We start from the raw sequence: 115,343 nt of genomic DNA, 5'->3' as shown, positions 1-115,343 counted from the left end.
TCTGTAATTATTTTTTTGAAACTACCTGATTTTAGGATTTGCGTTGTAATGTCTTTTCTAAATTGGTTAACTTCATTTTCCTGTTGCTCATTTCGTTCTATCCAACTTCCAAATCCAGCAAGATGATGTTTTAATTCGATATTTTGAATAAGTTTTAATTCTCCTGAACTTAACATTTCAGAAAGCACACCTGAACTTTGAACAAAGTTTATTTCTCTTGCAAGGGCTCCAGATATGTTTATTGCAATTGTTCGTTCAGAAATTGTATCTAGAGTGCTAACTTTAAATGTCTGAATCACTTTTTTTGTACCTGTAATTATTTGGGCATTTAGAGCTATTACATTATTTAGTTCTTTTTTGTTTTCTTTAAATTCCTCTTTAAGTGCAATAAGATTTAATCTTTCGGCATTTCTTTCTTTGACTTTTATATTCCAATTATTGATTTGTAATGCAATCAAAATTCCAATCACGACAAGTACAATTTCGCCGATTGCATATTTAAAATATTTTCCAGTCTTACCTTCGGAAAGTAAGTTTTGTCTAATTTTTCTAAAAAACTTTATCATTAATTTATGTTTTTGTTTGTCTTAAGTCCGCAAGCGGCTATGGCAATCAAATGTCCACTGGACATTCGATTTTGTTTCACAAAATTTTGTTTCGATAATCTAAAGAATTTAATCATTGTTTAGCGATTTGTGGTAATGAAGCACAACCCAACGAGGGTTATGAGTTGTTTTGAACTGTAAGATATTGTAAATATCTGTAAGGTTAAAATAACTTATAACCAAGAGTTCTTGTTTAGTGCGAGCGTTGCATTAACCAGAACGTGTTCCTTTAGTTTGTAATAAATCTTACCTTTTTTAAAGAATCACTTTTAACAAATCGTAATAGGCTTTGGTAATATGCAAACCATTATGTCCTGCGTCTGTAATTGGATGCAGTGTTATGTTTTTAGGATTTAAAGCCTTTAGTTTTTTGGTGTTCGTTTCCGGATTTATTAAAAAATCTCGCGTACCATAACAGATATGTATCGGACATTTTACTGCTTTTACAAATTGATAAGAAGGTATATCATAACGCATTAAAAACTTAGGTACTGGAGGGGCAATCTCATCAGCAATTAAGGTTTGCCAAGAATAATAAGGTGCATTTAAGATCAGCATTTTCGGATTGTTTTTTGAGGCTACATAACTCGCCATTCCTGTGCCTAATGAAAATCCTAAAACCGTAATTTGGTCTTCGCTATAACGCATTTTTGTATACTCGTATACTTTTTGTGCATCTTGTAAAAGTGCATCGCTATTGCTATAATTACCATCGCTTTTTCCGTAATTTCTATAGTCAACAAAAAGCACATCGTAATTATTGTCTAAAAATAAATGTGCACGTTTCCCCCAATCATGTATCGCTCCTGCATTACCATGAAAATATAAAATAACACCTTTAGGTGCTTCGGCTTTAAAAAGAACAGCGTTTAAAAAAACATCCTTTTCTACTTCAATATTTATTTCTTCAAAAGGTTCTTTAAACTGAAAAACATAATCTTTTTCTAAGTGTTTCGGATTAAAAAAGAAGCGTTCTTGTTTAAAATATAAAAACACCAACGAGAAGAGATACAGTAATATCAACGCTACAACAGTTCGTTTAAGGCGTCTTAATGTTTTTTTGAAATTAATTTTCAATAGATTTTCTTTTTATTAGCTCATACAAAAATACACTAAAAACAATAAGATACTCTAATGCAATAATATATAGGTTTTCCGACTTGTCTGCTTTGTCAATTTGTATATATGCCAAGTAACTTAAAATGATAGCAAAACTCCAAACTAACGGAAATTTATAAGTCGTAAAAACAGATAGTATTAATAAGGTTGCTACATACCAAGGATGTATGGTTGTGCTTAAAAATAAGTAAAAGGCAAATGCAAATAGCATCGATTGTATGAGTTGTTTTGTACTGGTATTCTTTTTGAAAAACGCTAGGAATAAAACGAATAAGAGGACTAAAACAGGAAGGGTTTTGCCAATAATTGCAATTTCGTTATAGCCTCTAAACCAATAGCCAATTTCTCTAGCGATGTAATAAATACTGGCATTAAATTCAAAATTCTGAAACCATAAACCAACCGTTTGTGCATAGTTGTTTATAAATTCGGAAGAATAAAAAGGAAGAAATAGAAGTAGTGTAGTAAAACCAACAATACTATAAAATGTTATTAATCTTGTCATGCTGAGCGCAGTCGAAGCACCTGTGTCTTCTGAAGATTTTTCCGTTTCACTAGAAAGAACCATCGGTTTCCTGAAATATTTAAATAACAAAGGCAAAAACAACAATGGAATTAGTTTCACCGAAATCGAACATGCAAAAACTACAGCTGCTTGTTTCCATTTTCCAATATGCAGTAGATATAAACTCCAAACTAAAAAGAAAATCATAACACCTTCAAAATGTAAATTCCCCGTAAGCTCAATAATAATAAAAGGATTTAAAATGTACCAGAAAATATTTTGTACTGGCAGTTTTAGTTTTTCAAGTAGCTTTTTTCCAAAGTAAAGGGTGCCAAAATCTGCAGCAATTATTAATAGTCTAAGGCCAACTGCAGAACTCAAAATGCTTTTTCCTGGAAACAGATTAGCAATAAAGAAACATAATTGGTTTATAGGTGGGTAGTTGGTAAAATGGCTCGCGTTTAAAGTCCCCATGCCATTATATAATTCGATTTGATTTGGGAAACCAGAAAGCATGCCCAAGCTCATTTGATAGTCTGGTGTTGTTAAATACGGATTAAACCCAATAGATAACATTTGTCCATCCCAAATAAAACGATAAAAGTCTTGTGATAAATTAGGAATGGCAAGAATAAATATAGCTCGAAATATAAAGGCAGTCCATGCTAAAAATTTAAAATTGTTTTTGTTAATACTAACCAGTTTGTAAAACAAAATAAACAAAGCAACATACAGTGTAATTAGCTTTATGTAATCTGTTCTTACTAAATTATAGGCAAAAGAATAGTAAAATAATATACATGCTAATACCAATAAAATAGAAGGTTTTCTGAGTTTTAAAAAAAAGGTGTTGTAAAGCATGGATCAAATATAAATATTATTTGTTTGTCGGCTATATAGGTTTAAAATTACTATAGTATTTAAAATAACAAGGAGTAAGTTTTTCTTTGCGCAAAACAGTTATTTATCTCATAATTAGGTGTTTATACGCTGTTTTGGTTTTTAAAAAATATGTAAGTTTGTTATATGCAGTAGATTACATTATGTATTTAATAAGCTGTACCTATTAAAAAAAACTAAAGATCATGAAACCAAATAATACTTTAATTGGCATTCTAATAGTCTTCTTCTTATTGTTTTTAATAACAAAAAATAAAAAAGCAACAGTAGCAGCATCTAGCTATAACGTTTTTGAATTGGAAGAAGTTGTGAAAAAAATAACCGACAATTTAGGCGTATATGAAGCTATTTGGCGTAATATAGGTGATAAAGGGGAATTGGATACCACCTACATAGCTAATGCGGAGGAAAGAACACCAGAAGACAGAATTGGCATTAAAAACTTTAAAGAAAACTATACCTATAATATAGTAGAATCTAAAAAGAAATCCTTCCAATTATTGGGTCTTTTAGACAAGTTGATGAAAAGATAAAATCTGAAAACTAAATATAATAGTAAAGAAACAATTACCATTATGAAAAACCAAAGCAATTTTTCTAAAAATGTATTCCTAATTCTATTCCTTTTCTCTATTGCTGTTAATATGCAAAGTTGCAAACAAGAGGAAAAAGAAATGATAGTAGAAAAAGAGATAATTGTTAAAACCGAAATGCCAGAATATTTTTTACTTCGACCAGAGGTTGAAAAAGCGTACGGATATTCGCATGCCGTAAAAATTGGAAATGCCATTAAAATTTCTGGAGCTGTAAGTATGGATGATCAAGGGAATCCTACAGCAGTTGGTGATTTAGGACAGCAGATGAAAAACTGTTATGCAGATTTAGAAAAAATATTAAAACATTATGGTTGCACTTTTGACGATGTCATTGTGGAAAATGTATTTACTACCAATATGGGTTTGTTTCTTGAAAATGCTGCCTACCAAAACGCTATTTATACCAAGCAATTTCCAACAGGTTCTTGGCTAGGAGTAAAAGAATTGGCAGTGCCAGAATTTATGATAGAGATTGAGTTAGAAGTGCATAAATCGGAATAAAGAATTCTGTAAACGATTTTTAGCCCTGTAACACGGTAAGTTCAATTAAACCTTTAAGAAAAATAAGTGTCCAAGATTAAAACACTTAAAATGATAAAACACTGGTTTTTATTCCTGCTTTTTTTAGGAACTCAAATATTCGCTCAAGAAAATAAGGAACATTTAACAGCTACAATCATTGGGTCTGGTTCGCCAAAGTTTAATACAGAACGGTCAGGGCCTTCCGTATTAATCGCTTATAAAAACACACAGATTTTAGTAGATATGGGAAATGGTACCCAAGCCAATTTGCATAAGAATAATACCAAGATTAAAAACATGGACGGTTTTCTTTTTACGCACCATCATTTAGATCATAACGAGGAATTTGCACCTATTTTTATTCAATCGCTCCTTGGCGGAAATCAAACGATTATTGCAGGACCAAAACAAACGACTTCCATTCTTGATAATATTTTGGAAAGTTATGAAGAAGACATTACCTACAGAATCTCAAAATCTGGAAGAACTTTAAAAGATGTTACTGCTAATTTCACGGCTAAAAACCTAACCGGAAACACCGCATTCTATATTGGTGATATTAAAATCACCTATGCACCAGTAAACCATACTATTGCTACGCTAGCCTATCGTTTTGATGCTGGAGATTCGTCTATTGTGATTTCTGGCGACTTAACGTATTCTAAATCTTTACCTGTTTTAGCTAAAAATGCCGATTACTTAATCATAGATTCTGGAGGTGCAATAGCGTTGGGTAAGAAAGGACATGCTGCCAATAATAAGAATAAAAGAAATGGTAATCAAACCAAGGAAAAAGCACACGTGAACCTAGCGGAAAGCTCACAAATGGCTAAAGAAGCGAATGTGAAAAATGTAGTGCTTACACATTTCAATTTCACAAATATCGATGAAGAAGCTACTACCTCTAAAATACGTAAGAATTATATTGGTAATGTTTTATATGCGAAAGATTTAATGGTTTTACCACAGGAAGAAGAGGTGCATAGTCATGACGGCGTATCGCACGCACATAACAAAGAACATCTACCAGAAATAAAAAATGCTTCCAAAGAAAAACTGTCCTTAACAAACAGGGTTTCTATAACCGAAGATGCAAAGAAGGATGTACGTATTATAAAATCGAATGCAATTCCAAACCATACCGTTGGTCAGTTTCCAACGCAAGGAAATCCGAATACAATCTCAGAACAAGACAAAGTGTATACTGTGGATTTAACTCCAGAATTAGCAAATAAGATTACCTATGTCTATGATTTAGGAATAGACCAAGGAAAACCCAACTATGTCTTTGGTGTTGCTATTAATGGTGTGAAATTTGAACCTTCAGCGAATGAATATTTTCGAAATAAAGATACGAATCAACCAAATTACGAATGGACTCTAGAACCTTTAAGTCCGGAAGTAAACTTAGGCGAAGATTACAATAATGCACACGTACAACCTAATGGCGAGTATCATTATCACGGAACACCAACGGGTTTGGTTGCTAATTTTGATGCTAATACAATGACTTTAGTTGGTTGGGCAGCAGATGGATTTCCAATGTATTATAAAATGGGTTATACCAATCCAATGGATGCAAATAGCGGCGTTATTCAATTAAAATCTAGTTACGGATTAAAGCAAGGGGAACGACCAGGAGATGGTGTTGCTGCACCTAACGGAACGTACTCTGGGAAATATGTACGAGATTATGAATTTCAACAGGATTCTGGAGATCTAGATGCATGTAACGGAAGAACAGGAGTGACACCAGAATTCCCAAAAGGAACCTATTACTATGTCGTGTCTGATGCATTTCCTTCTGCGAGTAGATGTTTTATGGGAACACCAAGTACCGATTTTAAAATTGGAGGCGGAAAAAAGCAAACACAGCAAGGTAGAAATCAACCAAAACAGGGACAACAAAAATCTAATGAAAATAGGTCTTCCAATACCGCTCCAAGTTTTACGAATATGCTTAAAAAAATGGATACCAATAAGGATGGTAAAATTTCAAGTTCAGAAGCCAAAGGGAAACTGAAAGAAAATTTCAAAAATAGAGATACGAACAACGATGGTTATATCACAGAAGACGAAATGACTAGAAGAAACCGCTAAACGAATTCTTATTTTCTATTCGTGCATTATGCTTTAGAAGTCAGTGACTTAAAAAACACAAATCCAAAACCTAGAAAAAGCATCAAGTGAAAAGGGAATAAACCAAAGTCTCCACCTTGATCACCAACTACAAATGCGCTATACATACCAAATGCAAAATACAGCATGAGGATGCCTTCTATAATCACATGTGCCGAAATGTTTTTCTTTAAGTATTTATTGCCTTTCCAGCTATCGGTAACTTTATTAATATTAAATTTTGGTGTACGTACAAAATCGCTACGCTTACCAAAATGACCTTCTAAAACAGCAATAGAATTATGTAGGCTAAACCCCATTGCGATAGAGAAAAAGGTAAAGAAAAGTCCAATGTATTGTATAAAATTCTTTAACGAACTACCATATATTTTTTTAAACATAAACCAGTAACAAACAAAGAAAATAAGCGTGCTTATTACAAAGAAACTCATCACATAAAAGTAGTTTTTTAAGTGGGCGTATTCGTTTTTAATATATAGCATTGGGATACTTAAAATAGCAACAATAAGTACATTTAAAAACATGGTAGAGTTTAATAAATGTAGTAAGCCGTGCATTTTTGTTTTTGCAGAAATGTTTTTGCTTTTAAGCACTTTAAACATCATTTTTCTAAAGTTTTCTGCACCTCCTTTGTTCCATCGAAACTGTTGGGATCGTGCAGCACTAATTACCACTGGTAATTCTGCAGGAGTTTCTACATCTTCTAAGTATTTAAATTTCCAGTTTTTAAGTTGTGCTCTGTAGCTTAAATCTAAATCTTCGGTTAGCGTATCTCCTTCCCAGTTTCCTGCGTCAAGAATACATGCTTTTCGCCAAACACCTGCGGTACCATTAAAGTTAATAAAGTGCCCTTTACTATTTCTTCCAACTTGTTCTAAGGTGAAATGTGCATCTAAAGCAAAAGCTTGAATTTTTGTTAGCGTAGAGTAGTTTCTATTGATATGTGCCCAACGGGTTTGTACCACGCCAATTTGTTGGTCTTTAAAATGCGGAATGGTTTGTAGTAACCAGTTTTTATTAGGAAGGAAATCGGCATCAAAAATGGCTATATATTCTCCTTTTGCAATTTTTAAACCTTCTTTTAAAGCTCCAGCTTTGAAGCCTTCTCTGTTAGATCTACAAATATGAATGATATCTAAACCTTGTGCTTTTATTTTTTCAATTTGAGCAGCTGTAGTTGCAACGGTTTCATCTGTAGAGTCGTCTAAAACCTGAATTTCTAACTTGTCTTTTGGGTATTCTATTTTTGCAATATTATCTAGCAAACGCTCCATAACATACAACTCGTTATACACCGGAAGTTGTATGGTTACGTAAGGAATTTCGTCTGGATTATTAAAGTCTAATTGCGGCGAATTATCTTCCTTCTTTTGTGCAGAAATATAATTGAACAACAGATTAAGTTGTGCTATTGCATAAAAGAAAATAAGCAACAATGCAATCGAATAGATAATGATGATTGTGGTTTCTAAAATCATTTTTTAAAGCTGTATTTAAAAATCCATCCAAGGATTTTAATTCCTGCAAAAACGCTTCCTTTTACAGTTCCTGATACTTTAGAAACCCCAATTCGGTTTCTGTAGTTTACAGGTATTTCTATATATGTTAATTTTTGTTTTAAAGCTTTTAGTTGCATTTCTACAGTCCAACCATAGGTTTTGTCTTCCATTTTTAAAGCTAAAAGTTTGTCGTATTTAATGGCTCTAAATGGTCCGAGGTCTGTGAATTTTGCACCAAAAAAGACTTTCATTAAAAAGGTTGCTAGCCAATTACCAAAAACTTGTTGTGGTGTCATAGAACCTAATTCTCGAAGTTCTTTCACTCGTGCTCCAACTACAAAATCGGTGTTATTATCAATAATTGGTGCTACTATTTTAGTTAATTCCTCTGGGAAATCGCTATAATCGCCATCCAGAAAAACAACAATATCTGGTTGACTTTCTTGTTTTGAAATGTAATCCATTCCTTTTAAACAAGCGTATCCATAGCCTTTTCTGTTTTCGGTTAAAACGGTTGCTCCAGCATTTTTTGCATTCGCTTCTGTAGCATCAGTAGAGTTATTACTAACCACAATAACTTCATCTACCGTTTTAGGAATGTCATGAATAACATTCGCAATAGAGTCTTGTTCGTTATAAGCAGGTATTATTACTTTTATTTTGGGCATTTACTTAAGATCACTTAATTTATTTTCTCTTTTAAAAGTGGCCAAATCAGTCCACGTTTTAATTTTTTTTCCTTCTGAAAATTTACTCGCAGCAACTAGCTTCTCGTTTTTATACATCAAGCAATAGCCGTTTTTTTGATTGTCTTTTAATTGACACCTATGATTCACTTTTTCCATGTTATCATAAAACAACCACCAATCTGCTTTTTTTCCGTTCACATAATGACCTTCTTTTTCTTTAGTGCCATTGGTTTTGAAAAAGGTCCAATAGTTGGTTTCTATTCCATCTTTGAAATACCCCGTTTTCTTTTGTTTTCCGTTATCGAAATAATAAATCCAAAAGCCATCTTCTTGTCCGTTTTTAAAAAGACCTTCCGATTTTAGAGTGCCATTTTGGTAATAGTTTTTCCAATATGCTGTTGGTTTTCCGTGTGCAAAGTTACCTTCTTTTTTTAGTATACCATTAAAATGATAGAATTTCCAATAATTATTAAAAAGGCCTTTGCTATAATTCCCCTTCTGCATTAGGTTTCCATTGGTGTGATAGCTTTCCCAACAACCAGTTTCTAAGCCGTTTTCATAATTACCAAACTTGTTTCGGGTCTTGTCTTGATAGAAGTACGTCCAAAAGCCAGATTGTTTTCCATTCACAAAGTGACCTTCGGCTTCTAGGTTTTTATTTTCGAAATAAAATTTCCAAAAGCCATCTTCTTGATCTTCATTAAATACGCCTGCTTTTTCTATGTTTCCGTTTGGGTGATAGAATTTCCAATATTCGATTTTAAGGTTGTTTTCTGTCCAGCCTTCCGCTTTTATTGTACCATTGTTATAATATGTTTTGGAGTAGGTTTTTTCCGCGAAAGCGTTATAACTCACCAGCAATATTAATATAAATAGTATTTTTTTCATTTAAAGTTTAATCTGAATCAGGTATCGATACAGGAACTTAATTTTTATTTAATAAGTCCATAAGGTCTACATCGTTTCCTAATAATACTTCAGTCGGATTAATTCTTCCATCCATACTATCATTCTCTAATTTTAATACACCTCTTGGGCAAACCGCGCTACAAACACCGCAACCAACGCAACTAGAACGTACAATATTTTCTCCTTTTTGCGCATAAGCACGTACATCAATTCCCATTTCACAACTGTTAGAACAATTCCCACAGGAGATACATTGTCCGCCATTGGTTGTAATTCTAAATCTAGAAAATAAACGTTGTTGGATTCCCATAATAGTTGCCATTGGACAACCCATTCTACACCAAGTTCTATTTCCTAAAATAGGATAGAATCCAGTACCAATAACTCCAGAAAATATAGAACCAATTCCGAAACCATAAAAGCTTCGTAATGCGCTATCAAAATTATAGGTGTTTTGGTTTAAACCGAAAGAAAAATAACTAGCATTAATTTTTATCTGACTTAAGTCGAAGAAAGAAAAGAATACCAAGAAAGCAATGGTTAAAATATAAAAACCAATAGCTCCTTTAAAGGCACTTTTGTTTAATTCTTCTCTTTTATAATACAGTATTCCTGCAAGTAAAACCGTTAAGAATACACCAATACTAATTAGGAATACGCTTTTTGTAAACCAGTATTTTTCTGAATCATAACCTAAATAAGTAGATATTACAGCTACTGTTGTTACTACCGAAAATACAAGGACAGAATTAATCATCCATCTTTCAAATTTCCATGCTTTTGTACCTTTATCACTTAAGTGTCTAAAGGCATCTCCTGCAGTTTCTGCCAATCCACCACAACCACATACCCAAGAACAATACCAACGTTTACCGTATTTGTACGTTAAGAATGGGGAAATAACAAAAATCATTACCACACCTAAGATTAAGAAAAATAACCCAACAGTTTGTGCATTGATAAATTGATCTACTCGCCATTGATCGAAAGCATAGTAGTTTAAAGGCCACATATTTTTAAGGTCGTTATATGGTAGTGAGAAGTCGTCTGAATTTAAACGCGCCATTAATTCTGGAATCACAAAGGCAAATGCCGTTTGAAAAAACATTACCGATGCGGTACGTAATTGCTGGTAGCGGTTGTGTCTATATTTTAACATGAACTTATACCCAAAGGCTAAAATAGCGACGGTATATAAGGTTCCGTAAACAAACCACTGACTAGCGTTATTACCGCTTAGTAGGTTACTTAGCGGATCGAAAAGTGCAACTAAACCAGTATTTGCAGCACCATCAACTCCTAATCCCAAGTATTTAGGAAAGAAATAAAGTACGATGTAAAATGTCGTTAAAAAAACACCTAATGCCCAACCAAGAACACCTCGTGAGGATATGGATTTAAACCAAGCACCATCATTTTTTATACCTTCTAATTTGGTGAGATACGCTTCTCGAGAGTATACAACGGTTCCGCTAATAACCAAACCTAAGGATATGGCTAAGAAAACCGCTCTATTAGGAAAGTCTACATTAAATACAGCGAGAAGTAGTATAAATAATCCAACCAAACCAGCAGCTAAGGCTATTTTTTGTTTTGTAGTTATATTTAAGGCATCTGGTGTTGCCAAAGACATACTGTGATCTATTTTATTGCTCATTATTTTAGGGTTATGCTGTTTGTAATTTGTTATTGTAAGCAGCTAGAATGTCTTTTTCAAAATGCTTGTAAAATTCTGGATCAAAGTTCGCTTCCGGTAGATTTTTCATTACATAATCTACATCGCGCTTTTCGGTTAGCCAACGGTCAAATATTTCATGACGCATTCTAATTCCGAAGGTATTTATACCTAAAAAAGTATTATTTGTAGTGTCATAACACACGGTAATACATTTGGTATCATCTTCGTGTTTCCAATGAAAATGTGCTTCGTTTTCTCTTGGTTTTGCATATACCCAACCATAGGTTTGGTATTCGATATCTAAGAATTTAGCAGAGTTAAACCAATGTCCGGGTTTGTATTCTATTCTATTACCACAAATGGTTTGCGCTAAAGTTTCTCCCATCATTCTTCCAGTATACCAAACAGCTTCAATAGGTCTGCGTTCTCCAATACCACTATCGCGTTGCTCGGCACAATCGCCAATTGCATAAACATCTGGAATATTGGTTTCTAAATGTCTGTTGACTAAAACACCTCTATTTATTTCAATAGTAGAAGATTTAAGGAAATCAATATTTGGCGAAACACCTGCAGTTAATCCAACAACATTACAGTCTATTTCTTCTTCAGTTTCGGTAATAACGATGGATTTCACTTTGCCGTTTTCATCTGATTTAATTTCCTTTAAATTAAAACCTAAACGTAAATCGATATGGTGATTTTTTATATGTCTATTAATCATCGCGCTTTCTCCTTCCGGTAAAACACCATTCCAAAAACTATTTTCTCTAACTAAAAAAGTTACGGGAATACTTCTAGAGTTTAGCATTTCGGCTAATTCAATTCCTATTAATCCGCCACCAACAATAACCGCACGTTTACAGGTTTTGTTATCTGGTGCATTACGCTCTATACTATCTAAATCTTGTTTGCTATATAAACCTTGTGCACCTTCTAAATCTTGTCCTGGCCAACCAAATTTGTTAGGTTTACTTCCAGTCGCAATTACTAATTTGTCGTATTGTAAGCTATCGCCTTCTGCAAATTGTAGTGTTTTAGATGCGGTGTCTATAGATTTTACAAAACCTTTTTTTAATTCGATGTTGTTTTTTTTCCAAAACGAATTCTCATAAGGTTGTGTATGCTCAAACTTCATGTGTCCCATGTATATGTACATTAGTGCAGTACGCGAGAAAAAGTAATCTGTTTCGGCAGAGACGATAGTGATCTTTTTATTGGAGTTTTTTCGAATATGTCGGGCTACTGTCACGCCGGAAATACCATTTCCTATAATAACTACATGTTCCATATTTTAGTTTGGTTTTTTTATTCTATTGTGATTAGGTCGTGATACAAGATAAAAACTTAATCTGAAGGAGGTATTTAGAATAGATATAAACTACGTGGCTTTGTAAGGTTTTTTCAAGCAAGGAGACGAGAGTTTTTTTAATATTTTTTTGAAAGTTTCTAGATGTGTTTTAGACTGAAGCGAAAGTTATACCGATTTGGATATTCGTTTTATCTGCATTTTTTCGGAATAATAGAAAGGAATTAAAACATATTAAAATGAAAAAAATAATACTAGTAGCATTAATTTTATTGGGAGGTCTTTCCGCGAAAGCGCAAAACTTAGAAACCTTTTTTACACAAGCGGATGCTTTTTTTAAAGCAAATGTTTTAAACGGAAGCGTTGCCTATGATGCGATAAAAAAAGATACCAAATCTTTAGATGCCGTTTTAAAAATAGCGGAAGGAATAACGGTTTCTAAAAGTGATGCCGCAAATTACCAAGCCTTTTGGATAAACGCTTATAATTTATCGGTAATTAAAGGATTGGTGGATAACTATCCAACAAAATCACCATTAGATGATAGTGGTTTTTTCGATAAGACATTGCATCATGTAGCGGGTAAAAAAGTATCCTTAAACGATATAGAAAACAAGTTGCTACGCGCAGAATTTAAAGATCCTCGATTTCACTTTGTATTAGTTTGTGGCGCTGTTGGTTGTCCGCCATTAATTAGTAAAGCATACGTGCCAACTACTTTAGAAGCGCAATTACAAAAGCAAACGCAATTGGCTTTAAATGGGGATTATTTTATTAAAGTAAATGCGAAAAATAAAAGTGTTGCTGGTTCTAAAATATTAGAATGGTATAAAGAAGATTTTACGAAGAATGGTAAAACAGAAATAGAATATATAAATACTATTAGAACCGAAAAAATACCAACCGATTATAAGCTAACGTATTTTGAATACAACTGGAAAATAAACAAACAATAACTAACTAAGAATAAAACGAAATCCTAAAAATGAAAAAAGTAATCGTATTAGCAGTCGCATTAGCAATAAGCTTTGTTGGATTTGCACAAGAAGAAAAAGAGCCAGCAAGGAGTAATGTTCAAGAGTTTACACCAAGTAAATTGTTAAATAAAGGGCAATGGGATATTAAATTTTTTAATAGCCTGTATACACAAACAAAAACAACAGGAGCAGGAACAGGGAAATCTTTTGATATTGATAGAGAGAATTTTTTCACCAATACCACTGAGATTTATACTGGAGTTAGTAAAAATGCGAGAATTAATGTTGGTTTGATTATTCAGGTAAGAGCGAATAATTTTGGCGGACAAGATGCTTTTAGTGTTTTTGATTTTGAAAACAATGGTGTAGATTCTAGAAGTGGTTTAACTACTATAGCGCCTTCTATTAGAGTACAACCTTTTGCAAGTGTGCCTAATTTCTCTTTTACAAGTTCGGTATATTTACCAATCTTTAAAGACAAAGATGTTCCTGCGTATTTAGATAAGAGAAGTACATTTTGGGAAACAAAATTTTTCTACGATAAAACGTTTGGTGGTGGCGATTGGCAAATATTTACCGAGGCCGATTTTGGATTCAATTTTGGCGAATCGACTTCAGATGCTATTGCAAGTGGAGATGCTGTTAATGTAGGAGAACGTTTTGCAAATAACAGTATGTTTCTTCCAGTAAGTGCTTTTTTAAGTTATTTTCCGTCATCTAAGTCTACCTTGTTTGTAAATGCACAACAAGCATTTTTAATTGATTTAGGAAATGACTTTGAACAAAATTACACGCAATTAGGTTTTGGAGGTAAATACCAATTGACCCAAGTATTAAATTTGGAAGCTTCTTATGGTAAAATTGTAAGAGGTAATAATTTTCAAGGATTAGGAAGTACTTTTAGTTTAGGACTTAGAGCATTACTATAAAAATAGAAACCTTTTTTTAAAGTGTTTAGAAAAAGATCCCGCTGTATTAGCGGGATCTTTTTCTTATATTTCGTGAATAATTAAATCGTATGAAATACATAAAGCTTCTTTTTATAACTATAATCTGCACGTTGCAATCCTGCTCATCACAAACAAAAATTAATGGTGTAAGTTTTGTAGCTTCCAGAACTGCTGTAACAGAAGAACATGTAAATCCGGTAATAGAAATAAATGCCAACTTTGCCGCAGTAATGCCTTTTGGATTTATTAAAGAATTGAAACATCCAGAAGTTGTTTACAATACCAAGAGACAATGGTATGGCGAAAGTCGAGTAGGAGTCGAGCAATATGCAAAAAGCTTAGAAGCGAAAGGCATAAAAATAATGATTAAACCGCAAATTTGGGTTTCCCGAGGGCAATTTACGGGTTATATAAAAATGGAAACCGAAGCCGATTGGCAAACATTAGAAACTTCGTATTCTAGTTTTATTTTAGAGTATGCTAAATTAGCTCAAGAAATTAATGCCGATATCTTTTGTATTGGTACCGAATTAGAACAATTTGTAACCAACAGACCAGCATATTGGAATGGGTTAATTGTAGAAATAAGAAAAGTGTACAAAGGAAAACTTACCTACGCCGCAAATTGGGATGAGTTTAAAAGAACGCCTTTTTGGAGTGCACTAGACTTTATTGGCGTAGATGCTTATTTTCCAGTTAGTGAAAGTAAAACACCAACGGTAGCAGAATGTTTGGAAGGTTGGAAAATGCATAAATCCGTAATAAAAGAGATTTCAGATAGATATAAAAAACCAATTTTATTTACAGAGTTTGGTTATAGAAGTGTTGATTACGCAGGAAAAGAACCTTGGAACTCCGAAAGAGGTTTGGATGTTGTAAACTTGGAAGCACAGAATAATACAACCAAAGCCCTATTTGATGCTTTTTGGAAAGAAGATTGGTTTGCAGGAGGATTTGTATGGAAATGGTTTCACGATCATGCCAATGTTGGCGGAGAAAAAAACAATAGGTTTACACCACAGAATAAGCCTGTAGAAAAAATAATTAAAGCATATTTTCAAGCCTAAAAAAGATGTGGAATAGAAAAATAGTTATACTAATTATTGCTTTCATATCTACTATAGCTGTGGCTCAAGATAAAGTTATTTTGGATTTAAAAATTCAAGGTAATAAAAAACTAAAGTCGTCTCTAGTTAAAAAAATATCTAAGGCAAAAGCAGGAAAAGTTTTAGATTCCACTATTTTAGAAGAAGATATTAAACGATTAAAACGTTTGCCTGCTGTTGCTCATGCGTATTATCAGGTGTTTCTTTCGCATGATAATAGTTATAATGTGTTTTATAATATAGAAGAAAACTTTACCATTATTCCATCGGTAAGTATTTATACCACCAATGATGATGAGTTTGCTTATCGTTTGGGAGTTTATGAGTTTAATGCATTAGGTCAGAATATTATTTTTGGTGGGTTTTATCAGAAAGATATCTTTAGTTCCTATGGTATAAATTTTAGAGCGCCTTTTCTGTTCAATAGAGAGTTTGGTCTAGCGATCAATCATCAAAACTTAAATACCGAAGAGCCAGTTTTCTTTAATGGTACCAATGCAAATTACAAGTACAAGAATAAATCGTATGAAGTTTTAGCTCTATATCAACCTAATTTTAAAAACCGTTTTGAAGTAGGTGTGAATTATTTTCTAGAGGAATATAATTATATAAACGGCGCTACTAATTCTTCAGTGCCACAAGGATTATCTATTAATAAATTGCTGTATAAAGGTATTTATGAATTTAATAGTTTGGATTATGATTACCAATATGTGTCCGGATTTAGAAGTTTGTTTAACATACAATATGTCACTGCAACTAGCCAAGATGTCTCTGATTTTGTAATAGGATGGAATGATTTACACTATTACAAAAGAGTTGGTGATAAAGGAAATTGGGCAAGTAGATTACGTGTTGGTTTAGCGACTAATGACGAAACACCATTTGCACCTTTTTCTGTAGATAATAATGTCAACTTAAGAGGTGTTGGTAATACCATTGATAGAGGTACAGGAGCTATCGTTATGAATACCGAATATAGACACACGCTACTGGATAAAGATTGGTTAGCAATTCAAGGGAATGCTTTTATAGACGCTGGTACTTGGAGAAATCCTGGTGGCGATTTAGGTGATTTTGGGGAATCCAAAAATATTAGAGTGTATCCTGGTTTTGGTTTTAGATTCATACATAAACGAATCTTTAATGCCGTTTTTAGAATCGATTATGGCTTCGGAATTACTAAAGGAGAAACACAAGGTTTAGTCTTTGGAATTGGGCAATATTTTTAAACTATAGATATAAAGATAATAGAAAACTAACGTTTTAATAAAATACTAATTTTTGTTTTGAAGCCTAGAATGCTAATATTTACCATTCGTTTTTTAACTATATATTTTGCTACCAAACAATAAATGAAACATAATAGAACATTTGCAATAGGAGATATTCACGGCGGACTAAAAGCTTTGGAGCAATTATTAGAACGCATAGAAATTAAGAAAGAGGATCGTTTTATTTTTCTTGGAGATTATGTAGATGGTTGGAGTGATTCAGCACAAGTGATTCAGTTTTTAATTGCATTTGCAAAAGAATATGAATGTGTTTTTATAAAAGGAAATCACGATGTTTGGTGTGAGCAATGGCTAGAAACCGAAACCATAGATGAAACCTGGTTTATTCACGGAGGAAAAGAAACCATAGCTAGTTATAAAGGTTTTTCAAAAGAAGATAAAAAAACGCATCTTCAATTTTTTAAAGACATGCGTCTTTACTTGTTAGATGATGCAAAAAGATTGTTTTTACATGCCGGATTTACGTCAATGCATGGTGTGGAAAGAGAATGGGATACAGTAAATTTTTATTCTGATAGAACGCTTTGGGAAATGGTAATAGTTATGGATAAAAAAATTACAAAGAATTCTATTCTATATCCAAATAGATTAAAGCATTATAACGAGATTTATATAGGGCATACACCAACCACAAACTTTAATTTAGATACGCCAACCAATGCTATGAATGTTTGGAATGTAGATACAGGTGTCGCTTTTAAAGGAAAGCTTTCTGCAATAAATATTGATACCAAAACATTCTTTCAAAGTGAAGAGGTTTACACTTTATATCCTAATGAAAAAGGAAGGAATAAATAGTTTTTTATCCAATATGCTTTTTGTAATAGGCATATAACTCTTCCGCAGAAGCGCCTAATCCCTTTTTTATATAAATAGCCAAGAAGTGATATTGTAATTTCCAGAGATTAACTAGAATTACTCAATACTTTTAAAATCTTTAATTGCTTGATTTGGTTCTATTACGTTATATCCTTTCCAGAAATCAGGATCGTAGTGTGGTAAATAAGTTGGCTTAATAGCTGCTTTTTCTTTAAAATTATTAAAAGCCTCTTTGGTAATATTATCGTTTTCAAAAACAACTAATTCTTTTTTGTTAATGTTTGTTATCTTTAAATTTATGTTCGCAGAAACCTCATTTTGTTTACGTCTTCCTTTTACATTTTTGTTCTTTTCAATAATTTTTAATGGCCTTTTAATTCCAACACTTTCGCCATCTACAATTTCAAAATATTTTAAAGCGTAAGTGTCTGCTTTGTTTTTTTCGTAAATGATTGTACCTCTTTGTAAATAATGGTTTACAGATACCCCCAATAGACTAAAATCTCGAAGTGCTTTTACGTTTTCATAATCTAAACGAATAATAGCGAAATCATCTGTATTAACATACATCGTGCCTTTGTAATCTTCGCCTCGTTTTGGTTTAAAAGCAATTTTATAAACAAAATTACCATTTAAAAAAGCATAGTCTAATAATTCAAATTCGTATCTATTAGACTTATGAATGATGTTTAGGTTGGAGTCTTCATTTAAAAATCCTCTATTTTCTAAGTTAGATATTGTTCTTTTTCTGTATTTTAAAAAGTTTTCTTTACGCTCCTTTTCTTTCTTTTTTTTAGCTTCTAAATATGCGACAGATTCTTTTTCTTCTGGAGTTTCAAAAAGGGAAGAATCTATTTCTGTTTTTGTTCCAAACCAACCTGATTTTATTTTAAAATAAGAGTCTCTTTTTATATGTTTTCTTGCAATTGCATTAAACTTTTCTTCGAGTTTTTCGGAATCTATTTCATTGTTTTTATCGTACAATTCAGATGCTTTTATTATATCTAATTTATTAATGGTATCTGCGGCATTATTTTTATAAAGTACTCCTAGGATTTCTGTGTAATTACTCGATTTTTTAGGTAATACTCGTAATATACTATCTATGAAATTTTGATTGAATTCCGGAATGGTTGTTTTTTCAATGACAATATTTTTTTTCACAATATTTGAGTGGTATGATTGTCTGAAAAACAGTTTGTTTTTTTGTGGATCATGACTATAGTTTGTTGGTAAACTGTCTTTTATGAAGTCTATAATCTCATCAATGGAATAATTTTTATTGCTAATTAAAACCTCGTCTAAGTCAATAGATTTCGGACTTAAAGAAATAATACTATCTGTGACACTTTTAATAGGTAGTTGTTTCGTTTCATAACCTAAACAGCTAATGAATAAGGAATCTGTTTTAGTGAATTTTTTCTTAATATTTAAATGAAAAACCCCAAAATCATTACTTATAACGCCGCTTGTATTATTTAGCGAAATTGTTGCATAAGGTATTGGGTTTTGGGTTATAGAGTCTATTATTTTTGCTGCAATTAAATCTTGCGCATGAGAAAGGTTTATTATACCAAAGAATACTAAAAGGCTCAAGTAGAAGTGTTTCATCTATATTTTTTTACGAATATATAGATTGTGAATACCTAAACATTAATTTTAATTTAATCTTAAGTAAATTTTATTACTTTTTAACATTTATGTAATTGTTGTAATATTTATATAAATCTTCCGCACTTGCACCAAACCATTTCTTAATATAGATCATCCAAAAATGATATTGTAATTTCCAAATACCATGTATTTCATATAGTCTTGCTGAGGTTTGTATTTTTTTATTAATGACTACAAATTCCTTTCTAGCATAAAGCGCATTAATCAAAATATAGTCTTCGTAAATAGTGAAAGTCTCATCATAACCTCCAATTTCGTTAAATAACGTTCTTGTAATAAACTGACTTTGGTCACCACCGCGACAAGCTTTCCAATTGAATTTTGTAAACCAACTCGCTAAACGTAACCACCAATGATTGCTTTTAAACTGAAGCCTAAAACAACCCGCAGAATTGCCTTTTTCAACTTCATTAATTATTAGTTGATCAAAATTTTTCGGCGGAAAAGAATCTGCATGCAAAAAGTATAAAATGTTTCCAGAAGCATGTTTTGCACCAAGATTCATTTGTTTTGCTCTTCCTTTTTCTGCAGATAGTAACTGTATGTCCGTTCTAGTGGAATTCGCGTTTGCGAATTTTGCATCGAGAACTTTTGTGTTTATTTTATTACGACTAGCTTGAGATCTTTCGACTTCACCTTCGCTTTTGCTTCGGTAAACAAGTGCGCTCAAGGTGACATCTGAGAAATTAGCAACTATTTCTTGCGAACCATCTGTACTTCCGCCATCCGTAATAATAATTTCAATATTGTTTTTTTGCGAAACATTTTGCAATATATGTTCTAACAGATTCTTAATATTATCTGCTTCGTTTAACATTGGAATTATGATGGATAGTTTAGTCATTCAAATCCCAATTGTAATCTTTATAATTTTTTTTAGCGTTGGAAGAAATTTCTGTTTCGGAGTATTTATTTAAGAAATCAATTAGATCTCCATCTTGTTTGAAATCTTTGGAAAACCACTGAAAAATCTTTGAGATTTTAATCCTATCGGAAGCGATTTCATTTCGATTGGTATCTGCCAGAAATTCTTTTGTAGCACTTGTTAGTTGTGCTTCTAATTTGGAAGCTGTAAAGGCTTCGTTTTGTAATTTCGGACAAGAAAAAGAGGCGCAAACAATAGCAAAATGAATTCTTGGTTCTTCCATTTTACGTAAAATTTCATGCTCAATTTCGTTTAAGTTATACCATTTTTCGCCAAGTTTCCAAAGGCGTTGGTCCCAAGGATCTTTAATATCTTTGATGCTTTTTACAGGATAATTTTTAATAATTAAATCCACTGTCAATGCATTGTACGCATTAATCCAATAGGCTAATTTGTCTTCTTTGGTCCAATCCTTCTTTGGCATATTTTCACCTAAAGAAACGATGTAATGGCGAAGATCTGTTGGGTTATTTTTAAAAGCGACGTAGTTTACATTACCGGTTTCGGAAACATTATTTTGTAATAATGTATTCCAAGCGTCATGATTAAAAGCTTCAGAAGCATAATGGTCTTCAATATCTACGACATCTAATTGCGGAGCTTCTGGTATTTCATTTTTAATAACTTCTTCGACTTCACTTTCAGAAGTTACTACTTGGATTTCTATAGGAGTAGTTTCTTCTTTTACAACTTCATTATTGGTTGTTACTTGTTTAGCAGAAGCACAAGAAGTAATCAGAATTGCAAAAAAAATAAGACTATAATGTTTCATGTTATTTGTTTTTCTATTTGTCAATTCTCGGTACTTTACCTTACATAAGAAGTGACTTATTTAGAGGTGTTTTTATGTAAAGGATATAATTCTTGATGAATAAAATCTTTTGGAAAATCTTCATCTCCTTCAAAACCTAGTTCTATATCTCTACCGTCATAAGGTATATGGTTCGTCTTAAAAAGATAATCCCAAATACTTAATGTAATGCCGTAGTTAATACCATGTGTAGTTCCTTCAGGAAGCTCTTTTACATGATGCCAAATGTGCATTTTCGGATTGTTAAATACGTATTTTAGAACCCCATAATCCCAACCTAAATTAGCGTGGTTTAAGTGTCCGATGGTAATTGCAAAAAAGTGAACAATTGCTACATCTTGCGCATCGAAACCACCAATAATTGCTAGAGGTATGTATAAAATAGATTTATAGATTACAGGTTCCATCCAATGGTAACGTAGATGTGCTGCAAAGCCCATTTCTTTCACCGAATGATGCACTTTATGGAAGTTCCAAAACAGAGGAACACGATGCAATAAACGATGCGTATTCCATTGCATAAAATCACTCACCAAAAAGAAAATAAATAAGCCTAACACTTTAGGTAAATCATCTACATCAAACAACTGGAAGCTAGAAATAGATAAACCGACTATGCCTAAAATATCATTAAAAAATGTTGCTGCAGTATTGGATAAAGCAATAAGGACAATAAGATTCAGTATAAAGAAATTGAAAAACATATAAAAAGTATCCAGCCAAAAATCTTTTCTAAAAATAGATTGATTTTTACGCCAAGGAAAAGCAATTTCTAAACCCCAAACGACTAATGAAATTACGATCAATCCGTAAAAATAATTATCCCAATGGTTAAGCGTAATTAGCTCGTTCTTTAGGTAATTGAAATATCCGGAATAGGAATTTTTTATTATGTCTATGTATTTTTCCATCTTTTCATTCCCGCGAAGGCAGGAATCTTGTTTTGTTAGTTCTTAAATATTTATTTTTAAGATTTTTCCACTAGGCTCAAAATGACATGCAATATGATTGTTCCTAAATTATTTTACACGTTGGAGTGCTATAATTTAATGGCGATTATCGCCTAACAACAACCTCCACCATCGTAATGGAAAGTAGATTCTGAAAAGTAAATATCGTCTCTGTTTAATGCTTGTAATGCTTTTGCTGTTTTATCGCAAATTGCCAATGGTTGATTTTTTAATAATATATGTCCTTCTTTATCATCAAAATAATCTTGGTCACCATAGTAAATAGCAGCTTTTCCAGTAAAAATACAAGGTCCGTCTTTTGGCATTGGATCTTTAATAGCAGCTACTTCAATAGATTCTATATAGATTAATTCTTCTGTTGGGTAGGTTTTAGGATCTAGAATTCGGTATGGTTTTCTAGCTCTAATTTCAATAGTTCCAAAACCAGCATCGGTTAGTGCTTTTACGTACTCTGCAATTGGTAAGCTTCCGCTTAAACAAAGTGCTCTTAATCTTTCGTCGTTACGTAAAGTATCATTCATTGGTTGCTCGCAAGTAGGATCGCTCATCACCAGTTTTCCGTGTGGTTTTAAAACACGATACATTTCTGCTATTGCTTTCTTTAAATCTTCCGCTTTAAAAATATTAAACAAACAGTTTTGCGCAGCAACATCTATAGAGTTATCCGGTACATTAAGGTTTAATGCATCTCCTTTTACAAGGTCTACAAATTCCGATTTAAACCATGGATTTTGTGCTTCGGCTTCGATAAAGTTTTTACGAGAAGCTTCAAGCATTTCATCTACAACATCAATACCTACAACACCACCTTTTTGGCGATTAAAATATGCGAATTGTAAAAGTTCCATTCCGCCACCAACACCAACATAAAGCATTTTTGGATTGTTGGTTAAATCACGAGCGTGCACCGTGGAACCACAACCATAATTCATTTCTTGCATGATTTTTGGGATTTTTAATCCTGGTAATTCCCAAATAGGGTTTGTAGTACAGCAAAGTCCAACATCTGGAGTTAATGCTGCTTCTTTGTATAGGTCGTGTGTGGTTTCTAGGTAACTCATGTTTTTTATGCCTGCGAAGGCAGGTATCTGTTTATTTAGTGTTTTGCTTTTCTTAAGGGATTGAAATCCCTTGTTTTATTGCTGTTTTTTACCGCGTTAAGGATTGCAACGGCATCCTTTTTTGAGGCACGAGAAAAAGATATAGTGAAAAGCCTGACGCTACGAAGCTTTTCGCGAAGTAGAGTAACGCCCAAAGATTACTATAAACTCTTAATCAATTCCTTAAACAATGTAATCATGTCTGGTTCTGCTTTGGCAGCCATGGCAATAATTTCATTAATGTTTACGGGTTTTAGATTACTTGGGTCGCATTCATCAGTTAAAACTGACACTGCTGCGGTTTTTAATTTTAAATGATTAGCAACAATAATTTCTGGAACCGTACTCATTCCAACGGCATCTGCACCAATAATTTTAAGCATTCTGTACTCTGCTCTTGTTTCTAATTGCGGTCCAACAACACTTGCGTAAACACCTTCGTGCAGTTTTATATTATTTGCTTTGGCAATAGTTTTAAAGGATTCATTAATTTTAGCATCATAAGGTGCGCTCATATCTGTAAAACGTTCCCCTAAATCGGAAACTCCTTTGAATGCTAGAGGAGAGCTTCCTTGAAGATTGATGTGGTCTTCAATTAACATTAATTCGCCCTTTTTATAGTCGGTATTTATTGCGCCAGATGCATTAGAAACTAATAAAGTGTTAATTCCTAATTTTTCCATAATACGAACAGGGAAAGTAACATCTTGTAAAGAATAGCCTTCATATACATGAAAACGTCCTTGCATAACCACTACTTTTTTTCCTGCTAATTCGCCATAAATAAGTTTTCCTTTGTGAAATTCTACGGTTGCCGTAGGGAAGTTCGGAATGTGATTATAACTTGCTTCTGCAATAATTTCTATTTCATCAATAAGTTGTCCGAGTCCGGTACCAAGAATAATTCCTATTTCAGGTTTGTCAAAACCTTTCTCTTGTAAGTATTCTACAGTTTCGTTTATAAATTTAATCATCTGTAAGTATTAATTTTTTTAATGTGGAATTGTTTTCCATATCTTCAAAAGTATCAATATCATTTAACTTTTCTAGTTGATGGATTTTAAATTTGTGTAAATCTTTTGTGGTGTCTTTAAAAACGGATGAAGTGCCCCATTTTTTGTCTTTAAAAACTTCTTCGTGAAGTGTTTTCATACCTAATAAATAATAACCTCCATCCTCGGCAGGACCAATAACAACATCGCGTTTGTCTAATTTTTGAAAAGCTTCTTCAATGTATTTTTCTTTTAAATCGAATAGATCACTACCAACAATAATCACTTTCTCATAGCCTTTGGCGAAGCCGTTTTGAAATGCATGCAGCATTCGTATTCCTAAATCTTCTCCTTCTTGTAAGTGTTTTTGGTAGATGGCATTATCCCAAATATCTTGATTATGGATTGCTACAGAGTAATAAACCGCTTTGTCGCTATCTATGTTTCTAATTGTTTTTTCGGTGTGTTCTAGTAAAAAGCTGTAAATGTTTAATGCAGAAGCATCACCAATCGTTTTTGCTAAACGTGTTTTTACTTTACCAAGTTCTGGATTTCTTGTAAAGACGATTATAAGGTTTTTATTCATCTTCTTTTTCTTCTTTAAAAATTCTATTTCCTTTTAAGAGCCATTTGCTCCATGTTTTAGAAAATGTATGTACGTCTTCGGTTTCTTTTTCTTCTAGATTATATACTGGGAAGTTATTGTTTTTCCATTCGAAAATCCCTCCATATAAGTTTGTCACATTGGTGTATCCTGCTGCTTGGAGTTTTTCTGCAACATCTTCCGATCGAATTCCTAAAGAACAATAGACCACAATTTGTTGTTCTTTGTCTTTTAAATTTTTAGTAGTTTCGGCTAAATTAAAATGATCGTAACCAACAAATAAAGCGTCTTGAAGATGACTGGTGTTATATTCGTCTATTTCTCTTGCATCCAAAATGACTGCCTCTGTTTTAGGCATTGCCAATTCTTGCACAGAAATATAAGGAACACTTTTAGTATTGTGTTTTTTCAATAACTTTTCAAGAGACTCTTGCGCGTGAAGCGAGAAGGAGGTAAATATGAGTAAAAATAGCAATACGGATTTCATATGTTTTATATCAAAAAAATAAAGTTAATCTTTTTATAGTTGTATTTCTAAACCTTGTGAATTACTTTCTGCAATAGGTAATATTTCGGTGTTGTCCCAAATGCCTGTAACAATGGTTTTTGCATACGCTTCTGGTAGTAAGCCGTTTTGCATTAATGCGTTTGTTAGCTGATGATTATAGTTTAACGTATGATGTTTAAAGCTTAGTTTATTGTCTTTGTCTTCTAAGATAGCATACCATACGCTAGGTTTTCCGTCATTTGCAGGCATACCAATAACACCTGGGTTTAACCATAATTTATCTTCTTGTAATTGGTGAAAAGGCAAACCACAATGTCCTGCAATAATAACTTCACTTTTGGTCGCGTTAAAGTTAGGTTGCTTACGTTGCCAAGGTGTGGATTTAAAAAGGAATTCGGAAGTATTAAAATAAGAACCATGTACCACCGTTACTTGTTTTTCGGCATAAGTAAACCGAATATAGTTTGGAAGTGTTGCTATGTAATCTAAGGATTCTTTTGAAAGTTTACTTTGCGCAAACGGATACCAAAGTTGCGAAAAGCCATCACAACGAGATCCTTCTTTAAATTCGCAACCACAATCTTCTGCTCCTTCGCGTAATTGTATTTCTACGTTACCAACAATGCTTTTTGCTTTCCAATCTTGAAAAAATTGCATCGTTTCTTCTGGTTGTGCGCAATAGCCAATAATATCACCAGTACAAATGCAATTTTCTGGTGGGATGTTTTCGTTTATTGCAACTTGTTTTAAAGCTTCTAAGGCTTGTAGGTTACTATAAACGCCGCCAAAAAGCAATACTTTCCCTGATATTTTTCCTAAGTCTTCTGTATTAGTATCCATAATTTTTTCTACGAAATTGAAAATCGTATTATAGGTTTTGCTTGTGGTTTTTTATCCATTTCGGAAGGAAATATAATAGACAACAACTTAATATTCCCCATACATTTACCCACAGTAAATCTGCGTATTTTCCGTTGGTAAAAATGAGTGCCTTCGGAAAAATTTCAAACAGTAAAATAAAACCAAATATCAAGCCACAAATAGTACTCAAGTAAAAACTAATTTTTGGCACTTTGATATTCCAAAAAATAAAAACTGGTGTTAGGCCAATCACCATAGTTCCTGAAATGGTAGTTGCAGATAATATTTCTACATCAAAAAAGATAGGTAGTGTACCTAGAATAGCAATTGCTGCCATAGATGCTCTTCCGAAAGAGACATCATTTATCATTCCTAAATCTACAGCTAGTAATTTGGAAAAGGAGGAAAACGTGGAGTCTAATGTGGATGCCGCAGAAGTTATCATTATAAAATTAATAACTAATAATATAATAACTCCAAAAGCTTTGCCCACTTCTACTGCAGCTTGCCCTTTAAAACCTTGGGTTTGTGCATAGACACCAATGATGCTGAAAAGTATGATACAGATTGCACCGAGTACACTTGCCCATAAAAAACTTTTTCTGGTGACTTTAGGGGAACTAATAAATGCTCTATCTGTTAAAACTGGGTCATGAAAAGGATAGCTAAACGATTGAATAATGGCTGCGAAAAACAGGTTTAAACCCAGTTCGAAACTCCATGTTCCAGAGGTGACAACGTCCGTTACGTGGAAGGTTTCTATGGAGAATATATTCCAAAGAATGATTAGTAATAAAATGGCAAACAAAACCATTTGAATAACATCGGTAAAAATGGAACTGCTTAGTCCGCCTTTTATAGCATACGCTAAAGTTAATGCGGTAAAAATGATTATAGACCAATAGTAGTTTGAGGAACCAAAATGGCCAAAATAACTTCCAATTACCATGGTGTTACTCCAAACTTCATTAAATAGACGAACAGCAATAAGAATAGAAAAAAGCGCCATGGCACCTTTACCAAATTTGGTAGTTAAAAACTGATGAATACTTGTGAATTTGCCAATAGTTCGGATTTTATAAATAAGCAATCCAGCAACTGCAAAGGATAAATAATAACCAGCATAAGCTACACCGCCAACAATACCAAAATCTAAACCTAGGTTTGCGGCATTGGTAATACTCTTGGCGAAAATCCAAGAAATGATAAGACTACCAGTAAGTATTAAAGTGTTTGGTGCTTTTTTTTTACGAACAGCCTTAAAAAATTGATCTGTAGTTTTTGCTAAAGGCGATATAAAAAAGAGCACTACACTCGATACAATGATTAATGTCCATTGGTAATTTAAGACGCTCATTTAGTAATGTTATGTTTTGTTAAAAGGAATTAATATGTTTAGGCAACACTTCCTTGACAGCTGCTTCCTGCTCCTGCAGTACAACCATAACAGTGTTGTGAAATGATAATGTTTCGTCCTTCTAGCAATTCTGTTTTGTACTCCGAGATGTGTTTCGATTTACTGTTTACAGGTAGTTCTAGCATTTGATTAAAATCGCAATCAAATAAATAACCATCCCAGCTTACCGATAGTGTATTGGTACACATTACGTTTTGTACCGCAGTTGGATTATACGCTTCTACTAAAGAATACATGTAATCTTCGTAGTTTTCGGAAGCTATTAAATAATCTAAAAAACGCGCAATTGGCAAGTTTGTAATCGCAAATAAGTTATGAAACTGTATGCTGAAATCTTCTAGTAAGGCTTTTTTAAAGTCTTTCTCCATGGACATTTGGTCACCAGGTAAAAAGGCTCCGGAAGGATTATAAACTAAATCTAATTTCAAGTCACTTCCTGGCATACCATAACCAACAGCATTTAGCTCTTGTAAAGCTTTTATGGACATATCAAAAACACCTTCACCACGTTGTTTGTCGGTTTTTCCTCTAGTCCAATGTGGCATCGAGCTTACGACATGTATATTGTGTTTTTTGAAAAATTCTGGTAAATCGTGATACTTTTTGTTCGCACGAATAATGGTTAAGTTAGAGCGTACAATAAAATCTTTAACTCCTATTTTAGAAGCTTCTTCTACAAACCATCTAAAATTAGGATTCATTTCTGGAGCGCCTCCTGTTAAGTCTAAAGTATGTGCGCCTGTTGTTTTTATAACATCCAAGATTTGTTGCATGGTCTCTTGTGTCATGATTTCCTTTCGGTCTGGACCAGCATCTACATGGCAATGCTCACACACTTGATTACACATGTAACCAACGTTAATTTGTAGTATTTCTAATTTTTTCGCTTTTAGCGGAAATTGACCAGTTTCGGAAATCTTATCTTTAAAAGTTGGTAGTTCACCATTTTTAAATATGCCGTTAGAGAGTATTTCTAATTGTTTGTTTGCAACAGCTAATTCGCTTTCTTGCTTATGAAGGGATTGTGTTTTTAATTTTGGCATATGTATTCCCCACGAAGGTGGGAATCTTTTTATTATTGCTATTAAATTTCATGAGTTCCCCACTTTCGTGAGGATTTTTGCGTTAGGGATTAAGGCATTGTTGGAGCTCCTCAAAGAGAGCGACTGCCGAAAGCCCGACACTACGTAGCTTAAGCGAAGTAGTGTAACGTCCTAATTTTAACCATCTAATTTATTCACTTTATTCATCATTTGCACACCGTGCACCAAGGTTGCGCCACTTTTAATTGCTGCGCCAACATGAATAGCTTCCATCATTTCTTCTTTGGTAACACCTCTTTGCAGTCCGTCTTTGGTATACGCGTCAATGCAATAAGGACATTGCTCTGTGTGGGCAACGGCTAAGGCGATAAGGGATTTTTCACGAGCAGTTAGGGCGCCTTCTTCGAAGACTTTAGAGTAATAATCGAAAAATTTATTTCCTAATTCTTCACCCCATTCGGTGATTTTTCCAAACTTTCTTAAATCTGCTGGATCGTAATATGTTTTTGGCATCTTGTCGTTTTAATATATTCCTAAAAAATGAATATACAGTTTATGTCGAAAAGAACTATAAAACATAACAAAAAAATATTTTTACTTGAAGTTGGTTTTTAAAAAGGTTTCGGCATTTAAAAATAGCACGCGATCTATGATTTCTTGTGCGGAGATTTGATTTGTTGGGATTAAATCTTGTTGGGGGTCTTTTAAATAGGCATCCGCTCTCTCTACCAAATAGGGTTCTATGTCTTTTAGGTTTTCGCTGGTCCAAATTCCTTTTATCGGATTTACAATACCATCAAAATCGGATCCAATAGCTAGCGTTTCCCAGCAAAAGAGATTATTTTTGTTTAGAATTTCTGCGCAGTGTTGTATTTGGTTCCAGATGAGTTCGGACTTGTTTCTTAATCGGCTTTTTTTGTTTGGCATGTAAATTCTAGAACTCTTGACCGCTTTCTTGCTTCCTATTCGTCGTTCGTCTAGTTGTAAGCCAAAGATTCCTTTAGATTTTGCAATACGAAGTATTTCGGCGTCGTAAAAATTAATGTCTATGTCACTAAATTGATCGCTTAAAGCGGCATCTTTTTGGTCCCATTCTTTAATAGAACGTTTTCCATTTACAGCACCATGACTTACTATTATAGGAATGTTTTGATTGGCATATTGCGTTTCTAATAAATGATAGTATGTTTTTCTTGCTGCGGTACTCATGTGTTTTACGTCTATGAGTATACGTTTATTATTGGTGTTATCTAGAAGTTTATCGATTACTTTAAAGCCAAGATCGGTAATGTCTGTATTTAATCCTCTATTTTGATTGTCTTTTATGGCGCCAATATTAATACTTCTTGCATGTCCGCAAATCTCATTGTAAAAGTGATGTGCTAAGGTGATAAAAAGCGGTTTGTGGCCCCAATTCTTAACTTCTTCTATATTGTTTAAAACGGTTTGTTCGTCTCCTGTGTTTTTATCTAGAAGTAATCCGGTTTCAAAAGCATGTGCGCCTTCAATAGTTGGAACGAGGCTAATTATTTTTCTGGTGTCTGTAGATTTTGCTATGTTTTCTTCTACTTCAGAAAAACTATTCGTCATTCTGTAGGTGTAGGTTACATCTCCAATCTTTTGGGCAAAATTATCTAGTTGTAGATAGTAATCGTATTCAAACTTCAGATCTTGAAAATAGCTATTATGACTTCTTATATTGTCAATTCTAGAATGACTAACTCCTGCTGCAAGGTTGGTTAAAATATCGGAAACAAACTTAAAGCCTAGCATTCTTTTTTTTAGGAAATGTTTTTCAAAAGGATATAATGAAATCACAACTACTTGGCAATTTGCTTTTGCTAATGCGCTTAAATCGGTTTGTGTGAATTTAGTTAACGTTAGTATTTTATTTACTTGACGTTCTAAAAAGTTAGGCGGACTGTAATGCCAGATAGAATTTTTTCTTCCCGCATTTAAGTGGTTTTGTTTTGTTGGTTCGTATTTAAAACTCTTGCCGTAAGGTTTTAAAGCTGGATGACAATGCAAGTCTATATATGCCCTTTTCATGTTTTCTATGTATTACATGCTGTTCGCTATTCCGTATTGGTTGGTGTGATGCCTTATTAGCATGCTGGTTTCATAATCCGTAATTAATGATAGTTAAAAGATATAAATTTTTAAATTAGCAATAAATATATTTTTTATGGATTATTTTGTAATCGCCTCTATACTAGTACTTATGTCTGCCGTTTTCGGTTATATAAATGTACGATTTTTAAAAATGCCTAACACTATTGGCTTAATGCTAATTACAATTGTGTTTACACTTGCTGTATTTGCGCTAAGTTATTTTGATGATACTTTGCTAAATGCGGAAAAGTTTATCATTACACAAATAGATTTTAAGTCCGTTTTATTAGACGTCATGCTTAGTTTTTTGCTTTTTGCAGGCGCTTTGCATACCAATTTTGAACAACTGAAAGTACAGCGTTGGCCTGTTTTAGCTTTTGCTACCTTTGGTGTGTTAATTTCCACATTCTTGGTTGGTGTAATTATGTTTTATGCATTGCCAATTGTGGGCTTACATGTAGATTTTATTTACTGTTTATTATTTGGTGCTTTAATATCACCAACCGATCCTATTGCTGTTTTAGGAATACTCAAACAAGCAGGAGCACCAAAAAGATTAGAAACCAAAATTGTTGGAGAATCTTTATTTAATGATGGTGTTGGTGTTGTAATATTTTTAACGATTTATAAAATTGCCGACTTAGGAATTGAAAATGTTAGTGCTTTAGAAGTAGTTGAATTATTTGGCTTAGAAGTTATTGGTGGTATTGCTTTAGGTTTGATTTTAGGATGGATTACCTACAGGTTGATGAAGTCTATAGATGATTATGATATTGAAGTAATTATCACATTAGCAGCGGTTATGGCTGGAACGGTATTGGCGCAAAAGTTGCATATTTCGGCACCTTTAGCAATGGTTACTGCTGGATTAGTTGTAGGTAATGATACGGTTCGAGATTCCGCAATGTCGGAAACTACAGAAACCTATGTCGATAAGTTTTGGGAGTTGATAGATATTCTTTTAAACACCCTTTTATTTGTCTTGATAGGAATGGAAATGTTAGTGTTAACTTTTGAATTGGAATATTTATTGGCAGGTTTAATCGCGATACCTTTGGTGTTATTGTGTAGATATATTTCTTTATTAATACCTATTAAATTCTTTGAGAAAAAATTAGACTTCGTACCAAAAACGAATTTAATTATGACTTGGGGAGGATTGCGTGGCGGAATTTCCATCGCACTAGCCTTAGGTCTTACGCAAGTAATGGAGCGTGATTTGTTCTTGGTAATTACCTATGTGGTTGTGGTGTTTTCTATACTTTTTCAAGGGATGACGGTTGGTAAGCTGATTAAAAAATTAGAAGTCAAATAACTTTTATGCAAAACTGGATTACTCTTTTAGCAGAATTTAAAGAAAAACATATACCTGTAGCGTTCATTACCGTTACAAAATGTTTAGGGTCAACGCCATGTGTGGTTGGTTCTAGAATGCTTGTTACTAAAGACAAGCAAATTCACGGAACCATTGGAGGCGGAAAGCTAGAATTTAAAGCTATAGACGAGGCAATAATTGCATTGCAAGAAAATAGAATTATCGAATCCAGCTACACTTTAGGTCCAGAGTTTGAACAATGCTGTGGCGGAAAAGTAGAATTTATAATAGAACCTATGCATCAATCTCCAGAATTATTTTTATTTGGAGCAGGACATATTGGCGTGGAAATCTGTAAGCTTTTAGTCTATACACCTTTTAAAGTGAACTTGTTAGATTCTCGTGAAGACTGGTTTTATAATCTAGAATTAGATGAAAGTGTTACCACACATCAAACTACCGAAACAGATTTTAAAACCTTTAATGACGCCGTAAAATGGGGGAGTAACAGTTATGTGTTAGTGCTAACGCATAACCATGCTATCGATTTTGATATTATAGCGATGGCTCTAAAAAACGAAACTAAATTCTTAGGGTTAATTGGTAGTAAAACAAAAAAAGTCCGTTTTAATAACATGCTTATTAAAGAGATGGATATCCCTGAAGGAATGACCAATGTGGTTTGTCCGATAGGTTTAGATATTGGAGGAGATACACCAAAAGAAATCGCGATTAGCGTAGTTGCGCAATTACTTCAAGTGCATTATAAAAATTAATACAATAAGATTCCTAGTTGTCAGACTGAGCTTGTCGAAGTCTTAACAAAGAAGGTTAAAAAATAAAAGATTCCTGTTTTCGCAGGAACTAAAGATGAAAAACAACAAATCCATCATAGACAAACTCACTGCGCTTTGGGCTTTAAACGAGTCTGGACTTGGTGGTTTTCTACATGTGTTTAATTCCCCATTCACAGGGCTAATTGTTGGAGGAATCGCAATTCTCCTTATTAGTTTAATTGCATTTTATGCCGAAAACAAATGGCAAGCAATTTTAAAAGCGTTAGTAATAGTCTTGATTATTAAGATGGCAGTGAGTCCGTATTCGCCATTTACAGCCTATATCTCTGTGAGTTTTCAAGCGGTGTTTGGAGCCTTCTTGTTTTCTAATTTCTCGTGGAAAGGAATAACATTAATCGTTTTAGGAATGATAACCTTCTTGCAATCTGCACTTCAGAAACTATTAAAATTAACTATTATTTATGGTACAGATTTTTGGGAAGCCATCAATATTTATGGGACTTGGATTCAAGAAAAAATCAACTTTATTACCCAAACATCTACAACCTCCGTTTTAATAACTATTTATCTTTTGGTGTATGGCATTGGCGGACTGCTGGCAGGGATATTCATTAAAAGTATGATTGGTATTATTTCGGAAAAAGAGAAAACTAGTTTCTCTTTAGAATCTTCCGTTTTTACTTCGGAAGAGAAAAAAACTAAAAAGGGAGTGAAGTCTAAAGTAATTTGGATTTGGTTAATGACAGTCGCAGTCATTGTTTTGGCATTCACTTTTTTTGGAGGTGCTTTATTCGGATGGCAAAAAGCAATATATATTATTGCAAGAAGCTTTTTATTTTTAATGCTTTGGTATTTGGTTTTAGGACCTTTTGTGCTAAAATTAATCAGGAAATACCTTGCTAAAAAAGAATCGAAGTATCAAGACGATATTACAAATGCGATGGACTTGTTTCCTTATTTTAGACAGATAATTGCATTTACTTGGAAAGAAACAAAACACCTAAAAGGCTATACCAGATTTAAATATTTTATAGCGAATAGTATTTCTAATTGTATTCATTTTAAAATCCCTTCGGAATGATTTATATACTTACAGGAGCGATTAGAACTGGGAAAACAACGGCTTTATTCGATTGGATTAACGATAGGGATGATGTCGATGGATTGTTATGTCCGGATAGTGAAAATGGAAAACGATATTTTCTGAAAGTAAAATCCAGAAATGAATTGGAACTGGAAGTTGAAACTGAATCTGAAGATGTTATTGCAATAGGAAGCTTTAAATTTTTAAAAGCGGCTTTTAAAGAAGCGAATGATTATTTGATTTCTACTGCTTCAGAAACTGAAAATCGATATCTAATTATTGATGAACTTGGAAAACTAGAATTGAAAAAGGAAGGCTTGCATCGTTCCGCGGAAGCATTAGTTTCTAGATTCAAGAATGATAATTCACAACATCTAATTCTTGTAGTTCGTGATTGTTTACTGGGTGCTGTTTTAGAACATTATGCTATTGCAGAGTATTCGCTTTTGGAAAAGGGAGATATAGAATGGTTTGAATAACCCTTTCAGGTCTGACTATGGATGTTTTAAATTTGTAGTAATCAACAAGGCCAAAGTTGGTGTTTTTCACCAACTTCTTTTTTCTGCTTATTAAATTTTTGTTGGTGAAAAACACCAACAAAGGAGCAAACCTGTCAGGTCTGAATATGGATATTTTTGATTTATCGTATTTAGCGATGCCGAAGTTGAAGTTTTTCACCAACTGCTTTTGTGGTTTTTTTGTTGTTTGTTGGTGAAAAACACCAACAAAGGAGCATTTATTGTATTTAGCGATGCCAAAGTTGGTGTTTTCCACCAACTACTTTTTAGGTTATTTTGTTTTATGTTGGTAAAACACTAACAAAAGGCGCAACTGTGTGATGTGGTTGATTAAAAAAAACACATCCTTAATAAGCTCTGCTCGGTATCTTCAATAAAAACATATTTTCGTTTGAATACCTCTCAATGGGATAGTAGTACCAATGTTTATTTCTAGGAATGTCCCCTCGAGGGGACTTTAGGGGTGTTCAGGAAAGGGATGGGGAGTCTAGGAGAAAATCGTCTCACTCAACGCATAATATATCGCCATAATAGCAGAGAAAACGGCAGATCCCATGAAACGCCATTTTAGTTTAAATCTATTTTGAATAATATAATTCGCAATAAATGAAAAAGGAATATTCACTAAAAACGACCAAAAGGCAATCTCTAAAAGGTTAAAACCTATAGCTTCAAACTTCCCAGAAAAGAGTTTGATAAAGAGTAAATGTCTAGCAATCCACAACGGATTAAAATACGCGATAGCCAAAAGCGTTTTGGTTAATGTTGCTTTAATGCCTTTTAAGAACTGTGTCTTTTTTACAATCCAATCAAAATAATTTGGGATTTCAAATGCGTAAAATGTTGCGCCAATAAACATCATACCTAATAAACGATACCAGGAAAATTCATGTAATAAAAGTGCAGCAATAGTATCTCCAGCACTATAAATAAGTGCGCCTTTAAGGATGTTTTGTTTTTTGTAGTGCAAAGAAAATGGTTTAATTAAATTTGTCAATTCGAGTGAATTTTACGATTGAAAATGAGTAAAATTTGTATCGAGAATAAGAATTTAGTTTCCATAGGTTCTCGATACAATTTTCGTTCCTCAAATCACTCGAACTGACAATTGTTTTTATTTCGTGTTTTCATACAAACCCATCAATACCTTTTCAGGTGTCATTGGTGCATGAAATTGTAAATCGTAGTTTGGATTAAAAGCTTTAATGGCATTTTGAAGCGCAAAATAAGCGCCAATTCCATACATTAAAGGAGGTTCTCCAACGGCCTTCGATTTTAAAATAGCCATATCATTTCCTTCCGTTTCTACTGGAATCACTTCTACTGTTTTTGGTACAGAAAATATATCCGGAACTTTATATGTAGATAGTGCGTTAGACAATAATCTTCCGTCTTTATTATAGGCAATCTCTTCCATGGTCATCCAGCCAATACCTTGAATTAATGCGCCTTCTACTTGTCCTAAATCAATTCCTTCACTCATGCTTTTTCCGTAATCGTGTACTATTTTAACGGAGTCAAACTCATAAGTGCCACGTGTGCAATCTATGGTTGTAGTTGTGATGGCTGTTCCGTAAACATGATAAGCAAAAGGATGTCCTTTTTCTTTGGTTTTATCGAAGTGAATTTCTGGTGTTGCATAATGTGCGTTTTCCGTTAAAGCAACACGTTTCAACATGGCACTACTGATGAGGTTTGTCCACGATAATTCGGATTTCTTTCCGTTTACAAAAACAGCTTCCTTTTTTAAAGTAATATCTTTTTCTGAAACATTTAAGTCTTCCGAAGCCACCGTTTTTAACCTTTCCACTAAAGCATTACAAGCCATTAAGGTTGCTTTTCCATTTAAATCTGCAGTAGAACTCGCAGCAGAAGGTGATGTGTTTGCAACTCTTGTGGTGTTAGTAGTTTCTATCTTTATTTTCTCCATAGGAATAGAAAATACATCCGCAGCAATTTGCATCATTTTGGTATTGACACCTTGACCCATTTCTACAGCAGCTGTACTAATACCAACGCTTCCGTCTAAATAAATATGCACTAAAGCACGCGCGTGATTCATCGGTGTATTGGTAAACGAAATACCAAAAGTAATAGGCATAAAGGATAGCCCCTTTTTAAAGCATGTATTGTTTTTATTGAAGTCGGCAACTTCTTGCTCTAAAGCTTTACTATTAAATATGTTTTTCGCAGAATCCCATGTGTTTTTGGCTTCTACTTTTTTAGCGATTTGTCCGTACGAAAATGTATCGTTTTCGTCTAGTAAATTCGCTTCTTGAATTTTTCTTGTTGAAACTCCAATTTCATGCGCAGCTTTTGCAATTGCCGACTCGATTACAAACATACCTTGTGGTCCACCAAAACCACGAAACGCTGTGTTTGGTGGTAAGTTGGTTTTGCAACTCAATACTTTTGTGGTTACGTTTGGTACGTAATAACTGTTGGTTGCGTGAAATAAGGTACGCTCTGCAATGGCAGGCGATAGATCTGCTGCAGCACCAGAATTTTGTAAAAACTCCGTTTGGTAGGCTAGAATTTTTAAGTCTTTTGAAAGTCCGATTTTATACGTGCTTTCATACGGATGCCGTTTTCCAGTCATTCGTAAATCGTCATGACGATTCAATATTAATTTCACCGACTGATTTAAATGATAAGTAGCCAAAGCAGCCATCACAGCCCAAGGAGTAGCTTGGTCTTCTTTACCTCCAAATCCGCCACCAAGACGTGTCACATCGACTTCAATTTTATGCATGGCAATACCCAAAACTTTGGCGATTGTTTTTTGCACAGCAGTAGGTCCTTGTGTAGATGAGGTGATTTTTATGTTGCCGTTTTCCATAGGTTCGGCATAAGCACCTTGCGCTTCAATGTATAAATGTTCTTGTCCGTTAGAAAAAGTTTCCCCTTCAAAAATATAGTCGCAATTGGCGAAAGCTTTTTCGGTATCACCTAAACTAAAAGATCGTGGAGCATTGATGAAACTACCTTTTGCTTTTGCTTCTTTTGCAGTGGTAATTACTGGTAAGTCTTCAATTTCAATTTCGATTAAACCTCTTGCTTTTCTTGCGATAAATTCCGATTCGGCAACAATTAAAGCAATTGGCATTCCCCAAAAATGTACTTCCGCTTCTGCAAATAAAGGTTCGTCAGGAATAATACCACCAATTTCATTTTCACCAGGAACATCTTTGTAGGTGAAAATACGTTCGACACCTTCCAAGGCTTCTGCTTTAGAGTAATCGATACTTTTTATTTTTCCGTGTGCTTTTGGTGCATCAAAAACTACTGCATGAAAGGTACCTTGTCTAACGTTTATGTCATCCACATACAGCGATTCTCCACGAACATGCGTGTAGGAGTCTAAGTTTTTAATGCTTTGTTTTAATGATTTTGAAACGGCATCTAACTTCGTGTCTAGTACTTTATTTGCTTTGTTTTTATGCATGTTGAATAAAGTCGTTTAAAGTGAATTGCTTCGGGAATAATGTAGTAAAATGTGCAAAGAATAATTGTCTTCCTAACAAACGTTTATAGTCGCTTGTGCCACGAACATCGCTAATTGGTGCGATTTCCTTTTGAAGTATCTCGTTAGCATTCAATATCGTTTCAGCAGTGAGTGGTTTTCCTATTAAAAATGCTGAGGTGTCGTGTAAGTATTTTGGAATTGCAGCAACACCTCCAATAGAAACATGCGCTTCGGTAATGGTTTCATTTTCAATTGAAATATGAATTGCAGCATTGACACTCGCAATATCTAAATGTGTTCGTTTACAAACCTTTTCAAAATTGAAAAACGTATGTTCTGTTGGTAATTTAAATTGGATGCTTTTTAAAAGTTCATCGTCTTTTAAATCGTATGTTTTGTAACCTTGATAAAAATTTTTCAAGGAAACTGTTCGTTCTTTTTCTTCGGAATTTAATATCGTAATAGTACTATTAAACGCTAAAAAGAATATGGTCATGTCGCCAATTGGTGAAGCATTTACTAGGTTGCCGCCTAAGGAAGCCATATTTCTAATTTGCTCTGAAGAAACTAATTTTAAGTGTTTTCTTAAGTTTGGTAAAATACTGTTTAATTCGGTGTGATTCCATAAATCGGAAACCGTAGAGTTGGTTCCGATAGTGCAAATGTCGTTTTCAATGGAAATGCCTTTTAAATAGTCTTTTTCGGCAATTAGATGTACGTCATTGTCTGCTAAATTATCTGCTTGTTGCACGTATAAATCGGTTCCTCCAGAAACATATTTTCCTTTGGGTTGCTTTAAATCTTTAGCTGCAATGTCGTTTAAACGTTTCGGAATAGATTCAAAATAATCTGGAATAAATTGATTTTCAATGAGCCAATCCAAAGTGGTTTCCTTTTTGTTTTCTAGTTTTTCAACTACCTCATGTGCTGCTTTTTCAATGGCTTTATATCCTGTGCATCTACAAATGTTTCCGCTTATAGCGTCAATAGCATTACTATAATTTTTATCCGAATTGGACAAAGCAAAACCAGTTAAAGCAACCACAAAACCAGGTGTGCAAAATCCGCATTGTGTCGCGTAATTTGCTTTCATGGCTTCTTGTGCTGTGGTTAATTTGTCTTTGAGATTTGTTCCTTCCACCGTTACAATATGCTTACCATGCGCATTTCCTAAAGGAGAAATACACGATGTGATACTTTGATATTCTACAGTATCGTTTGTTAATGTCCCGACTAAAAGTGTGCAAGCACCACAATCGCCTTCACGACAACCAATTTTGGTTCCTGTGAGACGTTGTTGGTAACGAACAAAATCCAATAAAGTGGTTCCGGAATGCTCCGACGTTTTAATGGTTTTGTTATTTAGAATGAAGGTGATCATTTGTTTTGTTTAATCTCTTTTTATTAATTAATGAAATAATATTTATCCATAATTGTATTTGAATTACCAATTTTCTTTAATACCTCTCACTCTATCTATAAATGTAGAAGAGTCAATTTCATCAGTTCCAAATCTTTCTTTAAAACGTTCTGCTATTCTTAGAACCCAAGTCGCTTCAGGACTAGCATCTAGTCCTTCTGCTTCAACTACATGTATTGCAAAATCATCTGCATTATAATATTCTATTTTAATAATTTGTTCAAAATCCTCATGAGGAATACAAAATCCCCATTTGGCACAAAGATCATAAAGTAGATATATTAGTTCTCGTTCCATAGGTGGAACATTTTTTCCGACTTTAAATCCCATTCAGTTCTTAACTACACTTAATTATAATTTAATACTCCGTTTTATCTTGTTTTTTAGTCCATTCTTGAAAAGGCTCTAAAGCAATTTCACGCGCTAATTGTTCGAAAGGAATGCTTCTTTCGGCATAAGGTAAAGGGATTTCTTTGTAAATAAATTCATCATCAAATCCAATGTTTGCAGCATCCACTTGATTGCTTCCGTAATATACTTTATCTGGTCTAGCCCAATAAATAGCACCTAAACACATAGGGCAAGGCTCACAAGAAGTATAAATTTCACAACCATCTAATTGAAAAGAATCTAAGTTTTTACAGGCATCTCTAATAGCTGTAACTTCTGCGTGTGCAGTTGGATCGTTGGTAGAGGTTACTTTGTTGTTTCCGCGTCCTACAATTTTTCCGTCTTTAACAACTACGCAGCCAAATGGTCCACCTTCATTGTTATTCATTCCTTTTAAAGCTGCGTTTACAGCTTCTTTCATAAATTGATCTTTATTACTCATTTTGTCTTTTTTTCTAACAAGCTAATATACTATTTTTAAATAGTGATTAATAGAAAAGAAATTCAAACTTCATACTTGTAAAGATGAAGAGTAATTATTTTAAATGTTCGCTTTTGCTAAAGTGCATGCAAATAGGATTGGTATTTGGGTTTGTTTTTTAACTCTAATTGTTTCTGTTCGTATTATGTGTTTTTAGTGTAATCGCTTAGTTATCAATGTGATTTTATTGGTTTGTAGTTTTTTAAATTATTTATTCTTTTTAATTTAAAAGGAAAAAGCGTATTTTTAAGGCCCCTAGCTTAACCGAATCACCGTATGAACATATATACTATAATACTTATTGAGTTTTTACTCATATCTTCTAGTATTCTTTTATTATTTAAATTTAGAAACGTATTAGGATTAGCTCCTCTGTATCTTTTTTTAGGAGCTGTTAGATATTTACAAGCCCTTTCTGGAGACATGATACGTTTTACTGTTTTCGATGAACTAATAATTTATCCAACATCCGTCATTATATTTAGTTCGCTTCTATTTGCGGTGTTATTGATTTATATTAAAGAAGGCGTTGCTAGTGCTAGAGCCCTTATTTTAGGGATTATTATTTCCAATCTCCTTTTATCTGCATTGTTTGGTATTATGAATTTGGAAAACTTGGTGGAAATAGATTCGTCCTTTGCTTTTTTAGTAGATGATAAATATTTCATTACTGGTACGGTCTTATTGTTCTTGGATTTTCTATGTCTGGTAATAATCTATCAATTTCTGATTTCAATACTTAATAAGCGATATTTCTTTTTTACACTCTTTATTTCGCTATTAGTAGTTTTTGTTTTTGACGCCTTTATTTTTAAAACAATTCTCTATTTGGGTTCTGCAGATTTTTATAATTTATTAGTCGGGAATATTATAGGGAAGTTTATTGCAGCGCTCGTCTTTTCTGTGATTCTATATATCTATTTAAGGTATGTAGATAATGAGAAAAGCAATACTTCTTTTATTGCCAATCAAGAACGAGATGTTTTTTCCATATTGAGGTATGAAAAAAGATATTTACAACTAAAGACGGAGAAACAAGAGTTAGAGAAAAATTTAACCTCGCAATTAGAAACTTCTTTAAATAGCATTTCAGGCGGTTTCATATCTCTAGACACTAACTGGTGTTATACGTATGTTAATAAAAAAGCTGCAGAGCTTTTAGGGAAATCTCCAGAATCCTTAATAGGAAAACATATTTGGACCGAATTCCCAGAAGGTGTAGGACGTTCTTTTTATGAGGCTTATTATAAAGCTGTTGAAACACAGGAAACAATATACTTTGATGATTATTATGAGCCACTAGATAAATGGTTTGAGAACAGAATTTACCCATCTCCAGACGGATTGATAATTTATTATACAGACATATCAAAACAGAAAAAAATAGATGCTAACAATCAAATGTTATTGTCTTTAATTGAAACTAACGATGATTTTATTGGTTTAGCAACTTTAGAAGGAGAACCTATTTATTTAAATGATAATGGTAGGCAGTTAATGGGATTAGAATCGGATGAAAAAATGCCAGCTTCTATTTCTTCTTTTTTTCCGGAAGATTACCGAGATAGGATAGCAAATGAGCACATGCCTAGCATTTTTGAAAGTAATAAATGGCAAGGGGAAACACATTTTAAAAATTTTAAAACAGGAGATTTAATTCCTATAGAAATGTCTGGTTTCTTAATTAAAGATAAGGTAACGAACAATCCTATAGCATTAGGTGTGGTTGCTAAAGATATTTCTAGGCGTAAAGAAGCTGAAGAAAAGTTAAAATATAGTGAGCAATTATTTAAACGATTAACATCTAAAGCGCCAGCAGGAATCTACCAAACAGATACAGATGGTTCTTGTAATTATGTAAACGAAAGATGGTTAGAGTATGCTGGGTTGTCTTATGAAGAAGCTATGGGGCCTGGTTGGGCTAAAGCTATTCATCCCGATGATGAAGCAAGAATTCTTAAAGAATGGGAGGTATATGTTTTATCTGGCGAAAGTGAACTTGAAACCGATTTTAGGTTTCTGCATAAAGATAATAAAGTGATATGGGTGTCGGTAAAGACTGTAGGAACCTACGATTCGCAAAATAATTTATATGGCTATATAGGTATGGCTATTGATGTTACAGAAAAGAAAAAAGCAGAACAAAAATTAATAAATAGTGAGCAGTTATTTAAAAGATTAACATCTAATGCGCCAGTTGGAATTTATCAAACAGATAAAGAAGGTATTTGTAATTATGTTAATGAGGAATGGATGAAATACTCGGGAATGACTTTTGAGGAGTCATTAGGTTTTGGTTGGTGCAATGCAATTCACCCAGAGGATAAAGATAGGATTATGGGAGAGTGGGAACAAGCAATTTCTACTGGAGGTGGCTTAGTTTCCGATTTTAGATTGTTAAGTAAAAAAGGAGAAACAAAATGGGTTACCACAAAAGCTACTAGCTTATATAATCATAATAATGAATTATATGGCTATATAGGGACAATCGTAGATGTTTCAGAACACAAAGAAGCTGAAGAAAAGTTAATAAATAGCGAACAATTATTTAGGCGATTATCCTCTAATGCACCCGTTGGAATTTTTCAGACAGACAAAGATGGTGCTTGCAATTATGTAAATCAAGAATGGATAAAATATTCGGGAATCCCCTTAGATGAAGCTTTAGGCTTTGGTTGGTCTAATGCGATACATCCAGAAGATAAAGAACGGGTTCTTGATATATGGCAAAAATCTATTTCTACTGGAACCGAATATAGAACAGATTTAAGATTTCTAGATCCAGAAGGGGGAATTACATGGCTTTCCGCTAAAGCTACTGGTTTGTATGATGCTAACAATGAATTGTATGGTTATATAGGAACGCTTATCGATGTTACCGAACGTAAAGAAGCTGAAGATCAGGTTGCTAAAAGTGAGAAATATTTAGAAAATATCTTAAACAATATTGGTGATCCTGTTTTTGTAAAAGATGAACAAAGTAGAATACTGTTAATCAATAATGCGTTTTGTTCTATTTTTAATATTGAAAGGGAGTCTGTAATTGGTAAAACTTTAGCCGAAAGTGTTTCTGCACAAGAAAGAGAGAGTTTTTTAGAAATAGATAAACAAGTTCTAGTAACAGGTGTTGAGAGTGTTAATGAAGAAACTTTAACACTTGTGGGAAAAGAATCAAGAACAATTTCAACAAAAAAAACGAGATTTATTGATGTTGCTGGTAATCCGTTTATAATAGGGATTATTAGAGATGTAACGGAACGTAAGAAAATTGACGAAGAAATTCGAATGACTCATCAAAGACTTACTACACATTTAAATAACTCTCCGTTAGCAATAATTGAATGGGATAAGAATTTTTTTGTTACTAATTGGTCTGCGCAAGCTGAAAAGATTTTTGGTTGGAAAGAATCTGAAGCGATAGGAAAACAATTGGTGGATTTGAATTTGGTTTTTGAAGAAGATATTCCTTCTGTCGAAGCTATTTCTAATGAATTAAGTAGTGGTAAGGTAAAAAGCAACAAAATTATTAATCGTAATAATACAAAAACAGGAGAGGTCATATACTGTCAGTGGCATAATTCTGTTTTGCAATCTTCCGATGGGCAATTAGAAACTGTTTTGTCCTTGATACAAGATGTTACGGAAAGTAAAAAAGCAGACGAAGAAATCAGGATGGCGCATCAACGTCTTACTACGCATTTAAATAACTCTCCGTTGGCAATAATTGAATGGGATAAGAATTTAATTATTCGCAGCTGGTCAGTAAAAGCCGAAAAGATCTTTGGTTGGAAAAAGGAAGAAGTCTTAGGGAGACATTTTAGTGATTTAAATCTCGTTTACGAAGAGGATTTTGAATCTACAGAGGTTGTCTCTTATGAATTAATGAATGGAATTGTAAAAAGCAATAAGATTATTAACCGTAATAACACCAAAAATGGAAATGTTATTTATTGCCAATGGTATAATTCTGTTTTACAATCTCCAGATGGGGAAATAGAAACTGTTTTATCATTAGTACAAGATGTTACCAAACGTAAAGAAGCAGAAGAGAGTATTAAAGAAAGTGAGGAGAAGTTTTCTAAAGTATTTAAATCTAGTGTTATCGGATTTTCTATTGCTAATTTAGAGCATGTTAGAGTGGAGGCTAATGATGCTATGGCAAAACTTTTAGAGGCAACAAGAGAGCAGATAATTGGTAAGACAAGAGGAGAATCTGGAACCGATATATTGAATGCTGCTTTCTATGAACAACAAAGTAGGCTCACAGAAAAAATTAAAAATGAAGGTTTTTTAAATAATGAAAAAGTTTATAGAACCTTAGTGAGTGGAAAAGTGATAACAACCTTAGTTTCTGTAGAGCTTATAGAGATAAAAGGAGTTCCTCATTTTCTTAGTGCAGCAATTGATATAACAGATAAGGAGAATGCAGAAAAAGCATTAAAAGAAAATGAAGAAAAATTCGCCAAAGCATTTAGCTCTAATGTTATTGGAAAAGCCATACTTAATAAAGCCAAAAAGATAGTTGAAGTAAATGAAACCTTAGCAAATATTGTTGGATTTAAAAGAGAAGATATGTTAGGGTGTACAGTAGAAGAAATAGGGTTATTTGATCTTAATAACCAAGAAAACATAGAGAATGAAAATAAACTATGGAGTCAATTTAATGAAAAAGGATATGTCTCTAATATTGAATTAAAATACCTGTTGCAATCCGGGAAAGAGCTTCATATATTGATATCTTTACAAACGCTTCAGTTAAATAATGAAGGTCATGTTATGTTGACTATTTTGGACATAACAGAAAAGAAAAATGCCGAAGCAGAATTAAAAAAATATAGAAACAATCTAGAAGAACTAATTGAAGTTAGAACCGAAGAGGTGCATTTAAAAAATAATCAATTAGAACGTATGAATAAGTTATTTGTTGGTAGGGAGTTGAAAATGAAAGAGTTGAAAGCTATTATTAAAGAGTTACAGTTAAAGAATGACAAGTAAAACGATCTCAGGAAAAAGTAATCCATCTCTTTTTTTTAAAAAACCTTTGGTATTAGGTTGCTTTGTTTTTTTAACATTGCTTTTTGCTACGCAATATGTTGCTTATCAGGAATATGTGATAAATAATAATGAGCAAAAACGAGAAATTAATAATCAAGCAAATTTAATTAAAGAAAAGCTGCAATCCCTAGTCATGTACAGTTATTCTGCTACAAAACTATTAGAATATATTGTGGAAAGAAATGGAGTTCCAGAAGATTTTGATAAGATAGCTGCAGAATTACTAGGAAGAAGTAAATATTTCGATGTTGTAGAACTAGTAGATGGTAAGGGGTTTATTACACACGTTTATCCTTTAAAGAATAATGAAGTTATTGGTTTTAATATTCTAACAAGTCCTGAAGCTCGAAGTGGATCAATCGCTACTATAAAAAGAAGAGATTTTTTTATCGCAGGCCCAGTTAACCTAAAGCAAGGTGGTGTTGGTATGGTGAGTAGGCAACCTATTTTTTTAGATGATAAATTCGTTGGTTTTTCTGCAGTGGTTACCAAGATTTCTACAATCTTTAGTGATTTGGTTACGGAAAATTCGGAAGAAAATCGTTTTGTTTATCAATTGTCTAGAGTGAACCCTGAAACGGGTAAGGAAGATTTTTTTTTAGAAAACGATATTTCTAATCATAAAGAATATGCAATACCTGTAGAAATGTCTATAGGAGAATGGAAGTTGTATGTTGTGCCATTAAAAAAAACAATGAATACGGCAATATGGTCTTCCTTGGTTGGAGTTCTAATAGCTTTTTTTAGTAGCTGGGTCGTGTGGTTTTTTGCAGGCCGATCTGCTCGATTAAATGATTTGATTTCTTTGAAACTTTCAGAACAGGAAAAACAATTAAAGTTAGTTTATGAAATCACATCCGAGAAAGTAAAAAAAAGCGAAGCATTATTTAGAAGTTTAGCTTCCAATGCCCAAGTAGCAATCTTTTCTACAGATAATGAAGGGATGGTTAGTTATGTAAATGACGAATGGATGAAATATTCTGGTATGACATTTAAAGAGGCAATGGGCTCTGGGTGGGTAAACGCGATACATCCAGAAGATAAAGACAGAGTAATGCATGAATGGCAACAGGCAGTGCTGTATGGGAATGATTTTAATACCGAATTGAAGTTCTTAGATAAAAAAGGAAATACAACTTGGCTTATAGTTAAAGGGACCAAGCTAGTAGATGCGCAAAAAAATATTTATGGATATATTGGTACTGCTTCAGATATTACAGAAAGAATTCATCACGAAAAAGAATTACTAAATTATAAGAATAATCTAGAGAAATTGGTGGGCTTAAGAACCGAAGAGCTTAATGATAGTAAAGAGGCATTATTGAATCTTTTAGAAGATATAAATCTCCAATCTGCCGAATTAGAAAAAGAAAAGGTAAAAGCGCAGTCTGCAGATTTAATGAAATCCGCATTTTTAGCAACCATGTCACATGAGTTAAGAACACCAATGAACTCTATTATTGGGTTTACAGGTATATTGTTAAAAGAATTAGCAGGACCATTAAATGAAGAACAAAAAAAACAACTCTCTATGGTAAAAGATAGTGGTTCGCATTTGTTAGGTTTAATTAATGATGTTTTAGATATCTCTAAAATAGAAGCAGGTAAGTTAAGAGTTTCCTTCTATCCATTCAATTACCTAACAACATTAGAAAAAACAATTGACTTTTTAATGCCGCAAGCTTCAAAAAGAGGGCTTCAATTGCATACCGAAATTTCTAATTTAGATATTACGCTAGTCAGTGATGAAAGACGTATTGAACAAATTCTATTAAACTTGCTTTCTAATGCTATTAAGTTTTCTGAAAAAGGAATTATTATCATTAAAGTAAATGTTAAAGATAATGTGCTTATAACTCAAATAATTGATCAGGGAATTGGAATAAGTAAAAAGGATATAAATAAATTATTTATGCCTTTTATTCAGCTAGAAGGAGGGCTTAGTAGAAAGCATGAAGGAACAGGTCTTGGATTGGCTATTTCTAAAAATTTAATTGAAAAATTAGGAGGTACCATTCAAGTAGAAAGCGAATTAGGAAAAGGGAGTAACTTTATATTTAAGTTCCCATTAACGAGTATTCCTACAAAAAACTAATTTAGTTTAATTATTAATTAGTTAATAATACCAATTTTAATATATTTATCGATTAACTTATTGATATTAAATTTTATAGAGAAGTAATGAAGCCTACCATTTTAATAATTGAAGATAACGAACAAAATATGTATATGCTTTCGTATTTGCTTACTAATAGTAATTATGACGTACTTAAGGCGTATAATGGAGTTGACGGATTGAATTTAGCACATGAAAAACATCCTGAAATTATTTTGATAGATATTCAATTGCCAGATATGGATGGTTATGAGATATGTAATAATTTAAGACATAATGGTTTGCCAAAAACCACTGTAATTATAGCAGTGACATCGTATGCTATGGGGGGGGATAAAGAAAAAGCAATTGAAGCTGGCGCAAATGGATATATAGAGAAGCCTATTAATCCGGATACTTTTGTGAAACAAATGGAGGCTATATTTAAAGCATAATTAAGGCATGAAAACTATATTAATAGTAGATGATACTTTTGAAAACCTATATTTACTCAGAGTTATACTGGAAGAAGCAGGCTATCTAATTGTAGAGGCTAAAGATGGTAAAGAAGGTTTAGAAAAACTACATGAATGTAATGTAGATCTAATTATCTCTGATATTTTAATGCCAGTTATGGATGGCTATCTGTTTTGCCAAGCTTGTAAAAACGAAGAATTATTTAAGAATATCCCTTTCGTTTTTTATACTTCCACATATACCGAAGCACTTGATGAAGATTTTGCATTAAAATTAGGGGCCGTTCAGTTTTTAAGAAAACCAACCGATCAAAATAAAATATTATCCGTAATTGAAGATGTTTTTGCTAATGTTAAACCAGAAGAGAAGGTTGTAAAAAATGTAAAATTTACAGAAGAAGAAGTTTTAAAGCTTTATAGTAAACGACTAATTAGTAAGCTTGAGCAAAAAAAAATAGACCTTGAAAGTGAGGTTTTAGAGCGGGAAAAAACACAGCGATTATTAATACATAAAAACGAAATACTAGATTTAATTGTAGTAAATACACCTATACATGAAATCTTTGATCGTTTACTTTTAAACTATCAATCTGTTTATCCAGATTATTATGGATCTATTAGTTTATTAGATAAAGATGGTATTCATCTTATTTTAGAGTCTTCCCCATCATTGCCAAAAGCATACAGTACAGCCATCAAAAAAATTCCTATTGGAGCAGATGTGGGTTCTTGTGGTACAGCAGCTTATACAGGAAAACCTATTGTCGTTTCAGATATAAGCACAGATGTTTTATGGAAAGATTATAAAGATGTAGCATTAGAACACGATTTAAAGTCCTGTTGGTCTATTCCAATTTTCTCAAAAAACAATACGGTTTTAGGTACTTTTGCTATATACAGCAAGTCTATTAGTGCACCTTCTTTTAGCGATATTCGGGAGCTTAATTTTACGGTGAGCTTAGTTAATATTGCGCTTGAGAAAACTAGAATTGTAAATGAAATTATTAAGAAAGAAGAGTCGTATAAGTCATTAGTAGATCAAGCCAGTGATGCTATAATAACGTACTCTTTAGATGGAACAATATATGATTATAATAAAGCTTCTTATACTACTTTAGGTTATACCGAAAACGAGTTTTTAAAATTAAATATTTATGATTTCAATATAGGAGAATTTATTCAAGATTCAGAAAATCATGAAAAATTACTTCAAGGGGAAGCTATTGTTTTTCCTAGAGAATTTAGACGAAAAGACAATTCTGTATATGAAGTAGAAGTATCTGCGAAATTGCAGAAAGATGGTAAAATACTTGCTATTGCACGAGACATTACAGAACGTAAAAAAGCAGAAATAAAAATAAAGGAAAGTGAATACAATTTAAGGCAATCTCAAATAGTTGGTAATATTGGATCTTATGTTATAGATCTAAAAGCGCTGACTTGGGAAGGATCTGCTTTTTTATATAATGTTTTTGGTATAAGTAAAACGTATGCTAAAACTATGGAAGGCTGGACAGAACTTATTCATCCAGATCAAAGAGAAGAAGTCTCTAGCTATTTTGAGTTTTGTGTTTTAAATAATACGAAATTTAATAAAGAATACCGAGTTTTAAGGCAAGATTCTAAAGAGGAGGTTTGGGTACATGGTATTGGTAAATTGATTTTTGATGGAGATAAAAATCCTGCAAAAATGATTGGTACTATTCAAGATATTACCCAACGTAAAAAGAACGAATTAGACTTAAGAAAAGCCAATGAATTCTCTTATAGTCTTTTAAATGGAATGCAGGAAGGCTTAGTAGCAATAAATTTAGAATCAGAAATAATTAGTGTAAATCCTTCTTTTTGTAAAATGACAGGTTTTACAGAAAAAGAATTAATAGGAGTGAAGCGTCCATACCCGTATTCGCCACCAGAATTGAAAAAAGAGAATAGTGATAGGTATGAGTTATTAGCACAAAATATTAATAAAAAAGAATATGAAAACATCTATATGCGTAAAAACGGTGAACGTTTTCCTGTACATGTTTTAATTTCCAGTATTTATGATGATAATGGTGTAAAAACTGCAAATTTCTCTACGGTACGAGATATCACAGAGCGTAAAAAAGCTGAAATAGATTTAAAGCTTGCCAAAGATTTTTCTGAAAACCTTATTCTAAATTTAAACGAAGGTTTGTCTGTTGTTAATTTAGAAGGCGTGCAAATAGAAGCAAATCCAGCACTTTGTAAGATGTTGCGTTTTACAAAAGAAGAATTAGTTGGTCAAAAAGCTCCTTTTAATTATTGGCCACCAGAAAAGCAGGATGAAATTCAAGAAACTTATGGAAATATATTAAAAGGGGAGTATAGCAAAGTGGAGTTAACTTTAATGCGTAAAAACGGTGAGCGTTTTCCTGTGTTAATGTCAGCTTCATTTGTTAAAAATAATGAAGGAGAAATTATTGCTAATATTGCAACAATACAAGATATATCTCAGCGTAAACAAGCAGAAATAAAATTACAAGAAAACGAGAAATCCTTATTAGAGGCTCAAAAAATAGCGAAAATAGGAAGTTATAGCCTAGACTTGAATACACAAAAAATTGAAGCTTCAACTACTTTCAAAAACATTTTAGATGTAGATGTAGATGGTGATTTCTTCTTTGAAACTTGGACTAGTATCATTCATCCAGATGATGCGCTTTTGGATAGAGCAATGTTTAAGAAGAGTTTAAAAACAGGGGAATCCTTTGATTTAGAGTTTAGAATAATAACCAAAAATAAAAAACAATTAAAATGGATTCATACTTTAGGTCAAGTTATATATGATGATGATAAAAAGGCAATAGAGTTTTTTGGTACTATTCAAGATATATCCTTGCGTAAACAGTCGGAAGTAAAGCTTTTGGAAAGTGAATACAATTTAAGACAATCTCAAATAGTAGCAAATATAGGTACCTATTCTGTAGATATTAAAAAGAGTACTTGGGAAAGTTCTGATGTGCTTGATAATATTTTTGGTATTAAGAAATCTTTTGTCAAAAGTGTGGAAAGCTGGATTTCTATTGTTCATCCTGAAGATCGAGAAGAAATATTAAATTATTTTAAAATTAATATTCTGAAAAATCATGAAAAATTTAATAAAGAATACCGAATCTTAAGAGTAGATAATAAGAAAGAAGTTTGGGTACATGGAATTGGGGAGTTGAATTTTGATAGTGATGGTAATCCTATGAAGATGATAGGGACTACTCAAGATATTACCGAACGTAAAAAAATAGAGTTAGATCTTAAAAGAGCTAATGAGTTTTCAGATAACCTTGTGATGTCTATGCAGGAAGGTTTGCTTATAGTGGACTTAGAAGGGGCTATATTAAAAGTGAACGATTCGCTATGTGATATTTTAGGGTATTCGGAAAATGAACTTATAGGTCTGGAGTTGCCGTATCCATTTGCGCAAGAGAAGGACTATGAGAATATGTTGAAAATTAAGGATGAGGTAGCAAAAGGAGAAGCGCTGTCTTTTGAATTAGAGTTTGTTAAAAAATCAGGAGATAAGTTTATAGCTTCGTTTTTAACAGGGATTATAAAAAATGATGAGGGAGAAACGGTAGCTATATTTGCAACAATTAAAGATGTTTCAGAAGAGGAAAAAGTCAAAAAAGCATTAGAAGATATTGCTGTAAAATCAACACAGAAAAAGGATGTTATTTTAAAACTAGCTGGCCTTATTGGGGAAGATTTTAATTCTTCTTTAAAAAAGATTGCAGTTACGTCTGCTAAAGCTTTGGATGTAGATTTTGTTACCATTTGGGAGTATAAAAATAATCAATCCGAACTTGCGAGTAGGTTGTTTTATAATGCAACAGATGAAGCATTTAAGGAATATGAGTTAACAATAGAAGAAGAAAATTTTCCAAATTATTTTAATGCGTTTAAAACTAAAAACAGCATTAATATAGCGAATGTAAATTCTAATCCGATAACTCAGGCTTTTGCGACACAGTTTTTTATTCCTAACCAAATATCTTCTAGAATTGATGTGTTAATCCATGGTAGCAATAATTATTATGGTATTGTTAGTTTTGAGAGTAAGTCGGAAAACAGAGTGTTTAGTGCAGATGAAGAAAGCTTCGTTACCTCAATAGCTAGTATCGTTTCTTTAATGATTGAAAGCTCTGAGCGTAAAATAGCCGACAATAAAATAGCAATTGCGAATCAAAAACTTACAGAAGCTAATAGAGAGCTAAATACTTTAAAAGAGCAATTAGAACAAGAAAATGTTTACCTACGTAATGAGTTAGATTTAGTATTTAACTATGAGGAAATGGTGTATGGAAGTGAGGCTTTTAGTAACGTATTAACCGAAGTTGAAAAAGTAGCTCCAACTACAGCTACTGTGTTGTTGTTAGGGGAATCTGGTACCGGAAAAGAATTGTTAGCTAGAGCTGTGCATAATACTAGTTTACGTAATAATAAACCTCTAATTAAGGTAAATTGTTCTGCAATACCTAGAGAGTTGATTGAGAGTGAGTTGTTTGGTCATAAAAAGGGCTCGTTTACAGGAGCGATTAATGATAAGGTTGGAAAATTTGAGTTAGCAGACGGTGGTACTTTATTTTTAGATGAAATTGGCGAGCTACCATTAGATATGCAGCCTAAAATATTAAGATTTTTACAAGAAGGAGAAATTGAGGTCGTTGGTGGTAGTAGTGGATTAAAGAAATTAGACGTTAGAGTCATTGCGGCAACAAATAGAAATCTTAAAGAGGAAGTTAAGAAAAAACAATTTAGAGAAGACTTGTTCTTTAGGCTTAACGTATTTCCAATAGAGGTTCCTCCATTAAGAGATCGAAAAGATGATATTCCTTTACTGGTAGAGCATTTTGTAGATAAATTTAATAAGGCTTACGGAAAGAGTATTAAGTATATTACAGATGATGCTATGAGTCAATTAAGAGTATATAATTGGCCAGGGAATATTAGAGAATTAGAAAATTTAATTGAACGAGCTTCCATATTATCCAGTAAAGAAACATTAGTGATTCCAGGTTTTGAATCTTCTACACAAAAAGCAAAACCAATTAACAATCAAGATTTGACCCTAGATACTGTACAACGCAACCATATTGTTCAGGTACTTGAACAATGTAATTGGAAAATTAGTGGTCCAAAAGGTGCCGCGTTTATATTAGATTTAAAACCTAGTACTTTGCGTGATAGGATGACAAAATTAGGGATTTCAAAAGCCTAAAAACGGTAACGGAATACCGTGACTACCTATTGCTTGCCTTGTAATTAACGGTATGTCGAGATTTGTTTGTTCACTTGATAATTTTATTTTAAACCATAAACACTTGCAAAACAGGAGTTTATGGTTATTTTTTTGTTTCAAAATAAATTGTGGCACTCCTATTGACTTTAGTTTTTCAAATAGACAATGATGAAAAACGAAATACTAATCAATAATATTAAATTTTGGGAGGACCAAAATATTATTTATTGTAAGTTATATAATGGTTCTGATGTAAATTATTCTAATAATAATTTTGAAGATTCGTTTTTAGAATCTATTTCTATATTATCAAATGGCACTTATTTGCCTATTATATTTAATTTTAAAGAGATTGATAATTCTGCTTTAATAAAATTTTTTAAATTTTTATCCAATAATTCTAAAATAAAAAGCGCTGTCTTATCCAAAGCGTTTTTAGTAAAAAGCTATAAACAAAAAATTCTTCTTTCCTTTTATGTCATGTTTTGTGATTCAAATGTGCCAAACTTAATTTTTAAAAACTCAAACTCAGCAATACAATATAGCGATCAAAATTATGCGATTTTTAATTCTAAAAACTGTATTAATTAGATGGGAAACGTAATAAAAATAGGAGATTCAAAATTTTGGACAGATAGCGGTATTCTTTACTGTCAGTTTAGAAATAACGATGCTAAAAATAAGTTTGAAACAGAAAGCGTAGCCTTGTTTATACGTGCAATTGATAAATTATGTAAAGGTATGCCTATGCCTTTTTTAATAGATTCAAGAGATTCTCAATGGACTTTTACTAGAGAATCTGCTAATTTATTAGCGAATTCACCAACCTTAGTCAAGCTTAGAATGTCTGAAGCTTATGTGTTTAATACTATTGGAATAAAATTAGTAGTAGCTTCTTATAAAAGAATTTATGAACCTAGCACACCTTTTAGTGTATTTAATAATCTAGAATCTGCAAGAGCGTATTGTGTAGAAGCTATAAATAATTTTTATGGAAGCAATTAAATATAAACTACCTAATACCTTTAATGAAAACGTAATAAATGATCTTATAGAAAACTCTGTAGTTTCTGTAACAGATTCATTAGGAAGAATTGAATTTGCAAATCAAGCATTTTGTGATATTTTAGAATGTAATGCCAATAAGCTTATTGGTGAAACACACCAATTATTACGATCTCCTCTTCATGCAGAAAAAAAATATAAAAACTTATGGAGAACTATTAGAATGGGGAATAAGTGGAGTGGGATTTTAAAAGATATATCTGCTACAGGGAAAATGTTTTGGTTAGATACAACCATTATACCAATAAGAAATAACGCAGAAAAGGCTTTAAAATATTTATCTGTTTATAAGGATGTTACAAGATATTATGAAGATAATGAAGCGCTTTTACAGCGTCAGTTGGTTAATGAGAGTTTTTTACAAGAAATGCCTTTTCATGCGTTCACTATTTCAAGGCATGGTAAAATTTTAAATGCAAATAAATCTTTTTGTGATAAAGAAATTGGTGAATTAATTAATACGTACATCTATGATTATTTTATTCCGGTAAATTTCGAATCCTTTAAAAAGAATGTTGATAAAGTCTTTACCGATAAATTAACCCACAAGTTTGAGTTATATGATTTCGATTCTAATGGAAAAAAAATATTCTTTTCTGCAGTAGTCGCTCCTAATTATGACAATTTGGGTGCAATTGTTTCTTCAACCATTGCCTTGCACGAAATCACAAAGTTTAAAGGAGTTAGTGAAAAGCTTATCAATAGTGAGGCTAAATTTAGAACAATCTATAAGTCTATTAATGTTGGGGTAATTGTAGTAACAAATGATAAAGGTAATGTTACAGAATGGAATAAAGGCGCAGAGGCTACTTTTGGGTATACAGAGAAAGAAATAATTGGTAGGTCATTAACTGTTTTAATGTCTAAAAAATACAGAAATGGTAATATTAAAGAATTATTAAGAGCAGTACAGCAAATAAAGAACAAGCAGAATGTTGAAATTGTAGAAATGTGTTGTTTGCGTAAAAACGGAGAGCAATTTCCTGTAGAGTTTGCCTTAAGCAATGGTAGTGTAGGTGAAAATGATTTTTATTGCGCAATGATGGTTGAAATAACACATCGTAAATCTCTAGAAAATAAACTAAAAAGGAAAACAGAAGAGTTAGAGTTGTTTTTATCGCGTTCTGCTCAAGATATCAAAGCGCCAATATCTTCTATAGAGGAAGCGCTTGATTTGCTAAAAGAAGAGCCAGACGAGGATCGATTAGCTCTTTTAATAGGAATGTTAGATCCTATTATAAAAAACGGAAAGGAACTGTCGGAAAACCTTTCTCAAGTTTCTAAAGTTAAGGTTAAGAAAAAGGAAATAAAAAAAATTAATTTTTCTGAAGCTATTAAGAACACGCTAGTATCTCTAAATGGTGCTAATAAGTTTAAGAACATAAAGTTTCATGTGGATGTTGTAGATGATTTTGGATTTAACTCCAATTCAGAAATGATAGATTCTATTCTTCAGAATTTAATTAATAATGCTGTAAAATACTCTAGAGATCAAAAAGAAAAAATGAAATCTTTTGTAAATATTAAAGTAAAAACATCTTCAGGTGGAGCTGTGATTAATATTGAAGATAATGGCGTTGGTATTTATAAAAATAATATTAATAAAATTTTTGATTTGTATTATAGAGCTAACAAATATGAAGAACCAGGACATGGTCTAGGACTTTATATTGTTAAAAATGCAGTAGATGACTTAAATGGAAAAATAACGGTAGAAAGTAGCGTTAAAAGCGGCTCTATCTTTAAGGTAGTTTTACCTGTGATTGCATAACGAAGAAGTAATTGATGTATATAATAAATGGACTAAAATAAATAAGATATGTTATCTCAACCAATAAATTCTCAAGATTTTGAAAAGATGAACACAGAAAATTCTTGTGTAGACTCTATTAGTAAATCACCAACAACCATTGATTTTGAAAACGGTTTAGTAGAGTTTAGACCCTACCTTAATAAATTCGATTCAGAAGCAGAGGATGTTAATATGAAAATGAATTAAAAGAACCGCTAAAAGAAGCTCTAGTAAAATAGATGCTATGTATTAGTGGTTTTATTTATTAAATGAAATCAGGCTTACTTGTAAGTTGCGCTTGGTGTTAATCTTTATTTTAAAAAAAATAAAGAAGGACATCTGGTGTTACACATCAATAGGTTAAGTGGTGGTTTGTAGTAGTGGACATAAAAAACAATCTATTTAAAAAAAACGATAAGATTTATTAAAGAGAATTGAGTAGCTGTAAAGTTGCTTGTTTATTAATAGTCATTATAAAAACCAAAAAACCCGATTCAAATGAATCGGGTTTTTTTTGGTGGTGCCTCCAGGAATCGAACCAGGGACACATGGATTTTCAGTCCATTGCTCTACCAACTGAGCTAAGGCACCAGTAGCATAAAATTGCGAGTGCAAATATATATACCTTTTTGGTATTCACAAAGAAAAATTTGGAAAACTTTTTATATTTTTTTTATTGCAATCCAAAATAGAGCTATAAGTAATTATTTAAGTGGAATTTAGAATATATTTTATAACACATTTTGTAAATTTGATGTTTTAAGAAAAAAATATGAACTTAATTATTGATGTTGGAAATTCTTTTGTTAAAATCGCTGTTTTTCAGGAAGATAAGCTAATTTACAGCTGTAAGGTGAAAAATGATGAAGTTTCAAAAACATTAAGAAATATAAGAAAAGAATATAAAAATATTAAAAAAGCTATTTTTTCTTCCGTTGGAAAATTAAGAAAAGCAGATGTTGCTTATATTCAAAAATATTATGATGTTCTTGTCTTAAATCATGAAACAAGTATTCCTTTTACAAATTTATACAGCACACCAAAAACTTTAGGGATAGATAGAATTGCTTTAGTTAGTGGTTCTGTACAACAATTTCCAGATAAAAATGTTTTAATCATTGATGCAGGAACTTGTATTACTTTCGATTTTATTACGGATAAAAATGAATACTTAGGAGGTGCAATATCTCCAGGAATAAGAATGCGTTATAAAGCTTTAAATCATTTTACTGCAAATTTACCGTTGTTAGATACAGAGATGCCAAAAAATATTATTGGAAACGCTACGGCGACCTCGATGCATTCTGGTGTTGTTCAAGGTGTTTTACTCGAAATGGATGGAGCAATTCAAGAATATAAGGTGAAATACCCCGATTTAACAATTATTTTAACAGGAGGAGACGCTAAATTTTTGTCTAAACAATTAAAAAGTAGCATATTTGCCAACTCAAATTTCCTTTTAGAGGGATTAAATTTTATTTTACAATATAATACACACTAATGATAAAAAAACTGGTTATAGTTTTTATTGCTCTTTTTGCAATTCAAAGTTTCGCTCAAGAAGGTACTTCTTCACCATATTCGTTTTATGGAATTGGTAGCCTTAAATTTAAAGGAACAGTAGAAAATAGAAGTATGGGAGGACTTAGTATATATACAGATAGTATACATGTTAACCTAAGAAACCCTGCGTCTTATGGAGGTGAGAATATCGAGATGTATAATAATGAAGGTAGACCCATGACGTTTTCTGTTGGTGGAGGTCACACCTCTATAAAATTAGAAAGTGAATCTAATAGCGATCGTACATCCTCTTCTACTTTCGATTATTTAGCGGTTTCGTTTCCTTTAGGGAAATTAGGAATTGGTGTAGGTTTAATGCCTTATACTTCTGTAGGATATAAGTTAGAAAACTATAGTGATGATGGAATTACCAATAAATACAAAGGAGATGGTGGTGTTAATAGAACGTACCTATCTGCAGGATATCAATTAACTCCTGGTTTAAGTGTTGGTGTAGATGCACAGTATAATTTTGGAAACATCGAAGGAAGCACTATCGAGTATGTGTACAATGATGGCGAATTAGTACAATACCAAACTAGAGAAGATAATAGATCAGACTTAAGTGGTTTAAGCTATAATATTGGTGCTACTTATAAAACGAAATTAAATAATAAATTAGAATTAACTTCTGGAGTAACCTTTTCTCCTGAAAGTAATTTAAAATCTAAAAACGAAAGATCTATTAATACCGTTAATATTAATCCTACTTCAGAACAAGAGTTTGTTATAAATACGCTAGAATCAAATTTAAAAGAAAAAGGATTAAAAGAAACCACATTAACATTGCCAGCTACCTTTTCTTTTGGTGTAGGTATTGGTGAAGCAAGAAAATGGTTTGTAGGTGTAGAAAGCGTTTTTCAAGAAACTAGCAAGTTTGGTAACGCACTTTATGCTTCCGCAAATACAGAAACAACTTACGAAAACGGGAATACGTTTTCTTTTGGTGGTTTTTATATTCCCGATTATAATTCTTACAGATCTTATTTAAAACGAGTGGTTTATCGTGCTGGATTTAGAACCGAAAAAACAGGATTAGTTGTAAATGGAGAGTCCATAGATGAGTTTGGCATATCTTTTGGAGTAGGGTTACCAGTTGGCAACAATATATTCTCTAATGCAAACTTAGGTTTTGAAGTTGGTAAGCGTGGAACAACTAACAAAAATTTAATTCAAGAGAATTTTATTAATTTCCAATTAAGTTTATCTTTGAACGATAGATGGTTCCAAAAAAGTAAATATGATTAACACCAAAAACATTAAGAAGATGAAAACGAAAATTACACTATTAGCGATACTATTTTTAGGACTAGGCTTTGGTCACTCTCAAGTAAACGAAGAAGCAATGACTAAGCTTTCTATCTTTCACGAATATGTGAAAGCAGGAAATTTTGATGCAGCTTACGAACCTTGGATGGAAGTGCGTACAAAATACCCTAAATTTAATAACGCAATACCAGTAGATGGTGAGAAAATATTAAATCATAAAATCGAGAATTCTACAGGAGCTGAAAAAGTTGCTTATATCAATGATCTTTTAAAACTTTGGGATGAAAAGTTAGAAAATTTTCCAAGTAAAACGAAAGTTGGTGATCTTTTATCAGATAAAGCACAATTAATGTATGATTACAAAACCGAATTAGGTTTAAGTGATGAGCAAATATATGATGCATTTGATAAAGCATATACTACAGATTTAAAAAACTTTAGAAACCCTAAAGCATTATACATCTATTTTTCTTTAATGGTAGATTTATATGATAGTGGAAAAAAATCTGCACAAGATCTATTTAATAAATATGATGATGTTGTAGATAAAATGGATACAGAAATAGAGAAAAACTCTGATGGTCTTAATAAACTTATTGCTAAAGAAGAAGCAGGAACTCCTTTAACTAAAAAAGATGGGCAATATAAAAGACAATACGAAGGTTACTTAAGAGTGTTCGATCAAATTGCTGGTAGTGTAGATGCTAAATTAGGAGATAGAGCAAACTGTGAAAACTTGATTCCTTTATACCAAAAAGATTACGAAGAAAACAAGAATGATGGTGTTTGGTTACAAAGAGCAATGAACAAGTTATATGAAAAAGGATGTAAAGAAGATCCAATGTTTGTTAAAGTTGTAAAACAAAAAAACAGCATTGAACCAAACGCAAAAACATCATATTACTTATACTTAATAACAGGAGAGCAACAATACTTTGATCAAACGTTACGTTTAGAAACAGATCCTTTTAGAAAAGCTAAGTTATACAATACAATAGCTAGAGACTTTAAACAAAAAGGTAGCTACGGGAAAGCAAGAGAATTCTTTATGAAATCTTTAGCTGCTAACCCATCAGATAAAAAACCATACGATCAGATTGCTAGAATGTATGCAGCTAGTGCAAACAGTTGTGGAGATACAAACTTTAACAAAAGAGCCGTATTCTGGTTGGCTGCTGCAGAAGCAAGAAAAGCTGGTAGCTCTAGTTTAGCTGCTAACTACGAAGCTAAAGCACCAAGTAAGTCAGAGATTTTCTCTTCAGGAAAATCAGGACAAACTATTAGTATTGGATGTTGGATTGGTAGAAGTGTAACCGTACCAAAAATATAATGCAAAACAAGAGTTTATATATAAAAAGCATAGCCACAGTTTTTACTGTGGCTATGCTTTTTTCATGTAAAAGTAACTTTAACGAGGTGCAAAAGATAGGTGTTTCAGAAAACCAACCTATTGGTGTTGCTGAAGATATAAACCTAAAGTATACAGATTCAGGTAGAGTAACAGCAAATCTTATTAGTCCGAAAATGCTAGATTTTACTAACAGAGATTTTGGATATAATGAGTTTCCAGATGGTGTTATCTTACACATGTATGATGATTTAAATCAAAAAAGTACTGTAATCGCAGATTATGCTATTTCGTATAAAGAAACAAACCTTATAGATTTACGTGGTAATGTGGTGGTGACTTCGCATAAAAAAGACACCTTATTTGCCGAGCAATTGTACTATGATCAAACTAAAGAATGGTTATTTACAAACAAACCAGTAACCTTTAGACAAGGTAGAGATCTAATAAATGGAAAAGGGTTTGATTCCGATTCCGAATTTAAACAAGCACAAGTTCTAGAAATAGATGGTATTATCACACTTGAGGAATAATACTTATCTTTGCTAATAATAACTTTCAACCTAAATATCAAAAATGAAAACCGCTAAGTTTTTTCAATATATATACTTGTTTTTTGCTGCATTATTTTTGTATGATGCATTTTCTAATTGGAGTATAGATAAAAACAGAACTTATATCTCTTTAGCTTTTACCGCTTTAGCTATATTTATGTTTTTCTTTCGTAAAAAGTTCAACAAAAAATTTGAAGACAATAATAACGCGAAGTAATGAGTATTTACGTTGTTATTATCATTGTTTGTTTAATCCTTTCTGCCTTTTTTTCGGGTATGGAAATTGCGTATGTATCTTCGAATAAAATACATATAGAAATAGAAAAAAAGCAAGATGGGTTTCTAGCAAAAATACTTTCTAAACTTACTGTAAAACCTTCTAAATTTATTGCAACCATGTTAATTGGTAACAATATAGCGTTAGTTGTTTATGGTTTTTTTATGGGAGACTTGTTGGTGAACTGGTTTCATTCTTTGTTGCCGTCCAACAATAGTTTTATAAACTATCTGTTTGTAGATTTTAGCTTATTAACACAAACAATAATTTCTACCATTGTAATATTAATAACTGCAGAATTTTTACCTAAAGTATTCTTTCAAATCTATGCCAATTCCTTATTGAAAATATTGGCTTTTCCGGCATATGTGTTTTATGTGCTATTTACTTTTATTTCCGACTTTGTACTTTGGATTTCCGATTTTGTACTGAAAAAATTCTTTAAAACGGAAGGAGACCAAGTGCAGTTAGCTTTTACTAAAGTAGAGCTTGGTAATTATATTAGTGAGCAAATGGAGTCTGTGGAAGAACACGATGATGTTGATACCGAAATTCAAATTTTTCAAAATGCCTTAGAATTTGCCGAGGTGAAATCGAGAGAAGTAATGGTTCCTAGAACAGAGATTATTGCTGTAGAACTTAATGAATCTCTTAAAAATCTAAATAGCATTTTTACCGAAACAGGTTGCTCTAAAGTGATCGTCTATAAAGAAAACATAGATGATATTTTAGGCTATGTGCATTCTTTCGAACTTTTTAAAAAGCCTAAAACAATAAAGTCAATCATACTTCCTGTAGAGTTTGTGCCAGAAACCATGCTGATAAATGATGTGCTTAATGTGCTTATTAAAAAACGTAAAAGTATTGCTGTTGTATTAGATGAATATGGTGGGACTTCTGGTATTATGACTGTAGAAGATATTGTAGAAGAACTCTTTGGTGAAATTGAAGATGAGCACGATACCGTAGTTTTAATTGAAGAAAAATTAGACGAAAAGCATTTTAAATTTTCAGCAAGAATAGAAGTAGACTATATCAACGAAACTTTTAAAATTAATTTACCAGACGAAGAAAATTACGAGACGCTTGGAGGATTAATTGTTGCACATACCGAAGAAATACCTGAAAAGGATGAGATTGTAATCATACAGAACTTTCAATTTACCATCTTAGAAGTTTCTAATACGAAAATAGATTTAGTAGAACTTAAAGTTTTAGAAGACGATTAGTCATCAATCAGAGTTTCAGTATCAGTAAACAGTTATAGCTTAAAATTTTCCGTTTTAACTTCCGCTTTAAGCGCTGTTTTAAATTCAAATTCGGATACAGATTCCATTTCAAATTCATTTTATCCAAATAACCTTTTATTATTAAATAGAAAATGGTATTTTCGCGCACTATATTGAATAAAATTTATACCAAAAATGGCAATTTTAAATAACATTAGAAAACAATCATTAGTACTAATAGCAGTTATTGCTTTAGCATTATTCTCATTTGTATTAGCAGATTTGTTTAAAAACAGTGATGCACTTACAGCAAAATTACAAAATGTAGTCGCTACAATTAACGGCAAAGACATTACTCGTGAAGCTTTTATGCAAAAAGTAGAAGCAATGCAACGTCAAATGGGAGGAAACGGAACTAGCACACAAGCTATGAACAACGTTTGGAACCAAGAAGTACGTCAAGCAGTAATGGAAACACAATTTGATGCTTTAGGTTTTACAGTAGAAAAAGACCAAATGCGTGATTTGTTAAAAACAAGCTTAGCTAATAATGCAGATTTTCAAAATGAAGCAGGTGTTTTTGATGAAAACAAAATGAACGAATACATTGCTAACTTAAAAGAAACTTCTACAGTAGCATACCAACAATGGATTGATTATGAAGAAGGAGTAGCAGCTAACGCACTTAACCAAAACTATGTGAACATGGTTAAAGCTGGAATGGTTGGTACACTTGCCGAAGGAAAACTTCAACATCAATTAGAAGGAGACCAAGTGGATATTAAATTTATTCAAGTGCCTTTCTCTTCTATCGTAGATAGTACAATTACAGTTTCTGATAGCGATATTGCAAGCTACATGAACAAACATGTAAAGCAATATACAGTAGAAGCTTCTAGAGATTTAAATTATGTACAGTTTAATGAAGTTGCATCTTTAGAAGATGAAAATGCAATTAAACAAAACTTAAGAGATCTTTTAAAAGATCAAATAGTTTATAATGAAATTACAAAAAGAAACGATACTGTTTCTAGTTTCTTAAAGGCAAAAGATAACGAGTTATTTGTTAATGCAAATTCAGATATTAAATTTGATAACCGTTTTGTTAAAAAAGCAGATTTACCATCAGCAGTTGCAGATAGTATTTTTAATTTAAATGCAGGTGAAGTTTTTGGACCATATAAAGATGCTAACCACTTTAAAATTTCTAAAGTTGTTGCAGTAACACAAATGCCAGATTCTGTAAAAGCTAGACATATATTATTACCATTTGTAGGGTCTCGTTCTTCAACAGCAGAAACAGTGCAAACGAAAGAGCAAGCTAAAGTAACTGCAGATAGTATTATGAATGTTGTTAAATCTTCACCAGCTAAGTTTGTTAGCTTATTAGATTTTTCAGCAGACAAAGTAAGTAACGAGAAAGAAGGAGTTCTAGATTGGTTTACATACAACGCAATGGTTCCAGAATTTAGAGACTTTGCTTTTGAAAATACTAAAGGAGACTTTGGTGTTGTTGAAACTGTTTTTGGTTTTCATATCATTGAAATTTTAGGACAAAAAAATATGCAACGTACTATTAAGGTAGGAACAATTGCAAGAAAAATTGAGCCTAGTGAAGCTACCATTTCTAAAGTATTTAGAGATGCTGCTAGTTTTGAAAATGCAGTTGCAAACGGAAAGTTTCAAGATGTAGCTAAAGAAAATAACTATACGGTTCGTCCGGTAAACGGAATTAAAGTTTTAGATGAGAATATTCCTGGTTTAAATAACCAAAGAGCACTTGTTCGTTGGACATTTGAAGAAGATGCAGAAGTTGGTGATGTTAAGAAATTCGCAATATCTAATGGTTTTGCAGTAGTACAATTAACTGCTAAAAACAAAGCAGGTTTAATGAATACACAAGATGCATCTGTTACTGCTTTACCAGCAATACGTAAAGTTAAAAAAGCAGAAATGATTAAAAGCAGAATTTCAGCAACAACATTAGAAGCTTTAGCAAGTGCAGAAGGACAAACCATAAGAACTGCTTTAGCAGTTAATATGAAAACACCAACAGTTACTGGTGTTGGTAGAGAGCCTAAAGTTGTAGGTGCTGCTTTTGGTTTAAAAGAAGGAGAAACTTCTAAATTAATTGTTGGTGAAAATGGCGTTTATATGGTACAAGTAACTAAAGCTACTCCAGCAGTAGAATTAGCAAACTACCAAGCTTTTGCTAACCAAGTAGGACAACAAAAACAAACTGCTATAGATTCAAGATTATACACAGCTTTAAAAGAAGCTTCAGATATTGAAGATAACAGAGCAAATACAGTGCAATAGTAATAGCATAACGTATTATAAATATTAAAGCCCTTTTAGAGAAATCTGAAAGGGCTTTTTTTATTGCTTACCGGAAACTTGTTTTAGATCCTATTGTAATTTCCTTTTCCAATATAGTATGTAAATGGTTCCAATAATAGAAGGTAAGATCCAGGAAAGGATACTTCCAATGCCTAATCCGGCAACTATAAATGCGGTTACAGACGCTATGAATGCTCCAAGCATCTTTCCTACATGATTCTTCAACCAACCATTTTTGATCGCTTTAAAGTTTTTGTAGAATATAAAATCTTTTATCGTTAGTAAAAGTCCGAAACCACCAAAAATGAGATAAAGGATGTTTCCAGTTATTCCTTGGAATAAACCGTAAATCCCGAATAAAATCATTGTTATAGATAGGAACATCATGCTTCCAGAAATTATTTTATCTATAGCATTAGCAGACAGTTTACTTTTAGATTTAAATGTCAATATTTGGTTTCCAGAAATCACTAAGTAAATAGTAAAAAGACCTATTAAACAAAGAAAAGTGTTTCCGTGATTTGGCATAAAAGTAATAGGAATGGAAATTAAGGAGCTAGTTATCATTCCTATAGAAAATAGCTTTCCCATTCTTTTATGCGGAATACTTCCTTTCTTCATTATAATACTCCCAATTCCAGATATTAATCCTAGTCCGCCAAAAAAGGCATGTATGTAAATGAAAATTTTAATTGTTTCTTCCATGATATCTTGTTTGTTTTAACAAGGTAAAATTCAGGATAAAACAAAGGATGTTCAAAAGGGAGTTTCTGAAGTGTTGTTTTTTAGTGATAAGTTGTAAACAAACGGAATTATGTTGAAATATACTCTTTTGTCATGCTGAACTAGATTCAGCATCTAATACTAACACTTAATAAATACTTGCAACCATTTCATCAAAGGCTAAAATAGTATCAAAACCTTTATTCTTAAAGTACGCGGTTGGATTGGTTTTAGAACTCACTAAAACAAAATCTCCTCCCCAAGCACCAAGACTTTTAATGCTTCCGTTAAAGTCGTTAAAAAGAACTTCTTTAACAGGTTTTAAGTGTATGATTTCTGATATGATTTGTTCATGCTTTTCTATTAGAATATCGAAAGCATCCAGCGTTTTACAAGCAATAATGTCTTTGGTTATTGCATCTATTTCTGCAATAGCTATTTCTAGATTAGAATTGTTCTTTTTGTATTGCGCAATTCCATCTCTACTATTTTGCTTTTTGTTTAAATGCACAAAATATAAATGCTCTTTAAATGAAGGGTTAAAAGAAATTGGATTTACGGTTCGTTTGTCATTTCGAGCTTGTCTAGAAATCGCACTATTATGCAATTGATACGTAATTGCCGAATCGTTTTGTGCACAGGCAATATCATAACCACTGCCGCCAAAAGTTTTTTCTAGTAATTGGTAAGCATCTACATCTGCCCAGTTCGCTATATTGTTGATTAATGTAGAAGATGTACCAAGTCCCCAGTTTTTTGGGAATTCTAATAGCGTAGTTATTTTAAAGCCTTTCTTGTCTTTTAAAAACTCCGGATTAAGTTCTTGAGCAGCTCGTAGTATCTCTAAAACTCTATTAGAAACTTCACTGTCTATACTGACTTGTGATTCAATATTGCTGTCATTTCGAGCTTGTCGAGAAATCTCATTGTTCTCAAAATGAAATACTTCTTCAAACCAAACCTGCTTCTTTTCATCGAAACTTTTCCAGGTAATTGTAGGTGCTTCTATTTCTTCAACAACTAAACTCTGTCCGAATTTTGTAGGTACAGCAAGTGCTAAAGCACCATCTAGAACTACATATTCCCCCGTAAGTAATAATTTTCCCCTGCTGTAAAAAGTTTGATGCTTCATATGGTTTTTTCGATAAATTCGGAAGGACAATTTATTCGTTGTTATTTTTTCAATCTTAAAGCATTAAAAGCTTCCACGACTGCACTATGAGTAACGGTGTTGGTTTTAAAATGGTTTACAATGGTTTCCTTCTCAGCTTCTGTAGCTTCCATTTGATTCAAGATATTCATCAAGTGCATTTTCATGTGCCCTTCTTGTATTCCTGTGGTAGTTAAAGAGCGTAAAGCACCAAAATTTTGCGCCAATCCGGCAACGGCAACTATTTGCATCAATTCTTTTGCACTTGGTTTATGTAAAAGTTCTAAAGCTAATTTTACTAAAGGATGTAAGTTGGTTAAACCACCAACGGTTCCTAATGCTAAAGGGATTTCCATCCAAAAGGTAAATACGCCATTTTCAATTTTAGCATGTGTTAAACTACTATATTTTCCGTTTCTAGCAGCATAGGCATGTACACCAGCTTCTACAGCTCTAAAATCGTTTCCGGTAGCTAAAACAACCGCATCAATACCATTCATGATTCCTTTGTTGTGTGTAACGGCTCGATATGGTTCTACTTCTGCAATACGAACTGCTTGTACAAATTTTTCAGCATCAAAATCGTCTTCTGGTAGATCTTCTAATTTGCAACTTACTTCTGCACGAACCAAACAATCTGGAACGTAATTAGACAAAATACTCATTACAATTTCTATGGTGTCTTGTAACTGTTTTTCCGATTCCGCTTTAAACGTTTTAGCAAATTGCTCTAAACAAGAATTTATAAAATTTGCTCCCATGGCATCTTGTGTTTCAAAGGTTGCATGTAGTTGGTAATAGCCAGAAATATCTTCGGTTTTGTCTTTTAAAACAATATCTAAAACACCACCACCTCGTTTTTCCATATTCTTGGTAATGGGTTTTACATCTGCAATAAGTTGTGGTTTAACTTTGTTAAAAAAGGTTTCCAATGTTTTAAAATCTCCAGGATACATAAAATGTACTTGTCCGATTTTAGTGGTAGAAAGTACTTTGGTTTTAAAACCACCATGTGCTAACCAGAATTTGGCAGCTTTACTAGCAGCAGCAACTACTGAGCTTTCTTCGATAGCCATTGGTATGGTGTGCATCTTGCCATTGATTAAAAAATTAGGCGCAACACCAAATGGTAAATAATAATTGGTTATCGTGTTTTCTATAAACTCATCATGTAAGTTTTGAAGGGTTATATTGGTGTTCCAATATTGCTTAATAATTTTTTTAGCTTCCTCCTTATTTGAAAAATAAGTTTCTACAATCCAATCTATCTTTTTAGATTTCGTTAACTTAGAAAAGCCAGAAATAGGTGCACTCATGTACTGTGTTTTTGAAACACAAAGATAGTATTCCAATTTTTAATGGTTTTCATTTAAGTAACTTAAGTTTTTGTAACTTAAAACCGAAGCTTTTTTAGTATTTACAACTTCAATTTACTGTTAATGTTTACGGTTTTTTGCTTATTTTTTAGTAAACTTGACATTCATTTCATAAAATCATTATTTTTAATGCGAACTTTTAAATTCTTCCTATTTAGTTGCCTTTTTATAACTGCAATCTCTACAACAGCACAAACTAAAAACATTTCACTAGAAGATATCTGGGATGGAACTTTTAGAACCGAAAGAATGGATGCTTTGCATTCTATGAAAAACGGGAAACAGTATTCTGTTTTAAATTTCGATAGAGCTTCAAGAGTCACGACGATAGATGTTTACGATTATAAGACATTAAGTAAAGTGAAAACTTTAGTCAGTTCTGCTAATCTAGAAACCATACCTTATTTTTCAGATTACACCTTTAGCGAAGATGAAAGTAAGATTATTCTAGCTACAGATGTGGAGTCTATTTTTAGAAGATCTACCCTAGGGAAGTTTTATGTGTATGATACAAAAAATGCTTCGGTTACTTTAATAGCTGAAGAAAAAATACAAGAACCAACCTTTTCACCAGATGGAACTAAGGTAGCTTATGGTTTAAATAATAATTTATTTGTTAAAGATTTGAATTCTGGAGTAACGAAACAAATTACTTTTGATGGCGAAAAAAATAAAATCATTAATGGTATTACCGATTGGGTTTATGAAGAAGAATTCGGATTTGTTCGTGCTTTTGAGTGGAATGCTGCTAGCGATAGAATAGCGTTTATCCGATTTGATGAAACCGATGTTCCTGAATTTTCTATGGATGTTTACGGTTCTGCTTTATACCAAACACAGCAAGTTTTTAAATACCCAAAAGCTGGTGAGAAAAATGCAGTGGTTTCTTTGCATTTATACGATTTGAAATCGAATACAGCTTCCGAAGTAAAATTAGAAAAAGCATATAACGATTTTTATATTCCTAGAATACAATGGACGAATGATGCAGATGTCTTAAGTGCACAATACATGAACAGACACCAAAGTGAGTTAGATCTTTGGATGATTGATGCTAAAAAAGGTAAGACAGATTTAGTGTTAGCAGAAAAGGATAAAGCCTATGTAGATGTAACCGATAATCTTACTTTTTTAAAGGATAATAGCTTTATTTGGACGAGCGAAAAGGATGGGTATAACCACATTTATCATTATGATAAAAAAGGGAAACTTATCAATCAAATCACCAAAGGAAAGTGGGAAGTAACCAATTACTATGGTTTTGATGAAAAAATAAATGCCATTTATTATCAATCTGTTGAAAATGGTTCTATAAATCGAGATGTGTATAAAATTGATTTAAACGGAAATAATAAAACAAGACTTACAAAAAGCACAGGAACAAATAATGCTTCGTTTAGTGCAGATTTTACATACTTCATCAATACGTTCTCTAACGCAACAACACCTCCAGAATATACGCTAAACAATGCTACGACTGGAAATTTAGTGAAAAGTATAAAAGACAATGATGCACTTTCTAAAAAAATATTAAACTACACAACTTCTAAAAAAGAGTTCTCTACCATTAGTGTAAATGGTAACGATTTAAATATGTGGATGATTAAGCCAGCAGATTTTGATGCGAATAAAGAATATCCATTATTTATGTATCAATATTCTGGTCCAGGATCACAACAGGTTGCAAATCGTTGGAATAGTGCCAATGATTATTGGTACCAGCATTTAGCACAACAAGGGTATATTGTTGCTTGTGTAGATGGAAGAGGAACAGGATTTAAAGGAGCCGACTTTAAAAAAGTAACACAAAACGAATTGGGTAAATACGAAGTTGAAGACCAAATTGAAACCGCAAAGCAATTAGGATCAAGATCTTATATTGATGCATCTAGAATTGGAATCTGGGGTTGGAGTTATGGTGGTTTTATGAGCAGTAATGCACTTTTTAAAGGAAATGATGTATTTAAAATGGCAATTGCTGTTGCTCCTGTAACTAGCTGGAGATTCTACGACTCTATTTATACAGAGCGTTATATGACTACGCCTCAGGAAAATGCAAGTGGTTATGATGAGAATTCACCAATAAATCATGTAGATAAATTAAAAGGAGACTTTTTGTTAATTCATGGTACAGGAGATGATAACGTACATTTGCAAAATACCATGCGAATGGTAGAAGCATTGATACAAGCAGATAAACAATTTGAATGGATGATTTATCCGGACAAAAATCACGGTATTTATGGCGGTAACACCAGATTGCATTTGTACAAAAAAATGACAAACTTTATTAACGATAAACTTGGAGATAAACGCCCAGAGAAAGAGGTTGAAGAAGTACAAGAAAATATTAAAGGATAAACGAACTAACTAACTAACTAACTAACTAAAATAAATAAACATGGAATATAAATTTGGAGGTTCTGCAGAGAATCAAAAAACAGTTTTAGGACATCCTGCTGGGTTGTTCGTGCTTTTCTTTACAGAAATGTGGGAGCGTTTTTCTTATTATGGAATGCGTGCTTTATTAGTACTGTTTTTAGTATCTACGATTATAGATGGAGGATGGGAATGGAGTAGAGCAGATGCATTAGTGCTTTATGGATGGTATACAGGACTTGTTTATTTAACTCCAATTATTGGTGGTTTTATAGCAGATAAATTTATGGGCTATCGAAGAGCAGTTGTGCTTGGAGCCTTTATTATGACCTTAGGACATGCATCTATGGCATTAGAAGGAATTACCTCTATGTTTTTCTATGCTGGATTATCTTGTCTAATAATTGGAAATGGTTTTTTTAAGCCAAATATTTCTTCCATGGTAGGGCAATTGTATAAAACACAAGGAAAAGAGAAAGATGGTGGTTATACCATTTTCTATATGGGAATTAATGCAGGTGCATTTTTAGGTATTCTTTTATGTGGTTACATTGGAGAAAATATAGGATGGCATTTTGGTTTTGGACTTGCTGGTGTTTTTATGTTTTTAGGAATGTTACAATTTTATTTCACGCAAAAGATTTTCGGAAAAATTGGATTATCACCGAAACAATCGGAAGATTTTGAAGACGTAATAGAACATAGTGTTGAAAAATTAGAACATAACATTGAAGAAGTTATTGAAGAAGCAGAAAGCTCTAAAGTAGTAAGAGATAGAATGTTTGTAATTGGTGTCTTTTCTTTATTCGTCGTGTTTTTCTGGTGGGCTTTTGAACAAGCAGGTGGTTCTATGACCGTTTTTGCAGCAGATTATACAGATAGAGCTTTAGTTGGTAGTGCAGCGATGACTTTTAAAATCGTCAATACCATAATAACAGTTGTGCCAATGTTGGTAATTACCTATGTTTTAGCAATGTTGTTTAAACAAACATTTAGTAAATACTCTTTAGCAAATATATTATTAGGTTTAAGCTTCGTGATTATTTGGATAATTGTAATTTGGATGTTAAATAGAGAATTTCAATCGGATGCAACAGAAGTTCCTGCGTCATGGTTCTCTGTATTAAACTCTTTATTTATTATCTTATTTGCACCATTGTTTTCTAAACTTTGGGAAAGTAAATTAAATCCTTCAGGGCCTGTGAAGTTTGCAATAGGTTTACTATTAGTAGGTTTAGGATTTGGAATCTTGGCTTATGGAGCAGCAGGAATTCCTGATGGAGCAAAAACAGCTTCTGTTAGTTTAATATTCTTAGTTGGTGCCTATTTCTTGCATACTATGGGAGAACTTTGTGTATCACCAGTTGGGTTGTCTTACGTTAGTAAATTAGCACCTGTTAAATTAGTGAGTTTAATGTTCGGTATCTGGTTTACAGCGAATTTCTTTGCAAACCTTTTAGGAGGTTTTACAGGAAGTTATATCGATCCAATTTCAGAAGAATATGGTCTATCTAATTTCTTTTTAATATTTACCGTAATTCCAATAGCAGCAGCTGTAGTTATGTTACTATTAGCACCTATGCTTAAAAGAAAAATGCACGGAATTGAATAAGTAAAGGATTAAATAAAACAGAACTAACTTAATTAATTATATAAATGAATACAGATATAGAAAATCTATTTAAAGACAAAGTAATTGGACATCCAGCAGGATTGTTTGTATTGTTTTTTACGGAAATGTGGGAACGTTTTTCATTTTATGGAATGCGTATTCTTCTAGTGTTATTTTTAACAGCTCCTTTAATAGGTGATAATCCTGGATGGGAATGGCCAAGAGAACACGCTTTAGCATTAATTGGTACCTATGCATCCCTTTTATATTTAACACCAATTGTTGGTGGTTGGGTTGCAGATAAGATCACAGGTTATAAATGGGCAGTTATCATTGGTTGTTTTATCATGATGCTAGGTCACGCATCTATGGTTTTTGAAACGCAATTTACTTTGTATTTGGGTCTAGCATTATTAGTTATTGGTACTGGTTTTTTCAAGCCGAATGTGACTTCAATGATTTCTGAAATGTATAAAGGCAAAGAGTCTAAAAAAGATGGAGCATACACCATATTCTATATGGGAGTAAATGCTGGAGCCTTTTTTGGTATGATGCTTTGTGGTTATTTGGCTGAAAATATAGGATGGTCTTGGGGATTTGGTCTTGCAGGGATTTTTATGTTCTTAGGAATGTTACAATTCTGGTTAGCTAAAGACTTATTTGGACAAATTGGTGAAAAGCCTTCTAAAGTCTACGAAGTAGAATTGCCACAAAACATCAATGAAGTTAGTCCTACAGAACATAATCCAACAGAAGAAAAATTAAACCCTTTTACAGGAGTAGATAAAGTATTAATCGTGCTTTCTGCTTTAGGTGGAGTTTTATATTTATTTAACGATCCAATGTCTAAAGTTGGAAATGTGAATATGCTAGATTTTAGTATTGGAGGTTTAGACGGTTCTAACGTTACCATACTTACTGCACTTGTTTTATTTTTATATTTAATTATTACAAGAATTTCTAGATATTCAAAAATTATAAGAGACAAAATTATTGCGGTTTCTATTTTTGGAATTTTTACCGTATTTTTCTTTGCTGCTTTTGAGCAGTCTTTAGGATCGATGACCATTTTTGCTAGAGATTACACAGATAGAGTTTTAGTAGGTTCCTCTGCAATGATATTTAAAATTGTAGATTTAATCTTAACAGTAGGGCCTTTAGCAATTATTACTTGGGTTCTGTATTTGTTGTTTAAGAAAACATATTCTAAAATCCCATACTCTAACATTGTTTTAAGTTTAGCATTTGTTGCACTTTGGGGAATTGTTATTTGGAAAGTGAACAGAGAATTTAGTAAAGATGCTACAGAAGTGGGAGCATCTTGGTTTGGTATTTTAAACTCCTTCTTTATTATTACATTGGCTCCTCTATTTTCTAAATGGTGGGAAAGTAAATACAATCCTAGTGCAGCAATGAAATATGGCTTAGGACTGATTCTTTTAGGATTAGGATTTGGCGTATTAGTAATGGGTACCATGGGAATTGAGCAAGGAGCACAAACAGCTTCTGTGAGTATGTTCTTTTTAATATTTGCATATGTATTCCATACTATGGGAGAACTTTGTATTTCGCCTGTTGGACTGTCGTATTTAAGTAAATTGGTGCCAGGAAGAATGATTGGTTTTATGTTTGGTATTTGGTATTTAGCCATTGCTATCGGACAAAAAGCAGCAGGAACTATGGGAGGAATGATTGATAAGATTTCGGAAGAACACGGTTTATCCACTTTCTTTTTAATATTTACACTAGTACCAATTGCTGTTGGTTTGGTATCGATCGTATTAAACCCTATTCTTAAAAGATTAATGCATAACGTAAAATAATTTGTAATTTTGGAATAGTCTTTGAGACTGTTATTCTGAAAAGATACAAACCACAAATAAGTTATTTATATACAATGAAAAATTTAGCACTTACACTTTTACTCGCAGTTTTAACCATTGGTTCTGTTACTGCACAAGAAATTAAATGGGTTTCTTTTGAAGAAGCTTTAGAACTTCAGAAGAAAGAACCTAAAAAAATCCTGATGGACATGTACACCGAATGGTGTGGCCCATGTAAAATGTTGGATAAAAACACCTTTCAAAATAAGGAAGTTGCAGCGTATGTAAATGAAAATTTCTATGCGGTAAAGTTTAATGCCGAAGGTAATGAAGTTGCAAACTATAAAGGAAAAGAATATACCAATCCAAGTTATGATCCTGCTAAAGCGAAGAGACGTAATAGCGCGCATCAATTGGCTAGGTTTTTTCAAGTTACAGCATATCCAACTATTGTATACTTAGATGAAGAAGCAGAAGTAATTGCGCCAATTAAAGGATATCAAAAGCCAGATCAAATAGAATTGTATTTAAAAATGTTTGCTAGCGACGACTATAAAGCGCTTACAACAGAAGCTGCATGGAATGCATATTACCTAGCATTCAAACCTACATTTAAAGGATAAGATTTGGCATTCTGAACTTGTTTCAGAAGCGATTATTCTAATATAAAAGCTCCCTTTTTACCAGTTTGGTGAAATGGGAGTTTTCTTTTTTTACACGTGTTTTCCCAACGTGCTACATACGATTTATAATTACTGCCATCTGCAATAATGCCTTTTGGTTGTATAGAATCAATCAGTCTTTCTAAATTTATCTTTGGCGAATTTCGTAATAAAACATAATCCGGTTGCACACTTTTTAGGTTATAAATGCCAAGGCTGTCCACTATTAAGATTTTATGATTTCGGTATAAAAAGAGATCTCGTAAAGTGTCTTCTTTAATCATTTCCGTAAAATTAGCAACAGCAAAAGTACCTATGGTTTTGTTATTGGTAATGGAATCTAAATTATGAAAAACCTGGAGCGTTTTATTTCCTTTTAAACCTATAACCGTGTTTCTACTTTTATGAAAGACGATAAACGCATCCTTGCTATTTTCATATTTAGTATATATAATGGCTATTTGTAAACTTAGTATGGCAAGACATAAATACACCAAAGTAGTATAGTTTCTCTTTACATATATCCTTACTAATGCGATGATTATTAAATAGGAAGTAGCCACGTAAAGGATATGAAAAGGGATGCCTTGAAAGAGGAATTGTTCCTTACTCGCAATCCATTCAAAAAAAGTATTCATTAAGCTAATAATGCTTCCGAAACTATTTGCTATAAATTGAGGTAAGGCATTCAATAAAGCCAAAACAATTACTATAATGCCACTTGCGAGAATAATTCCTATCAACGGAATAACCACAATATTAGACAGCCAAAACAATCCTGGAAACTGATGAAAATAAAACAAGCTAATAGGTAAAACACCAAATTGTGCTGCAATGGTAACGGTAGTAATTTGCCAAAGTTTATCGGTGACCCAAAATCTTGGTTTCCAAATTTTGTAAAGTATAGGCTGGATAGAAACAATGGCTAAAACCGCCATATAACTTAACTGAAAACCCACATCAAACAGAAACAAAGGCTTGAATAGTAGGATGAAAAAAACGGAAATAGCCAAGGTGTTATAAATATTACTAGGTCGTTTTAAATGCATGCCAATAGCAACAATGCTAAACATGGTTGCCGCTCTAATAATAGAGGCAGATGCGCCCGCAATGAGCGCATAACACCAAAGAAGGATTAGAATAATAATCATTTTTAAGATTTTTCCTTTTTTAATGCGTTCTAAAGGTTTCAAAACGGTGTTTAATAACAGTAACAGAATACCAACATGTAAGCCAGAAACAGCAAGAATATGAATAGCGCCAGCGTTTACATAATTGGTGTAAATATGCTTACTTATGTTTTGTCGTTGTCCTAAAATTAAAGCGTTAATTATAGATAGTTCATCGGCTTTAAAAGGATGTTTTTTAAGCTTTGAGTTTATAGTATTTCGCAATAGACTAGCATAACCAATTGGTGTGTGTATGGTTTCGCTTACGCGGAAAAGAGTAGAACTACTAGCATATATTTGATGATAGATATATTGTTTCTCTAAATACTTTTTATAATCGAATTGATCCGGATTCAAAGCAGCGGTTACTTCCTGAAAACCTTCCGTTGTAATTAAAATGGCATCTATATCTAGCTTTTTAGGCAGACTATCTTTTTTAAGGTTTAATAAAGCCTTTCCAGTAACGAATTTGTCATCTATTTTGAGAATGTCTACTACATATTTATCATTATAATTACCAGGTTTTAAGATTTCTTTTATCCGAAAGGTTATCGGTTTGTTTTCACTATTCCAATGAGAATAATGATTCTTTAGATTTTTCTGATTGTGAAAATTTGTGCTTAGAATACCTAAAGAGATTGTCGTAAAACAGGCTAATACTCCGAACCAAATGGTTTTTGTAAACTGTTTTCTAGAAAGGAATACCGAAATGCTTAATAGTAAGAAAAGAAGAAGCGTACTATGTAAAGAGTCTGTTACAGGTATGCTAATGTAATAGGCTAAAACGATGCCTATAATTAGACAAGCGCTTAGTTTTATTACAGTAAAATTTAAAATCTTCATATATAAATATAGTAAATAATCTATATTTATAACGAAAATATTCTACATTAAAAAGATTCTATAATATACGTCTAGCTTGTACATAAGCCAAGTACCAATAGCGTTCTGCTAAATTGGAGGTCATTACACCTCTACTAGTTGAGGCATGAATAAACTCTACGTAACCAATTCTTGCAGTAGTTACAATACCAACATGGTTTACTTTTCGGCTATTCTTTTTGGTTGCAAAAAATAACAAATCCCCTTCTTGTACTTCTTTTAAGTCTATCCAATCCCCAGTTGTAGATAAACCATGGGTGGTTCTAGGAAGTGTAATGGCTTCTTTTTTAAACGAAGTATATATCAATCCAGAACAATCCATCCCTTTTTTGGTGGTTCCTCCATACTTGTATTTTACACCTTCAAAAGTTTTTGCATAATCTATAATACTTGCTACATCTGCATTACTTTTTGTAGTAACAGTTTTTGTAGTAGCCGTTTTTGTATTTGATTTTTTAGGTGTCGTTTTTTTGGAAACTGTTTTTGTTGTTCGTGCTTTTTTAGTAACTACACGTTTGTTTTTACTGGATTTACAAGCGGAAAAGGAAATAAAAAGAATAAGAATTAGGGCAATTTTTTTCATGTACAAATTTAAGTGTTTGGTGATATAGCTTTATAAATAAGTTTTGCCGTTTTTGCACTGGCTCCTCTTCCTCCAAGCTCTTTTTCTAGTTCGTAATAGTTCATAAAGAATTTAGCTCTTTGCTCCGGATCTAGAATAATATCTAATTCTTTTTTTAATCGTTTAGCATTGAATTCCCCCTGAATTAACTCGGTCACCACTTCCTTATTCATGATTAAGTTTACTAAAGAAATAAACTTAAGTGTAATAATACGTTTTCCTATTTGGTAGGATAACCAACTGCCTTTATAACAAACCACTTGTGGTACTTTAAACAATGCGGTTTCTAGCGTTGCAGTTCCAGAAGTAACTAATGCAGCTGTAGAGATACTAAGTAAATCATAGGTTTTGTTAGAAATAAAAGTGACGTTTTTAGTGGTTATAAATTGCTGATAAAAAGAATACTCCTGACTTGGAGCTCCCGCAATTACAAACTGATAATCCGGATAATCCTTAACAACACTAAGCATCACCGAAAGCATTTTTTTAATTTCTTGTTTTCTGCTTCCAGGAAGTAATGCAATTATGGGTTTATCGTTAAGTTGGTATTCTTTTCTAAAGGTGTATTCATCTACTTGGGTTCTGTTCGCAATGGCATCAATTAAAGGATGACCAACAAAATGGACTTTGTAATTGTATTTTTTGTAGAAATCTTCCACAAACGGAAGAATAACATACATGGCATCTACATTCTTTTTAATTTTTTCGACTCTATTCGCACGCGATGCCCAAACTTGAGGGGAAATATAATAATGGGTTTTAAATTTTTGTTCTTTCGCCCATTTTGCAATGCGTAAGTTAAATCCGGAATTGTCAATGAAAATAACAACATCTGGTTTATAGGTAGCAATATCTTTTTTGCATAACGATATGGCTTTAAATATGGAGTTTATATTTAAAAGTACTTCTGCAAAACCCATAAAAGCTCTTTCTTTATAGTGCTTTACTAAAGTACCGCCAACACTTTGCATAAGGTCTCCTCCCCAAAATCTAAATTCGGCATGTACATCTTCTTTTTGTAATGCTTTCATTAAATTAGAGCCATGTAAATCTCCCGAAGCTTCTCCTGCAATAATGTAATATTTCATGTATATGTCTATTGTTTTTAAATGGTCACATGCAGCATCCATTTAATCTTTATCCAAAATTATTACCTTTTAGTTATGGATGTTTCATTTATATAAATTTAAAAAGAAGGGTTAAGATTGCAATACATATAGTTGCGATAAGCACGCCTTTTGCACGATCATCTTGTTTTTTACTCAAAAAGAAAAAGAAAGTAATAAGATTTAAAACAGCTCCTAAACTTATTAGTTTACTAATAAAACCTTGTGCATTTGCAGTTTCAATAGCTTCTATAAATCCGCCGCCTTGTCCTAATACTTTAGTCGCAATAAATAAACCTATAATGTTGGCAATAAAACCAACTACTAAACCAATTATAATGTCTTTTTTCATCTTTAGTTTCCGCGAAAGCGGTAATCTTATTTTTTTCGTTTCCGCTAATGCGGAAGTAATTAATAGTCTATTTGTTTAAATCCCAAGTGTTCAATTTGGCAATGCTGTGATGTGCAGTTAAATCAAATTGTACAGGTACCACAGAAACATAGCCGTTTTCTAAAGCCCATTCATCGGTATCGTCTCCTTTGTCTAAATTAACAAATTTTCCGGTAAGCCAATAATATTCTTTGCCTTGCGGACTAACTCTTTTATCAAATTTCTCGACCCAATTTGCTTTTGCTTGTCTGCAAATTCTCACGCCTTTAATGGCTTCTTTCTCTAATTTTGGGAAATTCACATTTAAAACAACACCTTCTTGTAAACCGTTTTCTAAAACATTTAGTGCAATATTTTTGACATATTCTTTAACCGATTCAAAATTGGCATTCCAATTAAAATCTAATAGCGAGAAACCTATCGATGGAACTCCTTCCAATCCCGCTTCAATAGCAGCGCTCATAGTACCAGAATAAATAACATTTATTGAAGAGTTAGAGCCATGATTAATTCCCGAAACACATAAGTCTGGTCTTCGGTCTAATATTTCGCTAATTCCTAATTTTACACAGTCGGCAGGTGTGCCAGAGCAACTGTATTCTTTTTGACTGCCATTATCTATCGTTACTTGTTCTAAATATAGCATAGAATCTAGAGTTATGGCATGGCCCATTCCGCTTTGCGGACTATCAGGAGCAACAACAACAACGTCACCTATGGTGTTCATAACCTCTATTAAAGCTCGTATTCCTGGCGCCGTAATACCATCATCATTGGTAACTAAAATTAGCGGTTTTTTTGTCATGTAGCGTTCGTTTTTTTGCTACGCTAAAATACATATTTTATGTAGTATATGCTGCTTATTTACGGTTTAACAAAAAATTAGTACCTATTCATTTTAATTGGCACAGTTTTTTCTTTAAATTAGTAAATTGAGACAAACCCCTAACTTAAGCTATGTATGGCTTAAATTAATTAATGCATTTAAGAAATGAAAAAGAAATATAATGTGTTTATCCTACTGCTTTTATTAGCATTTGCATCTTGTAGTTTTACTAGTAAGACTTTTGATGACCCAGATAAAGATAAACTCCTAATACAAGTGATAACCTATGTTTTAGAACGAGGACACTTTGATCCTAAAGTTTTAAATGATGATTTTTCAGCAGCTGTTTATACCGATTATCTTGAACAATTAGATCCTTTAAAACGTTATTTTTATAAATCAGATATAGAAGAATTTGAAAAATATAAAACAGAGTTAGATGATCAATTGAAAGCGTATGATATCGCTTTTTTCAACCTGACACATGAGCGTTTGTTGAAACGTATCGAAGAAACTAAAGCCATTTATAAGGATATTTTAAACAAACCCTTTAATTATGCTGTGAATGAAAGTTATAGTTCCGATTATGAGAAGTTAGAGTATGTAAAGAATAAAAAGCAAATGAAAGAACGTTGGAGACAACAACTTAAGTTTACTACTATTTCTAATTATGATGACCTAGTTACTGAAAATGAAAAAAGTGAAAAAGAGAAAGAATCACTGGCTAATTTAGAGGAAGAGTCTCGTAACGAAACTTTAAAATCTATTGATAATTATTATAATGATTATATAGATGACCAACAACGTAAAGATTGGTTCTCTATTTATGTAAATGCTATTGTGGAAGAATTTGATCCGCATACATTCTATTTTGCTCCAGAAGATAAAGATCGTTTTGATCAACAAATGTCTGGAAAGTTAGAAGGGATTGGTGCTAGATTATCTAAGAAAATGGATAATACTAAAATTGTAGAACTTATTTCTGGAGGTCCAGCTTGGAGAGGGAAACAATTAGAAGTTGGTGATATTATTCAAAAAGTACGTCAGGAAGACGAAGAGCAAGCGATTAATATTGTAGGTATGCGTTTAGATGATGCTATAAAACTTATAAAAGGACCTAAAGGAACCGTTGTGAATCTTACTATTAAAAAAGTAGATGGTACTATTGAGGTGATTGCTATTACTAGAGATATTGTAGAGTTAGAAGAAACCTATGCTAAATCATCTATAGTTAAAAATAAGGATAAGCGTTATGGTGTAATTAATCTCCCAAAATTTTATGTAGATTTTGAAGACTATAAAAAACGTAATGCAGCAAGCGATATTAAACAAGAAATTGAGCGCTTAAAAGCGGAAGGAATGGAAGGCCTGGTTTTAGATCTTCGTAATAATGGAGGAGGGTCTTTACAAACCGTTGTAGATATGGCTGGTTTATTTATTAAAGACGGACCAATTGTACAAGTACGATCTACAGGAGAACCAAAAGAGGTTTTAAAAGATAATGATAAATCTATTAGTTGGGATGGACCTTTAGTGATTTTAGTGAATGAACTTTCGGCATCTGCTTCAGAAATATTAGCTGCAGCAATGCAAGATTATAAAAGAGCAATTATTATAGGAAGTAAACAAACCTACGGGAAAGGTACCGTACAAAACGTTTTAGATTTAAATAGAATGGTACGTAATAACTCTCAAGGAGATTTAGGAGCTTTAAAACTTACTACGCAAAAATTCTATAGAATTAATGGTGGTTCTACCCAATTAGAAGGAGTGAAGAGTGATGTGGTTGTTCCGGACAGATATAGTTTTATCGATGTTGGAGAAAAAGATCAAGAAAACCCATTGCCTTGGGACAAAATTGAAGCTGTAGATTACGCTTTTTGGGATAGCTATTTTGATTACGATTCTACGATTAAAAAGAGTCAAGAACGTATGAGTAACAATGCGCAATTAAAGTTAATTGAAGAAAATGCAAAATGGGTAAAAACCAGAATGGATGAAAATATTCATGCCTTAAACTATAAAGCATACAAGCAAAAAATAGAATTAACAGAACAAGAAGCAAAACGATTTGATAAATTATCGGAATACCAAACAAATCTAACTTTTGAGTCTTTACCATACGAAAGTCAATTGTTTGCATCCGATTCTATTTTGAAAACGAAAAGAGATAGATGGCATGAAAGCCTTAGTCAAGACGTGTATATCGAAGAAGCATTGCATGTTTTAGAAGATTTAAAAATGTCTTATAGTATTGAGAAAATAGCTACTACAGTAAAAGACTAAATAGATTTATGAGTAGTACAACAAACTCATTAAGTGCATTAGCGCTCCAAAAATTTAAAAACGATTTTTGGGGCGTTTTTAGTTTCGGGTTTATCGTGTTAATTGGACTAGTATCGATTTTTGCTTATGCAATCGCTCCAGACAATTCGCAATATGCAAATCAGATGCATTTGTCTATACATTCCAAAAAACCGGGATTTAAAGTCCAAATGCTAACCATTCCTTCAACGATTAAAAATGAGCAAGGTTTCTTAGATGCCCTTTTCTTCGGAAGAAAAAATACAGAAACCGAAATTCCTATAACCAGTTATACTGTAGAACAAAGTAGTATAGTTTATACCGAATATGCTTCTGATGGATTAGTTGGAGTACAAAAAACAATAGATTTTAAAGGATTAGATGCGACTGAATTAAAAGCATTAATAACGACTAAAACCTTCCTTTTTGGAACCGATAAATACGGAAGAGACCTGCTAAGTAGAATATTAGTTGGTGCAAGAATTTCATTTTTTATAGGTTTTGTCGCCGTTTTTATATCCTTAGTTATTGGTGTTTTTATGGGAAGCCTTGCAGGGTATTTTGGAGGTAAAGTAGATGCTATTATCATGTGGATTATTAATGTAACCTGGTCTATACCTACGCTATTATTAGTTATTGCAATTACACTGGCTCTAGGTAAAGGTTTTTGGCAAGTCTTTATTGCGGTTGGTTTAACCATGTGGGTGGAAGTCGCTAGAGTGGTAAGAGGGCAAATTATAAGCGCCAAAGAAATGCAATATGTAACTGCAGCAAGAGCTTTAGGTTTTAATGATTTTAGAATTATTACTAGGCATATTTTACCAAATATAATGGCGCCAGTAATCGTGATTTCGGCAGCAAATTTTGCGGGAGCTATTTTAATAGAAAGTGGTTTGAGTTTTCTTGGTATTGGTGCGCAACCACCTATGGCAAGCTGGGGAGCAATGATTAAAGATCATTACAATTACATTATTTTAGGAAAGCCGTATTTAGCCTTAATCCCAGGATTATGTATTATGACTTTAGTGATGGCTTTTATGTTAATTGGTAATGCGCTACGTGATGCGTTAGATGTGAAGAATTAAATAGTTCTCAATCTCTATTTGTAGAAATAAGTTGTTGGTATTCGGCTGCAATCTTATTCCAATTCCATACTCGAATTCAAAGATTCTATATACTCTAATACTTCTTCTTTACCAACATTGTTAGAAGATGAAGTGATAAAGTAATTAGGTACTTCTTCCCAAGTTTCTAAAAGAATTTTCTTGTAGTCTTCTACGTGGTTTTCAATCGCTTTAGGTTTTAACTTATCCGCTTTAGTAAAGATGATAGAAAACGGAATACCATTTTCTCCTAAATATCGCATAAAATCTAAATCTATTGGTTGTGGCTTATGTCGAATATCTACTAAAACAAAACCAGTAACTAACTGTTCACGTAAGGAGAAATACTGCGTAATAAATTTTTGAAAGGTCTTTTTTGCAGATTTAGAAACTCGTGCATATCCATAACCCGGTAAATCTACTAAATACCATTCTTTATTAATTATAAAGTGGTTTATTAGTTGTGTTTTTCCTGGTCTTCCAGATGTTTTTGCAAGACTTTTTCTGCTAGTAAGCATGTTAATAAGTGACGACTTACCTACATTACTTCTACCAATAAAAGCATATTCAGGAATATTGTTTTTTGGGCATTTAGCAACATCAGAGTTACTTAATATAAATTCTGCAGATTTTATTTTCATCGCGATAGTGTTTCCGTGAAAACAGAAACCTCATTAAATTAGTACTAAAAAGTTCAAAGGTAAAGACATAACAGTAAGTTACCAAAATAGTAGCCATAAAAGAGTGGCTAGTCTTTTTGTAAGTGTATTATAAATTTCGCTTTTTCAACCAATCATCAAGAATTTGGTTAAATGTTTCTGGATGTTCCATCATGGCAGCATGACCACATTTGTCAATCCAAAATAAATCAGAATTTGGTAATAAAGCGTTAAACTCATCTGCAACTTCTGGTGGAGTAACGGTGTCATTTTTTCCCCAAATAATACAAGTAGGTACTTGCATTTGTGGTAAATCACTAGCCATATTGTGTCTAATGGCACTTTTTGCAATTGCTAGTGTTTTTATAAGTTTGTTTCTGTTGTTTACGGTTTCGTAAACTTCATCCACAATTTCTTTAGTAGCTACAGCCGGATCGTAAAAAACGTCTTGTGCTTTCTTTTTTATTACTTCATAATCGCTACGTTTTGTGTAGCCTCCTCCCATTGCACTTTCGTATAAACCAGAGCTTCCTGTAATTACTAAAGCTTTTACCTTTTTAGGAAATAATTTTGTGTGGTATAAACCAATATGTCCACCTAACGAGTTCCCTAATAAAATAACATCATCCAAGCCTTTATATTCAATAAAGTCATGCAAGTATTTCGCAAAAGTTTTTACATTCGTTTTAAGTAAAGACATGCTGTAAATTGGCAATTCAGGAATAATAACTTTATACCCTTTTTCGCTAAAATAGTTGGTAACAGCATCAAAATTACTCAATCCTCCCATAAGTCCATGGAGTACAATTATAGGTTTACCTTCTCCAACCTCAATGTAGCTGTAATCTTTCTCTTTTTTTAAGCGATGCGTCATGAATTAGTTAGTCATTTCTATTGAAAACAAATATAGTTAATTCATTCAAATTATAACAACTTAAATAAAAACAGTGTAAGGAGTTTTTTGAAAGAGATGTTAACAATCGTTTTTAAGTTTCCTACCCACAAGTTAACCCGCTGTGAGCTAGTGATTTTTGGGCTTTTACCCATTTTGTAATCGAAGGAAAGCTTCGTTTAGTCGAAAATTTATTAACAATGTGGTAAATAGTGGTAAATAGTGGTAGAATTTTCAATATATTTGACTCTTAATCGTTTTAATACGTAAAAGTTACAGTGAACTCATTAATAGGAACATACGAATGCAAGGTAGACGCAAAAGGAAGGCTTATGCTTCCTGCTGCGCTTAAAAAGCAGTTGTCTCCTGTGTTGCAAAATGGATTTGTGCTTAAGCGAGCAGTTTTTCAGCCTTGTTTAGAATTGTATCCAATGAGCGAATGGGAAGCCTTGATGGGTAAAATGAATAAGCTGAATCGTTTTAAAAAGAAGAATAATGATTTTATAAGACGATTTACCGCAGGAGTGAAAATAATTGAGGTAGATGCGACAGGACGATTATTGATCCCGAAAGACTTGGTGGCTTTTGCAGATATAGCAAAAAACATTGTGGTTTCTTCTGCAATTAACATTGTAGAAATTTGGGATAAAGATAAATATGAACAAGCCATTGATGATGCAGCTGTAGATTTTGCAGACTTAGCAGAAGAAGTAATGGGACAAGACGATGAAGAAGATGGAATATCATAACCCAGTTTTATTAAAAGAAACCGTAGACGGTTTAAACATTGTAGAAGATGGTGTTTATGTAGATGTCACTTTTGGAGGTGGCGGACACAGTAAAGAAATATTGAAAAGACTTGGTGCAAACGGAAAATTGTTTGCTTTCGATCAGGATCCAGATGCGCTTGAGAATACTATAGATGATGAACGCTTTACTTTAATTCATGAGAATTTTAGACACATGAAACGATTTTTAAGGTTTTATGGCGTAAAGCAAGTAGATGGTGTTTTGGCAGATTTTGGAGTTTCATCACATCAGTTTGATGTTGCAGAGCGTGGTTTTTCAACCAGATTTGAAGCGGATTTAGATATGCGAATGAATCAGAAAGATGCAATTTCTGCATTTCACGTGGTTAATGAATATGAAGAGGAGGAGTTAAAACAAGTGCTTTTGCAATATGGGGAGTTAAGACAAGCTTCGGCAATGGCAAAAGAAATTGTTGAACAAAGAAAAGAAGCCCCAATAGTAACGAGTGATCAATTGAAAAAAGTTTTAAAACGCTTTTTGCAACATAAAAAAGAGAATAAGGTTTTAGCGCAGATTTATCAAGCTATTCGTATTGAGGTAAATCAGGAAATAGAAGCTTTAAAAGAGTTTTTACTGCAAACTCCAGATGTTTTAAAGCCTAATGGTCGTTTGAGTTTTATATCGTATCACTCTCTAGAAGATAGGTTGGTAAAACGTTTTATAAGAAATGGATTGTTTGAAGGAGAGCCAGAACGAGATATGTTTGGAAACTTTGAAGTGCCTCTTAAAAAGGTTGGCGGATTAATAGTGCCAACAAGAGAAGAGATAAAGATAAATAATAGAGCCAGAAGTGCTAAGCTTCGTATTGCTCAAAAAGTATAATTCCTGCAAGGTTTCAAAAACCTTGTAGATATAAATAAAAACGAAAAAATTAGATGGAGCAAAGCGTAATCTAATTAGTGAAATAGTAAATGTCGCAACCGAGTCAAGAATGAAATTCGTGTATTCGTGGCAAAAAAAAATAAGATTCTTGCCTTCGCAGGAACTAAGCATGAAAACAAATATCTATAGCATATTAAAAGGAAGGTTTCTAGTAAGCGATGATGCTTTTAGAAATTGGAAAATGATTCTATTTATTTCCGGGTTAGCTATAGTGATGATTGCAAGTTCGCATAGCGCAGATAAAAAAGTGCATGAAATTGCAAAACTAAATAATCATGTTAAAGAGCTTCGTTCTGCTATGATAGATGGACGAGGTAGATTAATGAAGCTTAAAAAAGAGTCGTTTTTAGAAGGAAAGATGGCTGGGAAAGGAATTGCTATTTCAGAAGTTCCACCAAAAAAAATAAAAGTTAAATCACAAAAAGAATAGTTCCCTTTGGCAGCAAGCGAAAAGAACATATTAAACCGATTGTATTTCATAGCAGGATGTATGTTCATCTTCGCTCTAGCAGTCGTGTTTAAACTTTTGACTATTCAGTTTGTGCAAGGGGATAAATACAAAGCGCTAGCGCAAAGTAGAACCATTAAGCCGGTTCCAATTCTAGCTAATAGAGGAAATGTGTATTCTGTTAATGGTAATTTGTTAGCGACTTCTGTTCCTAAGTATGATATTCGAATTGACGCTATAACGCCTTCTGCAAAAACCTTTGAAGAGAATTTAAAACCTTTAAGTGAGGCGCTTTCTAAATACTCAGGAAAACCTGCTTCGTATTATCAAAAAGAATTACGTAAAGCGAGAGCAAATAGAAATAGATACTATTTGTTAGCTAGAAATATTGGCTATTCGGATTATATCCAATTCCGCAATTTCCCAATGTTGAAGCTTGGTGCTTTTAAAGGTGGACTTATTGTAGAGCAAACTACAAAACGAGAACATCCAATGGGTGGAATCGCAGAGCGTACTATTGGTTATGAGCGTACCGATGAAGCTGGTAATGTAACACGACCAGGAATTGATGGTGCTTTCGGAGTCAAATATTTGCGTGGTACAGATGGTTTGCGTTTAAAACAAAAAATAGGAAAAGGACAGTGGAAGCCTATTGTTGATTATGATCAAGTAGAAGCTAAAGATGGTTATGATGTATATACGACTATAGATGTTAACATTCAAGATATAGCGCATCATGCCCTTTTAAAACAATTAGAGTATTACGAAGCAGAACATGGTTGTGTAGTAGTTATGGAGGTGAAAACTGGGGAGATTAGAGCGATTTCTAATCTTGGTAGAACGAGTAAAGGTGGTTATTACGAAAAACTAAACTATGCAGTTGGTGAATCGCATGAGCCGGGATCTACATTTAAAGTGATGGCTTTAATGGCTGCTTTAGAAGATAAAGTTATTGATACGTCTACCGTTGTTGATACTGGAAATGGGAAGAAGAGGTTTTATGGAAGAACGATTAGCGATTCACATCGTGGTGGTTTTGGTGAGATTTCTGCAGCACGAGCTTTAGAAGTTTCTTCGAATATTGGTATGGCTACAATTATAGATGATAACTATTCTAAGAATCCAGAGAAATTCCTAAAAAGATTAAGAAAATGGAAATTAGATCAGCCATTAGGGGTTTCTATTATTGGTGAAGGTGCGCCAGTGATACCAAAGCCGGGAGATGCTATTTGGAGTAGAAACGCATTGCCATCTATGGCTTATGGTTATAATATGCAGTTAACACCATTGCAAACCTTGGCTTTTTATAATGCCATTGCCAATAATGGCGAATTGATAAAACCAAGATTTTTAAAAGCAGTAAAAGAATTTGATAGAGAGATTGAGGTTTTTGAAAAAGAAGTAATCGTGGATGAAATTTGTAGCGAAGAAACACTTGCTCAAATAAAAGATATTCTTAAAAATATTGTGGTTAGAGGAACCGGTAAAAAATTATACTCCGAAACTTTTTCCATGGCAGGGAAAACAGGAACAGCAAGAACAGATTATGCAAACAACGAAGAATGGAAAAGAAACCCGAAATATATTTCGTCTTTTTCAGGGTATTTTCCGGCAGAGAACCCTAAGTATTCTTGCATTGTAGTTATCCATAAACCAAGTACAAAGGTTGGGTATTATGGAGCAGATGTTACAGGTCCAGTATTTAAACGTATTGCACAAAAAATATTTACAGATACGCCAATTGTAGATGAAGTGGAATCTCTTGAAGTACAAAACGCTTCGGTAGATGATGAGTTTGAAAGTTATTATAATACCGCGCAAACGTATAAAACAATTATGCCAAGCGTTATTGGTTTGCCTGCAATGGATGCTATTTCCTTATTAGAAAATATGGATGTAGATGTAAAAGTAAAGATTTCGGGTTCTGGTATTGTTAAAAAGCAATCCGTAGATAAAAACACTAAACTTAAAAATAAACAAACTATAGTTTTAGAAGCATCGTGATAGATTTTAAAGACATATTATATAAGGTAAATATCAATGCAGTTGTTGGTAGCACAGACGTGTTTATACGAAACATAGCTTTCGATTCTCGTAAAATTGCTATTAGTGATGCGTTTGTTGCTATTAAAGGATCTCTTGTAGATGGTCATGATTATATAGATCTTGCGATAAAGCAAGGTGCAATGGTAGTTGTGTGTGAAATAATGCCGCATAATTTTAATCCTAAAGTAACCTATGTGCAAGTGCAAGATGCTACCAGAGCATTGGCAATTATGGCATCTAATTATTATGGATCGCCATCTAAAAATCTAAAACTTGTTGGTGTTACTGGAACGAATGGAAAAACGACTATAGCTACACTTTTATATCAACTATTTAAAAATGCTGGCTATAAGGTTGGTTTGCTTTCTACAGTGAAAGTTATGGTAGATAACATAGAGTATAAGGCTACACATACCACGCCAGATTCCTTAACGATTAATCGTTACTTAAAAGAAATGAATGAAGAAGGTGTAGAGTTTTGCTTTATGGAAGTAAGCTCGCACGGCATTCATCAAAATAGAACAGAGGCACTTCATTTTGAAGGCGGAATATTTACAAACCTATCACATGATCATTTAGATTATCATGACACGTTTGCCGAATATCGCGATGTGAAAAAGTCTTTCTTTGATAAGCTTCCATCCGAAGCATTTGCACTAGTAAATGCAGACGATAAAAATGGAATGGTGATGCTGCAAAATACCGTAGCAAGAAAATATACCTATGCCTTAAAAAGCTATGCAGATTACAGAGCGCAAATTTTAGAGAATCAGTTTAGTGGTTTGTTGCTTAAGGTGGAGGATGCAGAAGTTTGGACTAGGCTTATCGGAGAATTTAATGCCTACAACGTATTAGCTATTTACGCTACTGCGGAATTGTTAGGTCTTGAAAAAGTGGAAATTCTTCGTTTAATAAGTGAATTAGAAAGTGTAAGTGGAAGATTTCAGTATTTAATTTCTGAAGATAAAATCACAGCAATTGTAGATTATGCACATACACCGGATGCTTTGCAAAACGTGTTAGAAACCATAAATAGTATTCGTACTAAAAATGAAGAGCTAATAACGGTTGTTGGTTGTGGTGGGGATAGAGATAAAACCAAAAGACCAAAAATGGGCAATATTGCTTCGGTTTTAAGTACTAAAGTGATTTTTACAAGCGATAATCCTAGAAGCGAAGTTCCAGAAACAATTATTGAAGAAATAGAAGCAGGTGTAGATCCTGTAAACTATAAAAAAACCTTGTCTATTGTAGATAGAAAACAAGCGATTAAAACGGCTTGTCAGCTTGCAAATGCGAATGATATCATATTAATCGCTGGAAAAGGACACGAAACCTATCAAGAAGTGAATGGTAAACGTCATGATTTTGATGACTATAAAATAGTGCAAGAGTTTTTAACACAATTACAGAAGTAGATTTTGTCATTCCGTACTTGATGCGGAATCTACAAGGAGTAAAAATAAAATTAAAGAATGTCATGCTGAGCTTGTCGAAGCATCTCAAAAAAAATAAACAATAAAGAATGCTGTATTACCTATTTGAATATTTAGAAAAACAATACCAGTTTCCTGGGGCATCACTTTTTGGGTTCATCACCTTTAGAGCGGCTGTTGCTATTATATTATCTCTGTTGTTTTCTACAATATTTGGTAAACGTATTATCCGTTTTTTACAAAAACAGCAAGTTGGAGAAACTATTAGAGATTTAGGTTTAGAGGGGCAAGCAGAAAAAGCAGGAACGCCAACCATGGGTGGAATCATTATTATTCTTGCTACGTTAATTCCGGTGTTGCTACTTGCAAAACTTGAAAACACCTACATTATTCTGTTAATTGTTACCACCTTGTGGATGGGAACCATTGGTTTTATAGATGACTATATCAAGAAATTTAAAAACGATAAAGAAGGTTTAAAAGGAAGGTTTAAAATTTTAGGACAAGTAGGTTTGGGGATTATAGTAGGTGCTACTTTATATTTTAATCCGAATGTTACTATTAAAGAGAAACTTCCAGTAGCGCAACAACAAGAGATTTTAATTGAAAATCCCAATGCCTTACCGGGTAAGTTTTTTGCTGCGGAAGAGCAATCCACTAAAACAACAATCCCTTTTGTAAAAGGAAATGAATTTGACTATGCCGATTTAATTACTTGGATTCATCCGGAAGCAGCGAAATATGTTTGGATCATTTTCATTCTGGTTTCCATATTTATTATTACAGCAGTTTCTAATGGTGCAAATCTAACCGATGGTATTGATGGACTCGCGGCAGGAACTTCGGCTATAATAGTACTTACACTTGGAATATTTGCTTTTGTGTCTGGACATATTGTTTTTTCAGATTACCTGAATATTATGTACATACCAAGAATTGAAGAAATTACTATTTATATCGCTGCATTTGTTGGAGCGCTAATTGGTTTTTTATGGTACAATGCATATCCAGCACAAGTGTTTATGGGAGACACAGGGAGTTTAACTATAGGTGGAATTATTGCGGTTATAGCAATAGCAGTTCGAAAAGAATGGCTGATTCCTGTTTTATGCGGAATATTTTTAGCGGAAAACCTATCTGTAGTGATGCAAGTTGGTTGGTTTAAATACACAAAGAAAAAATATGGTGAGGGACGACGCATTTTTAAAATGTCGCCTTTGCATCATCATTATCAAAAATCAGGATATCATGAAAGTAAAATTGTTACCAGATTCTGGATTGTAGGAATCTTATTAGCAATTGTATCTATCGTAACACTGAAAATTAGATAGTGCTTGTCATTCCGCACTGGATGCGGAATCCATATTAACAAAAGTAGATTCTGCGTCGTAGCGCAGAATGACAAATAATGAAAAAAAAACGATTAGTCATATTAGGAGCAGGAGAAAGCGGAGTGGGAACTGCGCTTTTAGGAAAAGCAAAAGGCTATGCAGTTTTTGTTTCTGATAAGGGAGCAATAAAAGAGAAATATAAAGAAGTTCTTATACATAATGAAGTGGAATGGGAAGAGCAAAAGCATACAGAATCTAAGATTCTAAATGCCGATGTGGTAATGAAAAGCCCAGGGATTCCGGAAAAGGTTGCTATCGTACAGCAGTTAATGCAGAAAGGTATTCCTGTTATTTCAGAAATTGAATTTGCAGCTAAGTACACCAACGCAACTATTGTTGGTATTACTGGAAGCAATGGAAAAACAACAACAGCTACGCTAACAGATCATATTTTAAAACAAGAGTTAAACGTTGGTTTAGCAGGTAATATTGGAGACAGTTTTGCAAAACAGGTTTTAGAAGAGGATTATGAAAACTATGTATTAGAGATAAGTAGTTTTCAGTTAGATGGTATAGTTGATTTTAAACCGAAAATTGCTGTAATAACCAACATTACGCCAGACCATTTGGATAGATATGATTATCAATTTGAAAATTATATCGCTTCAAAATTTAGCATTGCCAAGAATCAAACAAAAGAAGATTATTTGATTTATGATGCAGACGATGAGGTGATCACTGATTGGTTAAAAGCACATCCAGTACAATCCACATTATTGCCATTTTCTCTAGTAAAGAAAATTGAAAATGGCGCGTATTTAGAAAAAGAAAACATAATAATAACAATAGATAACAACCAGATAATTATGCCAACAAGCAAAATAGCATTAGAGGGTAAACACAATGTTAAGAATGCAATGGCTGCCTCGACAGTAGCGCATTTACTAAAAATAAGAAAGCAAACGATTCGTGAAAGTTTAGAGAATTTTCAAGGCGTAGAGCATCGTTTGGAGCATGTGTTAAAAATTAATAAAGTGCAATATATCAACGATTCTAAAGCTACTAACGTAAATGCAACTTATTATGCACTAGAAAGCATGGATGCACCAACGGTTTGGATTGTTGGAGGTGTTGATAAAGGAAATAATTATAATGAATTATTCTCTTTTGTAAACGAAAAAGTAAAAGCAATTATATGCTTAGGTGTAGATAACGAAAAGTTACTGAGCACTTTTGGAAGCATGGTAGATGTTATTGTGGAAACGCAATTTATGAGTGAAGCTATAAAAATTGCTTATAAGATAGCAGAATCTGGTGATAATGTATTGTTATCTCCTGCTTGTGCTAGTTTTGATTTGTTTGAAAACTATGAAGATAGAGGAAGACAGTTTAAAGACGCAGTAAGAAGTTTATAATACAATAAATAAGTGAAATGTCATGCTGCGCTTGTCGAAGCATCTCATTAAAATAAGAAATGCAAGAAATATTTAATAACATAAAAGGGGATCGGTTAATTTGGGCAATAACAGCGCTATTGGCTATATTTTCGTTTTTACCTGTGTACAGTGCAGCAAGCAATTTGGCTTATGTTGGTGGTACAGGTAATACCTTTTCATTCTTTATTAAGCACTTTATGCATTTGTTTTTAGGGTTCACTATCATGTATGGTGTACATAAAATTCCGTACAGATATTTTAGAGGCTTATCTATGGTTATGATTCCTGTAGTGCTAGTATTATTGGTTGTTACTATGCTACAAGGAACCACAATTGAAGGAGCTAATGCAAGTCGTTGGATACAAATACCTATAGTGAATATGTCTTTTCAGACATCTACATTGGCAGCAGTTGTGCTTATGGTGTATGTGGCTAGATATATGTCTAAAATACAAGAGAAAGAAATTACTTTTGCCGAAACGATTTTGCCACTTTGGATGCCTGTATTTTTAATATTAATACTTATTCTTCCGGCGAATTTTTCAACAGCTGCCATTATGTTTGTTATGGTGGTTATGCTGGTGTTTTTAGGAGGTTACCCATTACGTTACTTAGCTGTAATTATTGGTTCTGGTATTTTTGCATTGGTGCTTTTTGTTTTGGTTGCAAAGGCTTTTCCAGACGCGATGCCAAATAGAATTGATACGTGGATGAGTAGGATTGATAGCTTCTCTAATGATGATAATACAGAAGCAGACTATCAAATAGAACATGCGAAAACAGCAATTGCTTCGGGTGGAATTCAAGGTGTTGGTCCAGGGAAAAGTATTCAGAAAAACTTTTTACCACAGTCTTCTTCCGATTTCATTTTTGCAATTATTGTTGAAGAATATGGTTTAATTGGAGGTTTGTTACTCATGATATTGTACATGTGGCTATTGTTTAGAATTGTTATTGTAGCACAAAAATCAGATAGCCTTTTTGGAAAACTTTTAGTGCTTGGTGTTGGTTTGCCAATCGTTTTTCAAGCATTGATAAATATGGCAGTTGCAGTAGAGTTATTTCCGGTTACCGGACAAACATTACCATTAGTTAGTAGTGGAGGAACGTCTATTTGGATGACCTGTTTGGCAATTGGTATTGTGTTGAGCGTAAGTGCTAAAAGAGAAGAAGATAAAAATAAAGAAAATTTAGAAGACAATCCGTTGGAAGTACTTTCGGAAGCCATTTAAATAATAAATAAACTGTCACCTCGAGCGCAGTCGAGAGGTCTTAATAATAAAAGTGAAACAAGAAACTAAAACATATAAAATCATATTATCTGGAGGAGGAACAGGAGGACATATTTATCCTGCAATCGCCATTGCTAATGAATTAAAATCTCGTTTTCCGAACGCAGAGTTTCTGTTTGTTGGTGCAAAAGATAGAATGGAAATGGAAAAAGTGCCTCAGGCTGGTTATGCTATCAAAGGACTTTGGATTTCTGGTATTCAGCGTAAGCTTACACTAAAAAATCTAATGTTTCCATTTAAACTTTTAAGTAGTTTATATAATGCGAAAAAAATTGTAAAACAGTTTAAACCAGATGTGGTTATTGGTACAGGTGGATTTGCAAGCGGACCATTATTACAAATGGCAGTTTCTAGTGGTGTTCCAGGGTTAATACAAGAACAAAATTCGTTTCCAGGAATTACCAATAAACTGTTATCAAAAAAGGTGCAAAAAATATGTGTTGCTTATGATGGTTTAGAACGTTTTTTTCCGAAAGAGAAAATGATTAAAACGGGTAATCCGGTGCGTCAAGATTTATTAGATATCGACTCTAAAGTAGCAGAAGCTAAAAAACATTTCCATCTAATTGAAGGAAAGAAAACCATTTTAGTAATAGGTGGAAGTTTAGGAGCAAAACGTATTAATGAGTTAATAAGAGAAGAGCTAGATTATTTTAATACGCTAAACATGCAAGTGATTTGGCAATGTGGTAAACTGTATTACAAAGCGTATAAGATTGATGGTAATGAAAAGCATGTGCAGCTTCATGAGTTTATTAATACCATGGATTTAGCGTATGCAGCAGCAGATGTTATTATCTCTAGAGCAGGAGCAAGTTCGGTAAGTGAATTGTGTATTGTTGGTAAGCCAGTGATTTTTATTCCGTCACCAAATGTAGCCGAAGATCATCAAACTAAAAACGCCATGGCCATTGTAAATGAAAATGCAGCCATGCTAATTAAAGAGAGTGACTTGATTGTCGATTTTGAAAACAAGTTTACACAACTAATGGCTTCTCCTGAAAAGCAAAAGGAGTTAGGCGAAAACATAAAAAAATTAGCATTAGTAAATGCAACAAAACAAATAGCAGACGAAGTAGAAAAACTATTAAATAAATAAAATAACAAAATGTCACACTGAGCGCAGTCGAAGTGTCTTGAATTAATGAATCTAAACAACATACATAACATCTATTTTATTGGCATTGGTGGCATTGGCATGAGTGCGCTTGCACGATATTTTCATGCGAGCAATAAAAAGGTCGCAGGTTATGATAAAACCCAAACAGAAATCACAGATAGTTTGGTGGATTTAGGTATTGAAGTTCATTTTGAAGATTCTATTGCAAATGTTTCGGATTCGTTTTTAAATTATGATACTACGCTAGTGGTTTATACACCAGCAATTCCGAAGGATAACAAAGAGCTGACTTATTTTAAAAATGATAAAAATTTCACAGTTTTAAAACGATCTGAAATTTTAGGATTAATTACAGAAAACACTTATTGTTTAGCTGTTGCAGGAACACACGGTAAAACAACAACGACAAGTATTCTAGGTCATTTGTTATATGAATGTGGTGTGGAGTTGACAGCCTTTTTAGGAGGAATAAGTGAAAACTATAACTCGAATTTAATTTTAAACGGAAACAAAGTTTCTGTAGTAGAAGCAGATGAATTTGATAGATCCTTTTTAACCTTATCTCCAGATTTAGCATGCATAACATCGATGGATGCAGATCATTTGGATATTTATGGAGATGCTTCCGAGTTAATAAAAACATTCAAAGATTTTTCAGAAAAAATAAAACCAAACGGAAAACTGTTTATTAAAAACGGTTTGCCTCTTGAAGGAATTACCTACGGAATTGAAGATGATTCCGATTATTCGGTAAACAATATAAAAATAGAAAATGGTGCCTATGTGTTTGATGTGAAAATGCCAAATGCAACACTAGAAAGAGTTCAATTTAACCTGCCTGGTAGACATAATTTGTCGAATGCATTAATAGCCTTGGCGATGGCTGCAGAATATGGTTGCCCTCACCAGCAGCTCGCCAAAGCTTTAGCATCTTATAAAGGTGTGAAACGCAGATTTACGTACCAAATTAAAACGGAAGAATTGGTGTTTATAGATGACTATGCGCATCATCCAGAAGAGATTAATGCCGTGCATCAGGCTGTTCGAGAAATGTACCCAAATAAGGAAGTGTTAGTTGTTTTTCAGCCACATTTATTTTCTAGAACACAAGATTTTGCAGATGATTTTGCTGCAAGTTTGTCGCAGTTTGATGAAGTGTTATTATTGGATATTTATCCAGCAAGAGAGATGCCAATAGAAGGCGTGACTTCTAGTTGGTTATTAGAAAAAATAAAAAATAAAAATAAGCAGCTAGTTTCTAAAAACGAATTAGTTGCAAAAATAAAAGAAAGTAAAGCGCGAATAGTTTTAACGCTTGGTGCTGGAGATATTGGAGCAGAAGTTAAACATATAAAAGAAGCGTTGTATGTCTAGAATTAACTGGAATTACGTAAAAACCTTTGTACTGCTAGTGTTAGTGGTGTTTTTGTATGCTTTTTCGGCAACCAAAAATAAGGTCCGAAATGTTTCTGAGCCTCAAGTACAATTTTTAGGGGATAATAACCTATTTATAACGCAAGCTAATGTTAGTAAGTTGTTAATACAAAATCAACAAACAGTGACAAAGGCGTCGAAAGAAATTTTAGATTTGAACAAATTAGAATCTGCCCTGAATTCTAATCCTATGATAAAATCTGCCGAAGTGTATCTTTCTGTAAATGGGGAACTTAAAGCAGAAGTTACACAAAAAAAACCTATAGCTAGAGTTAGTACTTCTACGTCGTATTACATAGATGACCAAGGTAGTTTCATGCCATTGTCTTCTAATCATGCAGCAAGAGTGCCTTTGGTAACCGGTTTAGTGAAGAAAGATGCGTTAGATAATGTGTTTAAAATTGCAGAAAAGATTAATAAAGATCCTTTTTTAAGCAAATATGTTATTGAAATTCATCAAAACGATGACAATAGCTTTCATTTAAAACTAAGACAATCTACCTTTGTAGTGCAATTAGGTAAATTAAATCAATTAGATAAAAAGATAAATAACCTTAAGGTGTTTTATCAAAAGGCGTTAAAAGAAAAAACACTTAATAGTTACAGTAAAGTTAATTTACAATTTGATAACCAAGTAGTGTGCACCAAAACGTAAACTATGGAGAATAATATAGCAGTAGGATTAGATATCGGAACCACAAAAATTGTGGCTATGATTGGTCGTAAAAATGAATATGGTAAGGTCGAGATTTTAGGTATTGGTAAATCTAAAAGTCTTGGTGTACATCGTGGTGTAGTAAATAATATTACCCAAACCATTCAATCGATTCAATTAGCAGTGCAAGAAGCAGAAACTGCTGCAGGAACAAAAATTGAAGGTGTAACCGTTGGTATTGCAGGTCAGCATATACGAAGCTTACAGCATAGCGATTATATTACTAGAGCAAATTCTGAACTAGTAATAGATGAAGAAGATATCGACCGATTAATTAATCAAGTGCACAAGTTAGTGATGCTTCCTGGAGAAGAGATTATTCACGTTTTACCACAAGAATATAAAGTAGATGGTCAAGCCGAAATAAAAGAACCAATTGGGATGTATGGCGGCAGATTGGAAGCGAATTTTCATGTGGTTGTCGGACAAGTTTCCTCTATCAGAAATGTAGGAAGGTGTATACAAAGTGCAGGATTAAACTTGGAAGGAGTAACACTAGAACCTTTAGCGTCTTCTAACGCTGTATTAAGTCAGGAAGAAAAAGAAGCTGGAGTTGCCCTAATTGATATAGGAGGAGGGACAACCGATTTAGCCATTTTTAGAGATGGAATAATTCGTCATACTGCTGTAATTCCTTTTGGAGGAAACGTAATTACAGAAGACATAAAAGAAGGCTGTTCTATTATTGAAAAGCAAGCCGAACTTTTAAAAATAAAATTTGGATCTGCATGGCCAGGAGAAAATAAAGACAATGAAATTGTTTCTATTCCAGGATTAAGAGGAAGAGAACCAAAAGAGATCACATTAAAAAATCTCTCTAAAATTATACATGCTCGCGTAGTAGAAATCGTAGAACAAGTATATGTTGAGATTAAAAACTATGGTCACGAAGAGCAAAAAAAGAAACTTATTGCAGGAATTGTTTTAACAGGTGGTGGCGCACAATTAAAACATTTAAAGCAATTAGTAGAATATATAACAGGAATGGATACTAGAGTTGGTTTTCCTAATGAACACCTTGCAGGGAATAGCGATGATGAGATTACAAGTCCGTTGTTTGCTACCGCTGTAGGTTTAGTGATGGATGGTTTAAAAAGAAATGAAAGAAAGAAAGCCGAAGTTGTAGAAGAAGAATCTGATGTTCTAGAAGAAGAAACAGAAGAAACAACGGAGGAAATAGAAACCAAACCACCAGTAAAAGAAAGACGTTCGTTTTTAGATAAACTAACCGAGAGAGTAAAAGATTTTTTAGATAACGCAGAGTAAAGTAATAAGTAAGAAAATAAAACCGAAATTCATGAGCAGCAACAAAGAATTCGAAACCAATATAGCATTCGATTTACCAAAGAATCAATCCAATGTGATAAAAGTTATTGGAGTAGGTGGTGGAGGTAGCAACGCTATCAATCACATGTTTCAACAAGGCATTAAAGGAGTAGATTTTGTAATCTGTAATACAGATGCACAAGCACTTCAAAATAGTGGTGTACCCAACAAAATTCAATTAGGTCTTAACCTTACCGAAGGTTTAGGAGCAGGAGCAAATCCAGATGTAGGAGAGCAATCTGCTATAGAGAGTTTTGAGGATTTACAACGTATGTTAGATACCAATACCAAAATGATCTTCATTACCGCAGGAATGGGTGGAGGAACAGGTACAGGAGCAGCTCCAATTATTGCTAAAATGGCTAAAGATTTAGACATTTTAACAGTTGGAATTGTAACGATGCCTTTCCAGTTTGAAGGAAAAATGCGTAACGAACAAGCGCAAAATGGTATTGAGAAATTAAGAAACGTAGTCGATTCATTAATCGTAATTAACAATAATAAACTTCGTGACGTTTATGGAAATCTTGGTTTTAAAGCAGGATTCTCTAAAGCAGATGAAGTATTATCTACTGCAGCACGCGGTATAGCAGAAGTTATTACACATCACTACACACAAAATATTGATTTACGTGATGCTAAAACGGTATTAAGTAGCAGTGGAACTGCTATTATGGGTTCTGCTAGTTCTTCTGGACAAAATCGTGCGCATGAAGCAATTCGTAAAGCATTAGATTCTCCATTATTAAACGATAATAAAATTATAGGAGCCAAAAACGTATTGTTGCTAATCGTTTCTGGAGCTCAAGAAATTACTATTGATGAAATAGGAGAAATCAATGATCATATTCAAAACGAAGCTGGTCATGGTGCAAATATTATTATGGGTGTTGGTGAAGATGATTCTTTAGATGAGTCTATCGCTGTAACCATTATAGCTACAGGTTTTGATATTGAACAACAAGATGAAATTTCGAATACCGAAACTAAAAAGGTTATTCATTCTTTAGAAGAAGAGCAAACCTTAGAGCAAGATTTAACTAAAAAAGATAAAAGTCCAGCAATTATAACTCCAAATATTGAGTTAGAAAAAAAGCCGGAACCAGTAATAGTAAAGCACACTTTAGATCTAAATGAATTAGAAGATGCTTTTGAAACACGAAGAAAAGGAGTTTCAAAACCATTAAGTTTAATTCCAACTTCAGAAATTATTAAGAACATGCATGTTGTTTATGATGAAGTCGTTGCAACTAAAGATGTACAAGCAGAAGATAAATGTTTTGCAGACGACGATTTTGAAGAAGATGTTTTTGAGGATGTTGAAGACGATTTCGTAATCACTAACGCAACACCAACTGTTGAAGTAACAAATCAATTTGAAGAAGAAGAGCAACAAATTACGCTAACTTTCGATATGCCATTAAGTGAACCAGTAGCGCCTGTAGTTCAAGAAGTCCAAGAAGTTCAAGAAACTAAAGAAGTTCAAGAAACTAAAGAAGTAATACGAGAAGAAAAAGTAATTCATAATTTAAATGCAGAAGAAATTAAAGATTTACCTGTAAATGACTTTATCGAACTTGTAAATGTAACTGAAACAAATAAAGATGGCGAAATACGCTATGCTTTAGATGATTATTTAGAATTTGAAGCTACTAGCGAACCAAAGAAAAAGGAACCAATAGTAGAGGTTGTAGATAAGGTTTTAGAAGAAGAAATTGTTTTTGAAAAGAAAGTCGTACAAAGGCAAGTTGTGGAAGAGCAAGTGGAAGAAATTGACCCAATGAACAGTCCGATTTCAGACATGCTAAAAGAAAGAGCAGAAGAACGCAGACGTAAAATGAAGGATTTTAATTATAAATTCAATACTGCAAAGATTGATGATATAGAAAAGATTCCAGCATATAAACGTCAAGGTGTAGACTTGCAAGATGTACAACATTCATCACAAAGAACCAGTATTTCTGGTACTACTTTAAGTACAGATGATAATGATGATATGTTATTAAGAAGTAATAATTCGTTTTTACACGATAATGTAGATTAATGAAACTTCACTTTTAAAAGGCGCAGTCGTATGGAAAGTGAATAGTGGAATTAATTCCGTTTTTATAACGGAATCTCATAAATGAAAAGTTAAGTTTAGTGTTTAACTTCAACTAACCCGAAAAACTCACCCAGAGGTTTTTCGGGTTTTTTATTCCTGCGAAAGCAGGAATCTCTATAAAAGGAACAAGTAGTTTTCTGCATTAAAACAGACTTCCTCTAGATTTAAATAGAAATAATATACTTACTTATTATTAATAGTATTATTATTGTGTTGTAAACCTATATCTATGAAACACATTTACCTAGCCCTTACATTTTTGTTTTTTACAATATTTTCTTTTGCGCAAATACCACCAAATGACGAAATTCAAAATGCAGTAAACATATCCAGTTTGCCCTTTACGGATAATAATGTGCAAACGCAAAATGCAACAACAGCTTCGGGAGGAGGAATGAATGGTTGTGATTTAAGTGCTACATTATCAAGAGTTTATTATAGGTATCAATATCCTATTACTAGAACAGTTAGAATTAAATTAACAGAAAGTTCCAGTAATTCTATAATTGCAGTGTATTCTTCTAATACTATAAATGCAACTTCAGATAGTCAATTACAAATGTCTTCTGCATGTAATTTTACATCAGATTTAACAATTGATCTGTTTGCATTTCAGGCCTATTACATAGCTGTAAGTAATCCGGATTCTAGTACCAATGTGTTAATTGCTCCAATAGTAACAAGTATTGTAAATATTCCAGATACTAATTTTAAAACAACATTAGTAAACCATACTAATCCAGTAATAGATGCTAATAATGATAATGAAATACAATATAGTGAAGCTTTTTTTGCAGAGAAAATTAATGCTAATTATAATGATATTTCAGATCTAACAGGTGTACAAGCTTTTGTTAATTTAGAAGAATTAACTGTTTCTGGTAATAACCTATCTGTTTTAGATGTTTCTCAAAACATACTATTAGAAAAATTATTTGCATCAAATAACCAGCTTTCTAGCATAGATTTAACTCAAAATATTGAGCTATTTGAGTTAAATATTTCTGGTAATGCTTTTCCCAACATAGATATAACCCAAAATTCAAATATTACTTTTTTAAATTGTAATTATAATCAATTGACAGCTATAGATATATCTAACAACGAAAATATTGAGGAATTACGGATTGATGGAAATGAATTAACAATTCTAGATGTCTCTCAAAATACAATGTTAGAAACTTTATATTGTCAATATAACCAAATAACAGAATTAGATCTATCTAATAATCCAAACTTAATAGATGTTGCAAGTCAATACAATGAAATTGTTACTATAGATGTCTCTCAGTGCGAAAATTTAGAATGGCTACATTTACCTGGAAACAACTTAACGACTATTAATCTTAATAATAATCCTCATTTAGTAGATTTATCACTACATAATAATCCATTAACAATTATAGATTTATCTCAAAATTTAGAACTTTTTTGGTTGGGTCTATCAGATACATTATTACAAGACTTGGATTTATCTAATAATTCTAATTTGGTTTATCTTGTTGCTAGAGGTTGTGAATTTCTTGAAACTATTAATTTTAAAAATAATTATAATACTGTTTTTGATGTTACAGAACCAGTATCTTATATAACTAATTCTGGGAGAGATTATCAAGTTATTCCAGTATTTAACGCTACAAACAACCCAAACCTTCAAACCATTTGTGTGGATGATGTAACCTATGCAACTCAAAAAATCACTAATATAACACCTAACACAGTTTTTGTTGAAGATTGCAGTATTAACAATATTAATTATAACAACATACAAGGTATAGTAGCTTTTGATGATGAGAATAATGGTTGTGATATTAATGATTTTATTGTGGCAAACCAATTAATTCAAGCTAATGATGGTGTAAATAACATAGCAACTTTTACTAATAATATAGGAGACTATAATTTATATTTAAACGAGAATACCTATAATACAGAAGTTTTAGGTTTAGCTTCCAATTTTTATGTTACACCAAATCCGTATAATACAACATTTACTGGTTTTGGTAATTCAGAAAATGCAGACTTTTGTATTAGCTCTTCGCATACAATAAATGATGTTAACGTAGTTTTGTTGCCTTTAAATCAAGCACGTCCAAGTTTTGATGCAAACTACCAATTAGTTTTTGAAAACACAGGAACAACTTTATTAAATGGTACTATTACATTAAATTTTGATGATGCTTCTCAAACCTTTGTAAATGCAATTCCAACAGAAAACACTTCAACTAGTAATAGCTTAACATTTAACTATAGTAATTTACAACCTTTTCAAATTCGTACTATAGATATTGTTATGAATACGTTTCCGCCTACAACAGTTAATGATGGAGATATTTTAAATTTTACTGCAACTATTAATCCTATTGCTGGAGACAACAATACAGAAGACAACACCTTTGTTTTATCACAAACCGTTGTAAATTCTTATGATCCTAATGATAAGCAAGTCTTACAAGGAAATGAAATTACATTACCTCAAGCAACTGCGTATTTAGATTATATCATTCGTTTTCAAAATACAGGTTCTGCAAGTGCAATTAATATTGTTATTACAGATGAATTAAATAGTAAACTAGATTGGGAAACGATAAGACCAATATCTGCAAGTCATGATTATTCGGTGAATATATTAAACGGAAATTTTGTAGAATTTAGTTTTGAGAATATAAATCTTCCAGCACAACAAGATGATGAAGCAGGAAGTAATGGTTTTGTGGCTTTTAAAATTAAACCAAAACAAGATGTTGTTGTTGGTAATATTATTACTGGAAAAGCAAATATCTATTTTGATTACAATGCGCCAATAATCACGAATGTTGTTTCCACAGAAATTGTAGAACCTTTATCCATTCCAGAGAATGAAATTAAATCGGTAATAAAATTATATCCTAATCCAGTAGGTGATCAGTTTAAAATTGAAGTAACAAATAGCAATTCAATAATCGATGTTAAGATATTTGATGTTTCTGGAAAGCAATTATTGACTTTTAAACCTTCGGAAAACTATAATGTTAAGGATTTAGTTTCTGGAGTTTATTTTGTGAGTGTACAAACCAATGATGGAACTGTAACTAAAAAAATAATTAAATAATAAAATAGGTTTAAGTAATCTAACGTATTATAATTTCACGAATTTTAATAATACTTGAATCCCTAACAAAGTCTTATTTTCTTAATATCTTTGTGATATAATTAAAACAAACACAATGAGCTTACAACAAGATATAATGACAGCGATGAAAGCTGCAATGAAATCTAAAGACCAAACAGCATTAGCTGCTTTAAGAGCAGTAAAATCTGAAATACTTTTAGCACAAACAGAAACAGGATCTAAAGAAGAGATTACAGAAGATCAAGAAATAAAAATACTTTCTAAATTAGTAAAGCAACGTAAAGATAGTGCGGCTATTTTTTCGGAACAAAATAGAGAAGATTTAGCAGAACCAGAAATTGCTCAAGCAGCAGTAATTAGCCAGTTTTTGCCAGCACAATTAAGCGAAGCTGAAATAGAAAAAGTAGTAGTAGAAACTATTGCAGCAACGGGAGCAGCAGGTATGAAAGATATGGGAAAAGTTATGGGAATGGTAAATCAAAAACTTGCAGGACAAGCAGATGGTAAAACAATCTCTAGTATTGTAAAGGCTAAATTGTCTTAAAATAATTCATTGCGAGGAGTAAAACGACAAAGCAATCTTTTAATTAGAATGCTAAGGTTAATTATTAACTGCAATTAAGTAAATAAGATTCCTGCTTTCGCAGGGATTATGGCCTCGTAGTTCAACTGGATAGAATATCAGATTTCGGCTCTGATGGTTGGAGGTTCGAACCCTCTCGAGGTCACGAATAAAAAGAAAAGTTGCATGTCAAATCAAGGGCACTTGAATTTGTAAATGCAACTTTTCTTTTTTCAAAGCGGAGCTTTAGAGGAGAAACAAGCAAAGCGAAGTTAGCCCTCTTTTAAGCATGTCAAATCAAGGGCACTTGAATTTGTAAATGCAACTTTTCTTTTTTCAAAGCGGAGCTTTAGAGGAGAAACAAGCAAAGCGAAGTTAGTCCTCTTTTAAGCATGTCAAATCAAGGTTACTTGAATTTGTAAATGCAACTTTTCTTTTTTCAAAGCGGAGCTTTAGATCTGAAACGAGCAAAGCGAAGTTAGCCCTCTTTTAAGCATGCCCAATCAAGGTCACTTGAATTTGTAAATGCGATTTTTTTTTCAAATCGGAAAAAAGAATAAACAACTTTCCACTTTCAAAGAACATTTTTTAGCGCTAATACTTTCTTTTTCTAGATGTTGGCTTTTCAACATGTTTCGCAGATATATTCCTTTCTATTAAGGTATATGTTTTTAACTTATTTTTATGTAACTCGCTTAACTTCAAATAATTTCGTACATTTAAGTTCTCCCACAGGCTTCAGAATTCATTCTGTTGACACTGAATAAAACTATTTATAGCAGGATGGTATGTAAATACTGTCTTAGATTTTTTATTGCTATTATTTAGTAAAAATGGAAAAGCCAATAGTTACGTAATTACTAGGCTAATCATAATCTGTATACGCTCCGTTTTTCGAATGCTATCGATAGAAATTATTCTTTAATTAGGAAGTTTTTAATAAAAAAGAATCATATGACAGCAAAATTGAAAACACCGGGAGTTTATATACAGGAAGTAAATGCTTTTCCAAATTCTGTGGTTCCGGTGCCTACTGCAGTTCCTGCATTTGTTGGCTATACACCTCAAGCTTCCTTAGATGGGAAAACCTATTTTAATGTGCCTACAAAAATCAAATCTTTCGCCGAGTTTCAATCTATATTTTGTTATCCAGATACTCCAGCGCCAGCAACTCCAAAAAAGCAATATCATCCAGAATATTATCTGGTAAAGCAGCAACAAGAACCAGAGATAGGGAGTTACATAAAAATTGCTGGTGATTTCTATGCTATACTACCAGATCCAAATACTATGTACTATATGTATAATAGTATCCGAATGTTTTATGAAAACGGAGGTGGTGATGCTTATATTGTATCTGTAGGTGCGTACGGATCTCCTTCTAAAAAACCAATGCGCCTTGGTGATCAAATTGTTAATCGTAATGTGCGCTTAAACGATTTGCAAAATGGTATTACTTTGTTAAAAAAGGAATCCGAACCAACCATGTATATCTGTCCGGAAGCAACGTTGCTTTCTGTAGCAAATAATGGTACGCTTATGCAAGCCATGCTACTTCAAAATTCGGAAATGGAAACAGCAATTAGCATTTTTGATGTTATTGGAGGTAACACTCCAGATTCTATACTATATACTAATGGTATTAATACTTTTAGAAATAATACAGGCGTTCAAGGTTTGAGTTATGGTTGTGCATATTATCCTTTTATTGGAACTACCATTATGCAACAATGGGATATTGATTTCACTAATTTATTTGGTGGTGATATAAAAGCCTTAGAAAGTATATTACTTGCAGCATCCGATACTAATGATAAAACGTCCGAAATTCTAAAAATTATTCAGAATCCTAAGGATAGTGATTTAACTACAGCGCAACTAAATGATGCGTTATTAAATGCAAGTCCTACCTATTCCTTAATCATTAGAAATGTATTAGCAGAAGCAAATATGCTTCCTCCAAGTGGTGCAATAGCAGGAGTTATTACGAGAACAGATAATCAAGAAGGCGTGTGGAAAGCACCAGCTAATACTTCAATAGTTAGTGTTGTTTCCTTGCCTATTAAACTTTCAAGCCAACAGCAAGAAGGTTTAAATGTAGACGCAGTTTCGGGTAAATCCATTAATGCCATTCGTGTTTTTAACGGAATAGGAATTTTAATTTGGGGAGCACGAACATTAGATGGTAATAGTAATGAATGGAAATATTTGCCTGTACGTAGAACACTTATATTTTTAGAGCAGTCTTGTAAATTGGCAACGCAAGCGTATATGTTTGAGGCTAACGATACAAATACTTGGAAAGCAGTAAAAGGTATCATTAATAGTTTTTTAGTCTCCATTTGGAGACAAGGAGGATTCCAAGGTAGTAAACCAGAACATGCATTTTTTATTAAATGTGGCTTAGGGGAAACTATGACTGCTCAAGATATCTTGAATGGCGTTATGATAGTTCAAGTAGGAGTTGCTTTGCTTCATCCCGCAGAGTTTATTGTTTTTTCATTCCAACAAGAAATGAAAATATCCAATTAAAATTTTTAATAACTAACATAAAAAACAGCAAATAGTATGGCAGACGATGGAAGTAATCTAGGAAACACTTGGCCAATGCCAAAGTTTAGATTTGAGGTCGATCTTGGATCTGAACTTAAAGGCGTGGCTTTTCAAGAAGTTTCAGGAATGGATGTAGAAAATCAGATTATAGAATACCGAAAAAGTGATAGTTCGCTTTTCTCTACTGAAAAAATGCCTGGGATAGTAAAGTATGGCAACATTACGATGAAACGAGGTGTATTTATCAATGATAATACATTTTGGAAATGGCACGATGAAATTACTATGAATACAATCCAAAGACGAACAGTGCTTATTAAACTACTCGATGAAAGCGGAGCAGTTACTATGCAATGGCAACTTAACAACGCTTGGCCAACAAAAATATCGAGTACAGATCTTAAATCGGATGGTAATGAAGTCGCAGTAGATACACTAGAAATAGCGCATGAACAATTAATAATAACAAATGGTTAAGCAAAGTGATTATCCAGTTGGATTTTATTTTAAGTTGACTTTTAAAGAAGAAGATATAGGGTTTCAAGAAGTCTCGGGTATTTCAAAAGAAATAGGAGTTGAAGAAGTCGTTTCTGGTGGTGAAAACCGACTTAAATATCGATTACCAAAAACTTTTAAGTTTTCCAATTTAGTTTTAAAAAGAGGAATAGTCGCTAAAAATTCTCAATTATTCAAATGGTGTGTAAGTACCATAGAAGAAGGATTAATTAAAGCTATTGTTATAAATGATTTTACAGTTAGCTTATTAGATAAAGATGGTTTAGTATTAAAAGAATGGACTTTTCACGATGCTTATCCAGTGAAGTATTCGGTTTCAGATTTAAGTCCAGATCCTAATGCTATAGCAATTGAAAGCTTAGCGTTTGCTTATTCTTATTTTGAAATTCTTTAGAAGAACACAACGTCTTTTCTGAAGATGCTTTTTAAGGATAACGGTTACAACGAAATGGAATACCAACATTAATGGTGTGCAAAAAGATATCGTTAATCTGAAAATAATAATTTTTAAACTTTAATTCATAATAAACCAATGACAGAAACAACTAATATATCAAGAGGAGAAATAGTCACTTTATCTGTGGAGGTGGAAGGCAGTTTAATTCCAGAGGTAAATCAAGTATATTCTATAAAAATAGAATTTGAAGTAAATAAAATAAGTAGTGCTAAAATTGTGATTCTAGATGGTGATGTTAGTACTGTTGAATTTGAAGCAAGTTCCTCGAAAACGTTTCTTCCAGGTAATGAAATTAGTATTAAAGCGGGATACGATAATGAAAATAAACTTCTTTTTAAAGGCGTTATCTGTGAGCAAAATATATGTGTTAATGGTCAAATAGGATCTTCATTGGAAGTGATATGTTATGACATGGCTATTAAAACAACCGTAGGTAGAAAAAGTAAAACCTTCACAGATCAAAAAGATAGCGATGTGTGGCGTTCTATAATTGGCAATTATTCTGGTCTTTCTGAAAATATATCTTCAACAAACCTAATTTACCCACAGCAAGTACAATATGATACTACAGATTGGGATTTTATAGTATCTAGAGCAGAAGCCAACGGTTTTATAGTAACAACTATTAACGGTAAAATTTCTATTCAAAAACCGGATACCAATACTACTTCTGTTTTAAACATAGAATATGGTAATAACCTTTTGGAGTTGCATGCTAACCTTAATGCAATAAATCAGTTAAAGACTGTTAAGGCTAGTTCTTGGGATTATGGTAGTCAAGAATTAGTTCAGAAAGAAACTAATAACACCTATTTTGGTCCTGGTAATTTATCTAGTACGAAACTTTCAGAAGTGGTAGGTCTATCTACTTTCGATTTACAATCGCCAGCACCAATTAAAAATGACGAGCTTGAAAATTGGAATCAAGCACAACTAGTAAAAAACAATTATTCAAAAATTCAAGGGGAAGTAAAATGCCAAGGAAATTCTTCAGTTCAAATAGGGAATTATATCACTTTAAGTGGCGTTGGAAGTCGTTTTAATGGCGACCATTTAGTTTCCAAAGTAGTACATGATATTTCTGAAGGAAACTGGACAACCGAATGTGCTATCGGACTTTCAGAAGAATGGCTTTCCAAACAGGATAATGACAAAAGAATGCCTCCTTCCAATCTGCCTTCTGGTGTTAACGGATTGTTTACGGCTACCGTAAAAAGGTTAGATGAAGACCCAGAAAGTCAGTTTCGAATTTTGGTAGATGTACCATTATTTAATACTTCTAGCGACGGACTTTGGGCAAGGTATTCTAGTTTTTATGCTTCCAATAATTCTGGAGCTTTTTTTATGCCTGACATAGGTGATGAGGTTGTGGTTGGGTTTTTAAATGAAGATGCTAGGTATCCAATTATTTTAGGAAGTCTATATAGCAATCCTAAGTTGAAACCGTCGGAAGGTCTAAATCCGAATTCGAACAATACCATTAAAGCAATAGTGTCAAAATCTGGTATTGCCATTGTTTTTGATGACGAAAACCAAATTTTCACCATTGTTACACCTAATAAAAATACCGTTGTATTTAATGATAAAGAAAAGCAAATTACAATTCAAGATCAAAACAGCAACCATATCATTATGTCGCCAGACGGTATTTCTTTAAAAAGTTCGAAAGACATATCTATTGCATCGGATGCAAACGTTAGCATAAAAGCCGCTCAAGGAATATCATTAGAAGCTAAAGAAGGAGATGTAAATGTAGAAGGTGTAAATATTCAACATAACGCAAATGTAGCATTTTCGGCAGAAGGAAGTGCTTCCGCTAGTTTAGAAACTGCAGGAGTTTTAACGCTCAAAGGAGCAATGGTAGGAATTAATTAAATAAAAAAAGATATGCCAGCAGCAGCAAGAATAACCGATTTACATATATGTCCAATGACAACGCCAGGAGTTGTTCCTGTTCCACACGTTGGCGGACCAATTATTGGGCCAGGAGAACCAACAGTACTTATTGGTGGTTTGCCAGCAGCAAAAGTTGGAGATAACTTAGTTTGTGTTGGCCCACCAGATAGCATTGCTACAGGATCTGGAACTGTTTTAATTGGTGGAATGCCAGCAGCAAGACTTGGAGACGTAACAGCACATGGAGGAACAATTATTACAGGAAATCCTACGGTGCTAATTGGATGAGGATAGGGGTTTTAGATTAATAGAACTTTAAAGGCAAATCAAAAACTATTCGAAAGTAGGAAAACTAAAGTAACGGATACGCTATTTCTAGAAATAGAGTGGCTGCAAAAAGTGATTAATCAAGGTATTGCTAGTTATCGGAAGGAGTTCAAAAAAGAAAATAAAACGATTAAATAGGAGTAATAGTTAAGAGAATTAAAGAAAATCCTGAAGTACTTATAAATAACTAAAAGAATAATAATATGATTATAAAGGAAGGTGTTTCTGTTGCTAACTCAGGCTTGGTGCTTTTAAGCGGGTATTTTTCAATGCTTTTTGAAAAACTTGATCTTACCACAAATAATAGTTTTATAAATATGGAATCGCAGTTAAAAGCAGTTCATTTTGTGCAATATTTAGCAACCGGAATGGAGCAAACTCAAGAATCGTACTTAGCATTCAATAAAGTGCTTTGTGGAATTTCGATTACTACTCCCATACAAGATGCAATCGAAATTTCAGAGGATCAAAAAAAACTTATGGATGGGTTGATTGGAGCCGCAATAAATCAATGGCCAGCAATAGGAGAAACTTCAATTGATGGTTTTAGAGGCAATTGGCTTGTTAGAGAGGGAATGCTGAAAGAAGAGCAAGACTATTGGGAATTAACTGTTGAAAAAAAAGCATATGATCTTTTAATTCATAAATCTCCTTTTAACTTTTCAAAAATAAATTTTCCTTGGATGCTAAAACCATTACGTGTAAATTGGCCTTATTAATTTTAGCATAAATTATATAAAGCCTACTTAAACTATATGATAAACTTCCTTTTACTGCAGCAAGAAAGTCCAAACAATCCTGCATTTACAAATACCATTTCTGTAGTGTTGATTGTTATCGGCGGTTTATTACTTTGCAGAGGCTTGTTTAAGTTTGTAGAAGGTTTTTATGTCGATTTTATAGCAAAAAAACCATTGTTTAGGCATATGCAACTATTCACTAAAGACCTAGACGAAAAACAAAAAAGAATTTTAGAAAAAGATTTTAAATTTTATAAACGGCTAGATGCAAAACAGCAAAAATACTTTAGACACCGTGTATATAAATTTATTTCACATGTAGATTTTGAAGGAAAAGAAGGTTTTGTAATAGATCCAGAGAAAAAAGTACTGGTTGCGGCAACTGCCATTATGCTCACTTTTGGATATCGAGATTATGCCATTAGCTTGGTAGATAAAATCTTAATTTATCCGGCTGTTTTTTATTCTAATGTAGACAAAAACTATCATAAAGGGCATTTTAATCCGGGTTACAGAGCAATCATTTTATCATGGGAAGATTTTATTCATGGCTACCAAGTAGAAGACGATAACCTAAATCTTGGTATTCATGAGTTTGTACATGCTTTGCATTTAAGCTATTTAAATTCTAAAAATGCTAATGATATTAGTGCTCATATATTTACTACTAGCTTAGAAGAACTAAATACATATATTAAATCTAAAGGAAATCTTAAATTAATAATGAAAGATTCATCCTATTTTAGAAGCTACGCTTTCGAAAATGATTTTGAGTTCACAGCAGTAATCATTGAGAATTTTATAGAAACACCAAGAGAGTTTCGCTCTAAGTTTCCAAAAATATATGCAAAAATAAAAGAGATGCTAAACTTTGATTTTCCTGGTTATTAAGAATTAGCTAGTTTTTTTAGATTAGCAATAGCAGCAGTTGGATTGGCACTTTTAAAAACATGACTTCCTGCAACAAACACATCCGCTCCAGCTTCAACTAGCTTTTCAATGTTTTTGTCGGTAACACCACCATCAATTTCAATTCTAGTATCTAAGCCTTGATCGTCAATCATTTTACGAAGCTTTCTCACTTTTTGATACGTCATTTCTTCAAATTTCTGTCCGCCAAAACCAGGATTAATCGACATTAATAAAACCATATAACATTTCGGTAAAATATCTTCTAAAACGCATACCGGAGTCGTTAAGTTTAAAACCACACCAGCTTTACAACCAGCATCTTCAATTTGTGTAAGCGTTCTATGTAAATGCACTGTAGATTCATGGTGTACCGTAATAATGTCTGCACCAACTTTTGCAAACTCTTCAATGTAGCGTTCTGGTTTTTCAATCATTAAATGCACATCTAATGGCTTTGTTGCATGCTTTTTAATAGCAGCAATTACAGGCATTCCGTAAGAAATGTTTGGCACAAAGTGACCGTCCATAACATCAATATGAAACCAATCGGCATCACTGTTATTAACCATTTCTGTATCGCGTTGTAAGTTGCCAAAGTCTGCAGCAAGCATAGAAGGAGCAATTAATTTTGTAGCCATTTTTTTGTTTTTGTTGTGTTTGCACAAATATAGAAAAGTCTTTTATAAACTCCATTCCCTTTGCTAAGGGATTTAGGTATGATAGTTTTCATGCTTTGGTAAGCAGTACGAAAAGGCTTAAAATGAGTGAACCCAGAGTAATCAGCTCTGGGTTCTTTCATCAATCAAAAAACGAACAGTTATGTGGTACTCAATTTCTCGAGTATAAACTGTTTGTTACGGTAATTTAGTCGTAATTATTATAAATTACTAACCTAAATAAGTTTTTAATATTTTACTTCTAGACGTATGTTTTAATCTACGAATAGCTTTTTCTTTAATTTGTCTTACACGCTCACGAGTTAAATCGAAAGTTTCACCAATTTCTTCAAGAGTCATTGGGTGTTGGTTTCCTAAACCAAAGTATAAACGAATAACATCTGCTTCACGAGGCGTTAATGTTTCTAGTGCACGCTCAATTTCGGTACGTAAAGATTCATGTAATAAATCACGATCCGGGTTTGGAGACTCACCAGAGTTTAATACATCATATAAGTTAGAATCTTCCCCTTCCACTAAAGGCGCATCCATACTTACGTGACGACCAGAATTTTTCATAGACTCCTTAACATCGTTAATAGTCATGTCTAATTCTTTCGCAATTTCTTCTGCACTTGGAGGTCTTTCATGTGCTTGTTCTAAAAATGCAAACGTTTTATTGATTTTATTAATAGAACCAATTTTATTTAAAGGCAAACGTACAATTCTAGATTGTTCTGCTAATGCCTGTAAAATAGACTGTCTAATCCACCAAACAGCATAAGATATAAATTTAAAACCACGCGTTTCATCAAAACGTTGTGCAGCCTTAATTAAACCTAAGTTACCTTCATTAATTAAATCTGGTAAAGTTAAACCTTGGTTTTGGTATTGCTTAGCTACAGAAACCACAAAACGTAGGTTAGCCTTTGTCAACTTCTCTAAAGCAAGTTGATCTCCTGCTTTAATACGTTGTGCTAATTCTACTTCTTCGTCTGCTGTAATTAAGTCAACTTTTCCAATTTCCTGTAAATATTTGTCTAATGATGCGGTTTCTCTATTGGTAACCTGCTTGGTAATTTTAAGTTGTCTCATCTAATGTTCTCGTGTAAAAATTTGTGTGAATAAAACGTTCTATATAGTTATACGCAGAAAGAGCAGTAAATGTTACAAAAAAGTTTATTTATTTTTTATTCCTTGTAAATCAAAGCTTTAATAAAGATTTGGGCGTTCCCTTTTTAAACCTAAAAAGGTTTTAAAACGTCAGGCTATCACTACTCGCTCTCTGCGAGGAGCTCAAACATACCGTTCTATCCTTAACGCGGGTACTCTTGTGGCATACTCAAAATGTATAAATACCAGGTAATAGAAAAATAGATTTTTGAAGAGGTTAGTCGTTCTTAATAAAAGAGATAAAGTATAGATGTTTAGTACAAAATTTTACTTTTTATTTGTTTTATACGGGTGTTGGCGGTAGTTTTTACCTGAAAATTCGAGAAACTAATAGTTTTAGCTTGATGTTCTTCGGAGTATTATCTCCTAAAACATCTGAGATTATAACACTATTAGTTAACACAAATAAGAAAACTCCAATAACTCCAATTATCCAAGGGTTCACAGCTCCAGCCCATAAAGTCATAAAAAGAGGTTGTTTAATAATTGATTCCTCTCCTTGTTCATTCACTCTGTTTATTGTTAAAGGTAATTTTTGACTAATGTAGTATTCTGTTCCATTTTTTTGAATATAATTTTCAACTTTTTGTTTCTGTAAATAAATCAAATTAACAATAGGCTGTCCTTGGTTGTCAATCGTAAAATTGAAATCTTTTGAATAGTTCTTTGTCCTTATATAATTAAGATAATTTCCATTTAAGTCATAAACTTGTATTCTATTGTAGAAGCCAAGTCCAATATAAATTTTATCATTGTTTTCTTCAATTCCTTGAATACTTGTCAAGGGTAATTCTCCTTCAAAAGATTTTCCACCAAATGATAATGCCATATTATATAAAAAACCAAATATTCCGAATAGAATTAGGCTCAATGAAATGTATGTAATTATTTTTCTCATTTTTTTAATTACCGCCAACGTTGTTGTGTATGGTTAGTTGCGTGGTTAAGCAACTAATTTAATAAACTTTCACGAACCCGTGAATATTCCGAAGGAATATTCGCAAGTAGAGAAGAATAAAGCAATTAATTATACACGGCTTAAGTTTACATTTTAAATAAAACATTAAATTAAGATATATAAATCAGAAAGAACAAAAGAGAGAAATAAGATTAGTATACACGGTGAAGCATTAGACTTCGACAACATTGATAATCCTCTCTCTTTTTCTACTAATATTTCGTTCAGTTCTGTGAGACTTTAGATCTCGATTTCAAGTTGTTGAAACATCAGTAGCTCGTTCTTTCCAAAATTCAATTCTTATGAATAAATATAGTGAAATTTTTGGATTAGACATTAGCAAAGATGTCTTTGATGTTTATGGTTCAGAGACAGGACATGACCAATTTAAAAATGATGAGAAAGGCTTTGTGAAATTCATAAAAGGCTTACCAGAAAGTGTTTTGGTGGTTATGGAGGCTACAGGTTATTATCATTACAGGTTGGCACAGTTTTTATATAAATCTGGAGTATGTGTGTCTGTTGTAAACCCTTTATCTGTAAAGCGATTTATCCAGATGAAATTAGCCAAAGTAAAGACCGATAAGAGTGATTCTAAAGCCATTTGTGAATATGGACAAATGAATGATGTTCCTCTTTACACAGCTTTAAATGAAGTTCAGAGTGAGTGCTTGCAACTCTTTAGATTGCTGGATAGTTACATAAAATACCGAACGGCATCGAAGAATAAACTTCATGGTGAAGAAACCTTAGGAATACCTTCCAAGTTTGTGTATCGTTCTTTAAAGCGAAACGTTAAGCATTTGCAAAAGGAGATTACCGCGATAGAAGAGCGTCTATTAGATTTAGTTAAACAAGAGCAGCAACATCAACTGACATTATTAAAAAGCATCCCAGGAATGGGTGTGAAAACAGCTTTGTTTTTAATAGTAGTAACTGATGGATTTAAAAAATTTGAAACGGCATCACAACTGTGTAGTTATGTCGGTATTACAC

General features: G+C 32.9%; 94 protein-coding genes and 2 tRNA genes (1 of these 96 running past the window's edge). 56 read left to right on the top strand and 40 right to left on the bottom strand.

The window, feature by feature from the left end; genetic code table 11:
• The 3 genes from AMD28_RS18665 to AMD28_RS02670 form a co-directional block, all read right to left on the bottom strand.
• A protein-coding gene (locus tag AMD28_RS18665) for a DUF6090 family protein (RefSeq protein ID WP_055442620.1) crosses the window boundary here: on the bottom strand, window positions 1-566 show its 5' portion. Its footprint begins 199 nt before the window's first position; the window shows 566 of its 765 coding nt (coding positions 1-566); it begins with the start codon at window positions 564-566; its stop codon lies off the left edge, out of view.
• A gap of 294 nt (window positions 567-860) precedes the next feature.
• Window positions 861-1,682, bottom strand: a complete 822-nt coding sequence (locus AMD28_RS02675; RefSeq protein ID WP_055442619.1) for an alpha/beta hydrolase — start codon at window positions 1,680-1,682, stop codon at window positions 861-863.
• The gene (locus AMD28_RS02670; protein ID WP_055442618.1) at window positions 1,672-3,090 is read right to left on the bottom strand and encodes an MptA/MptB family glycosyltransferase; all 1,419 of its coding nucleotides are present in this window, start codon (window positions 3,088-3,090) and stop codon (window positions 1,672-1,674) included. Before AMD28_RS02670 ends, AMD28_RS02675 begins: the two co-directional genes overlap by 11 nt.
• A gap of 224 nt (window positions 3,091-3,314) precedes the next feature.
• Here AMD28_RS02670 and AMD28_RS02665 point away from each other — a divergent pair, with 224 nt between their 5' ends.
• The 3 genes from AMD28_RS02665 to AMD28_RS02655 all read left to right on the top strand — a co-directional run bounded on the left by AMD28_RS02665 (window position 3,315) and on the right by AMD28_RS02655 (window position 6,347).
• Window positions 3,315-3,662 carry a hypothetical protein gene (locus AMD28_RS02665; RefSeq protein ID WP_055442617.1) on the top strand — a complete coding sequence of 116 codons (348 nt, stop codon included), beginning with the start codon at window positions 3,315-3,317 and terminating at the stop codon, window positions 3,660-3,662.
• 141 nt (window positions 3,663-3,803) lie between these two features.
• On the top strand, window positions 3,804-4,226 hold the full coding sequence (locus AMD28_RS02660) for a RidA family protein (RefSeq protein ID WP_241492432.1): 423 nt from the start codon (window positions 3,804-3,806) through the stop codon (window positions 4,224-4,226).
• A 90-nt stretch (window positions 4,227-4,316) separates the two neighbouring features.
• On the top strand, window positions 4,317-6,347 hold the full coding sequence (locus tag AMD28_RS02655; RefSeq protein WP_055442616.1) for a YHYH protein: 2,031 nt from the start codon (window positions 4,317-4,319) through the stop codon (window positions 6,345-6,347).
• 26 nt (window positions 6,348-6,373) lie between these two features.
• Here the strand turns inward: AMD28_RS02655 and AMD28_RS02650 are convergent, their stop codons facing one another.
• Genes AMD28_RS02650 through AMD28_RS02630 form a run of 5 tightly spaced genes read right to left on the bottom strand, consistent with a single transcriptional unit; the run spans window position 6,374 to window position 12,452 of the window.
• On the bottom strand, window positions 6,374-7,864 hold the full coding sequence (locus AMD28_RS02650; protein WP_055442615.1) for a cellulose synthase family protein: 1,491 nt from the start codon (window positions 7,862-7,864) through the stop codon (window positions 6,374-6,376).
• Window positions 7,861-8,553, bottom strand: a complete 693-nt coding sequence (locus AMD28_RS02645; protein WP_055442614.1) for a glycosyltransferase family 2 protein — start codon at window positions 8,551-8,553, stop codon at window positions 7,861-7,863. The genes AMD28_RS02650 and AMD28_RS02645 overlap by 4 nt, the downstream gene beginning before the upstream one ends.
• Window positions 8,554-9,462, bottom strand: coding sequence for a toxin-antitoxin system YwqK family antitoxin (locus AMD28_RS18300; protein WP_083478221.1), 909 nt, complete (start codon window positions 9,460-9,462; stop codon window positions 8,554-8,556).
• 37 nt (window positions 9,463-9,499) lie between these two features.
• Complete coding sequence (locus AMD28_RS02635) at window positions 9,500-11,140, bottom strand: 4Fe-4S binding protein (RefSeq protein ID WP_055442613.1); 1,641 nt, start codon at window positions 11,138-11,140, stop codon at window positions 9,500-9,502.
• Between the two features lie 10 nt (window positions 11,141-11,150).
• The gene (locus tag AMD28_RS02630) at window positions 11,151-12,452 is read right to left on the bottom strand and encodes an NAD(P)/FAD-dependent oxidoreductase (RefSeq protein ID WP_055442612.1); all 1,302 of its coding nucleotides are present in this window, start codon (window positions 12,450-12,452) and stop codon (window positions 11,151-11,153) included.
• 257 nt (window positions 12,453-12,709) lie between these two features.
• On the opposite strand from AMD28_RS02630, the gene AMD28_RS02625 reads away from it, so the two are divergent.
• From AMD28_RS02625 to AMD28_RS02605, 5 genes are all read left to right on the top strand, one after another.
• The gene (locus AMD28_RS02625) at window positions 12,710-13,426 is read left to right on the top strand and encodes a DUF547 domain-containing protein (RefSeq protein ID WP_055442611.1); all 717 of its coding nucleotides are present in this window, start codon (window positions 12,710-12,712) and stop codon (window positions 13,424-13,426) included.
• Between the two features lie 29 nt (window positions 13,427-13,455).
• On the top strand, window positions 13,456-14,376 hold the full coding sequence (locus AMD28_RS02620; protein ID WP_055442610.1) for a hypothetical protein: 921 nt from the start codon (window positions 13,456-13,458) through the stop codon (window positions 14,374-14,376).
• A gap of 89 nt (window positions 14,377-14,465) precedes the next feature.
• A complete protein-coding gene (locus AMD28_RS02615) occupies window positions 14,466-15,464 on the top strand; it encodes a glycoside hydrolase family 113 (RefSeq protein WP_055442609.1) in 999 nt (332 codons plus the stop codon).
• Window positions 15,465-15,469: 5 nt separating this feature from the next.
• A complete protein-coding gene (locus AMD28_RS02610; protein ID WP_055442608.1) occupies window positions 15,470-16,735 on the top strand; it encodes a POTRA domain-containing protein in 1,266 nt (421 codons plus the stop codon).
• Window positions 16,736-16,858: 123 nt separating this feature from the next.
• Window positions 16,859-17,596, top strand: a complete 738-nt coding sequence (locus AMD28_RS02605) for a metallophosphoesterase family protein (RefSeq protein ID WP_055442607.1) — start codon at window positions 16,859-16,861, stop codon at window positions 17,594-17,596.
• A 117-nt stretch (window positions 17,597-17,713) separates the two neighbouring features.
• Here the strand turns inward: AMD28_RS02605 and AMD28_RS02600 are convergent, their stop codons facing one another.
• From AMD28_RS02600 to AMD28_RS02540, 13 genes are all read right to left on the bottom strand, one after another.
• On the bottom strand, window positions 17,714-19,228 hold the full coding sequence (locus tag AMD28_RS02600; protein WP_055442606.1) for a carboxypeptidase-like regulatory domain-containing protein: 1,515 nt from the start codon (window positions 19,226-19,228) through the stop codon (window positions 17,714-17,716).
• Window positions 19,229-19,301: 73 nt separating this feature from the next.
• Complete coding sequence (locus tag AMD28_RS02595) at window positions 19,302-20,135, bottom strand: TIGR04283 family arsenosugar biosynthesis glycosyltransferase (RefSeq protein WP_055442605.1); 834 nt, start codon at window positions 20,133-20,135, stop codon at window positions 19,302-19,304.
• Entirely contained in the window at window positions 20,128-20,988 is an 861-nt protein-coding gene (locus AMD28_RS02590; RefSeq protein WP_083478227.1) for a DUF547 domain-containing protein, read from the bottom strand. Before AMD28_RS02590 ends, AMD28_RS02595 begins: the two co-directional genes overlap by 8 nt.
• Window positions 20,989-21,044: 56 nt before the next feature.
• Entirely contained in the window at window positions 21,045-21,938 is an 894-nt protein-coding gene (locus AMD28_RS02585) for a sterol desaturase family protein (RefSeq protein WP_055442604.1), read from the bottom strand.
• A gap of 152 nt (window positions 21,939-22,090) precedes the next feature.
• A complete protein-coding gene (gene arsM / locus AMD28_RS02580; RefSeq protein ID WP_055442603.1) occupies window positions 22,091-23,059 on the bottom strand; it encodes an arsenosugar biosynthesis arsenite methyltransferase ArsM in 969 nt (322 codons plus the stop codon).
• A 200-nt stretch (window positions 23,060-23,259) separates the two neighbouring features.
• On the bottom strand, window positions 23,260-24,072 hold the full coding sequence (locus AMD28_RS02575) for a purine-nucleoside phosphorylase (RefSeq protein WP_055442602.1): 813 nt from the start codon (window positions 24,070-24,072) through the stop codon (window positions 23,260-23,262).
• A complete protein-coding gene (locus tag AMD28_RS02570; RefSeq protein ID WP_055442601.1) occupies window positions 24,065-24,676 on the bottom strand; it encodes a TIGR04282 family arsenosugar biosynthesis glycosyltransferase in 612 nt (203 codons plus the stop codon). The genes AMD28_RS02575 and AMD28_RS02570 overlap by 8 nt, the downstream gene beginning before the upstream one ends.
• Complete coding sequence (locus tag AMD28_RS02565; protein WP_055442600.1) at window positions 24,669-25,181, bottom strand: rhodanese-like domain-containing protein; 513 nt, start codon at window positions 25,179-25,181, stop codon at window positions 24,669-24,671. Before AMD28_RS02565 ends, AMD28_RS02570 begins: the two co-directional genes overlap by 8 nt.
• 33 nt (window positions 25,182-25,214) lie before the next feature.
• A complete protein-coding gene (locus AMD28_RS02560; RefSeq protein WP_055442599.1) occupies window positions 25,215-26,042 on the bottom strand; it encodes a metallophosphoesterase family protein in 828 nt (275 codons plus the stop codon).
• Window positions 26,043-26,070: 28 nt separating this feature from the next.
• Entirely contained in the window at window positions 26,071-27,420 is a 1,350-nt protein-coding gene (locus AMD28_RS02555) for a sodium:solute symporter family transporter (RefSeq protein WP_055442598.1), read from the bottom strand.
• Between the two features lie 38 nt (window positions 27,421-27,458).
• Window positions 27,459-28,523: an arsenosugar biosynthesis radical SAM (seleno)protein ArsS gene (gene arsS, locus AMD28_RS02550; protein WP_055442597.1), complete on the bottom strand. Its 1,065-nt coding sequence runs from the start codon at window positions 28,521-28,523 to the stop codon at window positions 27,459-27,461.
• 177 nt (window positions 28,524-28,700) lie between these two features.
• Complete coding sequence (locus AMD28_RS02545; protein ID WP_055442596.1) at window positions 28,701-29,036, bottom strand: arsenosugar biosynthesis-associated peroxidase-like protein; 336 nt, start codon at window positions 29,034-29,036, stop codon at window positions 28,701-28,703.
• Window positions 29,037-29,117: 81 nt separating this feature from the next.
• The gene (locus AMD28_RS02540) at window positions 29,118-30,572 is read right to left on the bottom strand and encodes a membrane dipeptidase (RefSeq protein WP_055442595.1); all 1,455 of its coding nucleotides are present in this window, start codon (window positions 30,570-30,572) and stop codon (window positions 29,118-29,120) included.
• A 136-nt stretch (window positions 30,573-30,708) separates the two neighbouring features.
• Between AMD28_RS02540 and AMD28_RS02535 the strand changes: the two genes are divergently transcribed.
• The 4 genes from AMD28_RS02535 (at window position 30,709) to AMD28_RS02520 (ending at window position 34,310) form a co-directional block, all read left to right on the top strand.
• A complete protein-coding gene (locus AMD28_RS02535) occupies window positions 30,709-31,950 on the top strand; it encodes a cation:proton antiporter (RefSeq protein WP_055442594.1) in 1,242 nt (413 codons plus the stop codon).
• A gap of 5 nt (window positions 31,951-31,955) precedes the next feature.
• A complete protein-coding gene (xdhC, locus tag AMD28_RS02530) occupies window positions 31,956-32,726 on the top strand; it encodes a xanthine dehydrogenase accessory protein XdhC (RefSeq protein ID WP_055442593.1) in 771 nt (256 codons plus the stop codon).
• Between the two features lie 94 nt (window positions 32,727-32,820).
• Window positions 32,821-33,828 (top strand): hypothetical protein, encoded by a 1,008-nt coding sequence (locus AMD28_RS02525; RefSeq protein ID WP_055442592.1) that lies wholly within the window; start codon window positions 32,821-32,823, stop codon window positions 33,826-33,828.
• The gene (locus AMD28_RS02520) at window positions 33,825-34,310 is read left to right on the top strand and encodes a nucleoside-triphosphatase (RefSeq protein WP_055442591.1); all 486 of its coding nucleotides are present in this window, start codon (window positions 33,825-33,827) and stop codon (window positions 34,308-34,310) included. Before AMD28_RS02525 ends, AMD28_RS02520 begins: the two co-directional genes overlap by 4 nt.
• Window positions 34,311-34,836: 526 nt before the next feature.
• Here AMD28_RS02520 and AMD28_RS02515 read toward each other — a convergent pair.
• The 5 genes from AMD28_RS02515 to AMD28_RS02495 form a co-directional block, all read right to left on the bottom strand.
• Entirely contained in the window at window positions 34,837-35,346 is a 510-nt protein-coding gene (locus AMD28_RS02515) for a hypothetical protein (RefSeq protein WP_055442590.1), read from the bottom strand.
• Between the two features lie 117 nt (window positions 35,347-35,463).
• The gene (locus AMD28_RS02510) at window positions 35,464-37,794 is read right to left on the bottom strand and encodes a xanthine dehydrogenase molybdopterin binding subunit (protein WP_083478220.1); all 2,331 of its coding nucleotides are present in this window, start codon (window positions 37,792-37,794) and stop codon (window positions 35,464-35,466) included.
• The gene (locus tag AMD28_RS02505; protein WP_055442589.1) at window positions 37,787-39,196 is read right to left on the bottom strand and encodes an FAD binding domain-containing protein; all 1,410 of its coding nucleotides are present in this window, start codon (window positions 39,194-39,196) and stop codon (window positions 37,787-37,789) included. Before AMD28_RS02505 ends, AMD28_RS02510 begins: the two co-directional genes overlap by 8 nt.
• Window positions 39,197-39,259: 63 nt before the next feature.
• The gene (locus tag AMD28_RS02500) at window positions 39,260-39,532 is read right to left on the bottom strand and encodes a hypothetical protein (protein WP_152975528.1); all 273 of its coding nucleotides are present in this window, start codon (window positions 39,530-39,532) and stop codon (window positions 39,260-39,262) included.
• A gap of 61 nt (window positions 39,533-39,593) precedes the next feature.
• Window positions 39,594-40,067: a nucleoside deaminase gene (locus AMD28_RS02495; protein ID WP_055442587.1), complete on the bottom strand. Its 474-nt coding sequence runs from the start codon at window positions 40,065-40,067 to the stop codon at window positions 39,594-39,596.
• 315 nt (window positions 40,068-40,382) lie between these two features.
• On the opposite strand from AMD28_RS02495, the gene AMD28_RS02490 reads away from it, so the two are divergent.
• The 8 genes from AMD28_RS02490 to AMD28_RS18485 all read left to right on the top strand — a co-directional run bounded on the left by AMD28_RS02490 (window position 40,383) and on the right by AMD28_RS18485 (window position 56,053).
• Window positions 40,383-45,101 carry a PAS domain S-box protein gene (locus tag AMD28_RS02490; protein WP_055442586.1) on the top strand — a complete coding sequence of 1,573 codons (4,719 nt, stop codon included), beginning with the start codon at window positions 40,383-40,385 and terminating at the stop codon, window positions 45,099-45,101.
• Window positions 45,091-47,256 (top strand): sensor histidine kinase, encoded by a 2,166-nt coding sequence (locus AMD28_RS02485; RefSeq protein WP_055442585.1) that lies wholly within the window; start codon window positions 45,091-45,093, stop codon window positions 47,254-47,256. Before AMD28_RS02490 ends, AMD28_RS02485 begins: the two co-directional genes overlap by 11 nt.
• An 86-nt stretch (window positions 47,257-47,342) precedes the next feature.
• Window positions 47,343-47,711 (top strand): response regulator, encoded by a 369-nt coding sequence (locus tag AMD28_RS02480; protein ID WP_055442584.1) that lies wholly within the window; start codon window positions 47,343-47,345, stop codon window positions 47,709-47,711.
• 7 nt (window positions 47,712-47,718) lie between these two features.
• Window positions 47,719-52,968: a PAS domain S-box protein gene (locus AMD28_RS18830; protein WP_055442583.1), complete on the top strand. Its 5,250-nt coding sequence runs from the start codon at window positions 47,719-47,721 to the stop codon at window positions 52,966-52,968.
• A 186-nt stretch (window positions 52,969-53,154) separates the two neighbouring features.
• On the top strand, window positions 53,155-53,580 hold the full coding sequence (locus AMD28_RS02470; protein WP_152975527.1) for a DUF7793 family protein: 426 nt from the start codon (window positions 53,155-53,157) through the stop codon (window positions 53,578-53,580).
• Window positions 53,581-53,994: a DUF7793 family protein gene (locus AMD28_RS02465; RefSeq protein ID WP_055442581.1), complete on the top strand. Its 414-nt coding sequence runs from the start codon at window positions 53,581-53,583 to the stop codon at window positions 53,992-53,994. It abuts the gene before it with no gap.
• Complete coding sequence (locus AMD28_RS02460; RefSeq protein WP_055442580.1) at window positions 53,981-55,825, top strand: PAS domain S-box protein; 1,845 nt, start codon at window positions 53,981-53,983, stop codon at window positions 55,823-55,825. Before AMD28_RS02465 ends, AMD28_RS02460 begins: the two co-directional genes overlap by 14 nt.
• Before the next feature lie 48 nt (window positions 55,826-55,873).
• Window positions 55,874-56,053 (top strand): hypothetical protein, encoded by a 180-nt coding sequence (locus AMD28_RS18485; protein WP_152975526.1) that lies wholly within the window; start codon window positions 55,874-55,876, stop codon window positions 56,051-56,053.
• A gap of 308 nt (window positions 56,054-56,361) precedes the next feature.
• Here AMD28_RS18485 and AMD28_RS02455 read toward each other — a convergent pair.
• Window positions 56,362-56,437 (bottom strand) — tRNA-Phe (locus AMD28_RS02455).
• A gap of 181 nt (window positions 56,438-56,618) precedes the next feature.
• Between AMD28_RS02455 and AMD28_RS02450 the strand changes: the two genes are divergently transcribed.
• The 6 genes from AMD28_RS02450 to AMD28_RS02420 all read left to right on the top strand — a co-directional run bounded on the left by AMD28_RS02450 (window position 56,619) and on the right by AMD28_RS02420 (window position 64,405).
• Window positions 56,619-57,347, top strand: coding sequence for a type III pantothenate kinase (locus AMD28_RS02450; protein ID WP_055442579.1), 729 nt, complete (start codon window positions 56,619-56,621; stop codon window positions 57,345-57,347).
• Window positions 57,347-58,657 carry a BamG family beta-barrel-assembly machinery protein gene (gene bamG / locus AMD28_RS02445; RefSeq protein WP_055442578.1) on the top strand — a complete coding sequence of 437 codons (1,311 nt, stop codon included), beginning with the start codon at window positions 57,347-57,349 and terminating at the stop codon, window positions 58,655-58,657. The genes AMD28_RS02450 and bamG overlap by 1 nt, the downstream gene beginning before the upstream one ends.
• A gap of 19 nt (window positions 58,658-58,676) precedes the next feature.
• Window positions 58,677-60,008 carry a hypothetical protein gene (locus AMD28_RS02440; protein ID WP_055442774.1) on the top strand — a complete coding sequence of 444 codons (1,332 nt, stop codon included), beginning with the start codon at window positions 58,677-58,679 and terminating at the stop codon, window positions 60,006-60,008.
• Window positions 60,008-60,559 (top strand): LPS export ABC transporter periplasmic protein LptC, encoded by a 552-nt coding sequence (lptC, locus tag AMD28_RS02435; RefSeq protein ID WP_055442577.1) that lies wholly within the window; start codon window positions 60,008-60,010, stop codon window positions 60,557-60,559. The genes AMD28_RS02440 and lptC overlap by 1 nt, the downstream gene beginning before the upstream one ends.
• A 237-nt stretch (window positions 60,560-60,796) precedes the next feature.
• Complete coding sequence (locus tag AMD28_RS02425; protein ID WP_055442575.1) at window positions 60,797-62,086, top strand: hemolysin family protein; 1,290 nt, start codon at window positions 60,797-60,799, stop codon at window positions 62,084-62,086.
• Window positions 62,087-62,281: 195 nt separating this feature from the next.
• A complete protein-coding gene (locus tag AMD28_RS02420; protein WP_055442574.1) occupies window positions 62,282-64,405 on the top strand; it encodes a peptidylprolyl isomerase in 2,124 nt (707 codons plus the stop codon).
• A gap of 90 nt (window positions 64,406-64,495) precedes the next feature.
• On the opposite strand, the gene AMD28_RS02415 is transcribed toward AMD28_RS02420, so the two are convergent.
• The 3 genes from AMD28_RS02415 to AMD28_RS02405 form a co-directional block, all read right to left on the bottom strand.
• Entirely contained in the window at window positions 64,496-65,131 is a 636-nt protein-coding gene (locus AMD28_RS02415; RefSeq protein ID WP_055442573.1) for a hypothetical protein, read from the bottom strand.
• 166 nt (window positions 65,132-65,297) lie between these two features.
• Entirely contained in the window at window positions 65,298-66,281 is a 984-nt protein-coding gene (locus tag AMD28_RS02410) for a GYDIA family GHMP kinase (protein WP_055442572.1), read from the bottom strand.
• Between the two features lie 41 nt (window positions 66,282-66,322).
• Window positions 66,323-67,615, bottom strand: coding sequence for a hydroxymethylglutaryl-CoA reductase, degradative (locus tag AMD28_RS02405; RefSeq protein WP_055442571.1), 1,293 nt, complete (start codon window positions 67,613-67,615; stop codon window positions 66,323-66,325).
• Window positions 67,616-67,804: 189 nt separating this feature from the next.
• Here AMD28_RS02405 and AMD28_RS02400 point away from each other — a divergent pair, with 189 nt between their 5' ends.
• From AMD28_RS02400 to AMD28_RS02385, 4 genes are all read left to right on the top strand, one after another.
• Window positions 67,805-70,036: a S9 family peptidase gene (locus AMD28_RS02400; protein ID WP_055442773.1), complete on the top strand. Its 2,232-nt coding sequence runs from the start codon at window positions 67,805-67,807 to the stop codon at window positions 70,034-70,036.
• 40 nt (window positions 70,037-70,076) lie between these two features.
• A complete protein-coding gene (locus AMD28_RS02395; protein WP_055442570.1) occupies window positions 70,077-71,666 on the top strand; it encodes a peptide MFS transporter in 1,590 nt (529 codons plus the stop codon).
• A gap of 44 nt (window positions 71,667-71,710) precedes the next feature.
• On the top strand, window positions 71,711-73,489 hold the full coding sequence (locus AMD28_RS02390; protein ID WP_055442569.1) for a peptide MFS transporter: 1,779 nt from the start codon (window positions 71,711-71,713) through the stop codon (window positions 73,487-73,489).
• A 74-nt stretch (window positions 73,490-73,563) separates the two neighbouring features.
• Complete coding sequence (locus AMD28_RS02385; RefSeq protein ID WP_055442568.1) at window positions 73,564-74,112, top strand: thioredoxin family protein; 549 nt, start codon at window positions 73,564-73,566, stop codon at window positions 74,110-74,112.
• 32 nt (window positions 74,113-74,144) lie between these two features.
• On the opposite strand, the gene AMD28_RS02380 is transcribed toward AMD28_RS02385, so the two are convergent.
• The 5 genes from AMD28_RS02380 to surE all read right to left on the bottom strand — a co-directional run bounded on the left by AMD28_RS02380 (window position 74,145) and on the right by surE (window position 79,126).
• Entirely contained in the window at window positions 74,145-76,163 is a 2,019-nt protein-coding gene (locus AMD28_RS02380; RefSeq protein ID WP_055442567.1) for a ComEC/Rec2 family competence protein, read from the bottom strand.
• Window positions 76,164-76,221: 58 nt separating this feature from the next.
• Window positions 76,222-76,785: a C40 family peptidase gene (locus tag AMD28_RS02375; RefSeq protein ID WP_055442566.1), complete on the bottom strand. Its 564-nt coding sequence runs from the start codon at window positions 76,783-76,785 to the stop codon at window positions 76,222-76,224.
• Between the two features lie 8 nt (window positions 76,786-76,793).
• On the bottom strand, window positions 76,794-77,912 hold the full coding sequence (gene lpxB / locus AMD28_RS02370) for a lipid-A-disaccharide synthase (protein WP_055442772.1): 1,119 nt from the start codon (window positions 77,910-77,912) through the stop codon (window positions 76,794-76,796).
• Window positions 77,913-78,000: 88 nt separating this feature from the next.
• A complete protein-coding gene (locus AMD28_RS02365; protein ID WP_055442565.1) occupies window positions 78,001-78,282 on the bottom strand; it encodes a hypothetical protein in 282 nt (93 codons plus the stop codon).
• Window positions 78,283-78,349: 67 nt separating this feature from the next.
• Window positions 78,350-79,126 (bottom strand): 5'/3'-nucleotidase SurE, encoded by a 777-nt coding sequence (surE, locus tag AMD28_RS02360; RefSeq protein ID WP_055442564.1) that lies wholly within the window; start codon window positions 79,124-79,126, stop codon window positions 78,350-78,352.
• Window positions 79,127-79,312: 186 nt separating this feature from the next.
• On the opposite strand from surE, the gene AMD28_RS02355 reads away from it, so the two are divergent.
• Window positions 79,313-81,433 carry a carboxy terminal-processing peptidase gene (locus AMD28_RS02355; RefSeq protein ID WP_055442563.1) on the top strand — a complete coding sequence of 707 codons (2,121 nt, stop codon included), beginning with the start codon at window positions 79,313-79,315 and terminating at the stop codon, window positions 81,431-81,433.
• 8 nt (window positions 81,434-81,441) lie between these two features.
• The gene (locus AMD28_RS02350) at window positions 81,442-82,536 is read left to right on the top strand and encodes an ABC transporter permease (RefSeq protein ID WP_055442562.1); all 1,095 of its coding nucleotides are present in this window, start codon (window positions 81,442-81,444) and stop codon (window positions 82,534-82,536) included.
• Window positions 82,537-82,589: 53 nt separating this feature from the next.
• Here AMD28_RS02350 and yihA read toward each other — a convergent pair whose 3' ends face one another.
• Together yihA and AMD28_RS02340 are read right to left on the bottom strand one after the other, a co-directional pair.
• Window positions 82,590-83,195, bottom strand: a complete 606-nt coding sequence (gene yihA, locus AMD28_RS02345) for a ribosome biogenesis GTP-binding protein YihA/YsxC (RefSeq protein WP_055442561.1) — start codon at window positions 83,193-83,195, stop codon at window positions 82,590-82,592.
• Window positions 83,196-83,322: 127 nt separating this feature from the next.
• Window positions 83,323-84,087, bottom strand: a complete 765-nt coding sequence (locus AMD28_RS02340) for an alpha/beta fold hydrolase (protein WP_055442560.1) — start codon at window positions 84,085-84,087, stop codon at window positions 83,323-83,325.
• Window positions 84,088-84,383: 296 nt separating this feature from the next.
• Here AMD28_RS02340 and mraZ point away from each other — a divergent pair, with 296 nt between their 5' ends.
• The 23 genes from mraZ to AMD28_RS02225 all read left to right on the top strand — a co-directional run bounded on the left by mraZ (window position 84,384) and on the right by AMD28_RS02225 (window position 111,539).
• Complete coding sequence (gene mraZ, locus AMD28_RS02335; protein WP_055442559.1) at window positions 84,384-84,854, top strand: division/cell wall cluster transcriptional repressor MraZ; 471 nt, start codon at window positions 84,384-84,386, stop codon at window positions 84,852-84,854.
• Window positions 84,841-85,737 carry a 16S rRNA (cytosine(1402)-N(4))-methyltransferase RsmH gene (gene rsmH / locus AMD28_RS02330; RefSeq protein ID WP_055442771.1) on the top strand — a complete coding sequence of 299 codons (897 nt, stop codon included), beginning with the start codon at window positions 84,841-84,843 and terminating at the stop codon, window positions 85,735-85,737. The genes mraZ and rsmH overlap by 14 nt, the downstream gene beginning before the upstream one ends.
• Window positions 85,738-85,906: 169 nt before the next feature.
• Window positions 85,907-86,227 carry an FtsL-like putative cell division protein gene (locus AMD28_RS02325; RefSeq protein ID WP_055442558.1) on the top strand — a complete coding sequence of 107 codons (321 nt, stop codon included), beginning with the start codon at window positions 85,907-85,909 and terminating at the stop codon, window positions 86,225-86,227.
• 60 nt (window positions 86,228-86,287) lie between these two features.
• Entirely contained in the window at window positions 86,288-88,249 is a 1,962-nt protein-coding gene (locus AMD28_RS02320) for a penicillin-binding protein (protein WP_055442557.1), read from the top strand.
• The gene (locus AMD28_RS02315) at window positions 88,246-89,709 is read left to right on the top strand and encodes a UDP-N-acetylmuramoyl-L-alanyl-D-glutamate--2,6-diaminopimelate ligase (RefSeq protein WP_055442556.1); all 1,464 of its coding nucleotides are present in this window, start codon (window positions 88,246-88,248) and stop codon (window positions 89,707-89,709) included. The genes AMD28_RS02320 and AMD28_RS02315 overlap by 4 nt, the downstream gene beginning before the upstream one ends.
• 107 nt (window positions 89,710-89,816) lie before the next feature.
• A complete protein-coding gene (gene mraY, locus AMD28_RS02310; RefSeq protein ID WP_055442555.1) occupies window positions 89,817-91,058 on the top strand; it encodes a phospho-N-acetylmuramoyl-pentapeptide-transferase in 1,242 nt (413 codons plus the stop codon).
• A 77-nt stretch (window positions 91,059-91,135) separates the two neighbouring features.
• Window positions 91,136-92,473, top strand: a complete 1,338-nt coding sequence (gene murD / locus AMD28_RS02305) for a UDP-N-acetylmuramoyl-L-alanine--D-glutamate ligase (RefSeq protein ID WP_055442554.1) — start codon at window positions 91,136-91,138, stop codon at window positions 92,471-92,473.
• A 59-nt stretch (window positions 92,474-92,532) separates the two neighbouring features.
• On the top strand, window positions 92,533-93,726 hold the full coding sequence (locus AMD28_RS02300; protein WP_055442553.1) for an FtsW/RodA/SpoVE family cell cycle protein: 1,194 nt from the start codon (window positions 92,533-92,535) through the stop codon (window positions 93,724-93,726).
• A gap of 52 nt (window positions 93,727-93,778) precedes the next feature.
• The gene (gene murG / locus AMD28_RS02295; RefSeq protein ID WP_055442552.1) at window positions 93,779-94,885 is read left to right on the top strand and encodes an undecaprenyldiphospho-muramoylpentapeptide beta-N-acetylglucosaminyltransferase; all 1,107 of its coding nucleotides are present in this window, start codon (window positions 93,779-93,781) and stop codon (window positions 94,883-94,885) included.
• A 45-nt stretch (window positions 94,886-94,930) separates the two neighbouring features.
• Window positions 94,931-96,280 (top strand): UDP-N-acetylmuramate--L-alanine ligase, encoded by a 1,350-nt coding sequence (murC, locus tag AMD28_RS02290; RefSeq protein ID WP_055442551.1) that lies wholly within the window; start codon window positions 94,931-94,933, stop codon window positions 96,278-96,280.
• A complete protein-coding gene (locus tag AMD28_RS02285) occupies window positions 96,273-96,995 on the top strand; it encodes a cell division protein FtsQ/DivIB (RefSeq protein WP_055442550.1) in 723 nt (240 codons plus the stop codon). The genes murC and AMD28_RS02285 overlap by 8 nt, the downstream gene beginning before the upstream one ends.
• Window positions 96,996-96,998: 3 nt before the next feature.
• Window positions 96,999-98,321, top strand: a complete 1,323-nt coding sequence (gene ftsA / locus AMD28_RS02280; RefSeq protein WP_055442549.1) for a cell division protein FtsA — start codon at window positions 96,999-97,001, stop codon at window positions 98,319-98,321.
• A 31-nt stretch (window positions 98,322-98,352) separates the two neighbouring features.
• Window positions 98,353-100,425, top strand: a complete 2,073-nt coding sequence (gene ftsZ, locus AMD28_RS02275) for a cell division protein FtsZ (RefSeq protein ID WP_055442548.1) — start codon at window positions 98,353-98,355, stop codon at window positions 100,423-100,425.
• Window positions 100,426-100,714: 289 nt separating this feature from the next.
• Window positions 100,715-103,576, top strand: coding sequence for a DUF7619 domain-containing protein (locus AMD28_RS02270; RefSeq protein ID WP_055442547.1), 2,862 nt, complete (start codon window positions 100,715-100,717; stop codon window positions 103,574-103,576).
• Window positions 103,577-103,691: 115 nt separating this feature from the next.
• Entirely contained in the window at window positions 103,692-104,141 is a 450-nt protein-coding gene (locus AMD28_RS02265; protein WP_055442546.1) for a GatB/YqeY domain-containing protein, read from the top strand.
• A gap of 110 nt (window positions 104,142-104,251) precedes the next feature.
• Window positions 104,252-104,325 (top strand) — tRNA-Arg (locus AMD28_RS02260).
• Between the two features lie 788 nt (window positions 104,326-105,113).
• A complete protein-coding gene (locus tag AMD28_RS02255) occupies window positions 105,114-106,691 on the top strand; it encodes a phage tail sheath family protein (protein WP_055442545.1) in 1,578 nt (525 codons plus the stop codon).
• A 36-nt stretch (window positions 106,692-106,727) separates the two neighbouring features.
• Complete coding sequence (locus tag AMD28_RS02250; protein ID WP_055442544.1) at window positions 106,728-107,189, top strand: phage tail protein; 462 nt, start codon at window positions 106,728-106,730, stop codon at window positions 107,187-107,189.
• The gene (locus tag AMD28_RS02245; protein ID WP_055442543.1) at window positions 107,182-107,622 is read left to right on the top strand and encodes a phage tail protein; all 441 of its coding nucleotides are present in this window, start codon (window positions 107,182-107,184) and stop codon (window positions 107,620-107,622) included. The genes AMD28_RS02250 and AMD28_RS02245 overlap by 8 nt, the downstream gene beginning before the upstream one ends.
• Window positions 107,623-107,760: 138 nt before the next feature.
• A complete protein-coding gene (vgrG, locus tag AMD28_RS02240) occupies window positions 107,761-109,560 on the top strand; it encodes a type VI secretion system tip protein VgrG (RefSeq protein ID WP_055442542.1) in 1,800 nt (599 codons plus the stop codon).
• Between the two features lie 12 nt (window positions 109,561-109,572).
• A complete protein-coding gene (locus AMD28_RS02235; RefSeq protein ID WP_055442541.1) occupies window positions 109,573-109,869 on the top strand; it encodes a PAAR domain-containing protein in 297 nt (98 codons plus the stop codon).
• 242 nt (window positions 109,870-110,111) lie between these two features.
• Window positions 110,112-110,627 carry a contractile injection system tape measure protein gene (locus tag AMD28_RS02230; protein ID WP_055442540.1) on the top strand — a complete coding sequence of 172 codons (516 nt, stop codon included), beginning with the start codon at window positions 110,112-110,114 and terminating at the stop codon, window positions 110,625-110,627.
• A 36-nt stretch (window positions 110,628-110,663) separates the two neighbouring features.
• Window positions 110,664-111,539 (top strand): zinc-dependent peptidase, encoded by an 876-nt coding sequence (locus AMD28_RS02225; protein WP_055442539.1) that lies wholly within the window; start codon window positions 110,664-110,666, stop codon window positions 111,537-111,539.
• Here the strand turns inward: AMD28_RS02225 and rpe are convergent.
• The 3 genes from rpe to AMD28_RS02210 all read right to left on the bottom strand — a co-directional run bounded on the left by rpe (window position 111,536) and on the right by AMD28_RS02210 (window position 114,287).
• On the bottom strand, window positions 111,536-112,198 hold the full coding sequence (gene rpe / locus AMD28_RS02220; protein ID WP_055442538.1) for a ribulose-phosphate 3-epimerase: 663 nt from the start codon (window positions 112,196-112,198) through the stop codon (window positions 111,536-111,538). The genes AMD28_RS02225 and rpe overlap by 4 nt on opposite strands.
• 249 nt (window positions 112,199-112,447) lie before the next feature.
• Window positions 112,448-113,311, bottom strand: coding sequence for a sigma-70 family RNA polymerase sigma factor (locus AMD28_RS02215; RefSeq protein WP_055442537.1), 864 nt, complete (start codon window positions 113,309-113,311; stop codon window positions 112,448-112,450).
• 385 nt (window positions 113,312-113,696) lie between these two features.
• A complete protein-coding gene (locus AMD28_RS02210) occupies window positions 113,697-114,287 on the bottom strand; it encodes a hypothetical protein (protein ID WP_152975525.1) in 591 nt (196 codons plus the stop codon).
• Window positions 114,288-114,649: 362 nt separating this feature from the next.
• Here AMD28_RS02210 and AMD28_RS02205 point away from each other — a divergent pair.
• Window positions 114,650-115,343 (top strand): IS110 family RNA-guided transposase (locus AMD28_RS02205; protein ID WP_055442535.1); only part of this gene is annotated, 694 nt, incomplete at its 3' end.

Origin of the sequence: Lacinutrix himadriensis (assembly GCF_001418105.1) — a bacterium.
Classification (GTDB): domain Bacteria; phylum Bacteroidota; class Bacteroidia; order Flavobacteriales; family Flavobacteriaceae; genus Oceanihabitans; species Oceanihabitans himadriense.
This window is presented reverse-complemented; position numbering and strand designations above follow the sequence as displayed.

Coding starts and splice junctions, on each gene's coding strand:
- AMD28_RS18300 (WP_083478221.1), bottom strand. CDS start 9,462: ATGAAAAAAATACTATTTATATTAATATTGCTGGTGAGTTATAACGCT.
- rpe (WP_055442538.1), bottom strand. CDS start 112,198: ATGGCTACAAAATTAATTGCTCCTTCTATGCTTGCTGCAGACTTTGGC.
- AMD28_RS02415 (WP_055442573.1), bottom strand. CDS start 65,131: ATGGAAGAAACAATTAAAATTTTCATTTACATACATGCCTTTTTTGGC.
- AMD28_RS02635 (WP_055442613.1), bottom strand. CDS start 11,140: ATGAGCAATAAAATAGATCACAGTATGTCTTTGGCAACACCAGATGCC.
- AMD28_RS02465 (WP_055442581.1), top strand. CDS start 53,581: ATGGGAAACGTAATAAAAATAGGAGATTCAAAATTTTGGACAGATAGC.
- AMD28_RS02655 (WP_055442616.1), top strand. CDS start 4,317: ATGATAAAACACTGGTTTTTATTCCTGCTTTTTTTAGGAACTCAAATA.
- AMD28_RS02665 (WP_055442617.1), top strand. CDS start 3,315: ATGAAACCAAATAATACTTTAATTGGCATTCTAATAGTCTTCTTCTTA.
- AMD28_RS02375 (WP_055442566.1), bottom strand. CDS start 76,785: ATGAAAAAAATTGCCCTAATTCTTATTCTTTTTATTTCCTTTTCCGCT.
- AMD28_RS02230 (WP_055442540.1), top strand. CDS start 110,112: ATGATTATAAAGGAAGGTGTTTCTGTTGCTAACTCAGGCTTGGTGCTT.
- AMD28_RS02555 (WP_055442598.1), bottom strand. CDS start 27,420: ATGAGCGTCTTAAATTACCAATGGACATTAATCATTGTATCGAGTGTA.
- AMD28_RS02585 (WP_055442604.1), bottom strand. CDS start 21,938: ATGGAAAAATACATAGACATAATAAAAAATTCCTATTCCGGATATTTC.
- vgrG (WP_055442542.1), top strand. CDS start 107,761: ATGACAGAAACAACTAATATATCAAGAGGAGAAATAGTCACTTTATCT.
- AMD28_RS02325 (WP_055442558.1), top strand. CDS start 85,907: ATGAAAACAAATATCTATAGCATATTAAAAGGAAGGTTTCTAGTAAGC.
- AMD28_RS02505 (WP_055442589.1), bottom strand. CDS start 39,196: ATGATCACCTTCATTCTAAATAACAAAACCATTAAAACGTCGGAGCAT.
- AMD28_RS02470 (WP_152975527.1), top strand. CDS start 53,155: ATGATGAAAAACGAAATACTAATCAATAATATTAAATTTTGGGAGGAC.
- AMD28_RS02380 (WP_055442567.1), bottom strand. CDS start 76,163: ATGAAGATTTTAAATTTTACTGTAATAAAACTAAGCGCTTGTCTAATT.
- AMD28_RS02480 (WP_055442584.1), top strand. CDS start 47,343: ATGAAGCCTACCATTTTAATAATTGAAGATAACGAACAAAATATGTAT.
- AMD28_RS02285 (WP_055442550.1), top strand. CDS start 96,273: ATGTCTAGAATTAACTGGAATTACGTAAAAACCTTTGTACTGCTAGTG.
- AMD28_RS02495 (WP_055442587.1), bottom strand. CDS start 40,067: ATGAGTAATAAAGATCAATTTATGAAAGAAGCTGTAAACGCAGCTTTA.
- bamG (WP_055442578.1), top strand. CDS start 57,347: ATGATAAAAAAACTGGTTATAGTTTTTATTGCTCTTTTTGCAATTCAA.
- AMD28_RS02540 (WP_055442595.1), bottom strand. CDS start 30,572: ATGAAAAGGGCATATATAGACTTGCATTGTCATCCAGCTTTAAAACCT.
- AMD28_RS02235 (WP_055442541.1), top strand. CDS start 109,573: ATGCCAGCAGCAGCAAGAATAACCGATTTACATATATGTCCAATGACA.
- AMD28_RS02420 (WP_055442574.1), top strand. CDS start 62,282: ATGGCAATTTTAAATAACATTAGAAAACAATCATTAGTACTAATAGCA.
- AMD28_RS02255 (WP_055442545.1), top strand. CDS start 105,114: ATGACAGCAAAATTGAAAACACCGGGAGTTTATATACAGGAAGTAAAT.
- AMD28_RS18485 (WP_152975526.1), top strand. CDS start 55,874: ATGTTATCTCAACCAATAAATTCTCAAGATTTTGAAAAGATGAACACA.
- AMD28_RS02670 (WP_055442618.1), bottom strand. CDS start 3,090: ATGCTTTACAACACCTTTTTTTTAAAACTCAGAAAACCTTCTATTTTA.
- AMD28_RS02615 (WP_055442609.1), top strand. CDS start 14,466: ATGAAATACATAAAGCTTCTTTTTATAACTATAATCTGCACGTTGCAA.
- lptC (WP_055442577.1), top strand. CDS start 60,008: ATGCAAAACAAGAGTTTATATATAAAAAGCATAGCCACAGTTTTTACT.
- AMD28_RS02300 (WP_055442553.1), top strand. CDS start 92,533: ATGCAAGAAATATTTAATAACATAAAAGGGGATCGGTTAATTTGGGCA.
- AMD28_RS02350 (WP_055442562.1), top strand. CDS start 81,442: ATGAGTAGTACAACAAACTCATTAAGTGCATTAGCGCTCCAAAAATTT.
- AMD28_RS02270 (WP_055442547.1), top strand. CDS start 100,715: ATGAAACACATTTACCTAGCCCTTACATTTTTGTTTTTTACAATATTT.
- AMD28_RS02265 (WP_055442546.1), top strand. CDS start 103,692: ATGAGCTTACAACAAGATATAATGACAGCGATGAAAGCTGCAATGAAA.
- AMD28_RS02560 (WP_055442599.1), bottom strand. CDS start 26,042: ATGGATACTAATACAGAAGACTTAGGAAAAATATCAGGGAAAGTATTG.
- yihA (WP_055442561.1), bottom strand. CDS start 83,195: ATGAAAATAAAATCTGCAGAATTTATATTAAGTAACTCTGATGTTGCT.
- AMD28_RS02355 (WP_055442563.1), top strand. CDS start 79,313: ATGAAAAAGAAATATAATGTGTTTATCCTACTGCTTTTATTAGCATTT.
- AMD28_RS02490 (WP_055442586.1), top strand. CDS start 40,383: ATGAACATATATACTATAATACTTATTGAGTTTTTACTCATATCTTCT.
- AMD28_RS02645 (WP_055442614.1), bottom strand. CDS start 8,553: ATGCCCAAAATAAAAGTAATAATACCTGCTTATAACGAACAAGACTCT.
- AMD28_RS02365 (WP_055442565.1), bottom strand. CDS start 78,282: ATGAAAAAAGACATTATAATTGGTTTAGTAGTTGGTTTTATTGCCAAC.
- AMD28_RS02630 (WP_055442612.1), bottom strand. CDS start 12,452: ATGGAACATGTAGTTATTATAGGAAATGGTATTTCCGGCGTGACAGTA.
- rsmH (WP_055442771.1), top strand. CDS start 84,841: ATGGAATATCATAACCCAGTTTTATTAAAAGAAACCGTAGACGGTTTA.
- surE (WP_055442564.1), bottom strand. CDS start 79,126: ATGACAAAAAAACCGCTAATTTTAGTTACCAATGATGATGGTATTACG.
- xdhC (WP_055442593.1), top strand. CDS start 31,956: ATGCAAAACTGGATTACTCTTTTAGCAGAATTTAAAGAAAAACATATA.
- murC (WP_055442551.1), top strand. CDS start 94,931: ATGAATCTAAACAACATACATAACATCTATTTTATTGGCATTGGTGGC.
- murD (WP_055442554.1), top strand. CDS start 91,136: ATGAAAAAAAAACGATTAGTCATATTAGGAGCAGGAGAAAGCGGAGTG.
- AMD28_RS02510 (WP_083478220.1), bottom strand. CDS start 37,794: ATGCATAAAAACAAAGCAAATAAAGTACTAGACACGAAGTTAGATGCC.
- AMD28_RS02250 (WP_055442544.1), top strand. CDS start 106,728: ATGGCAGACGATGGAAGTAATCTAGGAAACACTTGGCCAATGCCAAAG.
- AMD28_RS02215 (WP_055442537.1), bottom strand. CDS start 113,311: ATGAGACAACTTAAAATTACCAAGCAGGTTACCAATAGAGAAACCGCA.
- AMD28_RS02500 (WP_152975528.1), bottom strand. CDS start 39,532: ATGGAACGAGAACTAATATATCTACTTTATGATCTTTGTGCCAAATGG.
- AMD28_RS02400 (WP_055442773.1), top strand. CDS start 67,805: ATGCGAACTTTTAAATTCTTCCTATTTAGTTGCCTTTTTATAACTGCA.
- AMD28_RS02460 (WP_055442580.1), top strand. CDS start 53,981: ATGGAAGCAATTAAATATAAACTACCTAATACCTTTAATGAAAACGTA.
- AMD28_RS02545 (WP_055442596.1), bottom strand. CDS start 29,036: ATGCCAAAAACATATTACGATCCAGCAGATTTAAGAAAGTTTGGAAAA.
- AMD28_RS02595 (WP_055442605.1), bottom strand. CDS start 20,135: ATGACTAAACTATCCATCATAATTCCAATGTTAAACGAAGCAGATAAT.
- AMD28_RS02340 (WP_055442560.1), bottom strand. CDS start 84,087: ATGACGCATCGCTTAAAAAAAGAGAAAGATTACAGCTACATTGAGGTT.
- AMD28_RS02245 (WP_055442543.1), top strand. CDS start 107,182: ATGGTTAAGCAAAGTGATTATCCAGTTGGATTTTATTTTAAGTTGACT.
- AMD28_RS02660 (WP_241492432.1), top strand. CDS start 3,804: ATGATAGTAGAAAAAGAGATAATTGTTAAAACCGAAATGCCAGAATAT.
- AMD28_RS02395 (WP_055442570.1), top strand. CDS start 70,077: ATGGAATATAAATTTGGAGGTTCTGCAGAGAATCAAAAAACAGTTTTA.
- AMD28_RS02405 (WP_055442571.1), bottom strand. CDS start 67,615: ATGAGTGCACCTATTTCTGGCTTTTCTAAGTTAACGAAATCTAAAAAG.
- AMD28_RS02210 (WP_152975525.1), bottom strand. CDS start 114,287: ATGAGAAAAATAATTACATACATTTCATTGAGCCTAATTCTATTCGGA.
- AMD28_RS02410 (WP_055442572.1), bottom strand. CDS start 66,281: ATGAAGCATCAAACTTTTTACAGCAGGGGAAAATTATTACTTACGGGG.
- AMD28_RS02535 (WP_055442594.1), top strand. CDS start 30,709: ATGGATTATTTTGTAATCGCCTCTATACTAGTACTTATGTCTGCCGTT.
- AMD28_RS02625 (WP_055442611.1), top strand. CDS start 12,710: ATGAAAAAAATAATACTAGTAGCATTAATTTTATTGGGAGGTCTTTCC.
- AMD28_RS02565 (WP_055442600.1), bottom strand. CDS start 25,181: ATGAAATCCGTATTGCTATTTTTACTCATATTTACCTCCTTCTCGCTT.
- mraY (WP_055442555.1), top strand. CDS start 89,817: ATGCTGTATTACCTATTTGAATATTTAGAAAAACAATACCAGTTTCCT.
- AMD28_RS02485 (WP_055442585.1), top strand. CDS start 45,091: ATGACAAGTAAAACGATCTCAGGAAAAAGTAATCCATCTCTTTTTTTT.
- AMD28_RS02610 (WP_055442608.1), top strand. CDS start 15,470: ATGTGGAATAGAAAAATAGTTATACTAATTATTGCTTTCATATCTACT.
- AMD28_RS02525 (WP_055442592.1), top strand. CDS start 32,821: ATGAAAAACAACAAATCCATCATAGACAAACTCACTGCGCTTTGGGCT.
- AMD28_RS02390 (WP_055442569.1), top strand. CDS start 71,711: ATGAATACAGATATAGAAAATCTATTTAAAGACAAAGTAATTGGACAT.
- AMD28_RS02320 (WP_055442557.1), top strand. CDS start 86,288: ATGTTCATCTTCGCTCTAGCAGTCGTGTTTAAACTTTTGACTATTCAG.
- AMD28_RS02650 (WP_055442615.1), bottom strand. CDS start 7,864: ATGATTTTAGAAACCACAATCATCATTATCTATTCGATTGCATTGTTG.
- AMD28_RS02385 (WP_055442568.1), top strand. CDS start 73,564: ATGAAAAATTTAGCACTTACACTTTTACTCGCAGTTTTAACCATTGGT.
- AMD28_RS02450 (WP_055442579.1), top strand. CDS start 56,619: ATGAACTTAATTATTGATGTTGGAAATTCTTTTGTTAAAATCGCTGTT.
- AMD28_RS18830 (WP_055442583.1), top strand. CDS start 47,719: ATGAAAACTATATTAATAGTAGATGATACTTTTGAAAACCTATATTTA.
- lpxB (WP_055442772.1), bottom strand. CDS start 77,912: ATGAAATATTACATTATTGCAGGAGAAGCTTCGGGAGATTTACATGGC.
- AMD28_RS02575 (WP_055442602.1), bottom strand. CDS start 24,072: ATGATTAAATTTATAAACGAAACTGTAGAATACTTACAAGAGAAAGGT.
- AMD28_RS02620 (WP_055442610.1), top strand. CDS start 13,456: ATGAAAAAAGTAATCGTATTAGCAGTCGCATTAGCAATAAGCTTTGTT.
- AMD28_RS02570 (WP_055442601.1), bottom strand. CDS start 24,676: ATGAATAAAAACCTTATAATCGTCTTTACAAGAAATCCAGAACTTGGT.
- arsS (WP_055442597.1), bottom strand. CDS start 28,523: ATGCCAAAATTAAAAACACAATCCCTTCATAAGCAAGAAAGCGAATTA.
- AMD28_RS02590 (WP_083478227.1), bottom strand. CDS start 20,988: ATGAAACATTATAGTCTTATTTTTTTTGCAATTCTGATTACTTCTTGT.
- AMD28_RS02440 (WP_055442774.1), top strand. CDS start 58,677: ATGAAAACGAAAATTACACTATTAGCGATACTATTTTTAGGACTAGGC.
- AMD28_RS02600 (WP_055442606.1), bottom strand. CDS start 19,228: ATGAAACACTTCTACTTGAGCCTTTTAGTATTCTTTGGTATAATAAAC.
- AMD28_RS02520 (WP_055442591.1), top strand. CDS start 33,825: ATGATTTATATACTTACAGGAGCGATTAGAACTGGGAAAACAACGGCT.
- AMD28_RS02605 (WP_055442607.1), top strand. CDS start 16,859: ATGAAACATAATAGAACATTTGCAATAGGAGATATTCACGGCGGACTA.
- ftsA (WP_055442549.1), top strand. CDS start 96,999: ATGGAGAATAATATAGCAGTAGGATTAGATATCGGAACCACAAAAATT.
- arsM (WP_055442603.1), bottom strand. CDS start 23,059: ATGAGTTACCTAGAAACCACACACGACCTATACAAAGAAGCAGCATTA.
- ftsZ (WP_055442548.1), top strand. CDS start 98,353: ATGAGCAGCAACAAAGAATTCGAAACCAATATAGCATTCGATTTACCA.
- AMD28_RS02225 (WP_055442539.1), top strand. CDS start 110,664: ATGATAAACTTCCTTTTACTGCAGCAAGAAAGTCCAAACAATCCTGCA.
- AMD28_RS02425 (WP_055442575.1), top strand. CDS start 60,797: ATGAGTATTTACGTTGTTATTATCATTGTTTGTTTAATCCTTTCTGCC.